86 protein-coding genes and 3 pseudogenes (2 of these 89 only partly in view) are annotated in these 115,343 nt (G+C 61.7%); 49 read left to right on the forward strand and 40 right to left on the reverse strand.

Annotated elements, in window-relative coordinates; translation table 11 throughout:
- The 6 genes from PverR02_RS05795 to PverR02_RS05820 form a co-directional block, all read left to right on the forward strand.
- Positions 1-722: the 3' portion of a membrane-targeted effector domain-containing toxin gene (locus tag PverR02_RS05795; RefSeq protein ID WP_079442926.1), read on the forward strand. The gene continues 4,990 nt to the left of window position 1, outside the view; the window shows 722 of its 5,712 coding nt (coding positions 4,991-5,712); its start codon lies off the left edge, out of view; the stop codon is at positions 720-722.
- A gap of 445 nt (positions 723-1,167) precedes the next feature.
- The gene (locus tag PverR02_RS05800; RefSeq protein ID WP_046384572.1) at positions 1,168-1,659 is read left to right on the forward strand and encodes a CS1 type fimbrial major subunit; all 492 of its coding nucleotides are present in this window, start codon (positions 1,168-1,170) and stop codon (positions 1,657-1,659) included.
- A 114-nt stretch (positions 1,660-1,773) separates the two neighbouring features.
- Positions 1,774-4,293, forward strand: coding sequence for a TcfC E-set like domain-containing protein (locus tag PverR02_RS05805; RefSeq protein WP_079442927.1), 2,520 nt, complete (start codon positions 1,774-1,776; stop codon positions 4,291-4,293).
- Positions 4,294-4,411: 118 nt separating this feature from the next.
- The gene (locus tag PverR02_RS05810; RefSeq protein ID WP_017844572.1) at positions 4,412-5,152 is read left to right on the forward strand and encodes a hypothetical protein; all 741 of its coding nucleotides are present in this window, start codon (positions 4,412-4,414) and stop codon (positions 5,150-5,152) included.
- Positions 5,149-5,619, forward strand: coding sequence for a CS1 type fimbrial major subunit (locus tag PverR02_RS05815; RefSeq protein ID WP_079442928.1), 471 nt, complete (start codon positions 5,149-5,151; stop codon positions 5,617-5,619). Before PverR02_RS05810 ends, PverR02_RS05815 begins: the two co-directional genes overlap by 4 nt.
- A gap of 41 nt (positions 5,620-5,660) precedes the next feature.
- The gene (locus PverR02_RS05820) at positions 5,661-6,875 is read left to right on the forward strand and encodes a hypothetical protein (RefSeq protein ID WP_079442929.1); all 1,215 of its coding nucleotides are present in this window, start codon (positions 5,661-5,663) and stop codon (positions 6,873-6,875) included.
- Between the two features lie 46 nt (positions 6,876-6,921).
- Here the strand turns inward: PverR02_RS05820 and PverR02_RS05825 are convergent, their stop codons facing one another.
- The 3 genes from PverR02_RS05825 to PverR02_RS05835 form a co-directional block, all read right to left on the reverse strand.
- Positions 6,922-12,000, reverse strand: coding sequence for an NEL-type E3 ubiquitin ligase domain-containing protein (locus tag PverR02_RS05825; RefSeq protein WP_079442930.1), 5,079 nt, complete (start codon positions 11,998-12,000; stop codon positions 6,922-6,924).
- 82 nt (positions 12,001-12,082) lie between these two features.
- On the reverse strand, positions 12,083-15,184 hold the full coding sequence (locus PverR02_RS05830; RefSeq protein WP_057004325.1) for a transglycosylase domain-containing protein: 3,102 nt from the start codon (positions 15,182-15,184) through the stop codon (positions 12,083-12,085).
- Positions 15,185-15,257: 73 nt separating this feature from the next.
- Positions 15,258-20,459, reverse strand: a complete 5,202-nt coding sequence (locus PverR02_RS05835; RefSeq protein ID WP_079442931.1) for a hypothetical protein — start codon at positions 20,457-20,459, stop codon at positions 15,258-15,260.
- A 481-nt stretch (positions 20,460-20,940) separates the two neighbouring features.
- On the opposite strand from PverR02_RS05835, the gene PverR02_RS05840 reads away from it, so the two are divergent.
- Entirely contained in the window at positions 20,941-22,359 is a 1,419-nt protein-coding gene (locus PverR02_RS05840) for an amino acid permease (protein ID WP_017844578.1), read from the forward strand.
- 45 nt (positions 22,360-22,404) lie between these two features.
- Here PverR02_RS05840 and PverR02_RS05845 read toward each other — a convergent pair whose 3' ends face one another.
- Both PverR02_RS05845 and PverR02_RS05850 read right to left on the reverse strand, forming a co-directional pair.
- Positions 22,405-28,926, reverse strand: coding sequence for an NEL-type E3 ubiquitin ligase domain-containing protein (locus PverR02_RS05845; RefSeq protein ID WP_227778791.1), 6,522 nt, complete (start codon positions 28,924-28,926; stop codon positions 22,405-22,407).
- A gap of 62 nt (positions 28,927-28,988) precedes the next feature.
- Positions 28,989-30,137, reverse strand: coding sequence for an OpgC family protein (locus PverR02_RS05850; RefSeq protein ID WP_079442933.1), 1,149 nt, complete (start codon positions 30,135-30,137; stop codon positions 28,989-28,991).
- A 222-nt stretch (positions 30,138-30,359) separates the two neighbouring features.
- On the opposite strand from PverR02_RS05850, the gene PverR02_RS05855 reads away from it, so the two are divergent.
- The 3 genes from PverR02_RS05855 to PverR02_RS05865 are packed head-to-tail and all read left to right on the forward strand — an operon-like array spanning position 30,360 to position 33,186.
- Positions 30,360-30,734, forward strand: coding sequence for a GtrA family protein (locus tag PverR02_RS05855; RefSeq protein WP_046384565.1), 375 nt, complete (start codon positions 30,360-30,362; stop codon positions 30,732-30,734).
- On the forward strand, positions 30,731-31,693 hold the full coding sequence (locus tag PverR02_RS05860) for a glycosyltransferase family 2 protein (RefSeq protein ID WP_079442934.1): 963 nt from the start codon (positions 30,731-30,733) through the stop codon (positions 31,691-31,693). Before PverR02_RS05855 ends, PverR02_RS05860 begins: the two co-directional genes overlap by 4 nt.
- Positions 31,693-33,186 (forward strand): glucosyltransferase domain-containing protein, encoded by a 1,494-nt coding sequence (locus PverR02_RS05865; protein ID WP_079442935.1) that lies wholly within the window; start codon positions 31,693-31,695, stop codon positions 33,184-33,186. The genes PverR02_RS05860 and PverR02_RS05865 overlap by 1 nt, the downstream gene beginning before the upstream one ends.
- A gap of 28 nt (positions 33,187-33,214) precedes the next feature.
- Here the strand turns inward: PverR02_RS05865 and PverR02_RS05870 are convergent, their stop codons facing one another.
- Positions 33,215-34,834, reverse strand: a complete 1,620-nt coding sequence (locus tag PverR02_RS05870) for an FMN-binding glutamate synthase family protein (RefSeq protein WP_079442936.1) — start codon at positions 34,832-34,834, stop codon at positions 33,215-33,217.
- 303 nt (positions 34,835-35,137) lie between these two features.
- On the opposite strand from PverR02_RS05870, the pseudogene PverR02_RS32485 reads away from it, so the two are divergent.
- Together PverR02_RS32485 and PverR02_RS32490 are read left to right on the forward strand one after the other, a co-directional pair.
- A pseudogene (locus tag PverR02_RS32485) lies at positions 35,138-35,305 on the forward strand (type II toxin-antitoxin system RelE/ParE family toxin); the annotation flags it as partial.
- 3 nt (positions 35,306-35,308) lie between these two features.
- A pseudogene (locus tag PverR02_RS32490) lies at positions 35,309-35,377 on the forward strand (addiction module antidote protein, HigA family); the annotation flags it as partial.
- 36 nt (positions 35,378-35,413) lie between these two features.
- Here PverR02_RS32490 and PverR02_RS05880 read toward each other — a convergent pair.
- Genes PverR02_RS05880 through PverR02_RS05895 form a run of 4 tightly spaced genes read right to left on the reverse strand, consistent with a single transcriptional unit; the run spans position 35,414 to position 41,511 of the window.
- A complete protein-coding gene (locus PverR02_RS05880) occupies positions 35,414-36,805 on the reverse strand; it encodes an ATP-binding protein (RefSeq protein ID WP_079442937.1) in 1,392 nt (463 codons plus the stop codon).
- Complete coding sequence (locus PverR02_RS05885) at positions 36,802-38,616, reverse strand: DAHL domain-containing protein (RefSeq protein WP_079442938.1); 1,815 nt, start codon at positions 38,614-38,616, stop codon at positions 36,802-36,804. Before PverR02_RS05885 ends, PverR02_RS05880 begins: the two co-directional genes overlap by 4 nt.
- 10 nt (positions 38,617-38,626) lie before the next feature.
- Positions 38,627-39,613 (reverse strand): cytochrome-c peroxidase, encoded by a 987-nt coding sequence (locus PverR02_RS05890; protein WP_079442939.1) that lies wholly within the window; start codon positions 39,611-39,613, stop codon positions 38,627-38,629.
- A 23-nt stretch (positions 39,614-39,636) separates the two neighbouring features.
- Positions 39,637-41,511, reverse strand: coding sequence for a putative bifunctional diguanylate cyclase/phosphodiesterase (locus tag PverR02_RS05895; protein ID WP_079442940.1), 1,875 nt, complete (start codon positions 41,509-41,511; stop codon positions 39,637-39,639).
- Positions 41,512-41,768: 257 nt separating this feature from the next.
- Here PverR02_RS05895 and PverR02_RS05900 point away from each other — a divergent pair, with 257 nt between their 5' ends.
- Positions 41,769-43,115, forward strand: coding sequence for an HD domain-containing phosphohydrolase (locus PverR02_RS05900; protein WP_079442941.1), 1,347 nt, complete (start codon positions 41,769-41,771; stop codon positions 43,113-43,115).
- A gap of 48 nt (positions 43,116-43,163) precedes the next feature.
- Positions 43,164-43,577, forward strand: coding sequence for an NUDIX hydrolase (locus PverR02_RS05905; protein WP_017844589.1), 414 nt, complete (start codon positions 43,164-43,166; stop codon positions 43,575-43,577).
- Positions 43,578-43,608: 31 nt separating this feature from the next.
- On the opposite strand, the gene metR is transcribed toward PverR02_RS05905, so the two are convergent.
- Positions 43,609-44,526: a transcriptional regulator MetR gene (gene metR / locus PverR02_RS05910; protein ID WP_017844590.1), complete on the reverse strand. Its 918-nt coding sequence runs from the start codon at positions 44,524-44,526 to the stop codon at positions 43,609-43,611.
- 289 nt (positions 44,527-44,815) lie between these two features.
- Here metR and PverR02_RS05915 point away from each other — a divergent pair, with 289 nt between their 5' ends.
- The gene (locus tag PverR02_RS05915) at positions 44,816-49,750 is read left to right on the forward strand and encodes a dermonecrotic toxin domain-containing protein (protein WP_227778793.1); all 4,935 of its coding nucleotides are present in this window, start codon (positions 44,816-44,818) and stop codon (positions 49,748-49,750) included.
- A 36-nt stretch (positions 49,751-49,786) separates the two neighbouring features.
- Here the strand turns inward: PverR02_RS05915 and PverR02_RS05920 are convergent, their stop codons facing one another.
- The gene (locus PverR02_RS05920; RefSeq protein WP_079442943.1) at positions 49,787-55,438 is read right to left on the reverse strand and encodes a dermonecrotic toxin domain-containing protein; all 5,652 of its coding nucleotides are present in this window, start codon (positions 55,436-55,438) and stop codon (positions 49,787-49,789) included.
- Between the two features lie 207 nt (positions 55,439-55,645).
- Here PverR02_RS05920 and PverR02_RS05925 point away from each other — a divergent pair, with 207 nt between their 5' ends.
- The 5 genes from PverR02_RS05925 (at position 55,646) to PverR02_RS05945 (ending at position 59,196) form a co-directional block, all read left to right on the forward strand.
- Entirely contained in the window at positions 55,646-56,665 is a 1,020-nt protein-coding gene (locus tag PverR02_RS05925) for an alpha/beta fold hydrolase (RefSeq protein WP_079442944.1), read from the forward strand.
- 55 nt (positions 56,666-56,720) lie between these two features.
- A complete protein-coding gene (locus tag PverR02_RS05930; protein ID WP_046384553.1) occupies positions 56,721-57,374 on the forward strand; it encodes a DsbA family oxidoreductase in 654 nt (217 codons plus the stop codon).
- A 123-nt stretch (positions 57,375-57,497) separates the two neighbouring features.
- Complete coding sequence (locus tag PverR02_RS05935) at positions 57,498-58,418, forward strand: arginase family protein (protein WP_017844595.1); 921 nt, start codon at positions 57,498-57,500, stop codon at positions 58,416-58,418.
- Positions 58,415-58,795: a DMT family transporter gene (locus PverR02_RS05940; protein ID WP_017844596.1), complete on the forward strand. Its 381-nt coding sequence runs from the start codon at positions 58,415-58,417 to the stop codon at positions 58,793-58,795. Before PverR02_RS05935 ends, PverR02_RS05940 begins: the two co-directional genes overlap by 4 nt.
- Complete coding sequence (locus PverR02_RS05945) at positions 58,792-59,196, forward strand: EamA family transporter (protein ID WP_017844597.1); 405 nt, start codon at positions 58,792-58,794, stop codon at positions 59,194-59,196. The genes PverR02_RS05940 and PverR02_RS05945 overlap by 4 nt, the downstream gene beginning before the upstream one ends.
- Before the next feature lie 132 nt (positions 59,197-59,328).
- Here the strand turns inward: PverR02_RS05945 and PverR02_RS05950 are convergent, their stop codons facing one another.
- Positions 59,329-60,099: a MipA/OmpV family protein gene (locus PverR02_RS05950; RefSeq protein WP_079442945.1), complete on the reverse strand. Its 771-nt coding sequence runs from the start codon at positions 60,097-60,099 to the stop codon at positions 59,329-59,331.
- A 229-nt stretch (positions 60,100-60,328) separates the two neighbouring features.
- Here PverR02_RS05950 and PverR02_RS05955 point away from each other — a divergent pair, with 229 nt between their 5' ends.
- From PverR02_RS05955 to PverR02_RS05980, 6 genes are all read left to right on the forward strand, one after another.
- Positions 60,329-61,042: an MtnX-like HAD-IB family phosphatase gene (locus tag PverR02_RS05955; protein ID WP_017844599.1), complete on the forward strand. Its 714-nt coding sequence runs from the start codon at positions 60,329-60,331 to the stop codon at positions 61,040-61,042.
- On the forward strand, positions 61,035-62,429 hold the full coding sequence (locus PverR02_RS05960) for an aspartate aminotransferase family protein (protein WP_017844600.1): 1,395 nt from the start codon (positions 61,035-61,037) through the stop codon (positions 62,427-62,429). The genes PverR02_RS05955 and PverR02_RS05960 overlap by 8 nt, the downstream gene beginning before the upstream one ends.
- Positions 62,426-63,337, forward strand: coding sequence for an alpha/beta hydrolase (locus PverR02_RS05965; protein ID WP_046485794.1), 912 nt, complete (start codon positions 62,426-62,428; stop codon positions 63,335-63,337). The genes PverR02_RS05960 and PverR02_RS05965 overlap by 4 nt, the downstream gene beginning before the upstream one ends.
- Positions 63,338-63,415: 78 nt before the next feature.
- Positions 63,416-64,540, forward strand: a complete 1,125-nt coding sequence (locus tag PverR02_RS05970) for a GNAT family N-acetyltransferase (protein ID WP_017844602.1) — start codon at positions 63,416-63,418, stop codon at positions 64,538-64,540.
- Positions 64,540-66,309, forward strand: coding sequence for a HAMP domain-containing sensor histidine kinase (locus PverR02_RS05975; protein WP_079442946.1), 1,770 nt, complete (start codon positions 64,540-64,542; stop codon positions 66,307-66,309). The genes PverR02_RS05970 and PverR02_RS05975 overlap by 1 nt, the downstream gene beginning before the upstream one ends.
- Entirely contained in the window at positions 66,299-67,696 is a 1,398-nt protein-coding gene (locus PverR02_RS05980; RefSeq protein WP_079442947.1) for a sigma-54-dependent transcriptional regulator, read from the forward strand. The genes PverR02_RS05975 and PverR02_RS05980 overlap by 11 nt, the downstream gene beginning before the upstream one ends.
- A gap of 49 nt (positions 67,697-67,745) precedes the next feature.
- Here PverR02_RS05980 and PverR02_RS05985 read toward each other — a convergent pair whose 3' ends face one another.
- The 11 genes from PverR02_RS05985 to PverR02_RS06035 form a co-directional block, all read right to left on the reverse strand.
- Positions 67,746-68,075 (reverse strand): GlpM family protein, encoded by a 330-nt coding sequence (locus tag PverR02_RS05985; protein WP_162231505.1) that lies wholly within the window; start codon positions 68,073-68,075, stop codon positions 67,746-67,748.
- A 19-nt stretch (positions 68,076-68,094) separates the two neighbouring features.
- Complete coding sequence (gene aauR, locus PverR02_RS05990; protein WP_017844606.1) at positions 68,095-69,435, reverse strand: two-component response regulator AauR; 1,341 nt, start codon at positions 69,433-69,435, stop codon at positions 68,095-68,097.
- Positions 69,432-71,333, reverse strand: coding sequence for a two-component sensor histidine kinase AauS (aauS, locus tag PverR02_RS05995; protein ID WP_079442948.1), 1,902 nt, complete (start codon positions 71,331-71,333; stop codon positions 69,432-69,434). Before aauS ends, aauR begins: the two co-directional genes overlap by 4 nt.
- Positions 71,334-71,492: 159 nt before the next feature.
- On the reverse strand, positions 71,493-72,227 hold the full coding sequence (locus tag PverR02_RS06000; protein ID WP_017844608.1) for an amino acid ABC transporter ATP-binding protein: 735 nt from the start codon (positions 72,225-72,227) through the stop codon (positions 71,493-71,495).
- Positions 72,224-72,895: an amino acid ABC transporter permease gene (locus tag PverR02_RS06005; RefSeq protein WP_046384547.1), complete on the reverse strand. Its 672-nt coding sequence runs from the start codon at positions 72,893-72,895 to the stop codon at positions 72,224-72,226. The genes PverR02_RS06000 and PverR02_RS06005 overlap by 4 nt, the downstream gene beginning before the upstream one ends.
- A complete protein-coding gene (locus PverR02_RS06010) occupies positions 72,895-73,641 on the reverse strand; it encodes an amino acid ABC transporter permease (protein ID WP_017844610.1) in 747 nt (248 codons plus the stop codon). The genes PverR02_RS06005 and PverR02_RS06010 overlap by 1 nt, the downstream gene beginning before the upstream one ends.
- Positions 73,642-73,835: 194 nt before the next feature.
- The gene (locus tag PverR02_RS06015) at positions 73,836-74,762 is read right to left on the reverse strand and encodes a glutamate/aspartate ABC transporter substrate-binding protein (RefSeq protein ID WP_017844611.1); all 927 of its coding nucleotides are present in this window, start codon (positions 74,760-74,762) and stop codon (positions 73,836-73,838) included.
- Between the two features lie 315 nt (positions 74,763-75,077).
- A complete protein-coding gene (gene glpD, locus PverR02_RS06020) occupies positions 75,078-76,616 on the reverse strand; it encodes a glycerol-3-phosphate dehydrogenase (RefSeq protein WP_079442949.1) in 1,539 nt (512 codons plus the stop codon).
- A gap of 276 nt (positions 76,617-76,892) precedes the next feature.
- On the reverse strand, positions 76,893-77,648 hold the full coding sequence (locus tag PverR02_RS06025; RefSeq protein WP_017844613.1) for a DeoR/GlpR family transcriptional regulator: 756 nt from the start codon (positions 77,646-77,648) through the stop codon (positions 76,893-76,895).
- 95 nt (positions 77,649-77,743) lie between these two features.
- Entirely contained in the window at positions 77,744-79,249 is a 1,506-nt protein-coding gene (gene glpK / locus PverR02_RS06030) for a glycerol kinase GlpK (RefSeq protein ID WP_017844614.1), read from the reverse strand.
- 79 nt (positions 79,250-79,328) lie between these two features.
- The gene (locus tag PverR02_RS06035) at positions 79,329-80,183 is read right to left on the reverse strand and encodes an MIP/aquaporin family protein (protein WP_026139753.1); all 855 of its coding nucleotides are present in this window, start codon (positions 80,181-80,183) and stop codon (positions 79,329-79,331) included.
- 327 nt (positions 80,184-80,510) lie between these two features.
- On the opposite strand from PverR02_RS06035, the gene ybaK reads away from it, so the two are divergent.
- Positions 80,511-80,981, forward strand: coding sequence for a Cys-tRNA(Pro) deacylase (gene ybaK / locus PverR02_RS06040; RefSeq protein ID WP_017844616.1), 471 nt, complete (start codon positions 80,511-80,513; stop codon positions 80,979-80,981).
- Between the two features lie 24 nt (positions 80,982-81,005).
- Here ybaK and PverR02_RS06045 read toward each other — a convergent pair whose 3' ends face one another.
- Together PverR02_RS06045 and argF are read right to left on the reverse strand one after the other, a co-directional pair.
- The gene (locus PverR02_RS06045; RefSeq protein WP_079442950.1) at positions 81,006-82,115 is read right to left on the reverse strand and encodes an ABC transporter ATP-binding protein; all 1,110 of its coding nucleotides are present in this window, start codon (positions 82,113-82,115) and stop codon (positions 81,006-81,008) included.
- On the reverse strand, positions 82,112-83,032 hold the full coding sequence (argF, locus tag PverR02_RS06050) for an ornithine carbamoyltransferase (RefSeq protein WP_026139754.1): 921 nt from the start codon (positions 83,030-83,032) through the stop codon (positions 82,112-82,114). Before argF ends, PverR02_RS06045 begins: the two co-directional genes overlap by 4 nt.
- Before the next feature lie 433 nt (positions 83,033-83,465).
- Between argF and PverR02_RS06060 the strand changes: the two genes are divergently transcribed.
- Positions 83,466-85,574 carry a molybdopterin oxidoreductase family protein gene (locus tag PverR02_RS06060; RefSeq protein WP_046384544.1) on the forward strand — a complete coding sequence of 703 codons (2,109 nt, stop codon included), beginning with the start codon at positions 83,466-83,468 and terminating at the stop codon, positions 85,572-85,574.
- 86 nt (positions 85,575-85,660) lie between these two features.
- Complete coding sequence (gene grxD / locus PverR02_RS06065) at positions 85,661-85,999, forward strand: Grx4 family monothiol glutaredoxin (RefSeq protein WP_046384543.1); 339 nt, start codon at positions 85,661-85,663, stop codon at positions 85,997-85,999.
- A gap of 171 nt (positions 86,000-86,170) precedes the next feature.
- Here the strand turns inward: grxD and bfr are convergent, their stop codons facing one another.
- Both bfr and PverR02_RS06075 read right to left on the reverse strand, forming a co-directional pair.
- Positions 86,171-86,641, reverse strand: a complete 471-nt coding sequence (gene bfr, locus PverR02_RS06070) for a bacterioferritin (protein ID WP_017844621.1) — start codon at positions 86,639-86,641, stop codon at positions 86,171-86,173.
- A gap of 201 nt (positions 86,642-86,842) precedes the next feature.
- Entirely contained in the window at positions 86,843-87,061 is a 219-nt protein-coding gene (locus PverR02_RS06075) for a bacterioferritin-associated ferredoxin (RefSeq protein WP_026139755.1), read from the reverse strand.
- Between the two features lie 245 nt (positions 87,062-87,306).
- Between PverR02_RS06075 and PverR02_RS06080 the strand changes: the two genes are divergently transcribed.
- Together PverR02_RS06080 and PverR02_RS06085 are read left to right on the forward strand one after the other, a co-directional pair.
- A complete protein-coding gene (locus PverR02_RS06080) occupies positions 87,307-87,909 on the forward strand; it encodes a peroxiredoxin (protein ID WP_017844622.1) in 603 nt (200 codons plus the stop codon).
- 116 nt (positions 87,910-88,025) lie between these two features.
- Positions 88,026-89,051 (forward strand): IS110 family RNA-guided transposase, encoded by a 1,026-nt coding sequence (locus PverR02_RS06085; protein ID WP_079442951.1) that lies wholly within the window; start codon positions 88,026-88,028, stop codon positions 89,049-89,051.
- 279 nt (positions 89,052-89,330) lie between these two features.
- Here PverR02_RS06085 and rnt read toward each other — a convergent pair whose 3' ends face one another.
- Both rnt and pyrC read right to left on the reverse strand, forming a co-directional pair.
- Positions 89,331-90,002 carry a ribonuclease T gene (gene rnt, locus PverR02_RS06090; RefSeq protein ID WP_017844623.1) on the reverse strand — a complete coding sequence of 224 codons (672 nt, stop codon included), beginning with the start codon at positions 90,000-90,002 and terminating at the stop codon, positions 89,331-89,333.
- A complete protein-coding gene (gene pyrC, locus PverR02_RS06095) occupies positions 89,999-91,045 on the reverse strand; it encodes a dihydroorotase (protein ID WP_017844624.1) in 1,047 nt (348 codons plus the stop codon). The genes rnt and pyrC overlap by 4 nt, the downstream gene beginning before the upstream one ends.
- Positions 91,046-91,201: 156 nt before the next feature.
- Here pyrC and PverR02_RS06100 point away from each other — a divergent pair, with 156 nt between their 5' ends.
- The 3 genes from PverR02_RS06100 to PverR02_RS06110 all read left to right on the forward strand — a co-directional run bounded on the left by PverR02_RS06100 (position 91,202) and on the right by PverR02_RS06110 (position 94,702).
- Positions 91,202-92,110, forward strand: coding sequence for a flagellar protein MotY (locus PverR02_RS06100; RefSeq protein ID WP_046384542.1), 909 nt, complete (start codon positions 91,202-91,204; stop codon positions 92,108-92,110).
- A 129-nt stretch (positions 92,111-92,239) separates the two neighbouring features.
- The gene (locus PverR02_RS06105) at positions 92,240-93,457 is read left to right on the forward strand and encodes an argininosuccinate synthase (protein ID WP_017844626.1); all 1,218 of its coding nucleotides are present in this window, start codon (positions 92,240-92,242) and stop codon (positions 93,455-93,457) included.
- A gap of 612 nt (positions 93,458-94,069) precedes the next feature.
- Entirely contained in the window at positions 94,070-94,702 is a 633-nt protein-coding gene (locus tag PverR02_RS06110; protein WP_017844627.1) for a response regulator transcription factor, read from the forward strand.
- An 87-nt stretch (positions 94,703-94,789) separates the two neighbouring features.
- On the opposite strand, the gene PverR02_RS06115 is transcribed toward PverR02_RS06110, so the two are convergent.
- From PverR02_RS06115 to metG, 8 genes and pseudogenes are all read right to left on the reverse strand, one after another.
- Positions 94,790-94,969 (reverse strand): PA3496 family putative envelope integrity protein, encoded by a 180-nt coding sequence (locus PverR02_RS06115; RefSeq protein WP_017844628.1) that lies wholly within the window; start codon positions 94,967-94,969, stop codon positions 94,790-94,792.
- A 107-nt stretch (positions 94,970-95,076) separates the two neighbouring features.
- Positions 95,077-95,715, reverse strand: coding sequence for an endonuclease III (gene nth, locus PverR02_RS06120; protein ID WP_046384541.1), 639 nt, complete (start codon positions 95,713-95,715; stop codon positions 95,077-95,079).
- A 25-nt stretch (positions 95,716-95,740) separates the two neighbouring features.
- Positions 95,741-96,235 (reverse strand): Rnf-Nqr domain containing protein, encoded by a 495-nt coding sequence (locus PverR02_RS06125; protein WP_046384540.1) that lies wholly within the window; start codon positions 96,233-96,235, stop codon positions 95,741-95,743.
- Entirely contained in the window at positions 96,228-96,812 is a 585-nt protein-coding gene (locus PverR02_RS06130; RefSeq protein WP_079442952.1) for an RnfABCDGE type electron transport complex subunit G, read from the reverse strand. Before PverR02_RS06130 ends, PverR02_RS06125 begins: the two co-directional genes overlap by 8 nt.
- Positions 96,809-97,768 carry an RnfABCDGE type electron transport complex subunit D gene (locus PverR02_RS06135; RefSeq protein WP_079442953.1) on the reverse strand — a complete coding sequence of 320 codons (960 nt, stop codon included), beginning with the start codon at positions 97,766-97,768 and terminating at the stop codon, positions 96,809-96,811. Before PverR02_RS06135 ends, PverR02_RS06130 begins: the two co-directional genes overlap by 4 nt.
- Before the next feature lie 556 nt (positions 97,769-98,324).
- A pseudogene (gene rsxB / locus PverR02_RS33025) lies at positions 98,325-98,696 on the reverse strand (electron transport complex subunit RsxB); the annotation flags it as partial.
- 17 nt (positions 98,697-98,713) lie between these two features.
- Complete coding sequence (locus tag PverR02_RS06145) at positions 98,714-99,286, reverse strand: Rnf-Nqr domain containing protein (RefSeq protein WP_017844634.1); 573 nt, start codon at positions 99,284-99,286, stop codon at positions 98,714-98,716.
- A 103-nt stretch (positions 99,287-99,389) separates the two neighbouring features.
- Positions 99,390-101,441, reverse strand: a complete 2,052-nt coding sequence (gene metG / locus PverR02_RS06150) for a methionine--tRNA ligase (RefSeq protein ID WP_079442955.1) — start codon at positions 101,439-101,441, stop codon at positions 99,390-99,392.
- A 171-nt stretch (positions 101,442-101,612) separates the two neighbouring features.
- Here metG and apbC point away from each other — a divergent pair, with 171 nt between their 5' ends.
- The gene (apbC, locus tag PverR02_RS06155) at positions 101,613-102,707 is read left to right on the forward strand and encodes an iron-sulfur cluster carrier protein ApbC (RefSeq protein WP_046384535.1); all 1,095 of its coding nucleotides are present in this window, start codon (positions 101,613-101,615) and stop codon (positions 102,705-102,707) included.
- 498 nt (positions 102,708-103,205) lie between these two features.
- Here apbC and fdxA read toward each other — a convergent pair whose 3' ends face one another.
- Both fdxA and mutS read right to left on the reverse strand, forming a co-directional pair.
- Complete coding sequence (fdxA, locus tag PverR02_RS06160) at positions 103,206-103,529, reverse strand: ferredoxin FdxA (protein WP_003222178.1); 324 nt, start codon at positions 103,527-103,529, stop codon at positions 103,206-103,208.
- A 142-nt stretch (positions 103,530-103,671) separates the two neighbouring features.
- On the reverse strand, positions 103,672-106,263 hold the full coding sequence (mutS, locus tag PverR02_RS06165) for a DNA mismatch repair protein MutS (protein ID WP_079442956.1): 2,592 nt from the start codon (positions 106,261-106,263) through the stop codon (positions 103,672-103,674).
- Positions 106,264-106,461: 198 nt separating this feature from the next.
- On the opposite strand from mutS, the gene PverR02_RS06170 reads away from it, so the two are divergent.
- The 14 genes from PverR02_RS06170 to PverR02_RS06230 all read left to right on the forward strand — a co-directional run.
- Positions 106,462-107,196, forward strand: coding sequence for a LexA family transcriptional regulator (locus PverR02_RS06170; protein WP_026139757.1), 735 nt, complete (start codon positions 106,462-106,464; stop codon positions 107,194-107,196).
- Between the two features lie 710 nt (positions 107,197-107,906).
- Positions 107,907-108,251, forward strand: coding sequence for a phage holin family protein (locus PverR02_RS06175; protein ID WP_017844641.1), 345 nt, complete (start codon positions 107,907-107,909; stop codon positions 108,249-108,251).
- Positions 108,252-108,271: 20 nt separating this feature from the next.
- Complete coding sequence (locus PverR02_RS06180) at positions 108,272-108,787, forward strand: hypothetical protein (protein ID WP_046384534.1); 516 nt, start codon at positions 108,272-108,274, stop codon at positions 108,785-108,787.
- Positions 108,788-108,790: 3 nt separating this feature from the next.
- Positions 108,791-109,402, forward strand: a complete 612-nt coding sequence (locus tag PverR02_RS06185) for a phage baseplate assembly protein V (protein ID WP_079442957.1) — start codon at positions 108,791-108,793, stop codon at positions 109,400-109,402.
- Between the two features lie 9 nt (positions 109,403-109,411).
- Positions 109,412-109,744, forward strand: a complete 333-nt coding sequence (locus PverR02_RS06190) for a phage baseplate protein (RefSeq protein WP_017844644.1) — start codon at positions 109,412-109,414, stop codon at positions 109,742-109,744.
- Entirely contained in the window at positions 109,741-110,736 is a 996-nt protein-coding gene (locus tag PverR02_RS06195; protein WP_079442958.1) for a baseplate J/gp47 family protein, read from the forward strand. Before PverR02_RS06190 ends, PverR02_RS06195 begins: the two co-directional genes overlap by 4 nt.
- On the forward strand, positions 110,733-111,371 hold the full coding sequence (locus PverR02_RS06200) for a phage tail protein I (RefSeq protein WP_046384531.1): 639 nt from the start codon (positions 110,733-110,735) through the stop codon (positions 111,369-111,371). The genes PverR02_RS06195 and PverR02_RS06200 overlap by 4 nt, the downstream gene beginning before the upstream one ends.
- Positions 111,368-111,901: a phage tail protein gene (locus PverR02_RS06205; protein WP_079442959.1), complete on the forward strand. Its 534-nt coding sequence runs from the start codon at positions 111,368-111,370 to the stop codon at positions 111,899-111,901. The genes PverR02_RS06200 and PverR02_RS06205 overlap by 4 nt, the downstream gene beginning before the upstream one ends.
- A gap of 88 nt (positions 111,902-111,989) precedes the next feature.
- Positions 111,990-112,736 carry a hypothetical protein gene (locus tag PverR02_RS06210; protein ID WP_227778875.1) on the forward strand — a complete coding sequence of 249 codons (747 nt, stop codon included), beginning with the start codon at positions 111,990-111,992 and terminating at the stop codon, positions 112,734-112,736.
- Between the two features lie 9 nt (positions 112,737-112,745).
- Positions 112,746-112,982, forward strand: coding sequence for a tail fiber assembly protein (locus PverR02_RS06215; protein ID WP_079442961.1), 237 nt, complete (start codon positions 112,746-112,748; stop codon positions 112,980-112,982).
- Between the two features lie 85 nt (positions 112,983-113,067).
- Positions 113,068-113,241 (forward strand): hypothetical protein, encoded by a 174-nt coding sequence (locus PverR02_RS32250; protein ID WP_167379480.1) that lies wholly within the window; start codon positions 113,068-113,070, stop codon positions 113,239-113,241.
- A gap of 2 nt (positions 113,242-113,243) precedes the next feature.
- A complete protein-coding gene (locus tag PverR02_RS06220; protein WP_017844650.1) occupies positions 113,244-114,410 on the forward strand; it encodes a phage tail sheath protein in 1,167 nt (388 codons plus the stop codon).
- Positions 114,410-114,916 (forward strand): phage major tail tube protein, encoded by a 507-nt coding sequence (locus PverR02_RS06225; protein ID WP_017844651.1) that lies wholly within the window; start codon positions 114,410-114,412, stop codon positions 114,914-114,916. Before PverR02_RS06220 ends, PverR02_RS06225 begins: the two co-directional genes overlap by 1 nt.
- A gap of 52 nt (positions 114,917-114,968) precedes the next feature.
- A protein-coding gene (locus PverR02_RS06230; RefSeq protein WP_046384528.1) for a phage tail assembly protein crosses the window boundary here: on the forward strand, positions 114,969-115,343 show its 5' portion. 198 nt of this gene lie beyond the right edge of the window; the window shows 375 of its 573 coding nt (coding positions 1-375); it begins with the start codon at positions 114,969-114,971; the stop codon falls past the right edge of the window.

Genomic DNA, 115,343 nt, shown 5'->3' on the forward strand with positions numbered 1-115,343 from the left:
GCCTGTGGACCCTCGACCGGGGCCACATGCCCGAGTACCGCGGGCCGCACACCTACACCAGCGTGGTGGAAGTGGCGGGCAAACACGGCCTGCGCATCCGCGCATTGGATTGCGTATCGAGCTACCACACCAAGGGCATGAGCGCGCCGCAGACGTCGCGCATTGCGATGTTCAACTTCTTTGCCGGCGAGGTCATCCGTCTAGACCAGGCCGCCCAGGGCGCGCACAAGTGGGTGGCGCACATGGGCAATGCCCATGTGCATTCGGTCGAAGGGATTGCGGGGGTGGCCCAGACGCAAGGGGCGATCAGCCTGCGGCTCTCAGATGTACCGGCGGGCACGGCCAGCGAGCTGCGCTCAGGGCTGCAATGGACCGTCGCCTACGGATCGTCGTTGTACCCCAACCGGCTGACGGCGATCCGCAGCGACTTCACCCTGGCTGTCGGCGTCCCTGGCATGCGTCCTCCTCGCGCCTATGTTCCCGCCGATCGTTCACGCTTGACGCGACCGGGGCAGTTCATGGTCGAGCAGCTTTCACCCCATGAAGTGAATCTGGTGCATCACTCGCGCAGCGGCGAGATCCTTTCCACGCCGGTGCAGATCGACGATCAAGGCCGCTTCTTCATCGAGCGCTGGGCAGAACTGAAGGACGAGCGGTTCAGCGCGTTCGAACGGCTGCTCTCGGCCCTCGATCAGGTGGTGAAACTCACCCACGTCCAGTAAACCTGACCCCCCCTGCCGGCGCGGGCAGGGGGGTGGAAAAGTCCAGATCCTACGTCAATAACACCGTCGTCAATCTAGGCGGTGGCCGTTGAAGGCGTAGAGTGATGCCCTCGTGTAGTTCCAATACTACAGATGTGAAGTTGTGCGTTAAGTGTCTCCTGATAACTGTACTGCTTTTATTGAATTATCTGTGTGTCATTAACGTCTTACAGTCGTTTTTTTAAAAATCGTATTTATTGCATTTCTTCCTCCAGCGTAATGGCCTATTGGCCTGCATGTTTCTCGGAGCTTGCCTGCTTACTTTTAAAGCGCATTGGTCGAATATTTCCCGGCGTTGAATGTTCAGCCAAACAATGAACATTGCGCCGCGCTGTTAGTTGGAAGTGAGTCTTGACTTGCTTTTTAGTTAACCGCCTTCCTTTAAATGACTACTAGGTATTCAAGCATGATCAAGAAGTTTGCTGTTCTGCTCCCGCTGGCTGTTGCGGTATTGGGTTCTTCGGCTGCCATGGCCGCCAACGATGCAAGCACCACGATCAACATCAAGGCCGACATCCCTACCAAGCAGTTCCACGCCCAGCCCCTGGACCCCAACTTCGGTCGCGACGAAATCATGACCTACAACACCGTGACCGGTGAACTGAGCACGCTGTCCTCGATGTTCACCCTGAAAAACACCGGTGGCTCGATCGACGCCTACCTGCAGGACGGCCCGGCGGCGCTCACCAACGGCACGGACTCGATCCCGCTGACCATCACCCTGGGCACCGTGGCCCTGACCGGTAGCCCGCAAGAAGTGGCCGCCGACGCAGAGTCCAACCCCGGCCTGCAAAAAATGATGACCATCAAGGCCGCCAAGCCGGCGGACACCCAGACCGGTCTCTACACCAGCGTCGCCACCGTGATCTTCGACAACGTGCCGCGCACCGCTTTCTAAGCACCCGGCACGCGATAAGGCCGCGCCTTATCGATCACACCCACCGCCCGCAGGTTGTGTTCGCCTGCGGTCGGTTTCCAGATGGTTTGCAGTTCGCCATAGAGTATTAAGTTCATGTTCCCGATGAAACCCATCGCGGCGGCGCTGGCCCTGCTTGCCTGTTCGGCTGCCTGGGCGACGGCTGATAACAGTTATACGCCACGCAGTTTACTGGCTCAGGCGAAAGGTTTGCCGAGCGAATTCGAAGAGCATTTTTTTGATGTGCCCCTGGCCGTGCGTATCGAACGCGACGAAGTCTTTCTGGGCGAGGCGATGGTGATACTTTCGCGCGATGACCGCCTCACGCTGCTGGACTTTACCGATATCAGCGACAGCCCGATACAACCCGCTGAGCGCGATACCTGGAGCGACTACCTGCAACAAGGCGCGGCCCTGGGAAGTTGCACGCAAACCTGCCCGGAGAAGATGTTGGCGGTGCATTACAACCTGGAAAACTCGCTGGTCTCGATCCTCACGGAGAACGCCGAGCACGACACCGATCATCAACGTTATTACCACCAGCCCCAGGACGGCAGCACGGGTTTGATTGTCAGCAACCAGTTGAACCTCAACGGCGGCCAAGCGCAGGAACTCGGCGGACGTTTCGGGGTTGAAGCCAGCAGCAGCCTGGGGAACTGGAGCCATGCGCTCAACCTGCAACTGGCGCGCCTCGGCGGGCCGGACACCCAGCTTTATCACGCACTGTATTCGCTGTACGCCCAGCGCGAATTCGAAGGCCAGTTCCTGCGCCTGGGCTATTTCACGCCCACCTCCGAGGGGCTCAATCGCCAGCCGCGCGCGTTCGGCGCCGCGCCGGATATCGCCGTGGGTGCGATGCTCGGCAGTTCCGACAGCCTGGCTATCAACAACCCCAAGCCCAGCGTGTACCCGATCTACGTCACCTCCAACCGCCAGGGCTCGGTGGAGATTTACCGCAACGGCCTGCTGATCAACACCCAGGCGGTGGCCGCCGGTTTGCAGAGCATCGATACGCGGCCGTTGCCCGGTGGCATTTATGAAGTGGAAGTGCGCCTGGTCGAGGACGGCCAGGTCACTGCCACTACCCAGGAGTTGGTGTACAAGCCCAACAACTGGCGCAACCATGACGAGCGCTGGCGCTACAACGTGTTCGCCGGCCGCGAAAGCACCTTGTTCAACAACTGGGAGCAACGCGACAAAGGCGATATGACCGCCGGCGCTTCGCTCAATTACCTGCTGCACCCGCGTGTGATCGTCGGCTTGTCCGGGCGCCAGGTGCAGGAGCGCATGCAATACGGCGCTTCCATCGACTGGACATTGGCGACCCAGGCGAGCCTGTACGCCAACGTCTACCAGACCCAGGACCACGGCACCGGCATGGACGTGCAAGGCCTCTACAGTTATGGCGCCGGCAGCGTGATCGCCAGCCACAACCGCAGTTGGCTGGACACCCGCAACACCTACGACACGCTGCCCGACGGCACGCGGCTGCGCACCCGGCAAACCTTCGTCGGCCAGACCAGTACCTCGTCGCTGTCGATCAATCACCGCCTGATCAACCAGCATTCGCTCAATGCACGCCTGTCCCACAGCCAGGGCAACGTCGAGGGCGTCGGCCTGGACCTGGGTTGGAGCAAGCACGACCGGTTGTTCGGCAGCGATGCCAATTGGCGCCTGTCGCTGTTCGACCGCCCCGCCAGCCGCAGCACCGGCGACCGGCGCAACCGTGGCGTCGACCTGACCCTCAACCTGGCCCTCGGTGGGCCGGGCGAGCAGTGGTCGGGCAGCATCGGCTCACGCACCTCGCGCGACGGCAAGCGTGACAACAATGGCTCGCTGACCTACCGCAAAGACCTCAGCGGCCATGTGCTGCAGAACGTCTCGGCCACCGTACTGAGCGACACCTACGGCGTCGGCCTGTCCGGCATGACCAGCTTCCACGGCGACATGCTCGCAGGCGATGCGTTTGCCCAGCGCTCCTCCTTCAACGGCAACCTCACCGGCGGCCTCAACCTGCACAGCACCTTCGCCGTCGGCGGCCAGAAGGTGGCCCTGACCAGCCAGTACCACGGCGACGGCGCGGGCATGATCGTCGATGTGGAAACCGACCTCGACGACATCACCCTGCGCGCCGACGACCTCAGCGGTGGCAGCACCGCGCTGCGGCCGGGGCGCAACTTCGTGCCGCTCACCGCCTACCGAACCGGCTCGGTGGCGTTCGATTTCGACGGCAACCACCCGCCGGCGGCGAACATCCAGCCGCCGCGCAGCGCCTACCACATCAACAAGGGCGGGGTGGACTACCGCAAGATCCGCGTGATGAAAACCGTCACCGTGCTCGGTCGCCTGCTCGACCCGCAGGGCCGCCCGCTCAAGGGGCATCACGTGATCAACCATGCCAGCCGTGGCGTCAGCGAGGTCGACGGGTTCTTCTCGATGGAAATGAACGCCGGCTCGCCCACCCTGGAAGTGCGCCGGGGCAACCAGTTGCTCTGTCAGTTCCGCCTCGACCCGAGCAAGGCCCGCAGTGAAAACGATGTGCTGATGATCGGCGACCTGCGTTGCACGCCGGATACCTTGGCCGATGGCGCATTCGAGCGGCCGACGTCGGGGTGATTCGCACAGGGTGTAAGCCATGAACATCGATACGGATAGGCCTGTTCGGGCGCGGGTATTTGCGCTTCGCAAGTCGAGTGGGTTGGCTTCAGGCCAACCGTTAATGAGGTGTAAAGCAATGAAAGTATTAGCCGCAATCCTGGGCGTGTGGATGGTTTCCCTGGGGGTCCAGGCGGGCCCGAATATCAACGTCGGCGTGGTCTATGACTACCTGGACGGGAGCAAGAGCAGCTACCTCAAACGCATCTTCAACGGCGGCACCAGCACCGCGTTCGTCAAGGTCGAGATCCTCGAAATCGTCTACGACGCCAGCGGCGTGCCCCAGGAAATTCCCGTGCAATCCCAGGCTGACGCCAGCGCCCGCGATGGCCTGATGGCCAGCCCCGCGCGCCTGATTGTGCCGGCCAACGGCATGCAGGGCACGCGCTTGCTGTACATGGGCGAGCGCGCCAGCGAGCGTTACTTCCGGGTGCGCTACATCCCGGTGGTGCCGGAAAAAGAGGACGCTTTTGCCCTGTCCGAAGAAGAGCGTGAGGAATATCAAAAGACCCTGCAGGCCGGCGTCAGCGTGCTGGCCGGCTATGGCACGGTGTTTTTCGTGCGCCCCAAGGACACCCGCTACGACACCCGCATCAACGATGGCGCCACCCGCTATGAACTGCGCAACAACGGCAACAGCGTGATCGTGGTCGACGAGTTCAAGAACTGTGTGGCCGGCAAGCCGACCGATTGCCATCCGACCACCAAGAACCACGTGCTGCCGGGGCGTGCCTTTACCTTCGATAAACAAACCGGGCGCCACTACACCTTCAAACTGGTGGAAGGCGACACGCAGAAGAATCAAGAGGTGAAAGGATGAGCCGCTGGGCCGTGTTGGCGCTGTTGAGCGCGCTCAGCTTCAGCGCCCTGGCCGCCCGCGAGGAGGCGGTGTTCCAGGTGTCGGTCAAAGTCCCCACCAGTGACTTCTATGTATTGCCGCTCAACCCCGGCTTTCTGGAGCGTGAGCAAACCCTGAGCTGGAACCCGGTGACTGAAACCCTGAGTGCGCTGCGCGAGCCTTTCGATGTGAAAAACGTGTTGGGCGCGGTGGACGCTTACCTCGCCTATGAGCCGGTGCTGTTCAACGGCCGCGACAACATTGCGCTCACCGTCACCTTCAATCAGCAGGTGCTGGGGCTCGGCGCCATGCGTGTGGTGCCGGAAGCCGAGGCCCGTGTCGGCAAACGGGTGCTGCTGGAAATTGCCGCACAGAAGCCTGAGGACGGTTACCTCCCCGGCCAGTACTTCGGCAACGTGCAGATCATTTTCGATGCGTTGCGCCCATGAACCGGGGGCGACGCTTGAGTTTTTTCAGAACGAGTGAACCCATGCAAATCAAAAACAAGGTGTTGGGGCTGTGGTTGGCCGGGCTGCTGGTGGGGCTGCCCGCCGACGTAACGGCGGCCACCGTGGACATCCTGGCCTCGTTCCGGCCGGACCCCAGCCAGCCGGCGCGCAACGTGTTCAAAAACCACACGCCGCCGGGTAACAGCTATTGCACCTGGGCGCCGCAGTACTGCAACGAGACGCGCTACAGCATCGGTCTTCCGATCGATTTTCGGATGAGCGCGCCGATCGTGCCGGGCGGGGACGATCGCAATCATCTGTTGTTTCATGCGCCGACCGAACGCAGAAACATCACCGTCGTGCATGACGAAACGGGAGAGGCCGAAACCCTGCAGTTCCGGATCAGTGGCATTGGCATGGTGTTCCGGTGGCTGCGGCAGGACCCCACTGTGCGTTGGGAACACGATTATCCACCGCCACCGTGTCAATCCAGCGGGGTGAGTGTCGGCAACCAATGGCTTTTCGCGTTCACCTGGTTTTTGCCGGAAGGTGTCAGGGGGTGTGCGCAAAGAGCCGCCAGCCATATCCCCGCCGAGACATTTTGGTTCGATGGCCTCGGTTTCACCTACGAATTGGTCACGCCCGATCCCCTGGGGATGAGGGCCGGGACCTACCGCGGGCAGGTGACGTACAGCGTCGGGCCGCACAAGGACTTCGACCTGGGCAACGTGATGTTACCCAACGATGAGCAGATCACCCTCAATTTCATTCTTTCGGTCGATCACATCCTCAAGGTCGAGATCCCGCCGGGCGGTGAGCGCGTCGAGTTGCTGCCCCAGGGTGGCTGGCAAGGCTGGTTGAGCCAGGGGCGCAAACCGACGCGGCTGTTCAGGGACCAGACCTTCAACTTCTATTCCACCGCGCGCTTCAGGATCGGCATGGAATGCCAGTACGTCGAGGCGGCAGACAACACCTGCCGGATCCGTGACACCAGGTCGGGGCGCTCGGTGCCGTTGCAGGTCGGCGTGACCATGCCCCACGGCATCGTCGACCCCGAGGGCCAGCCGGTCCAGCGCCGTCCGCTGCGGCTGGACGGCAGCGGCACGCACCTGTTGCTGTCGACGATGTTCGTCGACCGCAAGCCTGGCACCCTGCATTTCGAAGTGGCGCGCGACGATGTGGAGACGATGTTGCAGCCCGGTGAGTCCGGCACCTATGAAGGGAACGTCACAGTGATCTGGGATTCGGAGGTGTGACCCGCGGGGGGTTGCAGGCGCGGGCATGCGCGCGCCTGCAGTGCCCTCACGTGTCGGACAACGGCGCCCGGTTACGCTGTTGAACGGTTTTTTTCAGGGCTGTGCGGGTCAGGTCGCGCATCCAGTCCTTCTCCTTGTAGCCCAGGTCGTTGAGCAGGCGGTTGTAGAGCGCGTCGCTGATCGGCGTGTCGCTGAGCACGAGGTTTTCGGCCGTGTCCAGTTCGTCGGCCAGGGCCTTGAGCTGCTCGGCGAGCTGGGCTTTTTGCTGCGGCTCCCGTTCTTCGCGCCATTGCGCCTGCAGGGTTTGCAGGTCGTCCAGGCGGTAGAACTTCTGCGTGTACTCGGTGAGATTCTGTTGATAGCGGTTGTCGTAGGTTTCCTGCAGGAAGGTCTCCCAATACGGCTCAAGCAGCATCTGGTTGACCAGGCCGTCGTCCTGGCCCATTTCCCTTACCGTGGTGTACGCCTGCTGGATGCGGTCCGGGCTGACATTGGCGGTGTCGCGGTAGAGCATGTGGTCCGACAGCCAGGGCAAATCCAGCCTGTTGGCCAGGGCAGTCTGGTAGGCCAGGTGGATATCCACTTCGTCCACCTCGCCGGCCTCGCCGTCCACCAGCTCGGAGCGCAGGCGCTGGCCTTCGCCGCCGGCGTCGATGGGCCGCAGGCGCCGGGCGACGTCCGCCTGGGCCACCAGGTTCAGGTGCTTGAGGCGCGCCGCGCCCTTAGCCAGGGTCACCAGTCGGCCTTCGAGTTCAGCCAGTGACGCGGAAAAGCGCCGGCCTTCGCTGGCCATGACCTCGATCCCCATCTCATTGAAAATCTGCGCGCCGCCGTCGCCGCACAAACCGGGGAAGCTCGACAGCTTGAACAAGCGCTCGCGCAGGGCGCTGTCGGCGTGGGTGGCGTTGATCAAGCGCCATACCCGTTGCGTCAGCTCCGCTTGGTTGCGGGCGTAGCGCTGCTGGTCCTGGGGGTTCTCGAAAAACTCGGGCGGCTCAAGCAGCTTGATGACTTCGAAAAAGCCCTGGGAGCCGTGTTCGTCTTCGACGGCGTCCCACAGCTGCTCGCGGACAAGCCGGGTGTTGGCGTCGACGCCTTCCAGCCAGGGATCGCTGCTGCCCTGGGGCTCATAGGTGCGATACGGGTCCAGCCCGGCCTCGCTGCGGTAGCGTTCGTACAGAGTGCGCTGATCGTCGTTCAGCGTGTTGCGGTCCAGGCGAGTGCGCGCCACGGTGCGCGCAGCCGTGGGTTCCGGCGTCAGGGTGGGCAGGGCGCGGATCGGGTTGCCGCTCAGGTTCAGGTCGAACGCATCGTTCCTGGGGTGGGCAAACAGGCCGCGGGGCCATTGGCCGATCTGTGTGTGGCTGAGGTCGAGGCGGCGCAGGTTGGGCATGCGCGTGATGTCCGGCGCGAGGCTGAGCGGGTTGTGGCTGAGGATCAGGACTTGCAGGCGGCGCAGGTTGCGCAGGCGCGTCACGTCTTCGGGGAACAGGGCCATGCGGTTGCTCGCGAGGTTGAGGTTGCGCAGCAAACGCATCGCGCCAAGCTCGACCGGCAGGCTGGTCAGGTGGTTGTCGCTCAGGTCCAGGGAGTGCAGCGCCGGGAAGTGCTTGAGCAAGCCGCAATGGGTTTGCCCGACGCTGCTCTGGCTCAGGTCCAGGAATGTCACATGTTCAAAGTTGACGGTCAGCGCGGGCAGCGATTCGGGTAACGGCATGCCGTTCAGGTCCACCCGAGCGCCGCGTTGGGTGCGGCCCCAATCGTCGGTGTATTCGGCGTAGCGGTCGGCCCAGGTCTGTTCGAGGAGCAGCGCCAGGCGTTTGCGGCTGGCCAGTTGTTGACGCTCCTGGACGCTGCCTTTGGGGTGATGGGTGGGCGATTGTTTCCAGGTCTGCAATTGGCTGTGCAGGGTTTGTTTCTCCAGGGTCAGGTCGTTCAGGGTGGTGCCCAGTTGGTCGGTGGGGATCGCCTCGATAAAGCGGCTCAGCCGTTGCTCGCTGAGGCTCGGAAACAAGCGTTGCAAGACCTCCCTGGCAAACGTTGCCGGGTGATCGGCAGGGGCGGCGCGGCAGCGGCTGAGCAGCGGGCCGCCGAGCAACTGTTGGGTGTGCCGCTCCATCACCCGGTGAGTCGCCGGCTCAGCGAGGAGCGTGCGGCGCTCGGCCAAGGGTTCCAGGGCGGTCATCAGCCAGTGCCGCAGGTCTGCGCCTTCGCCGGGGCGGTAACCCAGCCCGCTGTGCGACGCGGCGGGCAGGCTCGACAACACGGCTTCGTACAGATTGGCCGGGCTGTGCAACGGTTGGCCGGCGCCGTCATAGACCGCATAACCGAGGCTGTTGTGGACCAACACCCGGCGAGTGGTGGCAGTGTCCGGGCCGGCCTGGCTGCGCAGAGGGCCGGTGACGGCGCCGTTGCGGATTTCAAGGTGCAGGTCGCTGAGCACGTCGGCGTGCAATTGCAGGGTCTTGAGCACCAGGGTTTCCGTGGCCGGGCTGGGCGACGCCGGTGGATAGAAGCCTTCGTAGGCGCGTGCCGCCTCGGCGGCCACGTGCAGCTCGTCGGCCAGGTTGCGCAGGCGCAACGGCCCGCGCCGGTGCGCGGCCAGGGCCTGGCGTTCGGCGGGGCGGGCGGTGTCGAGCAGGCGGCGGGCCAGGCTCAGGTCGAGGTCGGGATGGTCGTGGCGCAGGCTGATAATGCCGGGGTCGTCGCTCTCTTCACGGGCGCGGTAGACCGCCGGGGCGATGTCGCGGCTCTGGCTCAATACGTAGTCGGCCAGTTGCTCGCGCAACGCGTGTACCCGCTGCGACTTCGGCACCTCGGCGCCCAGCAGGCGGGTGATTGCCGCTTCATCGAGAAAGCCCAGCACCCGTTCCGGCAAGTGCCCGGACAGCACTTCGCCGAGGCTGATGCGCAAGGTGTCGGCGGCGCTGGCTTGCGCAGCGCCATAGCGGTGCGAGCTGCCGCTCAGGTCGGGCTTGAGGAACACTTGCAGCGCTTTGTTCCGGGGCCAACCGTCGAGTTCGGTGACCATCTGCTCGAACCAGTCCGAACTCGGGTCGGCGCTCAAAGCCTGCCCGGCGCGGATTTTTTCGCTGGCCGCCTGGATGGAGTCGGCCGCTTCGAGCCGTTTGAGGCCGGCATCGAGCAACGGCGGCAGTGTTTCGTTGTACTCGTACATGCGGCGTAGGGCGCCGTCTTCGGTGGCGCTGGCGACCCTTAGCTGTTCCAGCTGCGTGTCACTGAACGGTTGCACCCGATGCCCGAGACGTCGCAGCAACTGCGCACGCTCCCAGGTGCGCGGGCGTTCGCCCTCGTGGGTCGCCGCGCCGTCGCCGTTCAATTGCAGGCGCGGCCGGTAGGCGTCCGGGCGTTCGGGGTGGACCACGCGGTGCGCGTCGCTGAGCGGGTCGTATTGCACCTCCAGGTGATGGTCGTCCAGGGCCAGCAGGGTTTTGCCGTCATGCTGATGCAGGCCCGCGGGCGACGGTATCGAATCGGCGGGGATCGGGGTTTTCCGGGCGAACGCGCTGATGTCCGGGTTCCACAAGCGCCGGCTGCCGTCGGCCCGCTGCACCGGGACCAGGCTTTCGATGAAGGGCGAGAGCTTGAGCCGCGCCAGCTGACCGATGTGGCCGCCCGCGGCAAACAGGGCGAACTGGATCACGCTGTCGGCCACCCCCGCCACATGTTCCCAGGCTTCGGTGCGCCGGCCTTCGCTCCAGTCGACGACGCCTTCGCACACCTCGTCCATGATTTGGTAGGCGCTGTAGACCAGCATCAGTTCGCCGAGCACCGGCACGAAGGGCGTCAGCACCAGCAACGCGGCATTGAGGAGGTCGGCGAACATCTGCTCCAGGTTGTCCCACCAGGCCCAGCGGGCGTGGCGTTCGACGTCGGTGCTGGACACGGCGATAGTCCGCGCATCGTTGACGATTTTGTTCAGTTGCACGCGATACAGGTAGCTCCACAGGGTGTCCGCGTGGGGTGTCGGCGGGCGTTGGCGATAATCGTCCTGCCAGCGTTGCACGCTGAAGTGCAGGTTGGGGTCGCTGATCGGCGTGTCTTTCCAGCTCGGCCCGCTGTCGGTGCGGGCTTTTTGGTGCCATTGGATGTGGCTGAGGCGCGCATTGAGCCCGGCAAAAAAAGCCCCGCGCTCGGCATGGGGCACGAACTGGCTGAAGAACACCTGGTAGCGCGCCTTGTCGCGCAACTGACGGGTCAGTTCGGCCATGAACGCCTGGGGCGACGGGTATGCCTTGAGCGGGTGTTCGGGGTCTTCGGCGACATAGGCGATCACCCGAGGGCCTGGCGCGGCGATAAACAGCACGATGCCCACCAGCGTGACGTTCATCACACTGAGGGTGTAGGCCTGGAGCGGGCTCGGCCGGTCGCTCAGCAGGTCAAGCATCGAACCGTGCGTCTCGGGCTCGAGGTCGCCCTTGGCCAGGGCCAGGTGGGCGGCGCTGTTCAGCGCGGCTTTGTGGCGTGCGACCACCTCGTCGTGAACCGTGCGGGCCAGCGGCGGGTTATTGAAGCCGAGCGCCTGACTGAGCTTGAGTTGATACTGCGCGCCGAGATCCAGCTGGCGGCAAATGTCTTTGAACCCCTGCGCCGTGAGGCGGGCGCCGCTGGTGCGGTGGGTGATCGACAGCACATCGCGCTGGCCGCGCGCATCGCTCGGGCCGAGGAAGGCGAAGTCGAGAAAGTCGTCGCTGGCGGCGAAGTTGCCCAGCGCCGCATCGAGCAATGACACGGTCTTGCTGGTCTGTGCGCCGCTGATGTTGATCTTCCACCAGGCCAGGCTGGCTTCGACATAGAGGCGCAGGTAGGTGTTGCGCACATCCACCGCGCCATAGTCGCGCAGGGCGTGTTTGAGCAGCGGTTCGGCGAAGGCGTACACGTCGTTCAACGCGGCGAGCCGTTGGTCCAGGCGGTTTTGCCGCTGCCAATGTTCGGCAATGGCGGCCTTGAGCGGGGCCGGTGCGGTCAGGCTGTTGAGGCGCGCGGTTTTCAATGCGCCGAGGCGTGCGGGCGTGGCCTGGGTGAGCCAGGCCGGCAGGGCGTTGCGGATGTGCGCGTAGTGGGCGCCGTTGAAGGCGCTGTCGAGTGACGGTAGAGCGGGCATGGATCAAGTCCTGTAAAGGGTGATCCATGAGTGTGTGTGGCGGCGTCGCGCCGCGGTGGCAGATAGGTAGTGCAGCCGGGCGTCAGGGTTGGCGGGCCAGGCACAGCGTCGGGTCGCCCGGTTGCAGCAGCGGGTTGAGCATCGGCGCCATGCCCTTGAGCACCTGCACCGGCAAGGCCGAGGTGAAGGTGAAGTGCTGCGCCGACGCCCCCGGCACAAACGCGGTGAGGGTGCCGAAGTGATGCGCGCCGATGTAGAACACGAAGGTCGCCGTGCGGTTGATCGATTTCGAACTGAGCATGCGCCCGCCGGGCCCCATGGCCTCGATGCGGTTATCGCCGGTGCCGGTTTTGCCGCCCATCGCCAGCGCCGTGCCGTCCGCCAGTTTGAAGCTGCCGGCCACCCGCTTGGCGGTGCCGGCGTCGACCACTTGCGACAGCGCGCCGCGCAACGCCGTGGCGACTTCGCTGGGCAGCACCCGTTTGCCGCGGTTCGGGTCGTTGACCACGCGGGTTTCATAGGGCGTGCCGCTGGCGAATTGCAGGCTGTCGATACGCAGCACCGGCAAGCGCACGCCGTCGTTGAGGATGATGCCCATCAGTTCCGCAAGGGCGGCGGGGCGGTCGCCGGAACTGCCGATGGCGGTGGCCAGCGACGGCACCAGATGGTCGAACGGGTAGCCCACGGCCTGCCAGCGCTGGTGGATATCGAGGAACGCTTCGATCTCCAGCATGGTGCGGATCCGGCTGTCACGCGCACTCTGGTGACGGCTCTTGAACAGCCAGCTGTAGACCTCCTGGCGTTCGAATTCACTGGCTTTGACGATTTCGTCGAAGCTCGCCTCAGGGTGGTTGAGCAGGTAGCCCAGCAGCCACAGGTCCAGCGGATGCACCTTGGCGATATAGCCCTGGTCCGGCAGGTCGTAGGCGCCGGGGCCGTAACTCTGGTAGAGCCGTTCGAGGCGCTCGTCGCTGAGCGTGTCGGGGGTTTTGAGGTTTTTCAGGTGCGAGCGCACGAAGGTGTTGAAACTCGCCTGGCTGGCCTGGGGCAGCAGATAGCGGTGGACGGCGGCCAGGCGGATCGCGGTGGGGTGCAGGCTGTCCATGAAGGTGTCGAGCCGGGCCTGGGTGTCTTTGTGGCGGTATTTTTTCCAGAACTTGAGCAGGAACGCGGTGCCTTCGTGGTCGGCGAACTTGGCCAGGTATTCCTGGCGGCGCGGGTCGTTGTCGTCCTTGAGCAGCCGTGCGCTGTTGTCTTCGCCCGAATAGGTGGTGTAGCGCACCAGGTCGCGCATCAGGCGAATGAACGGCAGGTTGATCGACTCGCGCAGGGCATCGCGCAAGGTCGGGTTGCGGCCGTTGTCTTCGTTGCGAAAGTTATGGAAGCGGTGCAGGCCGCCGCCGGTGAAAAACGCCTCGCCGGGGCTGGCCGAGTAGGTGCGGTCGAGGGCGGCGTCGAGCATTTTCGCCAGGTCGCGGTCGCTGTGCTGGATCAGGTAATTCAGCGCCCAGCGCGAGAGCACATCCTGCTCGGGCAGCTCGACGCTTTTCAGCTCGGCGGGCGTGCGCGCCTGGTAGCGTGCATGCAGCTCGGTGACGATCTGCAGGTAGGTGGTCAGCACCCGCAGCTTGGCGGTGGAGCCCAGTTCGAGTTTGCTGCCTTCGTTGATATCGAACGGCTGGTCGGTGTTGTCGGTCTGCACCCGCACGCGTGCGCCGTCGGGTGTCAGTTCGTAGAGGGTGAAGCTGTAGCGCACCTGCGGTGTGCTTTGCGGCGTCAGCAGGCGCGGGCCGAGCAGGCCCATCTGCGCGGCGAACGCCGGGTCGGCCAGGTGCTTGAGGTAGTCGGTGGCCTGGGTTTGCAGCGCGTAATGCAAGGTGCTGGTGGCCGACAGGTCGAGGCGGTCGAGGTCATACAGCGAGCGGTTGAGCAGGCTGGCGAGACGGCTGCGGGCGACGTTGATGGCTTTGTTGGTTTCTACCGGCTGGAGGGTCGGTTGCTGCTGCCAGTCGCGGTAGGTCACGTGGCTGGCGAGGGCGGCGGCGGACAAGGTGGCGGGGATCACCTGGTTCTGCGCGAGCAGGCGGATATGGCTGTCGGTCAATTGCGCCAGCTCTTCGCGACCTTTGGTCAGGTAGTGCGAGGGCCGGCGTTGGGCAATCATCAGCGACAGCACTTGGCGCAGGGCCAGGCCGCGTCTGGCCAGGCTCGCCGGGTCTTGTGCGCTGTCGCTCAGCGCCTGGTTGACCTGATTGAAGTCGGCGCCGTACCACACCCGCAGGCCTTCGGCCAGGCCATGCACTTCGCCGTGGCCCGGCACGGCGGACAACGGCACGCTGTTGAGATAGTCGCGCACGATATTGCGCCGACTGCCCGAGGTGTCCGGCCCGGCCTGGTAGGCCCGCACGCTGGCGGACATCATCTGGCGGATTTTCTCGCCGCCGGACAAGGTCAAGCCGTCGGGCGAATGGCGATATTTCTCGAGCTGTGTGGCCAGGGTGCTGCCGCCGGCGGTCTGCCCCGGCAGATGCAGGAGTTTGGCCACTTGCGACCAGGCCGCCTTGGCAAAGCGCGGCCAGTCCACCGCCGGGTTGGCCAGCGGTTGTGTGGGGTCCAGCAGGTCACGGTCCTCAATGAACAGCAGGCTCTGCACCACCAACGGCGGAACCTCGGCAAAGCTGGCGTAGAGCTGTTGCGGGTAGGTGAAGGCATACAGCGGCGCGGCGCGGCAATCGGTGATGCTCAGGCCGGCCTGGACTTTTTCCGCGTAGGGCACGAACAGCCCGTGCTCGGCATAGCCCAGCAAGGCCGGGGAGAAGCGTGTCTGGGCCTGGATCAGGTAATTGCGCTTGAGCAGGCGCGGTAGAAATTCATTCAGCGCGCTGTAGCCCAGGCGCCGGTCGAACGGGCCGTCGCCGGGGTACACGATGGCATCGCTGGCGCCGGGCTCCAGGCGATAACTGAGGGTGGCGGCCAACGGGCTCAGGTAGCGGGCCTGCAGGCGCGAGGTGTGCATTTCCACGCTGGCGGCCCAGCCCAATGCCAGCAGCGCGAGCAACAGTACCAGCCACACCAGGCGCCACCACCCGGATCGCCGGCGGGCGCTGTGTGGCAATGGCAGTTGATCCGGGCTGTCGGTCGGCAGCGCAGCCTGTTTCGAATCGGTTTGCCATAAAGCGCCCATAGTCGATTCATCCATTTACGCAGATTGATCGGACTTGGGTGAAGCTTAGTCGTTGGTGACGAAATGTGTCGGCTCACGGCTGCGGGCGTTTCACGCCGTTGCGCAGCAGCGCCAGCCAGTTGCGGTCGTTGGCCTGGCCCCAGCGGTAGGTGCCGCGATCGTTGAAAAACACCGAAATGTCTTCCAGGTACCACATGTGCATTTTGACGTTGAGTTGACGCACATAGTCGCTTGCCGGGCAGACGATGGCTGCCCAGGGGTCGCATATCCACAGGCCGACCCAGCCCGCTTCGCTGAAGTCCAGGGTCGAGCCCAGCGTCGCCGGCGGGTTCCCCACCACCACAAACGCGTGGGCGGGCGGGCTGGTGCCCCAGACGCGCGCGGCGCCACCGTTGAACCTGATCAGTTCGCTCGCCACGTGGGCCATCTGGTCGCAATTGCCTGCGCCGGTCTTGAGGATCACTTCGGTGTAGTTGGGCTGGCCCGCCCGGCTGTACTGCCACATCACCAGCGGTTCGGCGATGGCCAGCCGTTCCAGCTCGTCGACCCCCGTGCCCACGATGTTGGCCGAGCCGATCCCGGTGCTTTTGACCAACGCCACGGTGCTGGCCTGGGCCTTGCTGGCCAGGTACTGATTGAGGGTCTGGCCAGGCTGCGCGAGGTAGGGCGGCCAGGTGTCGAGTTTCAAGGGTGTGACGGCCACGCTCATGCCCAGGCGCTGCCCCTGATCGCTGGCGTTGAGCAACAACTCGCGCTGCTTGATGACCCGCAGGCCGCGTGACTGCTCGAGCAGGCGCTTGAGTTTGGCCGCACCGAAGCCGCGCCTGGCCAGTTGTTGGCTCAGTACCTCCAGGGTGGGCAGTGTGACCAACGGGCGGTTATGCACAAACCCGGCGGCGCTCAAGTAGTCGAGCTTGCGCTGGCTGAATGCGCGGATCAGCTGTTCGGGCTCACCGCCGAGGTTGAAGTCCAGGCGGTTGAACAGCATCGCCGGAGCGGGGGCGATGGCGATGCCTTCGTAAAAGACCCCGGCGTCGGCCTCCACGATAATCCGCGTGCCTTCCGCCGGGGTCAGTTCGATCGCCATGGCGCGCAGGGTTCGGCTGTCATCGGTGCCCACCGTCAGCCCGGTCAGCTCGACCACGCGGGTGTCGCGGTTGAGTTGATTGTCCAGCTGATTGTTGGGCAGGCCGAATTGCGCTTCGTTGGCGATGAGCCGACCGGTGAGCTGGGGCTTGTAGGTCAGCGGCGCGGTCCTGGCCACTGGCGTCAGTTCAAAGCTGGTGCCTTGGGGCATCGCTTCGTACAGCCGGCGGTTGTGGACCAGCTTGCGCGGGTCAGGGCCGACGGCGGGGGCGGGGATCAGGCGCAGGTGCTCGATGGCCTGGGCGCGGCGTTGCTGGATCGAGGCGTTGAACGCGGTGAGTTTTTTGGTGAAGCAGATCAGTGGGATCGGGCTGCGTTTGCTGCGCGCCGCACCGCACAGGCTGTCGAAGCCTTCGGCGGCCTTGAAGTAGGCGGGCGAGGCCAGGTCGTCCAGGTGGGTCGGCGCCTGGTGCTCCAGGCGGAACAGGTTGTCGCCGTCGAGCAGGTCGGTGGCGTCGCGACGCGCAATCAGCAGCGGCTGGGTGGCGAACAGCCGTTCGCTGACCAGCACCTGCTGCCCGCGGGCGTTCTGCATCGGCGCCACGCCAAGGGCGCTGTCCAGACGAAAGGTGTGGCTCGGCGGCCCATAGGGTTTGCCGGTGAACGGGTGGCACGGGTACCAGTGTTTTTTGTGCAGCAGCGCATTGATCCGCAGCAGGTCGCTGCCGCGCAGCAGCGTGCCGCTGCCGAGGTTGGCGCCAGCGAGCAGCCGGGGGTAGTCGAGCAGGAACCGGTCGGCGGTGCGACGTTGAACCTGTTCGATAGCCGTGTGGAGGATTTTCCGCGCACCGCCGCTCAGCCGGATCACCCCGCTGCGAGCCAGCCTGAACAGGCCCGGAAGGCCGTCCAGCGGGTTCAGCGCGGTGTTGAGGAAGGCGCCGCTCAAGCGGGCCAATTGCAGCAGTTTGATCGGCAACGGCGCGGTTTTTTTCAACACCGCCAGGGACGCCGTGAGAAAGCGCTGGGTGGGGAACAGCAGCGCCAACAGGTCGATAAAGCAGGCGTAGCCGCCGTCGATGACACGGCGGGTGTCGCCGGAAGCGAGGTCCTCGGCGCAGGACCAGAACGGCACGAGGGCTTTGAGGCGTGTCCACAACCGATCCCAGCGTTGTTGCATCTGCTCGCGCTGCGTGGTTCCCCGGGCTTGCAGGTGCAAGGCGTCGACTTCGAGGAAGAAGTGCTCGCGCACGATGGCTTGGGCAATGGCGCGGTTGAGCGTCGAACCGTAGGTCAGCGCCGCCGCCGTCGGCGGCTGGGCGGGGGGCGGGCTGAATGACCACAGCGTCTGCACAATCACCTTGGCGCGCCCCCCCGGCCGTGGCGGGCGCCCGTTGGCATAGGCGTCCCAGTCCAGTGGCAGTTCATCGCCCATCAGCAGTTGGGTGACCGGGCGGGTGGCGTGGGGAGTGCCGGTGGCCACCGACATCAGCGTGCCGCCCTCGTGGAATGCCAGCGGTGCGCCGCGGCGTTTGTCGACGCGGTTCAACAGCGGGAACAGCTCGTATTCCTGCACCGCGCTGGGCGATGTACCGCGCAGGATCACGCCCATTCGGGCGCTACGCGCCAACGCTTCCTCCGGGCTCAGCAGGGCGAGGTCTTTGCCGGGTTCTTTTTTCAGTACCAACAGTTGCAAGTCGGCCTGTTGCAGGTGGTGTCGGTCGGCCAGCGGCAGTTGCGCCAGCAGGTCTTCGATCAGGCTGCTGTAGGCCTGCTTCAGGCGTTCGATGTAGGCCGCGAACGCGCTGTCGAAGCGTTGATGGATGTTGCCCAGGCGCCCGAACGATGGGCGCAGTTGTGCCAGGTCCAGTTGGGGCTCGGTGGACTGCCAGCGGCTGTCGCTCAGTTGGCCATCCATGTGCAACTCCACCAGGCTGTGCAGGCTGTAGTTCCGGCGCTCGTGATGGTGCATCGGGAAGCGCAGGCTGCCGCTGGCGAGCGGCGGGACGGGGCGCCACAGGCAGGCTTTGTCCAGCAGCGTCTGGTTGGGGAATAGGTTTTTCAGGTCGGCCAGGGCAATGCTGCGGCGGGTCGGTGGCGCGTCGGCAAAGGTGATCAGGGCTGCCTTCAAGGCGTGCAGACGTTGGCTGAGGCGCAGCTTCAGCGCGTCGATTTCATGTGCGAGGTAGGCGGTGTTGTCGCGTTCGGGCAGTTCGCCCACGGTGATGGCCCAGTCGAGCAGGGTGCGGGTGGCGAGGTATTCGCGCCACTGTTGTTGCTGGCCGGTCGTGGCGGGCATGGATGCCAGGGCGAGCATGTCGTGGTAGCTCAGTTGGCGCGGTGAGCCGGGCGCCATGGCCTGCGCGATCAAGACCCCTTGCTTGAAACTCATCCAGGCGATCGAGCTGCGAAAGCGCATCGTCGCGGGCAGCCCGCGCACCAGAAACTCCGGCGCGGCGCCGGCCAGCAACAGGTGGGCGGCGAGGGGCGCAGCGCGGGTGGAGACCTTGCAGGTTCGCACCAAATGCAGTTCCAGGTCTTGGCGCACTTCACCATGGGGCTTGCCCGCGTGGGCGCTCAGCTCGAAACCGGCGATGGGAGCGCCTGCTTCGCCGGCTCCAGGGTCGAGGTCGAGGATCAGGGCGCTCAACACCAACAGGTCGAGGCTGGTCTGGCTGGCGGCTTCGTCCGGGTGCTGGCCGTACCAGTGCAGCGCCGTCACCAGTTGTTGGCCCAACTGCCGCGCCGGTCCGCGCCGCAGCAGTTGTTTGAGCAAGTGGTCGGCCTGGGCGCGGATCGCGTCAGCACTCAGGTCGCTCAGCAGTGTGCCGCACAAGCGGTCAAGCAGGCGTGGGTGGCCATCGGGCAGGCCGTGATTGGAGGTGGCGAGAACGCTGTGGCGCTGTTCGCTGAGCAGTCGTGCCGGCGAGTGGGGCGTGGCGCTCAACAGCCCATGATAGTCGTCGAACTCGGGGCGGCGGGGCAGGTTCATCTCCAGGGTTTGCAGGGTGTCCTGGGCTTCGTCGACGCTGGTCGGTGGCGCAAGATCGTGCTGTTGCAGCAGTTGCTGGAGGGTGAAGGGGCCGCAGATGGCGTGCGGGACAACGGCGGGATGGTGCGGCGCGCCGGAGTCCGGTGCGGGGTGCAACGTCACGCTGGCCGTGTCGATCACGTGGTCGTTGGGCGGGGCTTGGATCAGGCCTTTCAAGCACTCGGCCATGACGTCGCGGTCATGGTCCTGGGCCAGCCACTGCTGGTGCTGCATCAGGGCGAGATCGGCGTTGGCCAGGTCGCTGACCGGCAGCGTGGTCAACGCCGTCGACTGGCGCAGCGTGTCGATCAGCACGCGGGCTTCGGCGGGTGTGTCGGGCACCGGCAGATCATGGCAATTGAGCAGTTGGGCGAGGCTGAACTGGCCGCTCTGGTGGACAAAGCTCCCCAACTGCTCGGCGACTTCGACCAGTTGTTCAAGCTGGCCGTCCAGGGGCAGCGCCAGCAGTTGTTCGATGCCGATATCCACCAGCCCGCCCCAGGCTTTTTTGCCGCTGAGCCGGCGTGTGGCGGGATCGAACATATACGTGCCGGGTTGCAGGCCGTCGACCGCTTCCAGCGCCAGGAACGACGGGTTGCGGGTGATGGCGTCGAGTAACGCGGCGCCGGTTTGCTGGGCGGTGGCCCAGAACGAACCAGAGTCGAGTTTGAAATAGCTCCTGTAGCAGGAAAACAGGCTGAAATCGTCGTCGTCGAGCAGGGTTTGCAGTTGGTCGGCGATCTGTTGCCGGTCTTGATTCAACCGCTTCAACCCGTCATCCAGCCCCGCCTTGGGCTCGGCGAAACTGTTCGATTGATCGAGTGCCTGGGAGATCACCCTGCGCTCGCCGCGATGCTCGGGGTAGGGATAGCCGTAGAAATTCAACACCGATTGCGCCGGCAGTTCGAGCGGCGCGGTTTCGAGCGGCACGTCCAGGCCGGCCAGGTCCACCGGCAGGCGCGTGGCCCAGGCCCGCAGGTGTGGGCGGCTGAGTGCGCGGCGGTATACCTGCAGCCAGCAGCCCAGGGTGGAGTGCTCGGGCACGATCACTGTGGTGGAGTCGCCGTTTGTCAGGTGATTGAACAACGCGCTGATCAATTGGCCATCGGCGGCCAGGCGTCGTGCCCGGCCTTGCTGGAGTACGTCGAGGGTGGTCGGCATGGGGAGATCCTTTCGCTGGGATTGCCGTCCTGGCAATCGAAGCACCCCATGGTGAAGGGGCGGCCCGGCGGCGGGTATGGCGATGCTTCCCGTTCGGCCGTGGCCGGCTTCCGCGTTGTCCGCCTGATGGGCTGAAAGTATTGAAACAGAGCCTTCGGCTGGGTATATACGGCCTAGGTAGGGGCATGACGCTGCACCAAAGCTGTGCAATACTCGGCGCGCGTCAAACGGAGAAAATCCTTACGCTATCCAGGTAATGCCCCTCCACAAAAGCCGCTTTTACCGCGAGTTCTCGCTGAATCTTGCCGTTTATTAAGTGAAAAACCCTGGGTTGAGCTTTTTATACTGCACCCCCGCTGAACTGGCCATGGCCAGACGGGTTGGCCCATGAGGCGAACCCGGTGTGAGGCGTCCTGGCGGACCTGCTGCGACGTCGAGTACTCGGTGGCTTAATCCAATAACAAGACGAGGTTGTACCCCTATGCCAGTTGGCAACCACCTGCCTCATGGCGAGACCGCTCAGGGCGGCCCGCTGAAACGTGAACTGGGCGAACGGCATATTCGCCTGATGGCCCTCGGCGCCTGCATCGGTGTCGGCCTGTTCCTTGGCTCGGCCAAGGCCATTGAAATGGCCGGCCCGGCGATCATGCTCTCTTACATCATTGGCGGCCTGGCGATCCTGGTGATCATGCGCGCGCTTGGCGAAATGGCGGTCCACAACCCTGTCGCCGGCTCGTTCAGTCGCTATGCCCAGGATTACCTCGGCCCGTTGGCGGGCTTTCTCACTGGTTGGAACTACTGGTTCCTGTGGCTGGTGACCTGCGTCGCGGAAATCACCGCCGTGGCCGTGTACATGGGCGTCTGGTTCCCCGATGTGCCGCGCTGGATCTGGGCCCTGGCGGCCTTGATCAGCATGGGCACGATCAACCTGATCGCGGTCAAGGCGTTCGGTGAGTTCGAGTTCTGGTTCGCCCTGATCAAGATCGTCACCATCATCGCCATGGTGATCGGTGGCGTCGGCATCATCGCGTTCGGTTTCGGCAATGACGGCGTGGCGCTGGGGATTTCCAACCTGTGGGCCCACGGCGGCTTCATGCCCAACGGTGTGCAGGGGGTGTTGATGTCCCTGCAAATGGTGATGTTCGCCTACCTGGGCGTGGAAATGATCGGCCTCACCGCCGGTGAAGCGAAGAACCCGCAGAAGACCATCCCGAATGCCATCGGCTCGGTGTTCTGGCGCATTCTGTTGTTCTACGTCGGCGCGTTGTTCGTGATTCTGTCGATCTACCCGTGGAATGAAATCGGCACCCAGGGCAGCCCGTTCGTGATGACCTTCGAGCGTCTGGGCATCAAGACCGCCGCCGGCATCATCAACTTCGTGGTGATCACCGCTGCATTGTCATCCTGCAACGGCGGCATCTTCAGCACCGGGCGCATGCTCTACAGCCTGGCGCAGAACGGCCAGGCCCCCGCGACCTTCGGCACCACCTCGCGCAACGGCGTACCGCGCAATGCGTTGCTGCTGTCGATCGCTGCGTTGCTGCTGGGCGTGCTGCTCAACTACCTAGTGCCGGAGAAAGTCTTCGTCTGGGTCACCTCGATTGCCACCTTCGGCGCGATCTGGACCTGGGTGATGATCCTGCTGGCGCAGCTCAAGTTCCGTAAGAGCCTGAGCCCGGCGGAACAGGCGGGCCTCAAGTACCGCATGTGGCTGTACCCGGTCAGTTCCTACCTGGCCCTGGCGTTCCTGGTGCTGGTGGTGGGCCTGATGGCGTACTTCCCGGACACCCGCGTCGCGCTGTATGTCGGCCCGGTATTCCTGGTGCTGCTGACGGTGCTGTTCTACACGTTCAAATTGCAACCGACCCAGGTTGCCCAAGGCGTCGCGCGCTCGGCGTAACGCTTGTTCAAGGCGGCCTGTGGCGCACAGGCCGCCTTGATGCGCTCAATCGCGCGGCAAGGCGTGAAGGGCGGCGTCCGTCAACTGGCCGATGAGGCGGTTGCGCTCGGCGGTCTGCGTGTCGATCAGCGCTTGCAGGCGGTCGAGGTGTTCATCGGAGTGTTTGTCCGGCAGCTCCTTTTGCAAGAGCCCGATCTTGTAGCGGGTCACTTCCTTGATCGTTAAGAAGGGCGCGGGAAAGCGTCGTTCCAGGTAGTCGAGCCAGAAGTCGCAGGTTTTGTACGCGTTCGCCAGCCCAGGGGAATCCTTCAACCCGCGCAGCATTTGACGCGCCTGTTGGACATCGTTGTCGACCACGCCGTACCCCTCCACTGAATACAACATTTGGTCCGCCTGGACCGGCAGGTTGAATTCCTCGCGCAACATCACCCGATAGAACAGGGTGATTTCGGCGGGGTCCGGCGAACGCCCTTGCGCGGTCAAGCGGCTGATGTGATCGTCGGCGAACTGGTCGAGCTGCTCCAGGTAATACACTTGTTTGGCCAGGCCGAGCAGTTCGCGGTCGATGCGGTTTTCGTCGTATCGAGCGAGGGTCTGATGCACTCGGTGCATGAGCTCCATGTTGTTGAACAGCAGTATGGCGCCGTCGCCACAGGTGCCCGCCGCATGGGTGTTGAGGAACACTTTTTCGCGCAGCTCGGTGGAGTTGCTCAGGCCATCGAGCAGGTTCCAGACCCGGAATGTCAGTTTTTTACGTGCATTTCCAGCGATGGTGTACTCCAGAGACTTGGTCAAGTCCGCCAACACTCTGAAGACATCATCGGGACGGGCGCCTTCATGGCTTGACAGACCGTTCCACAGTTCTCTGGCGCTGTCGTGTTTAAAGGGTTTCAGGTGGACCAGCCAAGGCAAAATGCCGCGTTCGGCGGGCGGCGTGTGGGCGATGCCGGGGAGGGAGCCCCCTACGGCCATGCCAATGTCGGCTTGGTATTGCCTAATGCGCTGCAAGGTTTGGGGCGACAGCGGATTGTCATGCAGGAACGTCGAACGATTTCGGATGATGGCTCTGGGGTGGGTAAACACGCGCTCGGGAATGCTGGAGATCTGGTTTTCCTGCAAGTACAGGGTGTTCAGATTCGCGTGATCTGCGGCGCCGATCGGCCATTGTTGGGTATGGGTTGCTCTTAAATCCAAGGTCGAGAGTTGGCTCATTCGCGTGACGTCGAGCGTGATCCCCAGGGGGTTGTAACCCAGGTTGAGGTTTTCCAGGTTGACCATGGCGGCGAGGCGTGCGGCGGACTCCTCGGTTAAAACCAGCGCGTTGCCTTCCAGGTTCAGGCGGGTGAGTTGCGTCATCTGGGTGATGGCGCTCGGTAGCTCGCTCAACTGGCAGTCGATTTGCAGGGCCCGTAAGCCTGGGAAGAGCGCGAGGAATGCATGGCCCGAGGCGGGGAAGCTGTCCCCGGCGATACTCAGGTGCTCGATGTGCTCGAAGCCCCTGAACCCGTTGATAAAGGCCGCCGTGGGCAGATCGATGGTGTCCAGTTGCAATGTTAATGACTCCGCATGAAACAACCCATCGATGTAGACCTGTGGCGGCTCATCCCGTCGCCAGGCCCTGCGCAGTGTGTTGGCGATATGGCGACGACGGCCCAGATGGAGGCCCAGTGGGTCGGTTTCGTCGTTGTCGGTGTCACGAGGGGTGTCGCTCCAGCGGGTCAGTTCAATGTCCATGAAGCTGTATTCGGCCTGGCGTCGGTCAAGCTCGATCAGGGCGGCCGGCTCATCCAGGTTGAGCCAGCGGATGAAGGCGCGGGCGGTGTCATTGTCGAACCGGGGGTAGAGTTCCTGGACCCTGCTCACCAGGTCCGGCGCGCGATTACCGCCGAATGGCCACAGCCAGTTCCAGACGGGGTACACCAGAAATGAGCGATCCAGGCCCATCGGCGGTTGCAGCCAGGGTTGCAGGTGCGGCAGGTCCAGCAGGCTTTTTATCGCCACGCGCTGGGACAGCGCCAGCTTGGCGATCTGCTCCTGAAGTGGCGCGAGGTCGTCTTCATGTGTGATTCCCAGCGTGCTCCGTTCGGTGTCGGTCAACGTCTGGATGATGGCTGACAGCAGGTTGCTGCCGCTGCCGGCGGGCGCGGCGAGAGGCGCTCCTTGTGAGTCGTAGGCGTGGTAGACCTGGTGTTGCTTGACCAGCACTTTTTGGCGCGTCCCGGCCGGGTTGCCGGCGGCTTCGATGCTGGAGCCGCTGAAGTGTCGGTCGCGGACTTCGATGCGCAGGTCGCTGGGCCAGCCGGGCACGGTGTTGAGCAGGTGCAGGATGATCCGGTCGCTGTCCGGGTTGATCAGGTTGTCCAGGTACAAGCCCTCGAAGGCGCGGTTCAGACGCACCTCGTGGGCGGTCAGTCGGGCTGTTTCGCCGAGGCGCAGGCTCACCTTGCCGTGTTCGTGCAGTTGCTTGAGTTCGCGGGGCGTTGCGTGCTCGAGGATGCTGTCGACGGTGTTGTTGGGTAAGTCGGCATGTGCGGCCTTGAAGCGTTCGCGCGCGACGTTGGGGCTGCGGTGCTCGCTCTCTTGGTAGAGCGAATTGAACAGATGGTTGGTTTCTTTCTCGGCGAACTCGACGATTTTTTTCACCAGTTTGAACAAGCGCTCTTCAGCGGAGCTGGGCAATTCGCCCAACAAGGCATTAATCAGCGTGTCGTAGCCGGTGAGTTGGTTCAGCAGGCGGGCGTCCCTGTAGTCCTGCTCGGTCACGAGGATTGTTTCAGCGTTCGGGCCCGCACTGGCCGGGTATTGATAGCGCACCTCGTTCCCGGGGCCGACGATCTGCAGTCTGTGGTTGTCCGGCCATCCCGGCAACGCGGAGATCACCAGCAATTGCAGGGCCGGCTCGGCTTCCTGGGTGTTGGGGTTCACCCGCAGTGCGTTGATGAAGTGTTGAATCTGTTGCTCGATCTTGAAGCGTTTGCAGGTGTCGGCCAACAACGGCGGCACCGGGTGGGTGGCACGGTGTACCTGGCGCAGCACGTGGTCCGGGGTGTCGGTCAGGGCGAGGATTTGACTGGCCCGTTCCTGCGTAAACGCGTAGTCCTCGTGCCCCAGGCGGTGGAATAGCTGGTGGGTGTCCCAGGTCATCGGGTTCTCGCTGGCCAGACGCCAGGTGCCCTGGCCGTTGTGCTCCAGGAGCGGGGTGTCGACACCGATTTTTTTCGGGTGCTTGAGCCGCCATTTGAACAGCGTTTTATCGAAGACGATGCGGAACAGGCTGCCGAACAGCGGCAGGTATTCGTTGCCCTCAATCATGAAGATCCCGTCGGTCCTGGGTTTGAGGCCTGGTGACAGCATTAGGTTGTGTTGGTAGGGCACCAGCGAGCCATTGACCAGGCTGACGTGACCTTGGGGGTTGCGTCGGGCGCTCATGTTGTCCCCCAGGGTTTTGCGCAGGCCCTTGGCGTCGGTGACACTGCTCATGCCCAGTTGTTGACGTTCGTGGGGGTGGAGCACCGAGGCGATGGCCAGGTAGAAGCTGTCTTGGGCGGGTGAGACGGGGATTTCACTGTCGTTGCGGATGTCATAGGCCTGGTAGCGACCGCCGGGGTGCAAGCGCAGGTTGACGGTGAGGTCGTCCGCACCGCTGGGCACGAAGGTCTCGCCCTGGCTGACATCCGTGACCACGAAGGGACGCTTGAGGGTGTCGCGGATCAGCGCGCCGGCAAATTCCCGGGCCCAGAGGTCGGTGTCGGCATTGAAGTCGCGGGGGTTGTACAAGCTGTCGATCACCGCGTCGATGCGCAACGCGGTACGTTGGCGATCGAGTGTTTCAACGAACGCTACCGGCAGGGTGCCACCGCTCAGAAACGCCTCTTGCTGGCGTGCTGTCAGCGGGTGCTCGGCGAGTAATCGCGCAAGGTTGGCGGCGGTCAGGGGCGGGTTCAGGTCGCGCAGTTTTTTCAACAGGGGCGTGACGGTAATCAAGGCCGGTGACACCTTGACCGGCAGAAACCGTCTTGCCGCCGGTGCGGCGGCGAGTTCCGCTTTTTCGTAGCCCCAGTAATCGAACAGCGCCGAAAACAGCGCGTGGCGCTCGAGGCTTGCCAATGCGCCAACCTGTTGGCGTACGCTGCTGACGCGCGCGTCCTCGGAGGCGTTGGGTTGGTCCTCTTTACCCAGGGCCGAGTCGCGTGGTTGCTGGCGGATGATCAGTTGAAGCAGGTGCTCGTTGCCCTCGGGGCCGCTGCCCGCGTCGTTGAGGTCTGTGTAGCTGCCATCCTCGCGGCGCTTGAGGTTGATGGCATGGGCGCGTGGGGGTGGTTGCTCGGTTTTACCGTAGGTCTCGATCCGCGTGCCTTGTGCATCGTGGACATGCAGCAGGGTGTCGGTCGGCCAGCCGTTGAGTTGGGTCAGCAGGCAGAAGACCGTGCTGTCGGCATGCGCCGGCAGTTGGCCGGGTTGGGGGAACCGCTCGATGATTTGCTGGATGACCTGATCGACCTGCAGTCGCCGGGCGCCTTCGATCAGGTTCAACGGTGCCGGCTGGGCGCGCCACACGCGATCCAGCGTATCGCGAGTGGTGGCGGTGCTGCGTAGCATGTGTTCAAGGTCGGCCGACGGGATCGTCGACGCCCCGTTGGGCAGCATGCGTTGCAGCAACTCCGGGTTGGACAGGAGATGGGCATTGTGCAGATCGAAGGTCCAGGCCTGGAGCTCTGGGGCGAATATGATCGCTGGGGTGTAGCCGTCTTTACCGCGTGTGAGTACATAGCGTTTGTGCGCGTCGTCGAATTTGACTTCGATCAGCACGTCCAGCTCGCCCTGGCGCAGTTTGGCGTAGAGGTGACCCTCGACCGTGTAAATGCCCAACGCGTTGGGCGTGATACCGTTGACCAGGCGCTGGTTGTCGTGGGCATACGGTTGGGCGTCGGCTTTCCAGAGCCCATGGCTGCCGTCGGCGCGCGTGATTTTGTACGGGTTGCCGAGTTTTTCCAGGTACGCGTGCATGCGTTGGCGATGGGCCCTTCCGGCGGTTGAGATCAGCTTGCCGCTGACGGCCAGGTCGGTGACATCGGCCAGCGCCGAGGCAAATCCGCTGGCTTCGCCCTTGGCCAGCTCATTCACGCCCTGGGCGGCGCTGTAGGTCAGGCTGCCCATGACCGCGAGTTGCATGACCCGGTTCATGCCGGTGACGCCGCCGGGCAATGGCGTAAGCAGCATCTGCAGCACTTCGCCGGCAATCGCTGCCGCCGCATCTTTGAGGGCTTGCCAGTCTTTTTCCGAGCGGGTTTGCGCCAGTGTGTCGAGGTCTGACTGAAAGCGCTGGATCTGGCGATAGGCACACGCCTGCACCAGGGTGATTGCGCGCCCGGATTTGATGTCGGTGTTGAAGCGGATGTTGTCCAGGGTCTTTGTTGAGAAGGCCAGGTGAAAACCGTCGTACACATAAGCGCCTAACCAACTGAACCCCTTCAGATGCGGCGCTTTGTTGATCAGTGATCTGAACACCGACAGCCCGATCAAGGGCACTTGCCGGGAGAACCAGCCCAAGTCTTTTTTCGCGTGGCTGTCAGTGAGTTGTGTGCGAAACGCGTACTCGGCGGCCTGGGCATCGTCGTGGTATTGCAACGCCCCGCCGGGACGGAAAGGGAAGTAGGACAACACGCCCAGGCTGGCCACGCGAATCAGCATTAAGGGCACGGGGATGCAACTGTCCCAGGGGACGAAGGGCACGGAGATCAGGGGGGTGATACCGGAGCTCAGGTTCAGCGTGTCGAACGGCAATTGCGCGCCAGTGCCTTCGATGGCGGCGTTGAGTCGCGTGTAGATCTCCAGGGTGACGCCGGTAGTGGCACGGTTGCGGTAGGCTTCGATTACGTCGAACAGCAGGCTGGCCTTGGCCGACGCCTCGAACAATGGGCGCAACGGCCCGCCCGGCGCCATGGCGGTACGGGCTTTGTCGCGCAGTTGAGCGCCCAGGTCCAGCGTGCGGGCGGCTTCGATGAAGGCCAGTGCGCCCAGGCTTCTGTCGTTGTCCGGCCCCACGATATAGCTGGCTTCCACCAGGCTGAAACCCGAGTCCCCGTGAATGGAGTGGGTGAAACCGTAGTTGAGGCAGGCCGCTTCCCACAGCGACATGTGCTTGAGATGCTCAATGTAATGGAAGTCGTAATGGGCCCGACGATAGCGCGCGGCGGGCAGGGGCACGGTATTGAGCGGAAGGAGCGGCTGCGGCGGGTCCCAGGGGAAGCCCTGCTCCCGTTTCTCTTTGTAGCGGGTGAACAGGGTGTATTGCTCGGGATCGCGCCCGCCGATTTTTTCCCGCAGTTGCGCAAGGCCTTGAGTCTTGAAGTCGCGGGTCAGTGCTTGCTGGGCGTGTTCCAGAGCGGTCAAGGCGCTCAATGCCTCGCGTTGCAACCTGACGTAGCGGGCTTTTTCCTGTGGGTTCAAGCTGCTCATGGCTTGAATCACGTTGTTCTGAATCTGCTCAAGGGCTTGTTGCCGTGACCAGGAACTGCTGGACTGCAAGTTGCCTGATAACCCGTTGAGTCGTTGATAAGTTGACATCAGCCATACCCTTTCACGATAAGTGGAAGGGCATGGAAGCACCGTCGCGAAAACGGCCGGGGCTATCTATTTAATGATGACGTGGGCAGTGAGCGACGCGCTTGCAACCTGCTGTCCAGGCGTTTGTTGAATTCCAGCCAGGTCGCCAGAGCGCCCATCAACACCACGCCTGCCAACGCGCTGAATAGCTGCATGGCCAACGCGTCGCCGGCCAGGGCGTTGAGCATGTCCGCCAGCGGTGCGAGCAGCACGCCGAGACAGAACACCTCCAGGGAATAGCGGCCCATGCGGCAACTCTGTTGCGCCAGCCAATGGCGGGTCCAGCCGGCATGGGGCAAGAGCTTGGCGGTGACATAAGCCAGCGCCAGGAAGTGCACCAGGCGCACCGGCGACAGGTCGGTCTTACTGATGGGGTACAGCCGTTCGCTGAGCCACGCGGGCATCAGCGCGTCATGCACCTCGGGCCAGCGCCAGGCCAGCGTGATGATCGCGGCCAGCAGCGAGTAGCCCGCCGCCGCCACAAACAGCGGCTGACGCAGCAGCGCGCGGCGCTCTGCCGGGCGTGGCCGGCGGGCATGAATCGCCGCCGCGCCGCCGAGCACAAACAGCAACTGCCAGGTGACGGGGTTGAAGTACCACACGCCATCGGCAATCGCCCGCAGGTTCCAGCCCATCCACGGCGCCAGCAGGTACACGCTCAGCGACACGGCCACCACCGCCCAGGTCTGGCGCAGCAGCAACGGTAGCACCAGCGGCAACCCGCCGAGCAGCACGATGTACAGCGGCAGCGGGTCCATCAGGTTGGGCTTGAAGCGCAACAGCAATTCATCGGTGAGCGCCTGCTGCGGGTGGGTGACGAAGTGCGTCAGGCCCATCTCTTCGACCAGGTCGCGGGTTTCCACATGGCTGTTGGCGAAGAACACGATGCCCATCAGCATCGCCAGCAAAAAGATATGCACCACATACAGCACCCAGGCGCGCCGCAGGATTTTCAGCGAGGCGATCCAGTAGCCGTCGCGTTGCAGGACGTTGCCGTAGGCCAATACGGCGGCGTAACCGGCGAGGAACACAAACACCTCTGCCGCATCGCTGAAACCGATGTTGCGCAGGGTGATCTGGCCGAGGGGGTTGTGGGGGACGTGATCCCAGAAAATGAAGATCAACGCCAGGCCCCGAAAAAAATCGATGCGCGGGTCGCGTCCGTTCAGCATGGCAGCGGGCTCTTGTACGAAAGGTTTAGTAATGACTGGCGCGCGCAGCTGTTGTCTTACGCCGCACGTCGAGCGGGCGCAGGTTGGCGGTATTTGTAAGCGATTGCAAAGGCTGGGTATTACTGAATGTCTCAATGGCGCGGGGGGCTACCTGTTAATTCTGACAGTAGACGGACCGCAGGCGCCGTGGCTTGCTAGAGCAAGGCCTGACGGGGCAACGGTATGACCAGATTGTGGAAGGGATTCTCCAGCTACACAGTGATTGGCATCGCCAATACGCTGATCCATTGGCAGCTGTTTTTCGTGTTCCGGGCCGCATTGGAGCTCAGCCAGGCGGTGAGTAATGTCCTCGCGTTTTGCGTGGCAGCGTCCTTTTCGTTTTATGTCAACGCGATCTACACCTTTGCCATGCCCCCTTCGCTGCCGCGTTACGCGCTGTTCATGGCCTGCATGGGCGGTGTGAGCCTGGGCGTGGGGTGGCTGGCGGATCGTTGGCAGGTGCCGGGGATTCTCACTGTGGCGGTGTTTTCGCTGATCAGCCTGGTGTGCGGGTTTTTGCTGTCCAGGTGGGTGGTGTTTCGCGAGCGTGGGCAATGAGGGTCTCGCTGGTGGTGCCTGTGTATAACGAGGAGCAGGCGCTGGGCGTATTTTACCGCAGCGTGCGGCAAGAGGCCTCGTTGCACGAGCAGACGCTTGAGATCGTGTTTATCAACGACGGCAGTTCCGACCGCACCGCCGAGCATGCCCGGGCTATCGCCTTGGCCGATAGCGGCGTGGTGCTGATCAACTTCTCGCGTAACTTCGGCAAAGAAGCCGCGCTGTTCGCCGGGCTCGAATATGCCACCGGAGATGCGGTGATCCCGATGGACGTGGACCTGCAAGACCCGGTCGAGGTCATCCCGCACCTGTTGGCCGAATGGCAAAAAGGCGCCGACGTGGTATTGGCCAAACGCAGGGATCGCTCCAGCGACGGCTACCTCAAACGCCGCAGTGCGTCGCTGTTCTATCACCTGCTCAATCGTATTTCCTACACACACATTGAAGAAAACGTCGGCGACTTCCGGTTGATGGACCGCAAGGTGGTGGACGTGATCAAGGCCTTGCCCGAGCAGCAACTGTTCATGAAAGGCGTGTTGTCCTGGGCCGGCTTCAACGTCGCGATTGTCGAGTACGACCGCGCGCCCCGTGCTGTCGGCCAGAGCAAGTTCAACGCCTGGAAACTGTGGAACCTGGCACTGGATGGAGTCACCTCGTTCAGCACCTTGCCGCTGCGGTTGTGGAGCTATATCGGCGGCGGTATTTCGCTGCTGGCGCTGGTGTACGCCGGGTATCTGGTAGTGGACAAAGTGTTGTTTGGCAATGCGGTGCCGGGGTATCCGTCGTTGATGACGGCGATCTTGTTTTTGGGTGGGGTGCAACTGATCGGGATCGGGATATTGGGCGAGTATGTGGGGCGGATTTATATGGAGGCCAAGCATCGGCCGAGGTATGTGATCAAAGAGATTGTCGCGTCAAACCCACCAGGTGGGGCATCGAATGAAAAGGAGCACATGTGATGGAGTATCTGGTCCAACCCCTGTCACCCCGCAAAATATGGGTATTCTTTTTTACGACGACTTTGCTTTTTGCCTTACCGCTGATACTGGCGGACTACTTTTACATTGATGACAACTGGCGTGCGCAACTCGCCGGTACGGGATGGAAGAAAGACGGCCGCATCTTGGTGGATTGGTTTTACCAGGGGTTGTCGTTTACCCATGGCGCGCCGAACATGTTCCCCTTGCCACTGCTGATTGCTATCACGGCCATGGCGTTTGCATTGCGGTCGCTGGCGATTCACTACTTTTCAAGGCCGAGCGTGGTGTCTTGTCTGGTCGTGTTACCGCTGTGGTACAGCCCTTTCTTCTTGCAAAACCTTTCCTACCAATACGACGGTCCGGCCATGAGCCTGGGGGTTGTGGCAATCATCTATGCGATCTGCTTCACCCATCCGTCGTGGTGGGGCCGCACGCTGTCATGCGCGGCTTTCATTGCGGTGGGGCTGAACCTGTATCAAATGGTGATCAATGTTTACATAGGGCTGTGTTGCGTTGAACTCATACGAGCCGCCAGCGAGAAACAGTCGCCTCTTCAGGTTGCAAGACTGGTTCGAGATAAGGGGCTGCATGTGCTGCTGGGGGTGGCGATGTATTTGGCGACCGCGCCACAACTTATGAATAACAACCGCAACAGCTTGCGCGATTTCAGTGCAGGATGGGCCCAGCGGTTATTGTCAGATCTGCACCTTGCGGCGCAGCGTGTGTCACTGCTGTACAACGAGGGGAATGCTTGGCTGTGCGTGGCGCTGTTAGTCACTGCCGGAGCCGGCCTTGTGCTAGTCATTTGCAGGGTTATGCGTGTACCGGCGGGCATGCCTTCGCGGGGGCTGGTGGCGGTCGGCTGTCTGGCTACTGTTCCCGTCATGCTGATATCGATTCCTGGCCTGGCGCTGTTGTTCAATTACTATAACGATGGCGCAAGGCTAATGATGGGAACCGCGCCGGCGTTAGTCATGCTGTTGTATTTGGCTTATCAAGCATTGGGCGCTATTCATCACCGGCTGGGCTGTCTGTTATTCCTACCGGTGATTGCCATGTTGTCGTTCTCATATATGCATGGGCGAGTACTGAGCCTGCAGAGAGACTTGTCAGTCAGCGTCGGGCAAAGTCTGAGTTATGACGTTTTGTCGAATCGAACATTAAAAGACATCCAGCAATTTTACCTGATCAATCGCAAGACTAATGGGTGGTTAGTGGGCAGCGATGGCGTCAACGCGTTGGTGCCCGCATTGCGGTACGTGGTGAATGTGGATTTTTTCCTGTTGTCGGAAATGCTCCCGCGTATCGGCGGAGTGACCCATATCGCCTCAATGGATGGGGCCACCTTCGACTTGATGGGGATAGAAAAGACCGCGCCAATGCTGGCGGATAACAAGTTCTACAGTCTGTATGTCCAGGGGCATTACGCGTACATCGTGATGAAAACCGTCCCGGCCGAGGACACGTATTAACGGCCGGGAGCATGGCGATCAATCAGCGCTACGCAGCCACCACTTCCTGCGGCTCAAAACTATCCGCCCGCGCCATCTGCCACATGCGCGAATAAAACTCGCCGTTCACTTCCCCAGTCAGCAATTCCCCAGGCTTGAGGAACACATGCAGCTGTGAGAACAGCTTGATCTCGGTCGCCGACATGCGTCGCACCAGATGCTTGGCCGACAGTTGCGACGGGTGTTCCAGGCCCGCTGCCGCGAGCATTTCGGCCAGGGCCTTGAGGGTGTTGCGGTGGAAGTTGAACACGCGCTGGGCCTTGTCCGGCACGACCAGGGCGCGTTGGCGCAGTGGGTCCTGGGTGGCGACACCGGTCGGGCATTTGTTGGTGTGACAGCTTTGCGACTGGATGCAGCCGATGGCGAACATGAAGCCGCGCGCCGAGTTGGCCCAGTCGGCGCCGATGGCCAGGACGCTGGCGATGTCGAAGGCGCTGACGATCTTGCCGCTGGCGCCGAGTTTGATCTTGTCGCGCAGGTTCAAGCCCACCAGGGTGTTGTGGACGAACAGCAGGCCGTCGCGCAGCGGCACGCCGATGTGGTCGGTGAACTCCACGGGCGCGGCGCCAGTGCCGCCCTCCTTGCCGTCGACCACGATAAAGTCGGGGAGGATGCCGGTTTCGAGCATGGCCTTGGCGATGCCCATGAATTCCCACGGATGACCGAGGCAGAACTTGAAGCCCACCGGCTTGCCGCCGGACAACTCACGCAATTGGGCGATGAAGTGCATCAACTCGATAGGCGTGGAAAACGCGCTGTGGCGCGACGGCGAGACGCAATCTTCGCCCATCAGGATGCCGCGTGTCTCGGCGATTTCCTGGGTGACTTTGTGCTTGGGCAGAATCCCGCCATGGCCAGGCTTGGCGCCCTGGCTCATCTTGATTTCAATCATGCGTACTTGCGGGTTCTGGGCCTGCACCGCGAAGCGTTCCGGGTCGAAATGGCCGTCGCGGGTACGGCAGCCGAAGTAGCCGCTGCCCAGTTCCCAGGTCAGGTCGCCGCCGTTTTCGCGGTGGTAGGGGCTGATGCTGCCTTCGCCGGTGTCGTGGGCGAAGTTACCCAGCTTGGCGCCCTGGTTGAGCGCGCGGATCGCGTTGGCGCTCAGAGAGCCGAAGCTCATGGCCGAGATATTGAATACCGAGGCCGAGTACGGCCGCTTGCATTGCGGGCCGCCGACCATCACGCGAAACGAGCTCGGGTCAGTCAACGGCGCGGGGCGCATGGAGTGGCTGATGAACTCGAAGCCCGACTGGTACACGTCGATCAAGGTACCGAAGGGTTTGTCGGCGGTTTCGTTCTTGGCGCGCGAGTAGACCAATGAGCGTTGCGCCCGGGAAAAGGGCAGGGCGTCGCTGTCGGACTCCAGCAGGTACTGGCGGATCTCCGGGCGAATGCCCTCGACCAGGTAACGGATATTGCCCAGGATCGGGTAGTTGCGGCGTATCGCGTGGGGGCTTTGCAGCAGGTCGAAGAGGCCGAGCAGGCTGAGGGCGCCGGTGACCAGGGTAATGGGCCATAACCATTCATGTTCGACAAAGGGCAGGCTGGCGAGGGTGAACATCACGCATACGGCAAACACCGCGTAGCGGCTTAGCAAGGACAGGCTCATACGGTTACCTTGGGATCGGACTCTTCTGGTCGGTGCGGCATTCTGCGCCAGTAAGGAAACCCTGAACAACCTGTAGGTGCATTCGCTTGGGTCGCATAGACACGGCGGACTGGCCCGATATAGACAGTTGGCGTGACGCGTTCCGGCCTTACCTCTAAGGCCGTTCCAGTGTCTGGATCGGCTTTTTTTGACGGCGGCACTGACCGCTCGTCGCCCTCCCTCAGCGCCTATTCAACTGTCGGTTGAATATATCGACAACCCATGTAGAACTGGTCATTAACGAATAACGTTAAGCATTAAGCGATGATCAGAAGCTTTAAATGCGCCGAAACCCCAAAACTGTTTGAAACCGGTCGAACCCGACGTTGGTCCGCTGTCGTTTCCGTGGTGGAACGACAGCTGAGCATGCTGGATGCGGCGGTTGAACTCGCTGACTTGCGCTCACCGCCCGGGAATAGGCTGGAACCGCTGGGCCTGACCGCAGCCGCTCTCGCAAGGGCGCTGCATGTTTCCGCCCCTACGGTGAATGACATTGTATTGCGTTGATCCAACCGTTGCGTGATGCTTTTTCGAACGGGCCTACACCGCTGTTTGGCGAATGGGCAGCACTACCCGGAACGTGGTGCCTTTGCCCAGTTCGCTGCTGACGGAGATTTCGCCATGGTGTTTCTTGACGATGCCGTAGGAGAGTGACAGCCCCAACCCCGTGCCTTCGCCCACCGGCTTGGTGGTGAAGAACGGATCGAAGATTTTCAGCTGGGCGTCCGGGGCAATCCCGCAGCCGTTGTCCGCGATTTCCAGCCAGATGTTCTCGCCGTCCACGCCGTCGCTGATGGTTATGGTGCCGCGCTCCGGCCCGATGGCTTGCGCTGCGTTGATCACCAGGTTCATCACCACTTGGTTGAGCTGCGAGGCCAGGCATTCGATTTCCGGCAAGGGCGCATAGTGCTTGATGACGTCGGCTTTGTACTTGAGCTCGCTGGCGACGATGTTCAGGGTCGAATCGATGCCTTGTTGCAGGTTGGCCCACTGCCAGGTCTGGTCGGTGTCCACTCGGGAAAAGTCTTTCAAGTCCTTGACGATCTGCGCCACACGGCCAATGCCTTCCTTGGATTCGTGAATCAGCGTCGGAATATCTTCCCTGAGAAAGTCCAGGTCCAGGCGTTGGCGCAGGGCTTGGAGCTGATCATCGCCGATCGCGGCTTCGGCCTGGCGGTAGGCATCGAGCATCTGCTGCAGCTGTTTGAAATAGCCTTCGAGGGTGCCGAGGTTGGAGGAAATGAACCCTACCGGGTTGTTGATCTCGTGCGCCACGCCCGCGGCCAGTTGCCCCAGGGACGCCAGTTTTTCCGATTGCACCAACTGGCTTTCGAGCTGTTTGCGTTCGTCGATCTCCTGTTGCAGGGCCTGGCTGGCCTGGGTCAGCGCTTGGGTACGCTGTTCCACCAACAGCTCCAGGTGGCTGGTTTGCAAGGATGCGCGGCGGGCCATGTCCCATTTGGCGGTCAGGGTGTTGGCCATTTGCTGGACTTCGATATTGTCGAACGGCTTTTTCAGGATCAGCAGCCGGTCATGGGCACGCAGGCGAAACAGCAGCTCTTCCCAGGAATAATCCGAGTACGCCGTACACACCACCACCTGCAGGTTCGGGTCGACCTTCCACAGTTCTTCGATGGTTTGCGCGCCGTCCCAGCCCTGGGGCATACGCATGTCGACGAAGGCCAGGGCGTAGGGCAGTTGCGCCGCCATGGCCGCCTCGAGCAGTTGTAAACCTTCCTGCCCACCGTAGGCGGAGTCCAGCTCGAACAGCGGGCTTTGCGGCTGTTTGTCGCTGGTGCCGAACAGCGCGGCTTCCATCGCGTCCAGGGCCTGGTTCTGTTCCAGGGGCGGCTTGAGGATCTTGCGAAAATCTTCGTGAATCGAGGGCGTGTCGTCGATCAGCAGAATGCGCCGGTTCGGTGGTTGGTTCATGCGGGGCCTGCAGCATCGTTGAGGGGGATTTGCAAGGTGAACAGCGCGCCTTTGCCCGGACCATCGCTATAGGCGGTAAGCCGGCCATTCATTTCAATCGCCGCCAGGGCGCAGCTGTGCAGACCGAAGCCATGGCCTTCCTTGCGAGTGGTGAAGCCGTGGGTGAAGATCCGCGTCATGTTTTCGGCGGGGATGCCTTCACCTTCGTCTTTGACGCTGATTTGCAGGATGTTGTCCTCTACCGTCTGGATCGACAACGTAATCTGCCGAGGCCGGTCGGTCAGGTTGGACATGGCGTACTTGGCGTTGCTGATCAGGTTGACCATGATCAGCAGCAGCCGGTGTTTGTCGGCCATGATCTGCGGTACGTCGGCGTATTCCTTGACCACCGTCACATGATGGCGATTCAGCGCGCCGGAATTCATGCGCAGCGCGTCGTCCATCAGGGCGCTGACCTGCAAGGGCTCCAGCACGCTGGAAACGCCGGCGTAGGATTGCTGGGTGGAGACGATGTCCTTGATGTGGTCGACGCTTTTGCTCAATTGCGCCAGCTCGTCGGTCAGGCCCTGTTGCTCGACGGCGATGGCCTCCACCAATTGGTTGAGATAGCCCGGCAGCAGTTTGCCTTTTTCGTCTTCGCGCAGGTAAGTGCCCAGGTCATCGGGGTGTTCGTTGATCAACTGCATGGCCTTGCCCAACCCCAGTGCTTTGCTGGTGCGCAGCTTACGGGCGACCAGGTCGGCGGAGATGTTCACGCTGTTGAGTACGTTGCCCACGTTGTGCAGCACATTGGTTGCGATTTCCGCCATGCCGGCCTGGCGGGCGCTGTCGAGCAGTTCGCTTTGCGCATCCCTGAGCTGGCGCGTGCGTTTTTCCACGCGCTGTTCCAGGCTGGCATTGGCGGTGTGCAGGGCGCGGTTGACGCGGTTGATCACGGTGAAACTGCGCAACAGCCTGATGGCCAGGTACAGCAGCAATGCCACCAGCAGGGTGGAGAACACCAGCAAGTAGTTGTGATACTTCTGGTCGATCAGGTCGGCGGCCTGCTGATCCTGGTTGAGGTGGGTGGTCAGTTCGTCCAGGCGTTCGGCCACGGGAACCGCGGCGATGCGTTCCAACAAGGTGTTGACCAGCGGCTGTTCGCGCAGGATCAGCGCGACGTGGTTGCTGAGAATCTCCACCGGCAGGTGGAAGTCGGCCGGCAAGCGTTCTTTGTTCACCGCCAGCAGGTTCAGGCCCAACAGAATCTCGGCCGCGCGGTCGGCACTGGCGACCTGGGCGAACTCCATGCTGCTGAGCAACAGGTCATAGGTGTCGGTGGCCACGCTTTGCAGTGGCAGCCGCTGTTCGTCGTCGAGCCGTGTGAACGCGGCCTGGATATCGTTTTCAGCGGTCGGCAGGAACGCCAGGGAGTTGCGCAGTACGGCGTTATGGGACTTGAACTGGTCGACCAGCCGCGCTTTATCCTGGATCGCCGCCTGACCGGCATCCAGGCTGGCTTGCCAGCCGGGCAGGTCGTTGGGCGCGTGATACGACTCGTGCTGGCGCAGTTCCTCCCAGATTCTTGTGATCTGCGTCAGCGGCGTCACCAGGGGGTCGTAGTTGTGGGTCAGGGCGATTCTGGCCTTGAGCACCTCACTGTCCCACTGCGCGTTGAGCTGCTGCATCTGGCGGATCAGGTCGCGGGATTCGGTGTAACGGCTGGTCTGGTCAGTACTTGATTTGATGTACAGGAACACCAGTATCGATGCCAGCAGCAGGGTCGCGGTGCCCAGTAGTAGTTGGATGCCGTAGTGGCGGGAGAGTCTCATGACCGTCTGCTCATAAAGGTTTGCCCGCCCATTGGCCGGTCAGGGTCTTGAGAAACTTGATGATCTGGTCCTTGTCTTCCGCCGAGGGCACGCGCCCCAGTTGGAATCTGAACATCACATCCACGGCTTCTTCGAGGGTCTTGGCCGAGGCGTTGTGAAAATACGGCGCGGTGACGGCGACGTTGCGCAGGCTGGGCACCTTGAACACGTGACGGTCTTCGTCGTCGTGGGTCACCAGGTAGCGGCCCAGGTCGCTGTCGGCGGGGGGGCGGTCCTTGAAGTAATCCCCCATCACGCCTAGTTTCTGGAACATGTTGCCGCCGATATTCATGCCTTGATGGCAGGCGATGCAGCCATATTCCTTGAAGCGTTGGTAGCCGTATTTTTCTTCGATCGTGAGGATCTCGGTATTGCCCAGCAAGTACTGGTCGAAGCGGGAGTTGGGCGTGAGCAGTGTGCGTTCATACGTCGCCAGGGCATTTTGCACGTTGGCCGCCGTCACGCCGTCGGGGTACACCTGACTGAAGGCGGCCTGGTACTGCGGCATGGCGGTGAGGTTGTCGACCACGGTTTTCCAGTCGCTGCCCATTTCCACCGGGCTGATGACCACTTGTTCGATCTGGGCCTCGAGGGTATCCACCCGACCGTCCCAGAACTGCTTGAAATTCAGGCTGGCGTTGAACACTGTGGGTGTGTTGAGTTTGACCGGCTTGCCATCAAAGCCCAAGGAAAACGGCTTATCGTCGCCCCCGCCCGTTGCCAGTTGGTGGCAACTGGCACAGGACAGGCTGTCATTGACTGACAGGCGTTTCTCGTTGAACAACTGGCGACCCAGCTCAACTGTTGCCACATCCAGCAGCGGCACCGGCGGCAGTGGTTTGAGCGGCTCATCCAGTGGCGCGGCCGCCGCGGGCAGGGCGGCGCCGACCCCGAGGGCGACGGCAAGGCCGAGTGCCCAGGGTGACGGGCGAGGAGAGCGGGTGAGGGGACGGATCAAGCGTTCGTTCCTTGAATAGACAGTCACTGGGGGGGCATCAGGCTGCGTTGCCCGGCTTGCATCAATTGGGCGAATTCAGCGGCCGCCACGGCTTTGCTGAACAGGAAACCCTGGCCCTCCTCACAACGGTGGGCTCTGAGGAACGCCAATTGCTCAAGCGTTTCGACGCCTTCAGCAATGATGTCCAAGTCCAGGCTCTTGCCCAGGCTGATGATGGCACTGATCAGTTGTGCGTCCTGGCTGTTTTCGCCCAGGCCGCGCACGAAGGATTGATCGATCTTCAACACATCGATGGGAAACCGGCGCAAGTAACTGAGGCTGGAATAGCCGGTGCCGAAATCGTCGATCGACAGCCGCACGCCCAAGGCCTTGATGTCTTGCAGGGTGACGAGCGTGTCCTCGACGTTTTGCATCAGTACGCTCTCGGTGATTTCCAGTTCAAGCAAACTGGGCGTCAGGCCGGTGCGTTGCAGAATGGCCGCCAGGTTGGCGACAAAATTGCGCTGGCGAAAATCAATCGCCGAAATATTCACCGAGATACACAGTGCAGGCAGGCCGGCGGCGCGCCAGGCTTGTGCTTGCTCGCAGGCTTGGCGCAACACCCATTGGCTCAAGGGCACGATCAGGCCGCTGTCTTCGGCCACCGGAATGAAGGCTGACGGGTAGATCCAGCCGTGATCGGGCTGGTGCCAGCGAATCAGGGCTTCGGCGCCGACGATCCGCCCGCTGCTCAAATCCAGTTTCGGTTGGTAGTGCAAAATGAACTCATCGCGCTGCAAGCCCTGCCGGATCGCGCTTTCCAGGCTCTGCTGAGCCTGGGCGCGCAGGTTCATCTCGTTGACGAAGAAACTGAAGTCGTTGGGGCCATGGGCTTTGCTGGTGTGCATGGCGGTTTCGGCGTTCTTGATCAGCTCCACCGCGCTGAAACTGTCGTTGGGGTAGATGCTGATGCCCAGGCTTGCGGTGACACTCAAGTCATGCCCGGCCACATAGTGTGTCGTGCTGATGGCACCGAGCAGTTTTTCGGCAATGTACTGGGTTTGCTGGGGATGCTTGATGTCGTTGAGGATCAGCACAAACTGGTCGGAGCCGTAGCGAAACACCGAATCCGACGCGCGCACCGTGGCCACCAGGCTTTGGCTGACCTGCTTGAGCATTTCATCGCCGACCGGATAGCCCAGGGCATTGTTGATGCGCTTGAAGCGGTCCAGGCCGATAAACATCACGGCCAACTGGGTGTCATGGCGCCTGCAGACGGCAATGGCCTGCGTCAGCCGGTCGCCCAGCAGGGTGCTGTTGGGCAGTTCGGTCAGGGCGTCGTATTGCAGCAGGTGTGAGACCTTCAGCAGTTCCTGCACGCGTTCTTCGACCGTGCGCTCCAACCCCATCAGTTTGAGCGCGGCATCCTGGGCCAGCTGCCATTTCCAGGTCAGCGCGCTGGCCATCTGGCGGATTTCCAGGTTGTCGAACGGCTTTTTCAGGATCAGCAACTGGTCGCTGTATTGGATGCGCGCTTCGATGGCTTCGAAGGAATAGTCCGAGTAGGCCGTACACAGGGCGATCTGCAGGTTCGGGTCGACGTTCCACAGTTGTTCGATGGTTTCCAGGCCGTCCCAGCCCGGCGGCATACGCATATCGATGAACACCAGGGCGTAGGGCGCGTTGTCGGCCACGGCCTGGTTGACCAGGGCGAGGGCTTCCTGGCCCTGATAGGCAGAGTCCAGCACAAAAGTCTGGCGCACGGTGGGGGCGGTGCCGAACAGGGTTTCTTCGATGCTGTCCAGGGACTGGCCGCCTGTGGTATCGGCGCACAGGATCTTGCGGAAATCCTCGTGGATGGAGGCCGCGTCATCGACGATCAGCACCCGTCGATTGGCCCTTCCTGAGCACGGATTCATGGCTGACACCGGGACGCAGGCAACTGAAGATTCTTACGCATCGGGCTTCCTTACCTTGAATGCTTCAATAAACAGGGAACAGTCATGGCTTCATGCTACTAGCATAGCCGGGTCCCTTGAATAAGTACGCCAGTTGGCGTCAAATCACCCTCAGTTACCCCAGCGTGCATCTAGCGCTCATTGCTTATGCAAGTACAGCGATCGATCACGCCAGGGCGCAATGAAGCAACCGAGTACCATCGCCAGGAGGTGTCGCCATGGATGAACAAACTGCTACGACGTCCCCTTACAGACCTACTATTTTGCTGGTCGACGATGAAGAATCGATCCTCAACAGCCTGCGCCGTCTGCTGCGGGGCCAGCCTTATGATGTGCTGCTGGCCAGCAGTGGTGCCCAGGCCCTGGAAATCATGGCTGCCGAGCCCGTCGACCTGCTCATGACCGACGCGCGCATGCCCGCGATGGACGGGGCGATGCTGCTGGCCGAGACCCACCGCCTGTACCCGGCCACCACGCGCATCCTGCTGACTGGCTATGCCGACATGACCATGATGATCAAGGCGATCAACGAAGGTCAGATCCACCGCTATATCAGCAAGCCCTGGAACGACGAGGAAATGCTCCTGACGTTGCGCCAGTCCCTGGAACACCAGCATTCCGAACGCGAGCGCGTGCGTCTTGAGCAGTTGACCCGCGATCAGAACGAGCAGTTGAAGGCCCTCAACGCCACCCTGGAAAAGCGCGTCGAAGCGCGCACCAGCGAGCTGCAGCAAACCGCCGACATGCTCGACCTGGCCTACGACGAGCTCAAGCGCAGCTATGTGACCGGCACCGAAGTGTTTTCGCTGCTGGCCAACCTGCGCCTGCCCAAGCAGAAGCAGACCAACCGCCAGTTGATCGAGCTGATCCGCGTGTACTGCAAAGCCCAGGCGCTGGACGAAGCCAGCGCCCGTGACCTGACCATGGCCGCCGCGCTCTACAACATCGGCAAATTGAGCTGGAGCGACGGCATGATGGCCGTCCCGTCGGAACTGCTGCACAGCAACGACCGCGAACGCTATCGCGCATACCCGGCGCAGAGCGAGTCGTTGCTGATGACGCTCGAGCCGATGAAGGACGCTGCACGGCTGATCCGCCACCACCAAGAGCGGTGGGACGGCACCGGGTTTCCCGATCACCTCAAGGGTGAAACGATTCCCTTAGGCGCGCGCTTGCTCAAACTGGCGGTGGACTTCATCGAACTGCAGAAGGGCCTGATCCTGGAACGGCAGATGAACAGCGATGAAGCGCTGTTGTACATCCGCAAGTACGCGGGGCGGCTCTATGATCCGGACATGGTCGAAGACTTCGTCCTGGCCTGTGCCACATTCCTCAACGACGTGACCCTGGGCGACCCGAGTGTCAAAGTGCTGAGCACCCGCGAACTGGCCGACGGCATGATCCTGGCGCGCAACCTCAACGCCGATAACGGCATGTTGCTGCTCAATGCCGGCAAAGTGCTCAACTTGCCGCTGGTGGACAAGCTGATCGCGTTTGAAGCCATGGAGGGCGCCAAGTACAGCGTGTTTATCCGCGAACCGGAAGAGCCGCATCTTTTGAGCTGAGGCGCTTCATGGGATCATTGTGTCTTTGCATTCAAGGTGATTTTGTCCATGCCAACCACTATCCGTATCGCCGCCGCGCTCCTGATCGGCGGCGACGGCCAGACGTTGCTGGTGCGCAAGCGCGGCACTCAGGCATTCATGCAACCGGGCGGCAAGATCGATGCCGGCGAACAACCGGTCGAAGCGCTGGCCCGTGAGCTGCACGAAGAGCTGAACTTGCGCATCGAGCCGAGCCAGGCGGTCTACCTCGGCCGTTTCTCGGCCCCGGCCGCCAACGAGCCAGGTTTTACGGTGCAAGCCGAACTGTTCCAGGTACGGATCGACGTGCCGGTGACCCCGGCCGCCGAGATCGAAGAAGTGCGCTGGATCGACCCGGCCGGAGACGGCGGCCTGCACCTGGCGCCCTTGACGCGTGAGCTGATCCTGCCGTTTTATCGCAAATCGCTGACCACCACCGCCTGATTGGCGGGTTCCAAGGACTGAGCCGTGCCCCTCAACGCACGGCGCTGACCCCATCCAGTGTGGAAAACGACGTGTCCTTGGCCGTCAGCAGGAAGTCGCGCATGTACGGCGCGTCCAGCATGTCTGCACGAATCCCCGCATACAGCGTCGCAAACAGGCCTTTCTCACCCAGGCGCTTGGCCTTGACGTAACCGCGCGAGCTGTATTCATGCAGCGCCCAATGCGGCATGCCGCAAACGCCACGACCGCTGGCGACCAGTTGCATCATCATCACCGTCAGCTCCGAGGTGCGTACCTGGGCCGGTTCGACATCGGCGGGTTCGAGGAAGCGGGTGAAAATATCCAGGCGGTCGCGTTCCACCGGGTAGGTGATCAGGGTTTCGCTGAGCAGGTCTTGCGGCACGATGTACGACTTGTTCGCCAGGGGGTGCTGGTTGGCCACGGCCAGCATGGCTTCGTAGGTGAACAGCGGCACATACGTGATGCCCGGCAGCTCCAGCGGGTCGGAAGTGACCACCAGATCCAGGTCGCCACGGGCCAGGGCCGGCAGCGGGGCGAAGGCGAAACCGGACGCCAGGTCCAGCTCGACCTCGGGCCAGGCATCGCGGAACTGGTCGATGGTCGGCATCAGCCACTGGAAGCAGCTGTGGCATTCGATAGCCATGTGCAGGCGCCCGGCGGTGCCACCGGCCAGGCGCGCAATGTCGCGCTCGGCGCCGCGCAGCAGGGGCAGGGTGGCGTCCGCCAGTTGCAGCAGGCGCAGGCCGGCGCTGGTGAAACGCACCGGTTTGGTCTTGCGCACGAACAACGGCATGCCCAACCGCTCCTCCAGTTCTTTGAACTGGTGGGACAGGGCGGATTGGGTCAAGTGCAGGCGTTCGGCGGCTTCGACCAGGCTGTCGGCCTCGCGCAAGGCGTGCAGGGTTTTCAGGTGGCGGATTTCCAGCACCGTGGTCTCCATGAGCAATATTGATGAGCAATTCGAATAGGGTGAGTTTGTCTCATGTTGCGCGAGCTGTCGACCTGCCGGCCGGCGCATGAGGTTCATATCCCGCCATACATTGCGAAACGGCGCTGGCCCGGAGCCCCGGCGGGCCCCGCGTGTGTGGACATAGTCAATTACGCATTTCTTGTTTCACCGTAGGGATGAGTGGGTATTTTTGCCGCGACATTCGTCCCGAAGAGCGCTCCATGCGTCGTTGGGACGACACCGTATTGCCCCGCCAAGGATGTGCCCCATGACCGCTAGCGCCGCTGCAATGCCCTTCATCTCTCGTCTGTACCCCGCTGTACCACCGGCCAATCCAACCCCTTCGCCCCCTGCACCCGCGCCCACCTCCCTGAGCCGTGCCGGCGCCATCGCCGAGGTGCAACCCCGGCCCCGCGCCAGCCACCTCGCCGCCCACGCCGTCAGCAGCCAGTTCGCGACGCGGCCCGACGTGCGCTCGGTTGTCAGGGACATGCTCGGCGAGGCGATCAACAGCCTGTATCCCACGCTGGAATTCGACGTGGCGCGGACCTCGGTGGCAGAACCGATCGCGGAAAACCCGGTTCAATACCGCTTGACCCCGCTGCTGGATGTCGCGCTCAACCACCTGGCCAGCGGGGCCGATATCGATTTCACCGACAAGTATTCATGGCCGCAGAAACTGGTCAAACAAGGAACCGGCACCACCCTCAGAGTCCCCGACGCTTCAGGCAACCGGCGCGAAGACATCGACATGTCGGCCATCGAACTGGCGATCCGCAGCCTTCGGCCCAGCCTCAAAGACGCGTTTGCGCGAGCCTTGACCCGTTACTGGGGACAAAATGCTGTCGGGGCGGACAACCGCTGGTTGTGGCTCAGCGGCATGCTCAGCGACAACCTGCGCAGTGCGGCGCTGAAACAGCCCGGCCTTACCGATGCACAACGCGCCACCCTTGACCAGGTGGTCACCTGGCCCGAGCGTGCGCAACGCGTGAGTGCCAACGGCGACGATGCGGCGCGGGTCTTCGTGCTCGACACCAGCGTCCGCTACGGTGGCGGTGCCTCCACCCAGCTCAGCCCGGATCTTTTGCTCACCCGTCAGATCGGCGCCAGCACCCAGGTTCTGCATGCCGCGGCCAACGGCCAGATCACCCCTTACGACTCGCTGGAAGCCTTCGGCAAGGCCTGGGGCGAGACGCTGGAAAACGACTTCGTCTTCGACCACTTGACCTGGAAACGCCAGGAGCCGGACGCGAATATCTTCGATGCGCAAGCGGGCATCATTCTGAACAACCAGTTGCAGGCGATAGACAGCATCGAACTCCCACCAGCCGGCAGCCTTCAGGCTCTGGAGCAGCGCTTCAGCGTGCTCAGTGATCCGAGCCCGTGGTTTGTCGGCGCCTATGCCGCAGATTCTGCGGAACTGGCGCGGCTGCAGGAAAAACTGCCGCAGTGGATGCGCAACGCCGACCCGGCCGATCGCCTTGCCTACCATCGCCACGCCCTCGAACTGGCCAGCGATGTCCAACGCAACCAGGGGCGTAACTTTTTTTCGGACATCCCCGATATTCGCACCTATACCCAGCAACAGCTGCAAGCGCAGTTGCAGAACACCGGGCTGCTCGCGGACCACCTCGACGTCACCTTCAAAGTACCGGTCGGCACGTTGGGCAGCGGCTACATCGAGCGCGTCACGATGAGCCTGACCGACATGGCCTTGCGCAATCTGGCCGGGCTGCCCAAGGGCGAAATCGAAGTGCGCCACTTCGGTCAACCGATCAGCGACCCAGCAATGCCGCAGCGCTTGAAAGACATCGTCAGTCAGGTGGACATCGGCAAACACTATCCTGCGTTGCTGCAAACCCACCTGCTGGGTGACAGCGATGAGTCACGTCGGCGCAGCGCCTTGTTCGCCCAACAAGTCCCGCGCCAACTGGCGATGCAGGCGCTGGAGCTCAAGCTCAAGGGCGACGCGGGCATCACCGCGCACGGTTACCGGTATGTGGAGGCGCTGCTGACGCCCGGCGCTGGAGCGAAACAGGTCGACGGGCAAGACATCGTCATGCGGCCCCTGGCGTTTATCCGCAAGTCCGGCGCGACACCCGATGTAGTCCAGAACATGTTCGTCATCGAGCCAGCGAATGCGGCTGTCGGCCCGCACCTTCTCTACCGGCCGATGTTGTCCCCGGTATTGCAGGAATTTGCCACGCGCCAAGCGCTGCTGGAGGCGGTGCAACAGCCCGGCCCCTTGCAGCAAAGCGTGCTGGCCTGGTTGCCCGACGACAGGACGCGCGCGGTGTACGGCAACGGCGGCTTCAAGATTCCCAACATTGCCCGCTACAGCGTCTTCAACGAGTTCGATGCGCCCGCCCAACCGGCACCGACGACACTCGCCGTGGACGGCTATGACGCCGCCAGCACATTACGCCAGGACCTGGAGCAAGGGCGCTTGATGCAGCACCTGTACCAGAGCAACACCCACAGCCTGGTGAACCTGGCCCAGGGGCAATCGGTATCGGACGCGCAGAGCCGCTGGGCTTCCTTCAAGGAACTGGGCGGGTTGTTGTTCAACACCCTGTTACCCGTGTTGCGTGGGCCTGGGGCGATGGCGGGGTGGTTGTTGCAGTTGGCCGGTAGCGAGGACGATATCCGCAGACTGTCCAACCCCGCCGCCCAGAGCGACAGCACGGCCAGCGTGGTGGACCTGTTGCTCAATATGGGCATGGTCTTGACCCATTCCGCGCCCGCCGACGCCGCGCAGCCGCCGCTGACGCTTGACGCTCTCAAAGCCATCGCGCCAAACGATGGCCCGCTGCGCCGCGCCCCGGGCCAGACGCCGGGCGCCCATCGCGCGAGCATCCGCCAAGGCGGTGTGGAGCCTTCTGCCAGCGCCATCGGCGGTCATGCGAGCATGCTGGATTTTGCGTTCTCCAGCCCGCGCCGCCTGAGCCCCGGCCAGCTCGCGCAGATCGAGTCATTCCGGGTAGCCGCGCCGGTCGATGTCGGTGCGGCGATTGCCGAGGGGCCAAAACAGGGCCTGTACCTGAGCCAGGGCGGGCTGTACGCCAACATCGACAAGCAGTGGTTCCGGGTGGCCAACGACCTAGACGGGGTGTTCATCATCGACGCGAACAACCGCGCGCGTACCGGCCCGCCGATCAGGCGTGACGCACAGGGGCGCTGGAGTTTCGACAGTCGCCCCCGGCTGCGCGGTGGCATGCCGCGCAAGAACGGCGTCGCCGAGCGGGTCAAACAAAACAGGCAGGCACAACAGGCGCGAGGGGAAGCGTTCAGTCAGGCCGTCGAGGCCGCACTTGTATTGGATGGACCGAGGGCAGACTCGCGTAATCAAGTGATTGCGAGCATTACCGACTACTACAACGGCCGTAAAAAACTGCGCACGCTGTGGGGGCTGTCTACCACCGGGGAGCATCAACAGCGCTTTATCGCGCCTTACCTGGCGCAGTTGGAACTCACGAAGAACCTCAGGCAGACCATCGACCAGCAACTCGTGCAACTCAAGCAACGCACTGAGGTACACAGTGCGGCGGCTCAGACCGCCATTGACCATCTGGTGCCGAAAAAACTCGGCGCAGTGGATGATCTTTCCGAAGAAAAACAGGCGCGCTCCAATCTCTATGAGACGGTGCTCGACAACTACCGTGAAATCGAACAGTTCTACACCACGCTGGCCGAAGACAGCAATCAACACGTCCCCAGCGGACGCTCGATGGCGGAGGTGGTGAGCGAGGCAAGGACCGGCTCAAAAAGCACGTATATCGAGCTGATGGACAACTTCGCCAGGGTTTACCGCGACTTGGAAAGCGTGCGGGAAGCCGCCCTGGCCTCCGCCGCCGTGCTGGAGAAATGGACGGACGATTCGTCGTTCGGCAAAACCAAGGCCGCGCACTTCCTCAAGCAGCAAGAGCGACAGCCACCTGCGATTACGGCCCTGCGCATGAAGCTGACCAGCCTGACCAACCTCAAAGAACTGAGCCTCGATCGCTATGCGCGAACGAGCGACCCAGTGGAGTCGTTTTACCTGCAGCGCTTGAGTTCAACCAACCTGATCCCCGTCTACAACGCTCACCTGGACCTGCGGCAGTACACCGGTTACAGCTTGAGCGAACGCAAGGCGACGCTGGAAACCGTCGTCGGCACCTACCAGCGCGTGCTCAGCGACAGTCTGGCGATACAGGACACGAATCCCGGCCTTCAGCGAGCCGAGTATCAGCAGCTGTTTGCCGAACGCCTGCGCGATGTGATCAACGATGCCCAAACCGACCTGGCCGAAGTGATGCGCGAGGAACAAGCGCTGGTGCCTGCCGCCGTCGTGCGTATCGATCAACGGCAAAAACCGGCGGGCCAGCGCACGTTCAAGACCCGCGACAAGGAAACCCTGATCGGCACCGCGCGCCCCCAGGCGGCAGGCTCCGGCGCGATCATCGATGTGCTGGACCCGCAATCCGGCCGGTCGGTCGCCAGTTACAGCGAACACGCGAGCGAGGGCGAGTGGGTGAAGATCGTTCCCGCGCAACCCGCACGGCCCGCGTCATCGCCCAAGTCGCTGTCAACGCTCAAGTCCGACGCCAGGAAACTGCTCGAAGAAAGCGCCGGCATTGAACGCACGATCGCGTTCCAGAAACGCAAACTCAACGACCCGCAACGCCGGGAGGGCATCAACCCGCTGGACTGGAACGACATGCTGCAAGCCCAGGCCGAGCGGCTTCAGGCGACCGCCTTGCAGGCCGAAACCCGTCATGGCAGCAATCCCGAAACCGAACAATGGGTCAAACAGTGGCGCACGGCGGCGGACGAACTGCTTGCCAAGGCCCGCCAACATTGCGCTGATGGCTACAAGGTCCTACCCCCCAAACCGGAAAACATCGACTACCTGTGGAAGCACGGGTTCGTCGACATCAACCTGGTCCAGCGAGACATCGCGACCAAAAGCGGCGATGTCTTCACCGAGTACGCCGTGCGTGAAAAAGGCAAGGTCGACGTCTTGTGGTATGCCCATTTCCACTACCCGGCCAAAGGTTCGCCGCGCAATCTCTACACGGCGGCGCACCTGAAGATCCCGTCGCAGCGCACCAAGACCCAGAAAGACCTGGTGGCCGAGGCGGGCAATAACCGCGTGGTGGAACAGATCGTCAGGGCGCGGATCGGCCCGCCGCTGGATGAAAAACTGTTTTTGACGCTGTGACCGAAGCGCTCCGCTGACAGCCGCAGGCCGGCGCGGTTATTGGGCAACCCACAGCGGCCGGATATGCGGCAATGCAGCGGACTGCCTGCCGATGTCCGAAAACGGCAGCGACGGGTCGTCGGCATGGGTCAAGTAACGATGCTCCGGCAGTTTCAGGTGGGCCTTTTCGAATTCCTCGAAGATCGCCGTGCGGCGGTTGTAATGAAAGTGCGCGTACCACAACGGGCGCGGCGGGGTGGCGGTCAGGTCCCAGACTTCATATTCCTGCATGAAGTCGCGATGCCCGTTGGCACGCCTCGCCAGTTCGCTCATCGACGCGGTTCGACGCACCTCGACCACGTGATGCCTGACCAGGTCATCGAGCATGCCGTCGGTGGGTTTGCGGCTGGCCAACGATTGTCGGGTGCGCAAGGCGCGGCCGGCGGCGGTCAGTTCGCTGGCGGTCGTGCGCAATGGCTGGAGGCTCGGCTCCTCGGGGTCAAGGCGCGCGATGCGGTTTGCGCGCAAGGTGAGTTCGGCGGCTTCGCTGACCAGCATGTGTTCAAGGTCCACCGGCAACATGCCCTGGCGGGCATAGGCGTCGACTTTGGCCTGGTACGCCGGCACGGCGCGCAGGCGGTTCTGGGCTTCGCTCACCATCACCGACTTCACGTTCGCCTCCGCCGGGAACTCCACGGGCGGCGCCGGTTGGCGCTGGGCCCGACCGTCCGGGCGTTGCTCCCAGGTCTCGGTGTGGCCGCTGAGGTTGTCGATGGTGTAGCGCGTGGTGTTGGTGCGAGGGTCGGTGCTTTTTATGCCGATCAGCAGCCGGTTGTCTTCGCTTTCAAACACCGTCCCTTGGGGGGCATCGGGCTGCGGGCGCCGCAGGCGAGGTGTTGTGCCGATACGGTGGCGGGCCAGTTGAATCATGCGCTCGAGGTTGTTCAGCAAGGCGTCCAGGTTATCCAGGTCAAAATGTTGCGGGTAGCCTGCGCTCAAGGTTTTAACGCTGAGGCTGAACCGCGCGTAGGCATCGATACATTCGTTGAGGATCCGCGTGCGCTGGCTGACGGTGGTGGGCGTTTTTGTCAGTGCGAAATGCGTGTTCAGGGCCAGGTGAGCGTCGAGATAGACGCGATTGACCTCACTTTGCAAATACAACCAGGAAGGATCGCTGACGTGATCGTAGCGGTTGAACGTATCGATGCTGTGGACGGTGCGCAGATGCGTGCGAAACCCTTCATCGTAGAGCTCGTTCCAGCGCGCCGCGTCATCGCGAGCCTCGCCCGCCAGCGTGCGCGTATTTTGCAGGTCCGCGTCGATCTGTTGCGCGGTCCTGCGCGTGCTTCTGCCTTGGAGGCGCAGATCGGCCTCCAGCGCTGCCAGGTTGATCTGGCTGCTCCATTCGTTCATGACCAGGAAGATGCGGTCGATCCGGTCGAGTTCCTGCACGATTTTCTGGCTGAGACCTTTGCGGGTTTGCAGAAACTGCAGAATGGCGGCGGGGAGTGCTGGCGGCACCTGGATATCAGCGAATTGCCCGGTCAATTCCTGCAGCGCGGCCGCGGCGACTTTCAGGCGTTCCACGGCTCTGCTGGTGACAATCAAGGCAGCGCGGCTTTGCAAGCCTTGGAGGGCCAGGTGCTCTCTGTTGGGGGTGGAGGCGATCACGTCCTGAATGGCGTTGGTCTGCTGAATCGCCAGCTCGATGTCCTGGGTGTAGGCCTGATCAAGGGTTGGCTGCAATGTCTTGCGGGTGGCGAAGTCGCTTTGGTTGGACAGGTGTTGCAGGTTGCTGGTCGCGGCCAGTTGAGCGTCGAGCCGACTGCTCAGCGTATTGAGCGCATTGCTGAGCGCCAGTTGGCGGCGCAGGACATGATCGGTCCACCAGATCGGCAGCCGTTGTCGAATCGCCATCGGCCAGAGCGGCTCGAGGGTGTCCGCCAGGTGCCCGAGCACACCGCCGCCGCCCGCCAGGCCCGCCGGTTGCGCGGTGCCGTAGACGCCGAAGTGGGTGTCCCATTGGCCGGCGTCATCCAGGGCAATCGGTTGTTTGTAGGTTTTCAGCGCGTTGCCGCTCAAGCGCCAATGGCCGTTCTGCAGTTCGACCTGATAGACGTTGCCCTGCCGCACGATGAAGTGGCCGTCGGCATGGCGGTAGATGTTGCGGTAAATACCGTGGCTCGCCGGGGTCAGATGGGCCAGGGCGATCTCCTTGTCGTACTCATACCCGCTGAAGCGCTCGGCGATGCGGCGCGCCTTGCGGCTCATGGGCGGTTGCAGATAGCGGCCGCCCTTGAAGGCATTGCGCAACTGGCGCCCAAGCGTGCGCGTGCGCGCTGCGTTGGGCGTGATCAGCACCCCGCCGGCCACATCCACGCCGGCGTCGATCATTGATTGCAGGACCTGGGTGATGTCGTGCATGCCTTGGGCATGATCGCCGCGTCGAAATGCATCTACCGCGTCATTGGCGCTGACCCAGCCGTCGTAAAGGCCGATCACCGTACCCACCACGGGGACCACGCCGAGCGCCATCTTGATATAGCTGAAGGCCTGCACGCCTTTGATGGCATAGCGTTCCAGGTACAGGTCGCTGTTGGAACGGGAACTGGCGCGGTGGGCCTCCTTGACGCGGCCCATTTGCGCGTTGAGCAAATGGCCGGCCAGCGACGTGGTGACGGGCCAGGGGCGGCCGACGCCGATCAGCGCGTCGAAATGCCGGAGCACCGCTTGATTGATCCGGCTAACGTGGTTGGCCACGTTGCCCAGCAAGGCGCGGCCGGCCAGGTAATTGACCATTGTGCTGCTCAGGCACAGGCGGTACAGCGCCAGTCGCGCGGCTTCAAGGTTGGCGTAGCTGCGCAGGTAGTGGCCGTCCGGGCTCTCGGGCAGATAGAGCAGGGTGAGCCCGGAGTTTTTCTGACGGATGAAGGTGACGCCGGACAACGTGCTTGAACCGTCCTGGGTGTCTGGCCCGCCGACACTGAGGTGGGCGGGGAGCAACTCAATGTCATTGCCATCGGCGCGCCAGGCTTCGGCCGTGCTGGCATTCACGGCGATGTTGAAGGTGTTCAGTTCGGTGGCCGTGATGTGCTTTTGCAGGAACGCCAGGCGCCCCTGGAGCGTAAGCATCAGGCGCTGAGGTTCGAGCAGGCATTCGAGGCGATAGTCACGGCTGAAGTCCGTTTCGCGATCCGAGCCTTGGTAAGCCTCGACGATCAGGTCTTCATACGCTTGGGCCAGGTCCAGTTCCGGCACCAGCTTGCGCAGGTAGTTGGCGCTGAGCCCGGCGGTGAGTGCCTGGCCTTCCGTGGCGTCCTGGCTGCTGACCTCGACCTTCATGAACGTCAAGCGCTCGGCGATCGGCGTATCGATGTTGCTCAGCGCCAGCTCATCCAGGCTCATTTTGACCCGGGTGGCGCTGGGGACCTGCACCGTCTTGGTCGGAGTGCCTGGCGCGCCAGGGGCTCCGACGAAATGCTGTTGATGCGTGACCGATTCGGGAACGTCGAGCTGAACGCTGAACGGTTGTTTGAGCGAGAAGTCCCGGGACAGCCTTGCGTGCAGGCGTTTTGTGCAAAAACTGCTGATCAGCGGCAGCTTCAGGTTCAATACTTCATCGGCGCGTTGCAACGCCACGATGTAGCGCTCCAGCAGGGCCTTGAGTTCGGCCCTGTCGGCCGCTGAAACCTGGCCGAGCCAGACCGGCAGTTGCGCCGCCAGTGCGCCGCTCTGCTGCTGCTCCAGAAGCTGCGCATAGGCCAGTTCGCGCGCGGTGTTGGTCGATACGCCCAGTTCCTGGATCGCTTGCACGCGCATGGGTTGCAGCTCCCGGGCTTGGCGCTCGGTGTCGTCCGGGGCGCGGCGAAGCATCGCTTCGATCTGGGCGACCCAGTCGTCGAGTTGCACGGTGAGGCTGTACTCGAACGGGGTCTGATTGAGCAGGGCCAGTTCCAGCGACGCCGCGTCCGAGGGCGTTACGCCGAGCCACTGTTCAAGCGCCTGGCGCGAAGCGAAGTGCTGCAGCCCGCCCTGGCTGCCCGGCCAGTACAACAACAGGTCCTGAGGCGTTGACGCATCGAGCAGCGCCGCTTCCAGGGTGATCAGCAGCACGCCGTCCAGTTCTTTGCGCTGGGTGTTGATTGCGTCGTTGCTGCGCTCGCGGATCGACAGCGTCAAGGTCGCCACCGACACTTTGAGTTCGGGGTCTGGCGCGTTGAGCGGGTCAAGCGCGGCCAGGAGCATGGCGTACCCGGCCGGGCTGATCTGGTTGAGTTGGCGCTGCAGGCTGGCTTCGGCAAGCAGCCCGTTCAGCCGTGCCTGGAGCAAGCGGTGATAGTCGGGGTTGGCCTGTTGGGACAGCTCCAATAGCTGGTTCTGGGGTTGATTCCACAGCGCGCTGGCCGCTTCGTGGGCTTGCTGTTGCGCCTCGTGCAAGCGGTTGAGTTGGCTGCGCAACGTGGCCTGTTGCTCATCGCTCGGCGGCGGCAATATGGCAGGCGCTTGCACCGTACCGAAGAGCGGCTGTTGTTGCCGCGACAGCGCGTGGCGGCGCTGGGTCAGGGGCAGGTCGGCGGTCAGTCCGGCGAAGACTATGGGCGCGCTGTCGAGGGGCGCGTCGTCCTCGGCGGGAGCGAGCGCGGATGCCGGCGGCAAGGCGAAAACCCCCTGGCTGCGCTGTTGCCGGTCCACCTGATCGGCTGCTTCCAGCGCTCTGTGTCCATGTTCGGCGAGGTCGCGGCCGTGGGGGTATTTCAAGCTGGCCTGCTTTTCTTTGAGGCGATGTTCCAACAGGTGCGTCACGCCGGCTTGCAGGGGCTCGTCGACCTCGCGGTAGTCGATCAGGTTGTCTCGCGCGATGGCCGTCACGCCGGGGAACAGCGTGGGGTGATCGAGCAACCACTGCTCCATGCCGACGCGGCTGTTGAACAGGTTCAGCGCCGGTTCTTCAGAGGGCAGGTACAACAGCTGGAGGACGACCTCGGCATCCAGGGTAATGACCAGCGCGCCGGGTATCTCGGCATCGGCCAACCCGGTGCGTTTGAGCAGCAGTTGCTCGGCGTAGATCTTCTGACCGTCGAGCTGCAACGCGCCGCTTGGCGGGTCGAGGACCGTGAGCAACGGTTTCAATTGATCGGCCGTGATCGCCCCCGAGGCGCAGGCCAACTGCGCGGCGGCTTGGAGATGGCTGCTGTACTGCGCAACCGCGTGATCGCGACGCGAGACCGCAGTGCCAGGCGCGCGCGTGAACCACCAGTAGCGGACCCACGCGGTTCGCAGGGCCTGTTCCACGTTGAGCTGGGTAAAGGGTTTAACCAGCTCGAACGGTTGCGCTGCGTACTGGGTTTTGCTTTCCGGCAGGCCGATCACCCGGCAATGTTGGTAAAGCGCGGCGTAGGCGGGAAATTGATGAACGAAGGCACTGGCCTGGGTCAGTGTGATGGAGCGCGCCGGTCTTTCATCGGAGGCGGCAAAGTGCAACTGCACGCTGTCGCCGTCCAGGTCCAGTTGCTCGTTGATGAACGCGTTGAGCGAGGCGTGGACACTGGGCGCATCGGTGCTGAGCCGGAGCATCTGTTCGCGGCTGGCGTGCCAGCGGGCCGTGGCTTCCAGCAGCAGGCTTTCGTCCACGGGGCGAACCTGCGCGTGGGAAAACGGCGGGAAATCGCGCACGGCAAGGGGGGAGAGCGGGTTGGATGTATCGGTCATGTGACGGCACTCGAAAAATAGGGGCAGAACGGTGCTTTACCGGTCGGAGCCCTATTTAAAGGTGGAGAACGAGGCGCGCAGGGATAGATAGTTAGTGAGCCGACCGTTGAGCGACATTCATTAAACTGTCACGCAACTGTGGCAGCGCGCTTGAACAAACTTCATCAGACTCGCGCTCTACTGGGGTTCTGTGTTTCGGTGTTTTTCATGCGCGTGTTGCTGTTACTGGCCGCTCTACTGTTCGGCCTGCCGTCTTTTGCGGCGTCTCGATGTGATGTCAATGTCCCGACCCAAACGGTCGATCTGGCTCAGGTGAGCATCGCCTACCAGAGCATCGGCCGTGCGTCCGATCCGGCCTTGTTGCTGGTGATGGGCCTGGGCGGGCAACTGATCCACTGGCCTGACGAGGTTGTCGTCGCCCTGTGCCAGCAAGGTTTCCGGGTGATCCGCTACGACAATCGCGATGTCGGCCTGTCCACCTGGCGCCAGGCTCCGGCCAGCGCCAACCTGACGTTTGAAGTGTTGCGCTACAAACTCGGCCTGCCCGTGGCGGCGCCATACACGCTGACCGACATGGCCGATGACGCCCTGGGCTTGATGGATGCGTTGCAGGTCCGGCAATTCCATGTCCTCGGGGCGAGCATGGGCGGCATGATTGCCCAGCACCTGGCCGCGATGGCGCCGCAGCGGGTGGAAAGCCTGACGCTGATCATGACCAGCTCCGGCGCCGAAGGCCTGCCGGCGCCGAATGCGGCGCTGGTGCAATTGTTGTCGCGGCGCAGCGCACCCAATCGCGCAGTGGCCCTGGAGCAACAGGCCGATTTGCTGGCCGCGCTGGGCAGCCCGTATGTCAAGGATGACCGCCAGGTGTTGCTGCATCAGGCCGCGCTGTCCTACGACCGTGCGTTCAACCCCGAGGGCGTGAAGCGCCAGATCATGGCGATCCTCGCCGAACCGAGCCGCGTGCCGTTGCTCAACCAATTGCGCGTGCCGACCCTGGTGGTGCATGGCACCGCCGACCCGTTGTTGCCGGTGATGCACGGCGTACACCTGGCCGCGCATATCCAGGGGAGCCAGTTGAAGCTGATTCCGGGCCTGGCCCATCGTTTCCAGGAAGCGTTCAAGGCGCCGTTGCTGGCGGCGGTGTTGCCGTACCTGCAAGCCCATCGCGAAGACGCCACCCATTGGGCGCAGATCGAGCCGCCGGTCTCGGCGAAGGTGTTGTGACATTGGTGTATCGTGCAGCTTTTGCGGCGCATTAATGCCAGCGAGGTTGCCTACCATGAGTACTGCCCTGAAAATCGATTTCGTCAGCGATGTGTCCTGCCCCTGGTGCGTCATCGGCCTGCGCGGCCTGACCGAAGCCCTCGACCAGCTCGGCAGCGAGGTGCAGGCCGAGATCCACTTCCAGCCGTTCGAACTGAACCCTGGCATGCCCGCCGAGGGCCAGAACATCGTCGAGCACATCACCGAGAAATACGGCTCCAGCGCCGAAGAGTCCCAGGCCACCCGTGCGCGCATCCGCGACATGGGCGCCGAGTTGGGCTTTGCATTCCGCACCGACGGCCAGAGCCGCATCTACAACACCTTCGATGCTCATCGCCTGCTGCATTGGGCCGGGTTGGAGGGCTTGCAGTACAACCTCAAGGAAGCGCTGTTCAAAGCCTATTTCAGCGATGGCCAGGACCCGTCCGATCACGCGACGCTGGTGCGTATCGCCGAGAGCGTCGGCCTGGACCCGCAACGCGCCGCGGCGATTCTCGCCAGCGATGAATACGTCGCCGAGGTGCGCGAGCAGGAACAACTGTGGGTGTCCCGTGGCGTGACGTCGGTGCCGACCATCGTGTTCAACGGGCAGTACGCGGTCAGCGGTGGCCAGCCGGTCGAAACGTTTGTCGGGGCGATTCGCCAGATCATCCGCGAATCCCGATCCTGACGCTGGTCCCATGTGGGAGGGGCTCATTGTCCTCAAGAGAGTCCCTGGCCCGTCCCTTGCATTGACCCCCCAAAGCCCATCCGCAATCCGGTTGGGCGCTGCCATTGGGGGTGAAACATTACCTTGAATATTCTTGACCTCGACCACAGCCTTACGGGCCAAGCGCCGATTGCCCGGCGTTTGGCCAGTGGTCATGCCACCCGTCTCGACTTGCTGGACCTGGGCCCGAAACTGCGCCTGTGGTCCACCGAAAAAACCTGGAAGCGCTTCACCGAACGCCTGGCGGCACGGCCCCGGCCCACGGACGCGCGGCCGGAAATCCTGTTTGTCGGCTCCGGCGACTATCACCACCTGACGCCGGCATTTCTGGCCGACCTGAAAGAACCGATCAGCCTGATCCACTTCGACAACCACCCCGACTGGGTCCGCTTTGCGCCCAAGCGCCACTGCGGGTCGTGGGTCAACCGCGCGCTGAAGATGCCGGCGATCAAGCGCATCGTCACCCTCGGCCCGTGCAGCGATGACCTGCATAACCCGCAGCTGCGCGGCGGCAACCTCGGCGCCCTCACGCGCGGGCAATTGCAGCTGTTTCCATGGCAGCACCCGCCGTCGAAAGTCTGGGGGCGGGTCGGCGATGGCGCCGGCCACCAGCAGCAGGAAAATTACCTGTACTGGCGCAACCTGGCGGAGCTGGACTGGGCCGCATTCCTTGAGCAAATGATCAGCAGCCTGCCCACCGAAGCCATCTGGATCACCATCGACAAAGATGTGCTGGCCAGCGAAGACGCGGCCACCAACTGGGACCAGGGCGGCATGCGCCTGAGCCATCTGCTCCAGGCCCTGCGGGCCCTGGCGGCGCGCAAACGGATCATCGGCATCGACGTGTGCGGCGAGTTCGCCAAGCCCGTGTTCAGTAACGCCTTCAAGCGTTGGGAGGCCAAGTCCGACCAGCCGCCGGCCGAGCGCTGGAGTGCCGAGGACCTGCAGCGCAATGCCGCGACCAACGAAGCCCTGATCAACCTGTTTGAGGAGCTGTTTCCGTGACTTTGACCGTGGTGTTGCTGGTGGCCTTTTCCATCGTGCTCGATGTGGTCGGCCAGTTGTTTTTCAAGATGGGCCTGGACCGTTTGCCGGAGTTGGAGGGCGGCTTTCGCCTGAACGCGTTCTGGGGCCAGGTGTTCAATGCGCCGTTGTTGTGGGCGGGGCTCGGGGCCTACGCCATCGAGTTTTTCGTCTGGCTTGAAGCCTTGTCCCGCGCGCCGTTGAGCCTGTTGTTTCCGGCGGCGGCGCTGGCTTATTGCGGGGTGGTGCTGGCGGGCAAGCTGGTGCTGGGGGAAACCGTCAGCCGCCGGCGCTGGATGGGCACGCTGGTGATTACTTTCGGCGTGATGTTAGTCGCGATTGCAGGGGGTCAGGCATGAGTACGCAAAATATCGATCAGGGCTGGTTGCACGAACGCCTTGGCACCGTGGTGCTGTGGGCGTTGCTGATTTGCACCGAGAGCGCCGGGCAGCTGTTTACCAAGGTCGCCGGGGACCAACTGGGGCAGATGGATTTCAACTGGCAGTGGTTGTCCGAAGTGGCGCGCAACCCGGGGATTCTGGCGGCGATCGCCAGTTACATCGGCGCGTTTTTCGTGTGGATGCTGATCCTGCGGCGCAGCAGCCTGTCGCTGGCGTTTCCGCTGAGTTCGCTGGTGTTTGTGGTGGTGTTGCTCGGTTCGTGGCTGGGGCTGGGGGAACATATCAGCCTGCTGCACTGGGTGGGCGTTGGGGTGATTATCGTCGGGATCGGGTTGTTGGCCGAAGGCGAGGAAAACTGAAAGTATCGCGATGAAATACTGGCTCCATGTGGGAGGGGGCTTGCCCCCGATAGCGGTAGATCAGTCCCGTATGTATTGGCTGACCCTGCGCTATCGGGGGCAAGCCCCCTCCCACATTTTTATCGATGTGCATCAGTTGAACTTGTAGCTGATCGCCGTCTGCACCTGGCTCTGGTTCACTTTGCCGGCCTGCTTGACGATGCTGCTGTTCGCCGCCGAACCCACCAGGCGGACCCAGCTGGCACTGGTCAACAGCGACCATTTCGTCGCCAGGGGAAACTCGAAGCTCTGGGTGAACGTCACGTTCTGGAAGCCGCCGCTGGCGTTGTAGGGGCGGAAACCCGAGGCGGCGGCTTCGCTATCGCTCACGCCGAAAAACGTGTTGGTCTGGCGTCGGTCGGCAAAATGCGCCATCAGGTCGCTGCTGCCGATGATCCCACCGGCCAGCGGATAGCCCAGCTCGCCGCCGACCTTGCCGAGCACGCCGCCCTGACCCTGGGCGCCGCCCACGGCGCGACCCAGTTGGGCGTAGACGCGCCAGAAGTCGGCCGGCGCGTATTCCACGAACCCACCGACTTCGGCCATGCTCGACACTTCGCGCAGCCCCGACAAGGCGCCGTTGGACGTGCGGCGCGACAGGTAGTTGATGTACGGGCCGGCGCTGAAACCGTTGGTTTTCAAGGCGCTCCAGGACAGGCCGTCATCGGTGCTCAGGCTCACGTCGCCCCAGTCCAGGTCGAGGTATGGAACGGCCGCGGTTTCATAGCGGGTGCCGGTGGGTTCCTTGGGCTGGTAGCTGATACCCGCGCCTGCTTCACCGGTGATGCCGTCGGCCTGCGCGGCTTGTGAAACGCTCCACAGCCCCAGAAATCCGGCGAATACAGCGGAGGTGATCCTGAACATGGTCACTGTTCCTTGATTGAATATGCGCGCATGAACGCGCAAAGCGCAGCCTTGGCGCAAGCACTCATCTTGTTTGTAGCAAGCTACAAAAATTGTAGCTCCTTCGACACAAAACCGTCTGACATCCGCGCAAACCCCCAGCGCCATTGGGTGCTGGCCAGTTGGCACAGTCCCTGCTCTACACCTTCTGCAAGCGCACAGAGCGCGCTCCTCCTCAAGGTAAACGCAGATGATCCACTGGCATATCGTGTGTGACTTCGACGGGACCATTACCCCCACCGATGTCATCGACAACGTCCTCCAACGCTTCGCCGGCCCCGAGTGGGAAACCATCGAGCAGGAATGGTTGGATGGGCATATCGGTTCCCGCGAATGCCTGAGCCGCCAACTCGCGCTGATCAAGGCCACCCCAAGTGAGCTGCTGGCGTATTTCGACAGCGTCGAGATCGACCCGGACTTCCCCGATTTCGTCGATCACGTCATCGGCCTGGGGGCTTCCATCGAAGTGGTCAGCGACGGCATCGAGCAAGGCATCGCGCGGATTCTGTCGCGCAACTACGTGAGCTTGCTGCCGATCCTCGCCAACCGCCTGCGCCAGGTCGACCAGAACAGCTGGCGCATCGACTTCCCGTATGCCAGCGATGCCTGCCGTGCCGCTTCCGGCAACTGCAAGTGCAAATCCACCCCGCGCAACAAGCGCGTGCTGGTGATCGGTGACGGCAAGTCCGACATGTGCGTGGCCTCCACTGCCGACTTCGTTTTCGCCAAGGGCAGCCTTGCCCGGTACTGCGAGGCCAACAACATTCCCCATGCGCGCTTCGACACCTTCGCCGAAGTGAGCGCATTGCTGGCCAAGCTGCCACAGGGCATCGCCGCCAACGCCACGACCTTTGCCCCTACTGACCTCTCTATTGAAAATCAGGAACTCTTCCACCATGTCTGATATCCGCATCGCGAGCGCCGAAGACCAGATTCTTCTGGATAAAGAAGCCAAATACTGCTCTTACGGCGACACCGTTCACTACATCGAGCCACCGCGCATTTTCAGCCGTTGCGAAGGTTCCTACGTGTGGGACACCGAAGATCAGGCCTACCTCGACCTGCAAATGTGGTACTCGGCGGTCAACTTCGGCTATGCCAACCCGCGCTTGAACAATGCGCTGAAACAGCAGATCGACACCCTGCCGCAAATCGCCAGCCAGTACCTGCACAAAGGCAAGATCGAACTGTCGGAAATGATCGCGGTCGACGCCAAGAAGAAGTTCGGCCTCGACGGTCGCGTCCACTTCAACGTCGGCGGTTCGCAGTCCATCGAAGACTCCCTGAAAGTGGTGCGTAACGCTACCAACGGCAAGAGCCTGATGTTCGCCTTCGAAGGCGGCTACCACGGCCGCACCCTCGGCGCGTCGTCGATCACCTCCAGCTACCGCTACCGTCGTCGCTACGGCCACTTCGGCGAGCGTGCGCAGTTCATCCCGTTCCCGTACCACTTCCGCGGCCCTAAAGGCATGACCAAGGAAGAATACGGCAGCCACTGCGTGCAGCAATTCGCCCGCCTGTTCGAGACCGAATACAACGGCGTGTGGGACCCGAAAGTCGGACAGAGTGAATACGCCGCGTTCTACGTCGAGCCGATCCAGGGCACCGGCGGCTATGTGATCCCGCCGATGAACTTCTACCGCGAGCTCAAGCAGGTGCTGGACCAGCACGGCATCCTGATGGTGTCCGACGAAATCCAGATGGGCTTCTACCGCACCGGCAAGCTGTGGTCGATCGAACACTTCGACGTACAACCCGACGTGATCGTGTTCGGCAAGGCGCTGACCAACGGCCTCAACCCGCTGGGCGGCATCTGGGCCCGTGAAGAGCTGATCAACCCGAAGATCTTCCCGCCAGGTTCGACCCACTCCACCTTCGCCTCCAACCCGTTGGGCACGGCGGTAGGCCTGGAAATGTTCAAGATGACCAACGAAGTCGACTACGGCGCGATGGTCATGGCCAAGGGCAAGTTCTTCCTGGAAGGCTTGCAGGACCTGCAGAAACGCTTCCCGATCATCGGCGACGTCGACGGCCTGGGCCTGGCCCTGCGCTGCGAAATCTGCGGCCCGGATGGTTTCACGCCGGACAAGGCGACCCTGGACTACATGGTCGAAGAAGGCATGAAAGGCGACATGGTGGTGGACGGACGCAAACTCGGCCTGATCCTCGACGTGGGCGGCTACTACAAGAACGTGATCACCCTGGCACCGTCCCTGGAAATCAGCTACCCGGAAATCGAACTGGGCCTGAAGCTGCTCGAGCAACTGCTGGTGCGAGCGACTAAACGGTGAGCAACGTCGGGATCGACCTCGGTGAGGGTGATGCCGGCTTCGTTCTCGGTGAAGGGCCGGTCGGCATCCTGTTGATCCACGGCCTGACAGGCACGCCGACGGAACTGCGCCAGGTCGCCAAGGGCCTGGCCAAGGTGGGTAATTGCACGGTGTACGTGCCCACCCTGGCCGGGCACTGCGGCGACAACAGCGACCTGCAGGCCACCGGCTGGCTGGACTGGTACGAAGGGTTGCGCCGAACCTTCGCCCAGGTCCGTCAGCGCCATGAACAGGTGTTTGTCGGCGGTCTGTCGATGGGTGCGGTGATGTCGATGTACCTGGCCTCGGAGCATCCGGGCCAGGTCGCCGGGCTGCTGATGTATTCGACCACCTTGAAGTACGACGGCTGGAGCATCAACAAGCTGGCGTTCCTTACGCCGTTGCTGATGAAAATTCCGTTCGGCGTGCATATCTGTCGCTTTGAAGAGAAGCCGCCCTACGGCATCAAGAACGAACGCCTGCGGGCGATCGTCGAGCGGCAGATGAAGGAAGGGGAGAGCAGCGAGGCTGGCCTGCTGACCATGGAGGGCATCACGGTGCGCGAGTTGCACCGGATGAACGCCGTGGTCAAGAAGCGCATGCCTCAGGTCAAGGTGCCGGCCCTGGTGCTGCATTCGATCGAGGATGACATCACCAGCCGCTGGAACGCCGATTACGTGGAACGTCACCTCGGCGGGCCGGTGACCAAGATCCTGCTGGACAACTGCTACCACATGATCACCGTCGACCTGCAATACCGCCGGGTGATCGAGTTGAGTGCGGAGTTTGTCGAGCTGCACACCGCTTCCGTGGACGCCGGTGCGTTGTGGCGAGGGCGCTTGCCCGCGTCAGGCAGCGAAGCGAGCCTGGAACCTGCCACCTCGTTCTAGTTGTAAGGAGCGCGTGTCATTGAGGGGGCTGCTGCGCAGTCCAGCGGGAGTACGCTCCCTCGCTACAAAGGATTCGATGTGATAACCACCCAAGCCTTCCCGACCATCCGGGCCATCCGGCGCAGTGCCTGGAACGACTGTTTTCCCGGCGCGCTGGAGGACTGGGACTACTACGTTGCCGTGGAAAACGCCGCGATCGACGATTTTCAATGGCGCTACCTGGCGGTATTTGAAGACGGCGCGCTGGTGGCCGTGGCGGCCGCGTTCATCACCCATTACCGCCTCGATACCACGGTGTCGGGCGTCGGCAAGCGCTTGACCTCGCGGCTGGAGCGGCTGTGGCCGGGTGTTTTGCAAGTGGGGCTGTACGCCATCGGTTCGCCGGTGGCCGAGCGTTGTGACGCCGGGTTTGCCAGTGGCGTGCCTGAGGTTCGGCGCGCGCTGTTACTCAAGCACCTGCTGCTGGCGGCGCGCCAGGACGCCGATGAGTTCGGCATCGGCCTGGTGGCGGTCAAGGATGCCCCGACGCAGGACCCGCACTGGGCCGACAGTTGCCGCGCGGCTGGCTTTCAAAGCATGCCGAGCTTGCCCACCGGCTTATTGCCGCTGCCTTACGGCTCGGTGGACGCTTACCTGGGCTCGCTGGGCAAATCCACGCGCAAGGACTTGCGGCGCAAACTGCGCGCGCCAGGCCCAAGGGTGGAGTGGCGGCGCAACATCGACGATGTGCTGCCCGAGGTCATGCGCCTGTACGAAGCCACGCTGACCCGTGCCGAGCTGCAGTTCGAACGCTTGCCCGCGAGTTATTTCACCGGCGTGCTCGAACGCCTTGAACAACGCGCGGTCTGTGTTCTTTACTGGGTCGACGAGCACTTGGTGGCGTTCAACCTGATGCTGGTGGACGAGCATCGGCTGGTCGACAAGTTCTTCGGGCACGACGTGGAGTTTACCCGTGACTACAACCTCTACTTCCGTAGTTGGTTGACCAATGTCGACTACTGTATCCAACACAATATTGCGTTGTATGAGTGTGGCCAGGCCGGATATGCCAGTAAGCTGCGGCTGGGGTGCGAGTTCCAGGGCAACAGCCTGTTCTTCCGCCACCGTAACCGGCTGGTCAACGGCCTGCTCAGACTCGTGAAAATGTTTCTTCGACCGGATCGTTCCGACCCTGCCATGGCTGCTGCGATAAGCGAAACCTGATGATCACCAAGACCCGCCAGAAAGCCCGCCCCTTTGCCATTTCGCGCTGGAGCGTCCAGCGCAAGTTGGTGCTGGCGTTCTGGCTGGTCAGTGTGATTCCGACCATGATCGCGGCCGAGCTGGCCGCCACCACGCTGTCGCAGATTTTCGACAGCAACGTGCGGATCTGGCTGCAGGAATCGACCAAGATCGTCAAGGACGAGATCGGCGACATCCTGCATGACAACGCGCGCATGGCGAAATTGTTCCTGCGCTACGCCAGCCCGCCCTCCAGCCGGGAGGCGGCCAAGCACGACAGGCTCGCCGCCGATATCGCCGAAGCCACGGACATCGACGTGGTGGCCCTGATTCGCAGCAGTGACCACCGGGTGGTGTTCAGCACCGCGCCCAATGACATCGTCAAGCAGATCAACCTGACCAGCAACGCCGCATTGCAGACCGTGCAAGTGGCGGGGGTGAATACCGGCATCGTGGTCTCGACGTTCGAGACCAGCCAGGACGGCGTTGACTACGTGCTGCTGGTGGCCACCTACCTGGACAGCAGTTTCCTCACCAGCGTAGCCGACGTACATTCCCTCGACCTGCGCCTGTACCTGGCCAACCCCGGCGGTTTCTCGGAAATTTTCTCGACCCAGCGCTTCATGGATCACCCCTCGCACATCCCGAAAGGCGTCGAAGCCGAGATGCGCAGCAGCAAGCAACCCAGCGAACAGTTCACCAACAAATACAGCGGTTTGTACTGGCCGATCTTCAACGATGCCGGCGAGCTGCAAGGCGTGATCTTCAGCGGCCTGCTGCGCCATACCAGCCTGGTCGGGCTGGTGAACCAGAGCAACCTGTTCGTGCTGATTTTCCTGCTCAGCTCGGCACTGTCCCTGGCGGCGGGGCTGCTGGTGTCGCGGCGCTTGACCCAACCGTTGCGCGATCTGTCCCAGGGCGTGAGCGCCGTGATCTCGGGCAATTATGCCCACCGTGTGGTGGTCAGCGGCGGCGATGAGCTGGCGCAATTGAGCAGCACCTTCAACCATATGACCGAACGGCTGGGGGAGTTGCATCACCTCGAAGCCCAACTGCGCCGGCGCGACCGCCTGCATGCCCTGGGTGAAGTCGCCATGGGCCTGGCCCACGAAATCCGTAACCCGCTGGGGATCATCAAGACCGCCACCCAACTGCTGCACCGTCGCGCCGACTTGCCGGAAGCCGACAAGCGCCACCTGGAATATGTGATCAGCGAAGTCAGCCGGATCAACGACCTGATCACCGAGTTTCTCGATTTCGCCAAACCCAACGCGCCGCTGCGCGTATTGCAACCGGCGCGCGCGCTGGTGGAGGAGATCCTCGGCTTCTGCAGCCCGGAACTGGCCAGCCACAAAATCGACGCCCACATCGACGACCAGGCGCCTGGCGCGACCATCTATGCCGACGCCAAGCAGCTCAAACAGGCCTGCCTCAACCTGATTCTCAACGCTATCGATGCAATGCCCGAAGGTGGCCGCCTGACCCTGGGCATTCGTTCGATGGGCGACAACACGGTCATCAGCGTCGCCGACACCGGCCAGGGTATCCCGGCGGATATGATCGAGCGCATCTTCACCCCGTTCGTCACCACCAAGGCCTCCGGCACCGGCCTGGGCCTGGCCAAAGTCTATTCGATCATGGAAAGTCACGACGGCAGCATCGAATGCATCAGCGAGAATGATGCCGGCGCTACGTTCAGCCTGTACATTCCGGCAATCGGCGAAGACGACGAGGACAGTCATGACGCATAACATATTGGTGGTCGACGACGAGCCCAAGCTCTGTGACCTGTTGTCGTCGGCCCTCAGCCAGAATGGCGTCCAGGTGTTCACGGCGGGTAACGGCCTGCACGCGCTCAAAGTGCTGGAGCAGGAAGACATCGACCTGGTGATCAGCGACTGGCGCATGCCGGGCATGGACGGTCCGGCGCTGCTGGCCGAGATCAAGGCGCGCTATTCCCAGGTGCCGGTGATCGTGATGACCGCCTACAGCACGGTGAAAAACGCCGTACAGTCGATGCGCAACGGTGCGTATGACTACATTGCCAAGCCGTTCGATATCGACGAGCTGGACATCACCGTGGCCAAGGCCCTGCAGTTTCGCGACATCATGCGCGACAACGCCCGCATGCGCGCCGAGCTGGACGAGCAGGCGCAGTTCGACAGCCTGGTGGGCGACAGCCCGGCGTTTCGCAAGGTGTTGCAGGCAGTGGATTCGGTGCGCGACAGCAGCGCAACGATCCTGCTGACCGGCGAAAGCGGCACCGGCAAGGAAATGGTCGCCCGCGCCATCCACAAGCACGGCAGCCGGGCCGACAAACCGTTCGTCGCGGTCAATTGCGCGGCGATTCCCGAAGGGCTGCTGGAAAGCGAAATGTTCGGCCATCGCAAGGGCGCCTTCACCGGTGCCGTGGCCGACCGGGTCGGGCGTTTTATGCAGGCTGACAAGGGCACGCTGTTTCTCGATGAAGTGGGCGACATGCCGCTGGCGCTGCAGGCCAAGATTCTGCGCGCCTTGCAGGAGCGGGTGATCGAGCCGGTGGGCGACCCCCGCGAGCGCAAGGTGGACGTGCGCGTGATCGCCGCCACCAACAAGAACCTGTTGGAGGCGGTGGCCAACAAGGAGTTTCGCGAAGACTTGTATTACCGCCTCAACGTGTTCCCGATCCCGCTGCCGCCCTTGCGCGAGCGCGTGGAAGACATCGCGCCCCTGGCCCGGCACTTCGCCCAGACCTTGAGCGCCACCGCTGGTAAACGCATCACCGGTTTCAGCCCCGAGGCCTTGCAGGCCATGACGGCGTATCACTGGCCGGGCAATATCCGCGAGCTGCAGAACTGCGTGGAACGCGCGACTATCGTGGCGTCATCGCCGGTGATTGAAGATATCGACTTGCCGGGTTATCTGTTCGCGTCCAAGCCCCGCGAGGGCGGCGTGACGGCGATCCTCAGCGACGGACCGGGCATTCCCCAGGACCTGGATGCGGCGCTGGCGGAGGTGGAGAAAGCCTACATCCAGGCGGCATTGCACGAGAGCAATGGCGTACAGGCGGCCGCGGCGGCGAAGATCGGGATTTCCGAGCGCAGCTTCTGGTATCGCCTGAAGAAGCTGGGGATTCAGGTCGACAAAATAGTCCGCTGAGTTGCCTGGCACAGCACTGTTCTAAATGTGGGAGGGGGCTTGTGGTGTGTCAGGTCTGCAGGCGTACCCAGACGCTGACCAGAACAGTCGCTGCCATCAACCACGCTAGCGCTGCTACGGCTAAAGAGGCTTCCAGGCGCAGGCGATCGACCAGCACGTAGAGCGTCGCCAAATACACAAAGTACGGAATGATCGACCACATCCCGAACAGGATGGTGGTCTTCAAATCGTCCACCGAACGGCCTTTGCCGACGATGTAATGGGCGATCAGCGCAAAGGTCGGGAACAGCGGCACCAACCCGGCGATGTAGTAATTCCGGGTCTTGGCCAACGCGGCCAGTATCAGCACCACCGCCGCGCCCAGGGCGGCCTTCAATATCAGATCCACGCGCGGTTCCTCAGTGGCTCAAACCGTATTTCTTGACCTTGTCGAACAGGGTGGTCTTGGCCATTCCCAGTTCCTGGCTGGCCTGGGTCAGGTTGCCGCCGCTGCGTTGCAGGGCGTCGTTGAGCAGGTTGCGTTCGAAGGCTTCCACCGCTTCGGTGAAGGCCAGGCCCTGGCTGCCGCTGCTGGCGCCGCTTTTCTTGAAGGCGGGCAGGCCCAGGGCGAAGCGCTCGGCGACGTTGCGCAGTTCACGCACGTTGCCCGGCCAGTCGTGGCTCATCAGGTTGGATAGGGTCTGGTTGTCGAGGTCCGGCACGCTGCGGTCGAAGCGCAGGGATGATTGCTGCAGGAAGTGTTCGAACAGTTGCAGGATGTCTTCGCGGCGTTCGCGCAAAGGCGGCAGTTCCAGGGTCACGACGTTGAGGCGGTAGTACAGGTCGCTACGGAACTGGCTGGCGCGGCTCAATTCGTCGAGGTCGGATTTGGTGGCAGCGATCACCCGGCAATCCACCGCCACGCTCTGGTTCGAACCCAGGCGTTCGAGGGTGCGTTCCTGCAACACGCGCAGCAGCTTGATCTGCAGGTTGATCGGCATGCTTTCCACTTCATCGAGAAACAGCGTGCCTTCGTGGGCGTGCTCGATCTTGCCGATCCGACGTTTGCCGGCGCCGGTAAAGGCGTTGGCTTCGTGGCCGAAAATCTCGCTTTCGAACAGGTTCTCCGGCAGGCCGCCGCAGTTCAGCGCGACGAACGGGTGAGCGTGGCGTCGGCTGAAATCATGCAGGCACCGCGCGACCAGTTCCTTGCCGGTGCCGGTCTCGCCTTCAATCAGCACGTTGGCCGAGGTATCCGCGACGTTGGCGATCAATTCGCGCAGGTTCTGCATCGCCGGCGAGCGGCCGATGATGCGTCCTTCCAGGGAGTCGCGCTCGGCCAACTGGCGGCGCAGCGCCCAGACTTCCCGCGCCAGCCCGCGCTGTTCCAGGGCGCGGCGCGCGACGTCGACCAGGCGTTCGGGAGAGAAGGGTTTTTCCATGAAGTCATAGGCGCCGTTGCGCATGGCGCCGACCGCCATGGAAATATCGCCGTGCCCGGTAATCAATACCACCGGCAGGCTTTTATCCAGGGCCTTGAGGCGGGTGAGCAGTTCCAGGCCGTCGATACCCGGCAGGCGGATATCGCTGATGACGATGCCAGCAAAGTTCTCGCCGATGCGCTTGAGCGCCTCTTCGGCACTGCCCACGCCGACGCTGGGGATGTCTTCCAGTGCCAGGGCTTGCTGGCAGCCGAGCAGCACGTGGGGGTCGTCTTCGACGATCAGGACGGTGAGGTCAGGGTTTTTTTCTACGTTCATGACGACTCGGCTGTTTGAGCGCCCGCCAGCGGCAGGCTCAGGACAAAGGCAGTACCACCACCGACGGGATGCTCCACGGCGAGGTTGCCGCCGGTGGCCGCGGCCAGGCTGGCGGACAACGTAAGGCCAAGGCCCAGGCCTTGCTCGCCGGGTTTGGTGGTGAAGAACGGTTCGAACAGATGCTTGCGCGCCTCGGGGTCGATGCCATGGCCGTTATCGCGCACCTGCAGGCGGTATTTGCCGTCGGCTTCGTGGCCTTCCAGCCACAGTTCCGGCGCCGGTTGTGCTTGCATGGCATCGAGGGCGTTGCCGATCAGGTTGACCAGGATCTGCTCCAGGCGCGTCTGGTCGATCTGCAATTGGGCCGGGGCAAAGTCGCGGTGCAGCGTCAGCGGCAGGCTGTCGAGGCGTGCGCCGAGCACTTGGAACGCGGCATCCACGGCCTTGCCCAGGTTGGCTTCGCCCTGGTCGTCGCCGCGCCGCGCGAAGGAGCGCAGGCTGGCGGTGATGCGGCCCATGCGGTCGATCAATTCGTTGATGGTCTTGAGGTTGGCGCTGGCGGTATCCAGCGCGCCGCGTTCGAGGAAGCGCACGGTATTGCCGGACAACGTGCGCAACGCGGCGAGGGGTTGGTTCAATTCGTGGGCGATGCTGGTGGACATCTGGCCGATGGCCGCCAGCTTGCCCGCCTGCACCAGCTCATCCTGGGCGCGGCGCAGGGTTTCCTCGGCCTGGCGGCGTTCGCGAATCTGCCCCTTGAGGCGCTCGTTGCTCGCGCGCAGGTCGGCGGTGCGTTCGGCAATCCGGCGTTCCAGCTGGCTGTTGGCTTCCTGCAAGGCTTCCCGGGCGGCGAGGCGGGTGGCGATGACTTTGCGTCGTTCGTTCCAGGCAATCAGCAGGAGCGCCACCAGGCCAAAGGCGACGGCCACCAGGATGCCCTGGTTGATCGCTGCACGGCGCAGATCGTTGAGCGGGGTGAGCAGGGTGAAATTCCACGGCGTGTCGCTCAGCGGCCGGGTCTGGGCCAGGTAGCTGACTTCGTGTTCGTCGGCTACTACTTCGCTGTTGGCCGGAAAGGTCAGTTTTTCTGTGCCTTCGTTGAGGCGCTCGCGGGCCAGGGGCTCCAGCTCGTTCAGCGTTGCCCAGTAATATTGCAGGCTGTGCGCCAGGCGGTCCTTGGTCTCATCGCTCAGGGGGCGCACGGCCTTGAGGCGGCGGGCCGGGTCGCTGGAAAGGATGATGATGCCGTTCTCGTCGCTGACAAACGCTTCGAGACGCGCGCGTTTCCAGCGTTCCTCCAGCGCTTCGAGGCGGACCTTGACCACAGCGACGCCGATGATCTTGCCGTGCTCTTCCAGGCCGTGGGCCAGGTAGTAGCCGGGTTCGCCATTGGTGCTGCCGATGCCATAGAAACGCCCGGGCTGGCCGCGCACGGCGTTCTGGAAATAGGCGCGGAAGGACAGGTCTTCACCCTGGTAGCTGTCGGCATCGCGCCAGTTGCTGGTGGCCAGTACGCGGCCGGTGGTGTCCATCACATAGATGGCCCGACTGCGGCTGCGCCGGTTCAGGCCTTCGAGGTAGTCGTTGACGGTCTTGCGGGTGTCCTGGTTCGGCTCGGCCAGCAGCGTGGACACGCTGGATTCGAGTTCCAGGAGGCTGGGCAGGTACGTGTATTTGCTCAGTTCGCTTTCGACGGTGCGGGCATGCAGCTCCAGCTGGCGTTCGCCGGTATCGCTGAGGGTGCGGATGCCATAGTACTCACTGATCCAGAAGCCGATATAACCCAGGCCGATCATCAGGGCGATGATCAACGGCGGCAGGAACAGTTGGCGGATCAGACGAGGCTTCACGGCAAGTGATGGCGGCGCGGCGCGATAGAGGTTGGGGTCGCATTTCATCACAGATGCCTTGGGTCAGCTACCGCTCACCCCTTCCTGTAGGAGCGAGCTTGCTCGCGAAAAAACCAAGGGCACCGCGTTCATCCAGGATGTGCGCTTCATCGTTGCCGTTTTTTGCGAGCAAGCTCGCTCCTACAGGAGGAGCAAGCTGTGGCTTTTTTAGTGCTGCAGGATTTTCTCGAGGAAGTGCTGCGCGCGTTCGGAGCGGGCGCTGATGTCGCCGAAGAACTCTTCTTTCGGGCAGTCTTCGATGATCTTGCCGGCGTCCATGAAGATCACGCGGTCGGCCACTTTGCGGGCGAAGCCCATTTCGTGGGTCACGCACATCATGGTCATGCCTTCCTGGGCCAGTTGCACCATCACGTCCAGCACTTCGTTGACCATTTCCGGGTCGAGGGCCGAGGTCGGTTCGTCGAACAGCATGACGATCGGGTCCATGGCGAGGGCGCGGGCAATCGCCACACGTTGCTGCTGGCCACCGGAAAGCTGGCCAGGGTGCTTGTGGGCGTGCGCCGACAGGCCGACGCGATCAAGCAGTTGCAGGCCCTTCTTGGTGGCTTCTTCCTTGCTGCGGCCGAGCACCTTGATCTGCGCGATGGTCAGGTTTTCGGTGATGGTCAGGTGCGGGAACAGCTCGAAGTGCTGGAACACCATGCCGACGCGCGAGCGCAGTTTCGGCAGGTTGGTCTTCGGGTCGGCGATGGACGTGCCGTCGACGATCACGTCGCCTTTCTGGAACGGTTCCAGCGCGTTGACGCACTTGATCAGGGTGGATTTACCCGAGCCGGACGGCCCGCACACCACGATCACTTCGCCTTTTTTAACCTCGGTGCTGCAATCGGTCAGCACCTGGAAGTCGCCATACCACTTGTTGACGTTTTTGATAGAGATCATACGGCAAACCTTTTTTGCAGACGCTTGACCAGCAGCGAGGCGGAAAAGCTGATGATGAAGTAGACGACACCGGCGAAGATCAGGAACTCATTGGAGCGGCCGATGATGTCGCCGTTGGAGCGGGCGGAGTTGAGGAAATCCACCAGGCCCACGGTGTAGACCAGCGAGGTGTCCTGGAACAGGATGATGCTCTGTTGCAGCAGCAACGGGGTCATCTTGCGGAACGCCTGGGGCAGGATGATCAGGCGCATGGTCTGACCGTAAGTCATGCCCATGGCCTGCGCGGCCGCCATCTGGCCCTTGGGGATCGACTGCACGCCGGCCCGCACGATTTCACAGAAGTACGCGGCCTCGAACATCATGAAGGCCACGACGCAGGAGGTGAACGCACCGATCGGCGTGTCTTCGCCGGTGATCCAGCGCAGCACGAAGGGCACCGCCAGGTAGAACCAGGTGATGACCAGCAGCAACGGGATCGAGCGGAAATAGTTCACGTAGGCGCCGGCCAGGCGTGACAGCAACTTGCTGGACGACAGGCGCATCAACGCCAGGATCGTGCCGAGGACAATACCGCCGACCACGCCCATGACCATCAACTGCAAGGTCATGACCATGCCGTTCCACAGGCCGGGGATCGCGGGGATGATGCCGCTGAAATCGAATTCCATTATTTACCCCCCACGGAGATCAGGCCGGGCACGGCGACTTTCTTCTCGACCAGGCGCATCAGCAACATCAGGCTCATGTTCAGGGTGAAGTAGATCAGCGTGGCCAGGGTGAAGGCTTCAAACAGGTTGGCCGAGAATTCGGCGGTCTGCTTGGTTTGTGCCAGCAATTCCATCAGGCCGATCAAGGACGCCACGGAGGAGTTCTTGAACACGTTGAGGAATTCCGAGGTGAGCGGCGGAATGATGATCCGGTAAGCCTGCGGCAGCAGCACGTTCCAGTAGATCTGCGGCAGCTTGAAACCCATGGCGCGGGCGGCGGCTTCCTGGCCACGCGGCAGCGCCTGGATGCCGGTGCGTACCTGCTCGCAGACACGGGCGGCGGTGAACAGGCCCAGGCACACCACAACGCTCAGGTAGGCCGAGGTGGTCGGGTTCAGGTCTTGCTTGTACCAGTCCTGCAGGTTTTGCGGCAGCAGGTCGGGTATCAGGAAGTACCAGATGAACAGCTGCACCAGCAGCGGCACGTTGCGGAACAGTTCCACGTAGCAGGTGGCGATGCCCGATACGATACGGTTTGGCACGGTACGCATGACCCCCAGCATGGAGCCCAGCAGCAAGGCGATGATCCATGCCACGACGGCGATGGCAATGGTCCAGCCCAGGCCGGCGATGTACCAGTCGAGATAAGTCTCGCTGCCAACGCCAGTGGACTTGAAGAACACGCCCCAGTCCCAGTTGTAATTCATTAGGGTCTCCCCTCGAGATCGATCGATGTACAAGCACCCGCTTGGGGAAAATCCGTTCCCGCCTGACGGTGAACGCCAGGCACACACGATCGGCTCGAAAACCGCCCGGTCGAGTGTTCCAAAATATAGCCAGCAGGTAGTAACAGACGCCTGAGGGAGGAGTGGCTCCCTCAGGAGATAAGGTTAGCCAGAAATCAGATTTTTACGTCAGGCGCAGGCTTATCGCTCGGATTGGCGATCAGTTCCTTGACCTTGTCGCTCATCGGGAAGTTCAGGTTCAGGCCTTTTGGTGGGATCGGGCTTTCGAACCACTTGCTATAAATCTTGTTGATTTCACCGGATTTGTAGAGCGCGACGATGGCGTCATCCACGGCTTTCTTGAACGCAGGATCTTCTTTGCGAACCATGCAGGCGTAGGCTTCGAAGGACTGCGGAGTACCAGTGATAACCCAGTCATTCGGCTTCTTGGCCTTGGCTTCTTCACCGGCCAGCAGGGCGTCGTCCATCATGAAGGCAACGGCGCGGCCGCTTTCCAGCATCTGGAAGGACTCGCCGTGGTCTTTGGCGGAGATGACGTTCATGCCCATCTGCTTGTCGGCGTTCATCGCCTTGATGATGCGCTCGGACGTGGTGCCGGCGGTGGTCACGACGTTTTTGCCTTTGAGGTCGGCGAAGTCGCTATAGGACGGCTTGCCATCCTTGTCTTTCTTGACCAGCAGGCGGGTGCCGATTTCGAAGATGTTGGTGGTGAACGCCACTTGCTGGGCGCGTTCGGCGTTGTTGGTGGTGGAACCGCACTCGATGTCCACGGTGCCGTTCTGCACCAACGGGATACGGGTCTGGGAAGTGACCAGGTTGTACTTGGCCTGCAGCTGGGGCTTGTTCAGGTCTTTTTTCAGGGCTTCGACGATAGCCAGCTGAATGTCGTGGGAGTAGCCGACCGGTTTACCCGAACCATCCGCGATGTAGGAAAACGGAATGGAGCTGTCGCGGTGCCCGAGGGTGATGGTGCCCGAGTCGTTGATTTTTTTCAGCGTGCCGGTGAGTTCGGCGGCGAAAACTGGAGTGCTGATCAGAGCGGCAGCGATAGCTGCGCCCAAAATATGGGGAACGATGCGCATCAATACTTCCTCGACATTTGTTTTTTTTATGAAGCCGGTTAAGCGGCTCTCTTATACAGCGAATGCCCGTGACGGCTCCTGAGGCATCTCAGGCAATCGTCCTGAAGTGTAGAGCATGAGTCGTGCCAGTCCACGACTAAAAGGTTAACAGTATGATTTATATAGGAATTAACTTTTTATGAGCGAGGATTTATAACGGCCAGATCCGGCAAACCGAATCGCGCAGGGGAATGCTGTTCGGAAAACCGAATGGCTGAACCGATATGAAAAAGCCCCTGGGCCTTGCGGCGCAGGGGCTTTTGTACGAGCAGTCTGTCAGGCCGCCTGGATCTTGCTGCGGTTATGCTCAACCTTGGACAGATAACGCCGCACATTGGCCTGTTCTTCCGGAGTGGTGAACAGGCCAAGCTTGGTGCGGCGCCACAGCACGTCCTCGGGTTGGGTCGCCCATTCTTCGGCGCACAGGTAGTCGACTTCGCGGGTGTACAGGCCGCCACCGAGGTGGTCGCCGAGGTCGGCCAGCGATTGCACGCCTTCGAGCAGGCGCCAGGTGCGGCTGCCGTAGGTGGTGGACCAGCGCCGCGCGATTTCGCTTGGCACCCAGTCGAACTGGGTACGGATGGCCGCAGCGAGGGCTTCCGGCGTGCTCATGTCTTCGCCGCCCGGCAGGCTGGCGGTGGCGGTCCAGCTTGGGCGCATCTGTGTGAAATAGGGCGCCAGGTGAGCCATCGCCGACTCGGCGAGTTTGCGGTAGGTGGTCAGTTTGCCGCCGAACACCGACAGGATCGGCGCCTCACCAGCGCCGCCGGAGAGCGACAGGGTGTAGTCGCGGGTGATGGCCGACGGGTTGTCCGACTCATCGTTGCACAGCGGGCGCACGCCGGAGTAGGTGTGGACGATGTCGTCGCGGCTCAGTTGCTTCTTGAAGTGAGCGTTGACCACCTTGAGCATGTAGTCGGTTTCACCTTCGGTGATCGCCACTTTCTCCGGATCGCCGGTGTATTCGCGGTCGGTGGTGCCGATGATAGTCAGGTGGTCCAGGTATGGAATCGTGAACACGATGCGCTGGTCTTCGTTCTGCAGGATGTGCGCGTGGGCGCCTTCGTACAGTTTCGGCACGATCAGGTGGCTGCCCTGGATCAGACGGATGCCGTAGGGCGAATCCAGCTTCAAGTCTTCCTTGATGAATTTGGCGACCCACGGCCCGGCGGCATTCACCAGCGCCTTGGCGCGGATCGAGAACAGGCTGCCGTCGGTGCGTTCCATGTTCATTTCCCACAGGCCCTTGCTGCGGTACGCGCTGACGCAGCGGGTTTGGGTGTGGATGTGTGCGCCTTTTTCACGCGCGGCCATGGCGTTGAGCACCACCAGGCGGGCGTCATCGACCCAGCAGTCGGAATATTCGAAGCCTTTGGTGATTTCGCTTTTCAGCGGGCTGTCGGGGCCGAACTTGAGGCTTTTCGAACCGGCGAGTTTTTCGCGCTTGCCCAGGTGGTCATACAGGAACAGGCCGGCGCGGATCATCCACGCCGGACGCAGGTGCGGGCGGTGCGGCAACACAAAGCGCATCTGCTTGACGATGTGCGGGGCCTTGGCCAGCAGGACTTCGCGTTCGGCCAGGGCTTCGCGCACCAGGCGGAATTCGTAGTGTTCGAGGTAACGCAGGCCGCCGTGGATCAGCTTGCTGCTGGCAGAGGACGTGTGGCTGGCCAGGTCGTCCTTTTCGCAAAGGAATACCGACAACCCGCGCCCGGCTGCGTCTGCTGCAATGCCGACGCCATTGATCCCGCCACCGATTACGGCAACGTCATAGACTTCGGCAAGCGGTGGAGCAGGCAAGGTGGAAGGGTTCATCGGCTGGCCTCGCGATCTTTTCGTATTGGAAATCGAACATTAATGTTCATTTCCGAAAATGGTAGCTGATAAACGCGCCCACAGCCACCCGACTTCGATTGAAAAAACTCATCGAAGGGCGAGAAAAGGAAAATTTGTGAACATGTGCCTGGGGAAGGCTCAAGGAAATGGGGGCTGGATCAATCGCTATCGGGGGCAAGCCCCCTCCCACATTTGAATGGGTTCACACATCAAAGTGTGGGAGGGGGCTTGCCCTCGATAGCGTCAGTGCAGTCGCTAGACGACTTCCAGCCGAACCTTATGCTGGTTCAACAACTGCACCAGCGCCGGCACCGGCTGCTGGTCGGTCACCAGGCAGTCCACCAGGCTGATCGGGCCCAGGCGAATCATGGCATTGCGCCCGAATTTGCTCGAGTCAGCCGCCAGGATCACCTTGCGCGCATTGGCGATGATCGCCTGGGAAACCCGCACTTCCTGGTAGTCGAAGTCGAGCAGGCTGCCGTCTTCATCGATACCGCTGATGCCGACCAGGGCGAAATCGACCTTGAACTGGTTGATAAAGTCGACGCTGGCCTGGCCCACCACGCCGCCGTCACGTCGCACACTCCCGCCAGTCAGCAGCACGTCGAAGTCGTCCTTGGCGCTGAGCATGGTGGCGACGTTGAGGTTGTTGGTGATGATTTTCAGGTGATTGTGGTTGAGCAACGCACGGGCGATGGATTCGGTGGTGGTGCCGATGTTGATGAACAGCGAGGCATGGTCGGGGATTTGTGCGGCGATCGCTTCGCCGATGCGCTGTTTCTCGTCGCGCATCTGGTCGGCCCGCATGGCGTATGCGGTGTTTTCGACGCTGGAATCATAGGCTGCGCCGCCGTGGTAGCGGCGCAACAGGTTGGCGTCCGCCAGCTGGTTGATATCGCGGCGGATGGTTTGCGGGGTGACAACGAACAACTGCGCCATTTCCTCGATACTGACGTAGCCGCGTTCGCGGACCAGTTCGAGGATTTGTTGCTGGCGGGGAGGCAGATTCATTGGGCGTCCTTTGGGCTGCCATACAAAAGTGGCCCATGATGACGCAGGAATCTGCTCCCTGCCAGTTACAACCCTAAGTGGTTCCGGCGAAGGGCTTATTCAGCGCCTTCGTGCGGTTCCCAATCACGGGTGCGGCTCACCGCTTTTTGCCAGCCGGCGTAGAGTTTCTCCTTGGCCGCTTCTTCGAGCTGGGGTTCGAATTCGCGCTCGATCACCGCTTTGCCGCGCAATTCCTCCAGGCTGCCCCAGAAGCCGCAGGCCAGGCCCGCCAGGTAGGCGGCGCCGAGTGCCGTGGTTTCGCGCATTTGCGGGCGTTCGACCTGGGTGCCGAGGATATCGGCCTGGAACTGCATCAGGAAGTTGTTGGCCACTGCGCCGCCGTCCACGCGCAGGGATTTAAGGCGTTCGCCGGAGTCCTGCTGCATCGCGTCCAATACGTCGCGGGTCTGGTAGGCAATCGACTCCAGAGCTGCGCGAATAATGTGATCCACGCGCACGCCACGGGTCAGGCCGAACAACGCGCCACGGGCATACGGGTCCCAATACGGCGCGCCCAGGCCGGTGAACGCGGGCACCAGGTACACGCCGTTGCTGTCCTTGACCTTGCCGGCGAAGTATTCGGTGTCGTGGGCGTCGTTGATGATTTTCAGCTCGTCGCGCAGCCACTGTACGGTGGAACCACCGTTGAACACGGCGCCTTCCAGGGCGTAGGCCACTTCGCCACGCGGGCCGCAGGCGATGGTGGTGAGCATGCCGTGCTTGGATTTCACCGCTTTGTCGCCGGTGTTCATCAGCAGGAAGCAACCGGTGCCATAGGTGTTCTTGGCTTGGCCCGGTTCCACGCACATCTGGCCGAACAGCGCGGCCTGCTGGTCACCGGCGATGCCGCCGATGGCAATGCCACTCTTGGTGCGGCCGTAGATTTCCGACGACGATTTCACTTCCGGCAGCATTTCCCGCGGCACATCGAGGATGTCCAGCATCTTCGCGTCCCACTCCAGGGTGTGGATGTTGAAGAGCATGGTGCGCGAGGCGTTGGTGTAGTCGGTGACGTGGGTCTTGCCGCCGGTGAATTTCCAGATCAGCCAGCTGTCGATGGTGCCGAACAGCAGCTCGCCGTTGCGCGCACGTTCGCGGCTGCCTTCGACGTTATCGAGAATCCACTTGAGCTTGGTGCCGGAGAAGTACGGGTCGGTGACCAGGCCGGTGGTGTCGCTGATGTATTGCTCGTGGCCATCACGCTTGAGCTGCTGGCAGATCTCGGTGCTGCGGCGGCACTGCCAAACGATGGCGTTGTAGATCGGGCGGCCGGTGACTTTGTCCCAGACCACGGTGGTTTCGCGCTGGTTGGTGATACCGATGGCGGCGACCTGGTCATGGTGCAGGCCGGCCTGGGCCAGGGCTTCGACCATCACCGCGCTCTGGGTCGCGAAGATTTCCATCGGGTCATGTTCGACCCAGCCCGCTTGCGGGTAATGCTGGGCGAACTCACGTTGGGCGGTGCAGACCACGTTGGCGTCACGATCGAAGATGATCGCCCGGGAACTGGTGGTGCCCTGATCGAGGGCAATGATGTAGTTCTTATTCTGAATGTCGGTCATGTCGATTGCCTTGGACGAGAAATAAGGAAGTGGGTAAACCGCCTGGGCCACGAAGGGGCAGGGTGGACCAGGCTGGCTATCAGGAAATGCGGGTGTTGCCGTTGACGGCGCTGTCTTCGGTTTCGGCGACAGCGGGTGCGGCGCTTGGCAGGTGACGGGCAATCAGCCCGCGATACGCTGCAGCCCCCAGGCATGCACCGACAATCGGTGCGAAAATCGGCACCAGGAAGTAGGGAATATCACGCCCGCCAGTAAAGGCCATTTCACCCCAACCGGCGAAAAAGGTCATCAGCTTGGGCCCGAAATCCCGTGCCGGGTTCATCGCAAAGCCGGTCAGCGGGCCCATCGCGCTGCCAATCACCGCGATCAGCAAGCCGATCAGCAGCGGTGCCAACGGGCCGCGTGGCAGGCCGTTGTTATCGTCGGTCAGGGCCATGATCACGCCCATCAGGATCGCGGTGATGACCATTTCCACCAGGAAGGCCTGGGCCGTGCTCAGCAGTGCATGGGGATAAGTCGAGAATACCGAGGCCAATTCCAGGCTGGCCTGGGTGCCGCGCACCAGATGGTGGGTTTGTTCGTAATCGAAAAACAGGTTGCTGTAGAGCGTGTACACCAGGGCCGCGGAGCAGAAGGCGCCGGCGACTTGGGCGAGGATATAGAAGGGCAGTTTGCGCTTGTCGAAATCGGCAAAGAGACACAGGGCGATGCTGACCGCCGGGTTCAGATGTGCCCCGGAGATGCCCGCGCTCAGGTAGATCGCCATGCTCACGCCGATCCCCCAGATGATACTGATTTCCCATAAGCCAAAGCTGGCACCCGCGACCTTGAGCGCAGCGACACAACCGGTACCGAAGAAGATCAGAAGCGCAGTCCCCAGGAATTCGGCCATGCATTGGCTCGAAAGTGAAGGCTGTTGAAGTGCAGTTGTCATGGAAAACCTCAATTTGTTGTTCTTGTCTGGCGTCTGGCCTCAACGGGCCTTGCGCGATTTTCACCGTGTCGAGGATCCCCATCCCGGGCACGGCTTACTGCTGGAATGCTGCGGATGTATTCCTACAGTATTCGGAAACGAAAAAATATAGACAAGAATGACTGCTGTCAAAGGTCGAAAGTGAACTATCAGTCATTTTCGAACTATAGGTTTGATGAATGATCACGCTCGCCACAGTAAGTATTGCCATGAGTGAGGGGCGTACTAGAGCGTTTTGTGTGGGCTTGGCCTAGAATTGGCCATCCGTTTGCCACGCCTGGAGCGTCCATGACCCCTGCATTGGATTTGTTGAAAAAAGTTCGCGCCGAACATCGCATTCACAGTTATGAACACGATCCCAAAGCTGCCTCGTATGGCCTGGAGGCCGCGGAAAAGTTGGGTCTGGACCCGGCGCAGGTGTTCAAGACCTTGCTGGCGAGCAGCGAGAAGGGCGAATTATTGGTGGCGGTGGTGCCGGTCGTCGGAAGTCTGGACTTGAAAGCCCTGGCGCACGCCGCCGGGGTGAAAAAAGTCGAGATGGCCGACCCGGCGGCGGCGCAGCGTTCCACTGGCTATCTGCTGGGGGGGATCAGCCCGCTGGGACAGAAAAAGCGTTTGCGCACCTTTATTGATATTACCGCGCAGCCGTTCCCGACGATTTTTGTCAGCGCCGGGAGACGGGGGTTGGAAGTGGAGTTGTCCGCAGCGGTTCTGGCCGAGCATACCCAGGCCACGTTCGCGCCGATCGGCCGGGCCTGAGTTCGAAGGCTGGAGCGGGTTTCTTCAGTTGGCGGGGCTGTAGCGCCGCACACCCGAATCGGTGTGCGGAATCTGCGCCGCCGTGCTGCCGGAAGCCCGGAACAGCACCAGGTGTTCGACGGCGACGCGGATCCCCACGTCGGCACCGACCTGATGGTCGGCGTGGCTGGGGAAGATCGACTCCAACTGAGCGCCCGTCGGCAGTTGCAGGCGGTACAAGGTCGAGGCGCCGAGGAACGTCTTGCCGACGATCCGCGCTTTCAATGCGCTGTCCGGTGCGTAGACGATGTCGTCCGGGCGCAGCAATACATCCACGGCGCCACCTGGCGGCCAGCTATACGCGCGGTTGCCGCGCAGGTCGCCGAGCTCGGTGCTGACCGATTCCGGCGTACACAATTGGCCACGGATGAAATAGCCCTGGCCGACAAAGCTTGCGACGTAGGGTGTGAGCGGTTCGTGATAGAGGTTGTAGGGCGTATCCCACTGCTCCAGGCGACCTTCCTTGAACACGCCGACGTGGTCACTCACGGCAAATGCTTCTTCCTGGTCATGGGTCACCAGGATCGCACTGGTGCCACGTGCCTTGAGAATGTCGCGCACCTCATGGCTGAGCTTGCGTCGCAGCTCGCCATCGAGGTTGGAGAAGGGTTCGTCGAGCAGCAACAATTGCGGCTCCGGCGCCAAGGCGCGGGCGAGGGCCACGCGTTGTTGCTGACCACCGGACAGCTCGTGGGGAAAACGCTTGCCCAGGTTCTTCAGGTTGACCAGCTCCAGCAATTCGGCGACCACGCGGTCTTTCTGCGGGTGCTTGCGAATGCCAAAGGCGATGTTGTCGGCCACGCTCAGGTGGGGAAACAGCGCGTAGTCCTGGAACACCATGCCGATGCGACGTTTCTCCGGCGCCAGGGTGAACCCAGCACTGGAGATGACTTCGCCGGCCAGGCTGATTTCGCCTTCGTGTACCGGTTCGAACCCTGCGATCGCACGCAGGGTGGTGGTCTTGCCGCACCCCGAGGAGCCGAGCAGGCAACCGATGTCGCCGGCGTTGAGGTGCAGGTTGAGGTTCTGTACCACCCGCTGATCTTGATAGCCGCATGCCAGATTGCGCAGGTTCAGCAGTAATGGCTTGCTCATGCGTGGTGGTACGCCGGTTCGACCAGAAATTCGAGCAGGGCCTTTTGTGCATGCAGACGGTTTTCTGCCTGGTCCCAGGCGACCGAACGCGGGTCGTCGAGCAGATCGAGGCTGATTTCTTCGCCACGGTGGGCAGGCAGGCAGTGCATGAACAGCACGTCCGGCGCGGCCAGGTCGAGCAGGGCGCGGGTGACCTGGAACGGTGCAAACAGCTTCAGGCGCTTGGCGGTTTCGTCTTCCTGGCCCATGGAGGTCCAGACATCGGTGCTTACCAGGTGCGCGCCGACCACCGCGTCTTTTGGATCACGCAGGATCTGCACGCGACCATCGGCTTTGGCCAGGAATTCGGCGGACGGTTCGAAGCCTTCCGGGCAGGCGATGCGCAGGTGGAAGTCGAACTGGATCGCCGCTTCTATATAACTGTTGCACATGTTGTTGCCGTCGCCGATCCAGGCCACGGTCTTGCCCTGGATCGAGCCACGGTGCTCGAGGAAGGTTTGCATGTCGGCCAGCAACTGGCACGGGTGCAGGTCATCGGACAGGCCGTTGATCACCGGTACCCGGGAGTTCGCGGAAAATTCGGTCAGGGTGCTGTGGGCAAAGGTCCGGATCATCACCGCATCAAGCATGCGCGACATGACGATCGCGCAATCGCTGATTGGCTCGCCACGGCCCAGCTGGGTGTCACGCGGCGACAGGAAGATGGCCTGGCCACCCAACTGGATCATGCCGGCCTCGAAGGACAAGCGGGTGCGGGTCGACGATTTCTCGAAAATCATCCCGAGCACGCGGTTTTTCAAAGGCTCGAACAGTACGCCGCGGTTACGCAGGTCTTTAAGCTCAATGCCTCGACGGATCACGCTGACCAGCTCTTCGGGCGTGCAATCCATCAGGGAGAGAAAGTGCCTTGCGCTCATCATTAACTACCTTTTTGCAACAGACCGCAGATACTCAAAGCCTTGTTTATTGTGAAAACGGGCGAGACCTGCGGCGAAAGCCGCACGGGGCGACGAAATAGGGGAAGGCGCGATCTTATAATTAAATGTCGCGTCTTACCAATAGGGCTACGGTGTTTAGGGGTGTTCAGACAGGCGCGAGAGCGCTTTTGAAGACGATTTCCTGACAGCAGCGGGTCATTTGTACACTGGCCCTGCGACCTTTTGCAATCCGCGAGGGCGGGGCCAGGCCAGGCTGCGTCGGTTTCAGGGGCACTTCCGCAGGTTTTGAAACATTTTCTCACGCTTGCCCATGGCCTGGCCTGATGCCCTTCGATTCACGCGACGAACGTTGCTGGTGCCCGCCGCAGTCGCGGCCCATAGTCAGGCCAAAGCCCTAATAAAGAGACTGGCCATGACCAAGACTCTCCACCACCGTGCCTGCCATCTGTGCGAAGCCATCTGTGGCCTGACCCTGGAAACCACCCAAGCCGAAGACGGCAGCCTGGCGATCACGTCGATCAAGGGCGACCCACTGGACACCTTCAGTCGCGGGCATATCTGCCCCAAGGCTGTGGCGTTGCAGGATATCCAGAATGACCCGGACCGCCTGCACCAACCCATGTTGCGGGTGGGTAGCGAATGGCAACCGATTGCGTGGGAAGACGCCTTCGCGCTGGTGGCCGAAAAACTGGCGGGCATCCAGGCTCGCTACGGACAGAATTCAGTGGCGGTGTACCAGGGCAATCCCAGCGTGCATAACTACGGGCTGATGACCCACAGCAATTACTTCCTTGGCCTGCTCAAGACACGCAACCGGTTTTCCGCGACGTCGGTCGACCAGTTGCCTCATCACCTCAGCAGCCACCTGATGTACGGCCATGGCCTGTTGTTGCCGATTCCGGATATTGACCACACCGACTTCATGCTGATCCTCGGCGGCAACCCGCTGGCGTCCAACGGCAGCATCATGACCGTGCCCGACGTGGAGAAGCGCCTCAAGGCCATCCAGGCCCGGGGCGGCAAAGTGGTGGTGGTCGACCCGCGGCGCAGCGAGACGGCGGCGATTGCCGATCAGCACCTGTTTGTACGGCCCGGTGGCGACGCCGCGTTGCTGTTCGGACTGCTCAACACGTTGTTTGCCGAAAACCTGACCCGTGCCAGTCACTTGCCAGTCGACGGCCTGGACGATGTGCGCCGCGCAATCGCCGGGTTTACCGCCGAGGCCATGAGCCGCCAGTGCGCGCTGCCTGCCGAGCAGATCCGCCAGCTGGCGCGGGATTTTGCCGCGGCGGACAGGGCCGTGTGTTACGGGCGCATGGGCGTTTCGACCCAGGCATTCGGCACGCTGTGCCATTGGCTGGTGCAATTGATCAATCTGGTCACCGGTAACCTGGATCGTCCAGGCGGCGCCTTGTGTACCACGCCAGCGGTGGACCTGGTGGCCTCCACCTCCGGCGGGCATTTCAATCGTTGGCAGAGCCGTGTGTCGGGGCGTCCGGAGTACGGTGGCGAGTTGCCGGTGTCGGCGTTGGCGGAAGAAATGCTCACCGAAGGTGAAGGACAGATCCGCGCCCTGGTCACCGTGGCCGGCAATCCGGTGCTATCGACGCCGAATGGTCGCCAGTTGGAGCAGGCCCTGGATGGGCTGGAATTCATGGTCAGCGTCGATCTCTACATCAACGAGACGACGCGTTATGCCGACCTGATCCTGCCGTCCACCTCGGCGCTGGAAAACGATCACTACGACACCACCTTCAATATGTTCGCGGTGCGCAATGTCAGCCGTTTCAATCGTGCGATCCTGCCCAAGCCTGACGGCGCGCTGCACGACTGGGAGATCTTCGTCGGCCTGGCCAAGGCGTTTGCCGCGCACACCGGGGTTGCGCTCAAGCCGACCCTGCCACCGGCGCAGATGATCGACTTCGGCCTGCGCACCGGCGTGTATGGCGATGCTTCCAGCCACCAATTGTCGGTGGCAATGCTCGCCGAACACCCCCACGGCGTGGACCTGGGGCCCCTGACGCCCAATCTCGCCGCGCGCCTGAAAACCGCGAATGGCCGGGTACAGGCCGCGCCGGCCGTGATTCTGGCGGACCTCGCGCGCTTCGCGGCGCAACCGCTGCCACCGGCCGACGAATTGCTGTTGATCGGCCGCCGCCATGTGCGCAGCAACAATTCCTGGATGCATAACTATCACCGCCTGGTGAAGGGCAAGCCCCGGCACCAACTGCTCATGCATCCGGAGGATCTGGCCCGCCGCCAATTGAGCGACGGGCAGCGGGTGAAGGTCAGTTCGCGCATCGGCATGATCGAGGTCGAGGTCGCGGCCAGCCTGGACATGATGCCAGGCGTGGTCAGCCTGCCGCATGGTTGGGGCCACGGGCGTCCGGGCGTGCAGATGACGATCGCCAGCCGTCAGCCGGGTGCCAGCGCGAACGACCTGACCGACGAGCGGCAGTTGGATGAGTTATCGGGCAATGCCGCGCTGAACGGCGTGCCGGTCCACGTAGCTGCGGCATAAGGTCTCCGAGCACCACGCTGGGATTTTGCGTTACAATGCGCCACCGTGCCGACCTGTGAGTCGCAAAGTTCCAGCCGAGGTGTTCCATGGATATCATCGAAACGATCAAAGAGCAGATTGCCAACAACACCATTCTGCTTTACATGAAGGGCTCTCCCAATGCCCCGCAGTGCGGCTTCTCCGCGAAAGCGTCCCAAGCCATCATGAAATGTGGCGAGAAATTCGCTTATGTGGATATCCTTCAAAACCCGGAAATTCGCGCGAACCTGCCGAAGTACGCTAACTGGCCGACTTTCCCGCAACTGTGGGTAGCCGGTGAGCTGGTCGGCGGCAGCGACATCATCAGTGAAATGTTCGAGAACGGTGAGTTGCAGACGTTGGTCAAAGACGCAGCGGCAAAAGCGGCAGCCCAGACTGAAGCTTGATTGGCCTGCAACAAAAAGCCCCGCTTCTCATACGAGAGCGGGGCTTTTTTGTGCTTCATCTGTAGGAGCGAGCTTGCTCGCGAAGAACGTCAACGATAACGCGGGCCCCCTGATGGAATGCGGGGCCCTTGAGTTTTTCGCGAGCAAACTCGCGCCTACCGTGAATAAGGGTTATTCACCCATCTGCGATTGCAGGTAGTTCTCCAGGCTGACCTTGTCGATCAGGCCCAGTTGGGTTTCCAGCCAGTCGATATGTTCTTCCTGGTCTTCCAGGATATCTTCCAGCAGTTCGCGGCTGCCGAAGTCCTTGGTCACTTCGCAGTGAGCGATGGCGGCCTTGAGCTCGCTGTGGCTCTTGCGTTCGAAGCCCAGGTCGCTGCTGATCATTTCGTGGGTGTGCTCGCCGATGTTCAGCTTGCCCAGGTCCTGTACGTTCGGCAGGCCTTCCAGGAACAGGATGCGCTTGATCAGGGCATCGGCGTCCTTCATGGCTTTGATCGATTCCTTGTACTCACGCTTGCCCAGCTTTTCCAGGCCCCAATCGTCATACATGCGCGCATGCAGAAAGTACTGATTGATCGCGACCAGTTCATTGCCAAGGATTTTGTTGAGTTGCTGGATGACTGAGATGTCGCCTTTCATGATTGGGGTCCTGCCCTTTATTCGCGGTATATAAGCAGGAGTCTGCGTGGCGAGCCCCTGAGTGTCAAACCTAAGTTGTTGAATAATAAATGAAAATTAATCTGAATAAGAATGTTTATGTTCCGCGTCTTGGCCCTAACTAATTGAATTGCGGGCATAAAAAAGCCGGACACTAAGTCCGGCTCTTTAAAATACGTTGATTCAGGCGTGTGTAAATTCTGCTGAATAGGGCAGCGCGACCTGAGCTGTTTGCAGCTGCGTCAGGGTTTCCCGTACCACTTGCTTGGCGAGGCAAGCACATTTGCCGCATTGGCTGGCAACGCCGGTCGTTTCACGCACTTCCTTGTAGCTGCAGCAACCTTCGTAGATTGCTTCGCGGATTTGTCCGTCGGTGACGCCAGTGCAGAGGCAGACATACATAAGGGAGAACCATCGCGGGTTTAAGGCTTAAGTGCGATGGATCTTAATGTTAACGAGAATGATTGTCAAAGTAGTTTTGCCGTGCTGGGCCGCGACTTTGCCTGTGCGCTGACGAACGGTTTTTTCAGTGTATGATGGTCGGTCTTCACGAAGCGTGACTGCGTCACAGGCTTGTCGCTTATGCGCGGCAGACTCGAGGCCGGTCCTTTTACTTCAATCGTCACCCCTGCATCAGGAGATATCCAATGAGCGTACTCGTCGGCAAACAAGCCCCGGATTTCGACGTACCTGCCGTTCTCGGCACTGGCGAAATCGTTGACAGCTTCAAGCTGTCTGAAGCCATCAAAGGCAAATACGGCCTGGTGTTCTTCTACCCGCTGGACTTCACTTTCGTCTGCCCTTCGGAGCTGATTGCTCTGGACCACCGCATGGACGATTTCAAGGCGCGTAACGTTGAAGTGGTCGCGGTTTCCATCGACTCCCATTTCACCCACAACGCCTGGCGCAACACTGCCATCAACGATGGCGGCATCGGCAAAGTCAAATACACCATGGCTGCCGACATGAAGCACGACATCGCCAAGGCCTACGACGTTGAGTCCGAAGGCGGCGTGGCGTTCCGTGGCGCGTTCCTGATCGATGACAAGGGCGTTGTGCGCTCGCAGATCATCAACGACCTGCCGCTGGGCCGTAACATGGAAGAGCTGATCCGTCTGGTCGACGCGCTGCAATTCCACGAAGAGCACGGCGAAGTCTGCCCTGCCAACTGGAAAAAAGGCGACAAAGGCATGAACGCTTCGCCAGAAGGCGTTGCAGCCTACCTGACCGAGAACGCCGGCAAGCTGTAAGCCACGTTTGCGGTAAAAAAAACCGGCCTGAGAAGGCCGGTTAATGAGATGGTCACCCCCAACACCCTGTGAGGGCTACGCTTTCACGGGGTGTTTTGTTTTCGGAGGCCATCATCATGAGCGAGTCAGCACTGATCGGTATCGATCTCGGCAAACATACTTTCCACCTGCACGGCCAGGATAAGTCGGGCCGCGAGGTGTTTCGCAAAAAATGCTCACGAGCGCAGATGATGCAGTTTTTCGGCAATGTGCCGAGCTGTGTCGTGGTGATGGAGGCCTGTGCAGGGTCGCATTTTGTCGCTCGCCAACTGATGGCGATGGGACACACGGCCAAGCTGATTTCCCCGCAGTTCGTTAAGCCCTTCGTCAAGGGCAACAAAAATGACTTCGTCGACGCTGAGGCGATCTGTGAAGCCGCTTCCCGCCCATCCATGCGCTTCGTTACGCCTAAAACCGAATCCCAGCAAACCCTGTCTGTGCTGCATCGGATGCGCGAATCATTGGTGCATGACCGCACCAAAACGGCTAATCAGATGCACGGTTTTCTGTTGGAGTTTGGAATCAGCCTGCCCAAGGGATTGGCCATCATGAAGCGTTTGGCGAGCGTTTTGGCCGAGCACGACTTACCCGTTCGTCTGACGGTCTTATTGCAGTGCCTGCACGATCACTTCGTCTATCTGGATGAGCAAATCAAAGCGCTGGATAAAGAACTGGCGGGCCAACTGGCCAACGATGATCTGGGCAGTCGTTTGCTGAGCATGCCGTGTGTCGGCCCGATCACCGCCAGCCTGCTGGCTGTGGAGATGGGCGATGGTAAACAGTACCGATGCGGTCGCGACTTTGCCGCCTCCGTTGGCTTAGTGCCCAGGCAGTACAGTACGGGCGGCAAGGCCAATCTGCTGGGGATCAGCAAGCGGGGTGACAAGCATCTGCGACAACTGTTGGTGCAGTGTTCCAGGGTCTATATGCAGAGGCTGGATCACCAGAAAGGCGCTCTGGCTGACTGGGTTAAAACCTTGCTCAGTCAACGACATTCAAATGTCGTGGCCTGTGCCCTGGCTAACAAACTGGCGCGTATCGCTTGGGCGATAGCCGCTCGCCATACGCAATATGAAGCAGGGCCAGACGCTTTGAACGCCTGACCCTGCAGTTGTTGCAGTACCACGATTCACCCTTCAGGTTTTGCGATAGCTGAACAACAGATGATGTGAACGGCACACCGGCCTGGCGAAGATCCTGACATAAAAATCGGCTTCAGAAGCCGACCGGTTTTTAAGGATCGTCAGGCGCGACTCTCATCGTGGCGCTGGGGCATACCCCAAACAGACGCCGGATAGATTTAAGCAAGCCAACCACACCACCCGTTGATCAGTATTGCAAAAATGGGGGTGACCATAGATTTTTATGCGCGGGATTCCACTTCAGTCGTTGAAGTCTTCCCAGCCGCCCATCTGTTTCCAGCGGTTGACGATGCCGCAGAACAGCTCGGCGGTCTTTTCGGTGTCATAGCGCGCCGAGTGGGCTTCGCGACCGTCAAAGTCGATACCGGCGGCCTGGCAGGCTTTGGCCAATACGGTCTGGCCATAAGCCAGGCCGGCGAGCGTAGCGGTGTCGAAGCTGGAGAACGGGTGGAACGGGTTGCGCTTCATGTCCAGCCGCGCCACGGCGGCATTCAGGAAGCCCAGGTCGAAGCTGCTGTTGTGCCCCACCAGGATCGCGCGTTTGCAGCCATTGGCCTTCAACGCCTTGCGCACGCCACGGAAGATATCGGTCAGTGCTGCTTCTTCACTCACCGCCATGCGCAGTGGGTGATCGAGCTTGATCCCGGTGAATTCCAGGGCCGCGGCTTCGATATTGGCGCCTTCGAACGGCTCGACGCGGAAGAAGTGGGTGTGTTCCGCGAACACAAAACCCTGTTCGTCCATGCCGATGGTGGTCGCGGCGATTTCCAGCAGCGCGTCGGTGGCGCAGTTGAAGCCACCGGTTTCTACGTCGATGACGACCGGCAGATAGCCGCGAAACCGCTCGGCCATCGGGTGACGGGAACCGCCACCGCTGTGCTCGTGTTCGTCATCGTAATGGTCTTCACTCACTTGCTTTCCTCCAGCAGGCGCCAGCGCAGTGTTTCACCGGCGCGCAGCGGGATAACAGTCAGCTCGCCAAACGGCAGGCTGACGGGGGCAGTCCAGTCTTCACGGACCAGGGTGATGCGGTCGGTATTCGCCGGCAGCCCGTAGAAACGCGGGCCGTTGAGGCTGGCGAAGCCTTCGAGTTTGTCCAGGGCGTTGCGTTGGTCGAACGCTTCGGCGTACAGCTCGATCGCCGCATAGGCGGTGTAGCAACCGGCACAACCGCAGGCCGCTTCCTTGGCATGCTGGGCATGGGGCGCCGAGTCGGTGCCGAGGAAGAACTTCGGGTTGCCGCTGGTCGCAGCGTCCAGCAGGGCCACCTGATGGGTGTTGCGCTTGAGAATCGGCAGGCAATAGAAGTGCGGCCGAATCCCGCCCACCAGCATGTGGTTGCGGTTGTAGAGCAGGTGATGGGCGGTGATGGTCGCGCCAACGTTGGCCGAGGCCTCGGTGACGAACTGCACCGCATCGGCCGTGGTGATGTGTTCGAACACCACCTTGAGGGTCGGAAACAGCTCGACCACCCGGCGCATATGCTCGTCGATGAAGATCTTCTCGCGATCGAACACGTCGACATCGCCGCGGGTGACTTCACCGTGGATCAACAGCGGCATGCCGACTTCGGCCATCGCTTCGATCGCCGGCAGGATCTTGTCGATGCTGGTCACGCCGGAGTCGGAGTTGGTGGTCGCGCCCGCCGGATACAGCTTGGCGGCGTGTACGAAACCGCTGGCCTTGGCCTCGCGGATTTCGTCGGGCTGGGTGCGGTCGGTCAGGTAGAGCACCATCAACGGTTCGAAGCGGCTGCCGGCCGGCCGTACAGCGAGGATGCGCTGGCGATAGGCGTCGGCCTGCGCGGCATTACGCACCGGAGGTACCAGGTTAGGCATGATGATGGCGCGGCCAAACGTGCGCGCAACATCGGCCACGGTGTGGGGCAACGCAGCACCATCGCGAAGATGAATATGCCAGTCGTCGGGACGCAGCAGGGTCAGGCGGTCGGACATTGGGGATTCCAGGCGGGTCAATCTGGTGGGAATGCTACCGGAAAAGACTCTTGCAGGCACTCGCTATCAAGTTTTGCCGGATGCATCCGATAGCCTTTGGTATGCCTTAACGATGTATGACGCTTTGAAGTGTTGTAGAAACCAGTGGAGCCTCCCGTGCGCCAGCATTATCTAGCCCTGCTCAGTGTGTTCGCCAGCCTGCCTGCGATGGCCCTCACGTTCCAGACACGTCTGGAGAATATTGAGTGGAAGGTGGAGGGCGACAAATTCGAGTGCCGCTTGACCCAGCCGATCACCGATTTCGGCTCGGGTGAGTTCGTGCGCCGGGCCGGCGAGCAGGCGACATTCCGTCTGAAAGCCTTTAACGGCTTGCTCGGCGCAGGATCGGCGACCCTGCTGGCGGCGGCTGCGCCATGGCAACCGGGCCGTGGCGATATCAACCTCGGCGCCGTGCGTGCCGGCAGTGGCGAGGTCTTGTTCAACAGTTCCCAGGCCCAGGCCGGGCGCCTGTTCAATGGCCTGCTCGAGGGGCGCAGCCCGACCGTGCGGCATTACGGGCGTGAAGGCGGCTATTCGGAAATTCGTCTGTTGCCGGTGAAATTCAACAAAGCCTACAACGACTATCAACTGTGTACCGCCAAGCTGCTGCCGATGAATTACGATCAGGTCAAGCAGACCGAAGTCGGCTTCCCCGGTGGCGGTATCGAGCTGGACGCAGCGGCCAAGCGCAAGCTGGCGGTGATCGTCGAATTCATGAAGGCCGATCCGACGGTCAACCATATCGAATTGAACGGTCACTCCGACAACAGCGGCAATCGCCTGACCAATCGCGATGTCTCGCGCCGTCGCGCATTGGCGGTGATGGACTACTTCAAGGCCAACGGCGTGCCGGAATCGCAGATCACCATGCGTTTCCACGGCGAAAGCTACCCCTTGGCGCCCAATACCAATGCCGCCAACCGCGCGCGCAATCGGCGCGTCAATATCCAGCTCGAACGCGTGGCTGCCCCCGAGAAACCGGCGGTGCAAGCCAAGGGCCCGAGCAACCCCGCTGCTACGTCATAAGGTGCGACCATTGGTCGCCCGCTCGACATAATCTGTCGCTTTATCTTCATTTGCTGTCGCGCCCCTGTAATTTCGCGGTTTTGATCGGTAGAATCGTTGCCTTTCCGTAAAACCCCGTGGAGTGATGGCATGGCCGACGTAAACAAGGTCGTTCTCGCGTATTCCGGCGGCCTGGACACTTCGGTGATCCTCAAGTGGCTGCAGGATACTTATAACTGTGAAGTGGTGACCTTCACCGCTGACCTGGGTCAGGGCGAAGAGGTCGAACCTGCACGCGCCAAGGCGCAAGCCATGGGCGTCAAAGAGATCTACATTGACGACCTGCGCGAAGAGTTCGTCCGCGATTTCGTTTTCCCGATGTTTCGCGCCAACACCGTCTACGAAGGCGAGTACCTGCTGGGTACCTCCATCGCACGTCCGCTGATCGCCAAGCGCCTGATCGAAATCGCCAATGAAACCGGCGCTGACGCCATTTCCCATGGCGCCACCGGCAAAGGCAACGACCAGGTGCGTTTCGAACTGGGCGCCTATGCCCTCAAGCCGGGCGTGAAAGTGATTGCCCCTTGGCGTGAATGGGACTTGCTGTCCCGTGAAAAGCTGATGGATTACGCTGAAAAGCATGGCATCCCGATCGAGCGTCACGGCAAGAAGAAGTCCCCGTACTCGATGGACGCCAACCTGCTGCACATCTCCTATGAAGGCGGCGTGCTGGAAGACACCTGGACCGAGCACGAAGAAGACATGTGGCGTTGGACCGTCTCCCCGGAGAACGCTCCTGACAAGCCGCAGTACCTGGAACTGACCTACCGCAACGGCGACATCGTCGCGCTGGACGGCGTCGAGATGACCCCGGCCACCGTACTGGCGACCCTGAACCGTATCGGCGGCGAACACGGTATCGGCCGTCTCGACATCGTCGAGAACCGTTACGTGGGCATGAAGTCCCGTGGCTGCTACGAAACCCCAGGCGGCACCATCATGCTGCGCGCCCACCGCGCGATCGAGTCGATCACCCTGGACCGCGAAGTGGCTCACCTCAAAGACGAGCTGATGCCCAAGTACGCCAGCCTGATCTACACCGGCTACTGGTGGAGCCCTGAGCGTCTGATGCTGCAACAGATGATCGACGCTTCCCAGGCTCACGTGAACGGCGTTGTGCGCCTGAAGCTGTACAAGGGCAACGTGATCGTCACCGGTCGCAAGTCCGATGAGTCGCTGTTCGACGCCAACATCGCCACCTTCGAAGAAGATGGCGGCGCCTACAACCAGGCGGACGCAGCAGGCTTCATCAAGTTGAATGCACTGCGCATGCGTATTGCGGCCAACAAGGGTCGCAAGTTGTTCTGAGTGTTCCCGTCGAAATGAAAAGTGGCCCCTTGTTCAGGGGCCATTTTTTTTGCCTGTAAAAAAGGCGCGGCGATCCTGATGTTTAAAGTTGTTTAGGTTTGTTTAAAGTCTATCGAGGTTCGTCGTTTCAGAAAGTTTGATGCCTGGCCCGCCGAGGAATGAATTATTTACACCTGAGTAGGAACTATGTCTTACAGAAAATTCACTCACCAAAGTGCGGCGTAGATGTAAGTCGCGGAAAGTTCTGTAGGAAATTTATGGTGTAAATAAATATGTTGAATGGAACTGAAATCATCAGGCTTTTTTTACCTGTCGGCCCATGCGGTCGCGACATGCAAGGGGCATTTCCTGAAACGGGTGTGCGCAGCGTTTACGGGTGCCCCCCTATTCACCGGATATTTCTCTCAAAATATGTGCGAGCCCGGAAAGGTCTGAAAGGCTCCATAAAACTCGAAACATCTGAGTTGGTGTTTTTTTGTAGGTTAATTCCTATCTCGTTGTGGGTTGGGTCTCTGCTTGCTGTTGCTTGGGGTGGAACGCTATGCCAACTAGGAAACGACTAGGCTATTGTGCTTGCTCTGAATAATTCGAACAGCGAAATTGGACTTTCTCATGAATAAAGTGCTGATCGTGGATGATCATCCCGTCATTCGTCTTGCTGTGCGCATGCTAATGGAGCGTCATGGTTATGAGGTCGTTGCCGAGACCGATAACGGTGTCGATGCGTTGCAACTTGCACGGGAACATATGCCGGACATTGTCATACTGGATATTGGAATTCCCAAACTCGATGGCCTGGAAGTTATCTGCCGGCTGTCGTCCACCAAACAGGCCACACCGTTCAAGGTGCTGGTCCTGACTTCCCAGGCGCCGGGCCATTTCTCCATGCGCTGCATGCAGGCGGGGGCGGCCGGGTACGTGTGCAAGCAGCAGGACCTGACGGAATTGCTGAGTGCCATCAAGGCGGTGCTGTCCGGCTACAGCTACTTTCCCAACCAGGCGCTGAATTCGGTGCGTTCTACCATGGGCAATGCCAGCGAGGCCGACATGGTCGAGCGCCTTTCGGGACGCGAGATGATGGTGTTGCAGCAACTGGCGCGCGGCAAAACCAACAAGGAGATCGCTGACGGCATGTTCCTCAGCAACAAAACCGTCAGCACCTATAAGACACGCTTGCTGCTCAAGCTCAATGCCCGCTCACTGGTCGATCTGATCGAGTTGGCTCAACGCAATGGCCTGGTCTAGAGGAGGGCGCCACCCCATGGCTGGATAGCCAGGCGAATCGGCAGAAAAAAGCCTCCGTGAGGGAGGCTTCCGGCCGTTCTCGGCTGATCAGAGGTCGAAATCGTAATCGGCCAGCTGTTTTTGCAAGCGTCGCTCTTCCAGAAGGTTGTCGATGGTGCGGCGTTTGCTTAGATTGGTCTTGGCCACCTCTACAGGTGCTTCCTGCCCATCGTCATCCGACTCGACAAGGTCATCGTCCACTTCCAGTTGTTCTTTGCCAGTGCTCATAACGTTAACTCCGGGCTAAGACTGCCGTTGGCGCTCCTTATAACGATATTCCATGAGCGGGTAAAAAAGATTTTTTCAATCGATAGATCGAAAAAACCTATGATCCCTCAATCGTCCGACGTCTTGTCCTTGTATTCGCATAGGTCTTCGATGCGACAGCTGCCGCAGCGCGGCTTGCGGGCCTGGCAAACGTAGCGCCCGTGAAGGATCAGCCAGTGGTGCGAATCGAGCAGATACGGCTTGGGGACAAACTTCATCAGTTGTTTTTCCACTTCCACCACATTCTTGCCGCGGGCAATGCCGGTGCGGTTGCTCACCCGGAAAATGTGAGTGTCCACGGCCATGGTCAGTTGCCGGAACGCCGTATTGAGCACAACGTTTGCCGTTTTGCGGCCCACGCCTGGCAAAGCCTCCAGCGCTTCGCGGGTTTGCGGCACTTCGCCGCCATGCCGCTCCACCAGTAGGCGGCAGGTCTCGATGACATTTTTCGCCTTGCTGTTGTACAAGCCGATGGTCTTGATGTATTCGGATAAACCTTCCACGCCCAAGGCATGGATCGCTGCCGGCGTGTTCGCCACGGGATACAGTTTGGCCGTGGCCTTGTTGACGCCGACGTCTGTGGATTGGGCCGAGAGAATCACCGCAATCAGCAACTCAAACGGCGTGGAGTAGGCCAGTTCGGTTTTGGGTTCCGGATTGTCTTCGTGGAGCCTGCGGAAAATTTCCAGGCGTTTTGCGGCGTTCATGGGGCAGGCGATTCCTTGCTGGCGGTCAGCGTGATTGTGAAAAATGGGCCCAGGCTTGCAACCCTGCGAGCAATAACCCGAGCAGGATAAACCCGGCCGGCATCAATGTGGTGGCGGCACTGGCGCGTAACAACCCCATGACGAGCATGAGCGCGGCGAACAGGCCGACCAACCGTAGCTGCGCCTTGCGCTGGCCCGCCTCAAAGAAACCATGGTGTTCCAGGACAACGCATTGCACGCTGATCAGCGCAAGGTAGATGCCCAACTGCTGATACAGCGGCAGCGCAAATGCCTGCAACAGTAGCTGCACACAACTGACCAGTGTCGCGGCGACCATCAAGCTGGCACCCAGCCGCAGGGACGCGCTCAGGCGCGAGCGTACCGCGCGCATGACCAGGCCGTAGAGCGTCACGGTCAGCGCCGACAACGCCAGGAAACTCAGGGCTTTGGGCAGGGTGTCAGTCACCCCGAGCAACGGTGCCAGCATCGCTGCATTGGCCAGGCCAACGGCTCTAGTCATGGGCGTCGGGCTCCAGCAGGGATGAGCGGTGCTCGTCGAAATAGCGCAAAGCGTCATGGGTGGCGCTGATCACCGCTCGAGAGGTGAGGGTGGCACCGGCTATTTGATCGACGGTCGAGTCTTGCATGTCCGTGCGTGAACGCCCCTTGAATGAAGCCAGCCAAGGGTTGCCGGGCTGGCTGATAAGCCCGCCCAGGCTTGGGGTTTCCGATTGCGCCAGGGTCTTGATACCCAGCAGCTTGCCGTCGCGGTCAATGGCGATCAGCAGTTCGATCGGGCCGGCATAGCCGCTGGTGCTCAACCGCAGCAGCACCGCGCTGGGTTGGCCCGACAGGCTGACCCGATAGCCACCCAGCAGTTGGCTCTCCTCCAGCGGCTGCGCAGCGATCGGCAGCGGTTGCTCCAGCGGCTGATTGTCATAACGGTCGGCGGGTAGCAGGTCGAGCAGCGCCTGACGCTGCAGGGCCAGGGCCTGGCGCGCGGCGTGATCGGCAGTCAGGTGCTGAAGGGTCAGGATCAGCGTGCCGCCGCCGATAGCGATCAGCAACGCCAGCAGTACGCCTCTGTGCGACTTCATAGGCTGACCGCCGGCTGTTTCGCGGCCACCAGGCGTTCCAGCGCCGGCACGGCCAGGTTCATCAGCAATACCGCAAAGGCTACACCGTCCGGGTAACCGCCCCACGTGCGAATCAGATACGTCAGCAGGCCCACGCCCGCCCCGAACAGCAGCCGGGCCCTGGGGCTTTTCGGGCCGGAGACCGGCTCGGTGACGATAAAAAATGCGCCGAGAAGCGTGGCGCCCGTCAGCAGATGAAACAGCGGCGAGCCGTGAGAGTCAGAGCCCGAGCCATTCCAGCACAGCAGGCTGATCACAAACAGGCTACCCAACATGCCCAAGGGCGCGTGCCAACTGAATACCCGCTGGCGCAACAGCCACAGCCCGCCGGCCAGAAACGCCAGGTTCACCCACTCGCTGCCCTTGCCGCCGACATGCCCAAATGCCGGGGTGCGCGCGAACAGTTCATCGATGGTCAGGCTTTTGTTCAGTCGCAGGGCGTCCAGTGCCGTGGCCTGGGCCCAGGCATCGGGCGCGTCGCGGTGCAGGCCGAATACCTGTTGTGCGCCGGCCAGCAGGTCCATGCCGTGGGTGGTCGGCCAGTGCGTCATGAGTTGCGGAAAGGCCACCAGCATCGACGCATACCCGACCATCGCCGGGTTGAAGGGGTTGCGCTGGCCGCCGTACAGGTGCTTGCCCAGCAGCAGCCCACTGGCCACGGCCGCCACGCACAGCCACCAGGGGCAATAGGGCGGCAGTGCCAGGGCGAGCAGGGTCGCGCTGACCAGGCTGCTCAGATCGCCGCCACGCGCCCCCCGCAGGCGCTGCACGCCCGCATCGACCAACAGTGCGCAGCCCGTCGCCAGCAACAGATTGATCAACACGCCCCAACCGAACAGCCAGAACATTGCCAGCCCACCCGGCAGTGTCGCCAGCAGCACCCGTTGCAGGGCCTGTTGAGGCTCAAGCGTGGCCATGGGCATCCACCTGGTGCTGTGCTGCGTCGAGATTGGCGTGTGCCTCGGCCAGTTGCTGTGGGTCGGCGTTCCGATCCTGGGCTTTCTTCAATTCGGCGCGCCGCATTGCCAGTTGGATTTTGGCGCGCTTGAGATCGGCGGTGTTGGCGGGGGCCGGCGTTGCAGGCGCGGGGTTCACCTCCAGAGCGGCCAATGCCTGCTCCGCGGCTTCGAACTGTTGTTGCAGCACGATCAGTTGCGACTGCTGTTCAAAGGTGGGCGGATGCCCGAATGCCTTCAAGGATTTATGCAACTGCGCACGGCTCATCGCCACGTTGATCTTGGCTTTCTTGATCGCGGCGTCCTGGGCTGCCTGCGCCGCATCGATCGGCACGGCGGCCAACGGCGCGGCCCGCTTGGCGCGGGCCAGGCGTTCGGCCTGTTTGTGTTCTTCTTCCCGTTGCAGGCGCGCGTTGCGTTGCTCAAAGCGTCGCCGTGCGCGGTCTCGCTTCAAGCCGCGTGCGCGGCGCTCGTGGTCGTTGGTCGCCAGGCCGCCGACAATCGGCAGTACCGCCACTAGCGGGCGCATCTCGATGCAATCGACCGGGCAGGGCGCGACGCACAGGTCGCAGCCGGTGCATTCGTCGATGATCACGGTGTGCATCCATTTGGCCGCGCCGACAATTGCATCCACCGGGCAGGCCTGGATGCATTTGGTACAGCCGATGCATTCGGCCTCACGGATGTAGGCAATCTGTGGTGGCGCTTCGCCGCGGCTGGTATCCAGTGCCAGTACCGGCACGTTCAGCAACTGCGCGAGCGCGCCGATCGTTTCCTGCCCGCCGGGCGGGCACTTATTGATGGCTTCGCCTTGGGCGATCCCTTCGGCGTAGGGCTTGCAGCCCGGGTGCCCGCACTTGCCGCATTGGGTTTGCGGGAGCAGCGCGTCGATACGTTGAATCAGGCTCATGCTTTGATCATTGCGTTGAAACCCAGAAAAGCCACCGCCATCAGCCCGGCGCTGATCAGTTCGACCGGCAGGCCACGGAAGGGCAGCGGGATGTCATTGTCGGCGATGCGCTGGCGCAAGTCGCTGAACAGGCTCAGCACCAGCCAGAAGCCGAGCCCGGCGCCCACGCTCAGTGCCGCCATGTGCGCCAGCCCCTCATCGTCTTCAATGCCCAGCAACACCACGCCCAGTACCCCGGCGTTGCCCAGCAGCAGCGGCCATAACCCTTCCGTCGGCAGCGTAGGGCGCAGGCGCGTGAGCGCGCCGAGCACGGGGCGGATCAGCAGCGCGGTCAGCGGTAAAAACACCCACAGCCGCAGGGCAGTCAACCCCAACGGTTGCAGCGCGTAGTGATCCAGCAAATAGGCGAGCACGCCGCTCACTGCCATCAACACGGTGGTGGCAATCCCCAATGCATGCACCCGCGAGCGTGAATGCGCGGCCAATATCGGGTCGACGGCCAACGGCATCTGCAACACGAGGTTGTTGATCAGGGCGGCGCTGACAAGGGTGAGGAGCATATCGGTCATGGGCATGCCGGTTAAGCGAACAGGGCCTGATTATCCGGCAAGCGAGAAGGGGGTACTAGCTGAAAAGCCCTGTCGCCGCGACGACAGGGCTGTTTTGCAGGGCTTACTTGATGCGTTGACCCGGCTTGGCGCCGCTGTCAGGGCTCAGCAGGTAGATTTCTTCGCCGCCGGGGCCGGCCGCCATCACCATGCCTTCGGAAATACCGAACTTCATTTTCCGCGGCTTGAGGTTGGCGATCATCATGGTCAGGCGACCATTGAGCTTGGACGGGTCCGGATAAGCGCTCTTGATCCCGGAGAACACGTTGCGTTGCTCGTCGCCGATATCGAGGGTCAGGCGCAGCAGCTTGTCGGCACCTTCCACGGCTTCGGCCTTGAGAATCAGCGCAACCCGCAGGTCGACGGCGGCAAAGGCGTCGAACTCGATCTCCGGGGACAGCGGGTCCTTGACCAGTTCACCGTTGCCAGCCGGGTTCGATTCGCCGGTGTCGGTCGGGCTGGCGACCAGGTCTTCTTTCGACGCGTCGCTCATGGCCTGGACTTTTACCGGGTCGATACGGGTCATCAGCGGCTTGAACTCGTTCAATTGATGGTTGCTGAGCAAGCTGGCGTGGTCGTTCCAGATCAGCGGCGCGACGTTGAGGAACGCCTCGGCATCCGCGGCCAGCAACGGCAGCACCGGCTTGAGGAAGATCACCAACTGGCGGAACAGGTTGACGCCGGTGGCGCAGATGGCCTGGACTTCCGCCTGCTTGCCTTCCTGCTTGTTCAGCGACCACGGTGCCTTGTCGGCGATCCACGCGTTGGCGCGGTCGGCCAGGCCCATGATCTCGCGCATGGCGCGGGCAAAGTCGCGGGCTTCATAGGCGTCGGCGATGCTTGGCGCGGCGGCCAGGAACGCGTCGGTCAGTTCCGGCGCGGCATTCTCGGCCACCAGCACACCGGCGTTGCCCTTGTGGATGAAACCGGCGCAACGGCTGGCGATGTTGACGACTTTGCCGACGAGGTCCGAGTTGACCTTCTGTACGAAGTCTTCCAGGTTCAGGTCGAGGTCGTCGACGCCACGGCCCAGCTTGGACGCATAGTAGTAGCGCAGGTATTCCGGCGACAGGTGATCCAGGTAGGTGCGCGCCTTGATGAAGGTGCCACGGGACTTGGACATCTTCTGGCCGTTGACGGTCAGGTAGCCGTGTACGTTGATGCCGGTCGGCTTGCGGTAGCCCGCACCTTCGAGCATCGCCGGCCAGAACAGGGCGTGGAAGTTGACGATGTCCTTGCCGATGAAATGGTACAGCTCGGCGGTGGAGTCCTTGCCCCAGAACGCATCGAAGTCCAACTCCGGCGTGCGCTTGCACAGGTTCTTGAAGCTGGCCATGTAGCCGATCGGGGCGTCCAGCCACACGTAGAAATACTTGCCCGGCTCGCCTGGGATCTCAAAGCCGAAGTACGGCGCATCGCGGGAAATGTCCCACTGTTGCAGCCCGGCATCCAGCCATTCGGCGATCTTGTTGGCGACGGCGTCCTGCAGGGTGCCGCTGCGCGTCCAGGTTTGCAGCATCTGCTGGAAATCCGGGAGCTTGAAGAAGAAGTGCTGGGAATCCTTGAGCACCGGGGTGGCGCCGGAGATCGCCGACTTGGGGTTCTTCAGGTCGGTGGGGGCGTAGGTGGCACCGCATTTTTCGCAGTTGTCGCCGTACTGGTCCTCGGTGCCGCATTTCGGGCAGGTGCCCTTGATGAAGCGGTCGGCCAGGAACATTTTCTTTTCCGGGTCGAAATACTGCGTGATCGAGCGCGTGGCAATGTGCCCGGCGTCCTTCAACCGCAGGTAGATCTGGCTCGACAGCTCGCGGTTTTCGTCGGCGTGGGTCGAATGGAAGTTGTCGAAGTCGACCAGGAACTCGGCAAAGTCGGCGCTGTGTTCAGCCTGCACATTGGCGATCAGTTGTTCCGGGGTGATGCCTTCCTTTTCGGCGCGCAACATGATGGCCGAACCGTGGGCGTCGTCCGCGCAGACATAGATGCATTGATTGCCGCGATGCTTCTGGAAGCGCACCCACATGTCGGTCTGGATGTACTCAAGCATATGGCCAAGATGGATTGAACCATTGGCATAGGGCAGGGCGCTGGTGACGAGGATCTTGCGTGGCTCGGACATGGGGCTCGGCTACTCGATGAAACGGAGGTCGGCCACTATAAAGCGCCGGCAAATATATTTCACCCCGTGGCGCTGTTTCAGCATCTTCCCAACCTGCGAAAGCATGCCGTTAAGCCGCTGGAACGGTTAGGATAGCCGCCTGTTTCAGTCAGTCTTTTTCGGGAGTAGCCCATGAGCGCCGTTAATCGCGCAGCGGTGGAAGCCGTTCTTCGCCAGTACACCGACCCCTATTTGAACCAGGATCCGGTCAGTGCCGGTTGTGTCCGCGCCATCGAGATCCAGGGCGACCAGGTGTCGGTCCGGATGGAACTGGGCTATGCCGCCGGTCTGTTCAAGAGCGGCTGGGCGCAGATGCTGCAAATGGCGATCGAAGGCCTCGACGGCGTGCGTTCCGCCAAGGTCGACATTCAGTGCGTGATCGCGCCGCACAAGGCCCAGGCGCAGATCCCCGGCCTGGCCAATGTGAAGAATGTGGTGGCCGTGGCCTCCGGCAAGGGCGGCGTGGGCAAATCCACCACGGCGGCCAACCTGGCGCTGGCGCTGGCGCGCGAAGGCGCCCGCGTGGGGATTCTCGACGCGGATATCTACGGCCCGAGCCAGGGCGTGATGTTCGGCATTGCCGAGGGCACCCGCCCGAAAATCAAGGACCAGAAGTGGTTCGTGCCCATCGAGTCGCTGGGTGTGGAAGTGATGTCCATGGCGTTCCTGACCGACGACAACACGCCGATGGTGTGGCGCGGGCCGATGGTTTCCGGCGCTTTGCTGCAACTGGTGACCCAGACCGCCTGGGGCGATTTGGACTACCTGGTGATCGACATGCCGCCAGGCACCGGTGACATCCAACTGACCCTGGCGCAAAAAGTCCCGGTGGCCGGTGCGGTGATCGTGACCACGCCGCAGGACCTGGCGTTGCTGGACGCGAAGAAAGGCGTGGAAATGTTCCGCAAGGTCAACATCCCGGTGCTGGGCGTCGTGGAAAACATGGCGGTTCACATCTGCTCCAACTGTGGCCATGCCGAGCACCTGTTCGGTGAGGGGGGCGGCGAGAAGTTGGCGACCCAGTACGGCGTCGAACTGCTGGCCTCGCTGCCGCTGGCGATGGTGATTCGCGAACAGGCCGATGGTGGCAAACCGACAGTGGCGGCCGAGCCTGATGGCCAGATCGCCATGGTTTATCAGGAACTGGCGCGTCACGTGGGCGCGCGGATTGTCCTGCAAGAAGCGGCTTCACCGGCCATGCCGACGATTACAGTCAGCGACGACTGAGTCATTCGTAGGAAACAAGCCCCGCTATTGTCGGGGCTTTTTCTTGTCCGCCGAACGGCCAGGTATCGCTTGCCAGGCTCTTACGCAGTTGCTCGTGTAAGCATTTGCTTACTCTCGCGTAAGTGTTTGGTTTTTTTTGCGCTTCCGGACGTCTCAAATTGTCTGGCCATATTTCTAATCAATTGAAATATAACAATTATTTATTGGCTCGCGAGAGCGAAAGCTCGGCAGGCGACGGGTTGGGTTGCGTTGTACTTCCCTGGGAACTGGTTACTATCAGTCCTGTGTCCACGGATTGACACAGCCATCAAGGAACGATGGTTTGAAGGAACGTCGCAGGATGCGATTCATCAGGATGATGAAAAAGGAATACAGGGACTAGGGAAAAAATGTGGGCGGGTCATACCGCCCCTTTTTTCGCCTGCAGAAAAGTGAAATGCCTGCCCCTGAACGCAAAAAAGGCCCGCAAAAGGCCTTTTTTGTTGGGCTGCGGCGCTGTCAGCGCTCGAGATCTTTGATCTTGCCTTTTACGCCATCCCACTCTTCGGCATCCGGCAGCGACTCTTTCTTCTCCGTGATGTTCGGCCAGATTTCCGCCAGTTCGACGTTCAACTGGATAAATTCCTGCATATCTTCCGGGACCTCGTCCTCGGAGAAAATAGCGACGGCCGGGCATTCAGGTTCACACAGGGCGCAGTCAATGCACTCATCCGGGTGGATCACCAGGAAATTCGGGCCTTCGTAGAAGCAGTCCACCGGACAGACTTCTACGCAGTCGGTGTATTTGCACTTGATGCAGTTGTCGGTGACGACGAAGGTCATTTCTAATTTTCTCCTCAGGCGGCGGCAGCGAAACCCCTTATGGTGGGGCCCGCGAGGTTTGAGAGCGATAATCTGCGAGCCAGGCTAAAAGCCCGCAGCATCCCAAACCGCGCGAGATAATATCAGCTTGCAAGCGTCTGCGTTAGATCTGTGTCTTCAGTGTATAGAGCATTTCCAGCGCTTTTCGCGGTGTCAAGTCGTCCAGGTCAAGTTTTGCCAATTCATCCAGCACCGGATGGGGCAGGCTGGCGAACATATCGCTCTGGTGTGGCGCGTTGGATTTGCTGTTGCTCTTCTTCGGGCTGGCGACCACGGTGTCGTGGGGCAGGGCGGTGGCTTCCAGGCGGCTGAGGTGCTCGCGGGCGCGGGTGATCACGTCGTTCGGCACACCGGCCAACTGCGCCACGGCCAGGCCGTAACTCTGGCTGGCCGGCCCTGGCAGCACATGGTGCAGGAACACGATACGTTCGTTGTGCTCGGTGGCATTGAGATGCACGTTGGCCACCAGCGGCTCGCTTTCCGGCAGCACGGTCAGTTCGAAGTAGTGGGTGGCGAACAGCGTATAGGCGCGCAGATGCGCCAGGCGCTCGGCCGCCGCCCAGGCCAGGGACAGGCCGTCGAACGTGCTGGTGCCGCGACCGACTTCGTCCATCAGCACCAGGCTGCGCTCGGTGGCGTTGTGCAGGATGTTTGCGGTTTCGCTCATCTCCACCATAAAGGTCGAGCGGCCGCCGGCGAGGTCATCGCTGGAACCGATCCGCGTGAAGATGCGGTCCACCAGGGACAGCTCGCAACTGGTCGCTGGCACAAAGCTGCCGATATGCGCGAGCAACACGATCAATGCGGTCTGGCGCATGTAGGTGGATTTACCGCCCATATTCGGACCGGTGATCACCAGCATGCGGGTTTCGTCATCCAGCGACAGATCGTTAGCGACAAACGGCGTGGTCAATACCTGCTCCACCACCGGGTGGCGCCCCTGCACGATACGCATGCAGGGTTCGCTGACAAACCGCGGGCAGTTCAAGTCAAGGTTCAGCGCGCGCTCGGCCAGGTTGCTCAGCACATCCAGCTCGGCCAGGGCGGCGGCGGTGTCTTGCAGTGGCGCGAGGCGGCTGATCAAGTCTTCGAGCAGTGCTTCATACAGCATCTTTTCCCGCGCCAAGGCACGGCTCTTGGCCGACAGCGCTTTATCTTCGAACGCTTTCAGCTCGGGGGTGATGAAGCGTTCGGCACCTTTAAGGGTTTGACGACGTTGATAGTCGATGGGCGCCTGCTCGGCCTGCTTGCTCGGCAACTCGATGAAGTAGCCATGCACACGGTTGTAGCCGACCTTCAGGTTGGCCAGGCCGGTGCGGGCTTTTTCGCGGGCTTCCAGGTCGATCAGGAACTGCCCGGCGTTTTCGCTCAGGGACTGCAGTTCATCCAGTTCGCTGTCGTAACCGGTCTTGAGTACGCCGCCGTCGCGGATGATCGCCGGCGGGTTGTCGATAATGGCTTTTTCCAGCAGGGCCGCGAGGTCCGGGTAGGTGCCAGTGGTGACGGCCAGCTGTTGCAGGTGCGGCGTGTCCAGTTCGGTCATCGCCGCTTGCAACTGCGGCAGGGCGCCGAGGGCATCGCGCAGGCGCGCCAGGTCGCGCGGGCGTGCGTTGCGCAGGCCGATCCGCGCGAGGATGCGCTCGATATCGCCGATTTCTTTCAACTGCGGCTGCAGCTTTTCGAAGCGATAGCCGTCGAGCAGGCAGGTAATCGACGTCTGCCGCGCTTGCAGCACCGTCAGGTCGCGCAGCGGACGGTTCAGCCAGCGCGTCAGCAAGCGGCTGCCCATGGCGGTCTGGCAACGGTCGACCACCGATTGCAGCGTGTTGTCGCGCCCGCCCGCCAGGTTGGTGTCCAGCTCCAGGTTGCGACGGCTGGCGCCGTCGAGCACCACGGTATCGTCCAGGCGCTCATGGCGCAGGCTGCGCAAGTGCGGCAGGGCGGTGCGCTGGGTTTCCTTGGCGTAGCTGAGCAGGCAACCGGCGGCGCCGATGGCCAGGGTCAGGGTTTCGCAACCGAAGCCCTTGAGGTCCTGCACGGCGAACTGCTGGCACAGACTTTTCAGCGCCGAATCACGCTCGAAATCCCACGGCGCGCGACGCTTGGTCCCACGACGACGTTCCGCCGGCAGGTCCTTTGGCCAATCATCCGGGATCATCAGCTCCACCGGATTGATACGCTCCAGCTCCGCCAGCAGGTTCTCCCAGCCTTTGGTCTCCATCACGCTGAAGTTGCCGCTGGTGATATCCAGCACCGCCAGGCCGAACAAGCGCTCGTCGCCGAGCACCGCAGCGATCAGGTTATCGCGACGCTCATCAAGCAGCGCCTCATCACTCACCGTCCCCGGCGTAATAATACGCACCACCTGACGCTCAACCGGCCCTTTGCTGGTGGCCGGGTCGCCGATCTGCTCGCAGATCACCACCGACTCGCCCAGCTTCACCAGCTTGACGAGATAGCCTTCCAACGAATGGTAAGGAATCCCACACATCGGAATCGACTGCCCCGCCGACTGCCCACGGGCGGTCAGGGTGATGTCCAGCAACTTGGCGGCTTTCTTCGCGTCTTCGTAGAAGATCTCGTAGAAATCGCCCATGCGATAGAACATCAACTGATCAGGGTGCTGGTTTTTCAGGCGCCAGTACTGCTGCATCATTGGGGTGTGGGAGGACAGATCGGAAGTGGTTTTACTCATCAGATAATTAGCGAATTCGTTAAAAGGAGTGGCAAAGGGGGGCACTTGGCCCGGCTGATTTTGCGATGGCGGCAAGGTTAACACGCAAGGTCGACCCTTCGCAGGCCTGCTCAAAAGACACGGTGAGTGCATAAAAAATGCATGGTCAATGCAAATTAGCATTTGCCAAGCTTCAAATCTGTCGTCACTATCCGCTTTATGCAAAAACGCAACGTTTCTATCGTCTTAAGAGAATTGCTGGACCGCGACCGGATCTCCCCTACGGAGCTTCACCGGCGTACCGGCGTGCCTCAATCCACGCTGTCCCGGATCCTCAGCGGCAAGATCGTTGACCCTTCGGACAAGCACATTTCGCGCATTGCCGAGTACTTCCGCGTCAGCACCGACCAACTGCGCGGGCGCGCGGCGGTGGGCGTTTCGCGGGATGAAGGGCGCGACCCGATGCATTCGGAACTCAAGGACATAAGCCTGTGGGATGACGACACCCCCGTGAATGACGACGAGGTGTCGATCCCCTTTCTGCGTGAGGTTGAATTGGCTGCTGGATCAGGAAGATTCGTCATCGAGGAAAGTGAGAAGGCCAGCCTGCGGTTCGGCAAGCGCAGCCTGCGGCATAACGGTGTGCAGTTCGACCAGGCCAAGTGTGTGACGGTGCGCGGCAACAGCATGTTGCCGGTGCTGCGTGATGGCGCGACGGTGGGGGTGAATGCGGGCAAGAGTGCGATTGGCGACATCGTCGATGGCGACTTGTACGCCATCAATCACAATGGTCAGTTGCGGGTCAAACAGCTCTATCGCCTGCCTTCCGGGATTCGCCTGCGCAGTTTCAACCGCGATGAGCACCCGGACGAAGACTACAGCTTCCAGGACATCCAGGATGAACAGATCAGCATCCTCGGTCATGTCTTCTGGTGGGGCATGTACGCCCGTTAACCTTTTTGTGTAAGACGAAGCCCGCCAATCAGCGGGTTTTTTTTCGTCTGTAGAAAGGCATCAAACCCTTTGCCAGCAAGGCTTCCAATGCATCAGTGCATTTGTTCGGTAAAAATAAATGCATTTGTGCATTGACTGTATATGCATACATGCATATTCTTTGTCTCAAGCCGGCCAACAAGGCTCGGTGGAGGCGGCAAGGATGCTGCCAGGAACGACAAGGAAGGCATGCAACATCGGCACGGACGCCATCGAAGCGATGGCAGGGATGCCAGGTAACACCGGCAAGGATGCCGACGCTCTTTAGTTTCACCGTTTTACAAGAACAGGCAGCGATGAACCGGCCTTGACGGTTCAGAGGGTTGGCAACTGACCCGGGTGTGCAGCGTAAAGCACCAGAAGCAGTTATCCGGCAGACAGGGATCGTGGTCGGAAAAACATTGAGGAAAGATCCGTACCGCGCCAGTAGCGCCGAAAGATCGAGTACCCAGCCTCACCCATACTGTTCCTTTTGAAGGCGTCTTTTGTCGCCATGTGGCATTGCCGCTCAACAACAGCCACTCCTCACAAGAGGATCGTATGGGTGAGGCTGGGCACAGGACCGCATTACTGAAAAGCCCGGGCGACCGGGCTTTTTGGAATGCCTACCTATAAATGGATTTACCCAAACGCCGGCATTTTGCCGGCATTGCTCAGCCAGGAGGCGTGACATGACAAACGAGCAGCAAGCGTTAGCGGAAATGCCTATCTGGCTGGTGATCGTACTGGCGCTGATCGGCGGAGTTTCTGGCGAAATGTGGCGCGCCGACAAGGAGGGCGCCCGTGGTTGGTCGCTGATCCGGCGCCTCGCGTTGCGGTCCGGGGCGTGCATGGTCTGCGGGGTCTCGGCGTTGATGCTGTTGTACGCCGCCGGCATGTCGATCTGGACCGCCGGCGCCCTCGGCTGCCTGACAGCGATGGCCGGTGCAGACGTCGCCATTGGCCTTTATGAACGTTGGGCGGCCAAGCGCATTGGCGTCGACGAGGCCCCGCCCTCCCGCCCGGATCAGCAGTAACCGCTGCAAGGACGCGACTGATGACATCTATTGAAAAACCTTCCCAACTGCCCATCGCAATTGGCGAAGCGCTCAAGGGCGCCTTCCCACAATTGCGTGTGGGCAACCACCAGGACTTCCAGGGCACCGGGGATAAAACCGGCGTGCTGATTACCGTGGAACGCAACGGCCCCGGCGTTCGATCCCTTGAAGGGCGTAAGGCCCATGCACTGTCGGTGTCACTCATGGCCAGGGTTGCCAGTGGTTCGGCGCCTTACGACGCCTGCGACCTAGCCAGTCAATTGATGGATTTGGCCCTCGATAATCGCTGGGGTCTGCCGTCGGACCAGTGTGACCTGCCAAGCGCCATCGTCGCGGCGCCGACCCTACAGGGCAGTGCCGAAACCGACTACGACAGTTGGACAGTGTCCTTCACCCAAAACATCTACCTCGGCCCGCCGATACTCGAAGATCCCACCGGAAAACCGCTGTTTGCCTGCACGTGGGAAGTCTCGAATATCGACGATCCTGACCAATACCGACCCTTGCAGGAGTAGTCCATGTTCGATGCTTTGTTACGCATGCAACTGGGACCGATCGTCGAGCGCCTGGCGGAAATGGAGGCCCAGCTCGAAGACCTGTACCGACGCGCTGAAAGCTTTTGTCGGATCGGCATATGCCAGCAGGTCGACGCCGCCAGCAATACCTGCATCGTCAGCCACGGCGATTTGCTTACCCCGGCGATTGGTTTTTTCAACCCCAGCGCGGGGGCGCAGACCGAAACGCGCATCCCGTCAGTGGGCGAGCAATGTTTGTTGCTCAACTATGGCGGTGGGGAAGGCGCTGCGCAGTCGGTAGCGCTTTTCGGCCTCAACAGTAGCCTGTTTCCGCCGGTCTCCAGCGTTGCATCGTTGACCCGGCGCCGCCACCAGGACGGAACGCAAAGTGACTATGACGACGCCAGCCACACATTCAACTGGACCAACGGGCCCACCGTGTTCAGCGGTTCCCGCGAACAGATCGAGGCGAAGGTCGGGGCCGCCACGCTGCAGATGAGCGCCAAGCACATCACCTTGCAACTCGGCGCCGTCGGTGTGCTGCTGGATGCCGGCGGCGTGCATTTGAGCGGCCCGCTGGTGGATCACCAAGGCCGCGTGATCAGCACCGCATAAGGATTTGCCATGATCGGAATCGATAGGAATACCGGGGCAGCGGTCGATGACTGGCTGCAATTCGTACAGCGTGCCACCCGAGCGCTGACCACCCCCGTGGGCACTCGCCAGAAGCGCCCGTTGTACGGCTCGCTGATCCCCCAACTGCTCGGGCAGAACCTCGGCGACGACCTCTTGATCCTCGCCCAAAGCCACGCCGCCAAAGCGTTCTACAACGTCGAGAACGGCATCGCCGACTTTCAACCCCAGGTCATCGTCGCCAGTCGCCAGGGCGCCGGTCTGTTGCTGCGGTTTGCCGGCACGTGGAAAAACCGCCAACAATCCTTCGAGGTCATGACATGAGCATGCTGATCCCTGGCCAAAACCAACTGGCGGAGCCGGCTATCATTGCCGTCGACGCGTTCGAGCCGTTGCTGGCGCAATTCAAGGCGTTCGTCATCGACTACGTCGCCGCCCGCGCGCCACAAAGTGCCGCCAAACTCAAGGTCAGCCTCGATAACGAAAGCGAACTGCTGAGCCTGGCCCTGGAAGCGTTTTGCGTGCGTCTGCAAACCCACGAACGCCAGTACAACGCACGCATCAAGCAGATGCTGGCGTGGTGGGCCACCGGCAGTAACCTCGACGCACGCCTGGCCGATATGGGCCTGGAGCGCCAGCTGCTGGACCCCGGCGACCCGGCGGCCTTCCCGCCGGTGCCGCCGACATTGGAAAGCGACGACGACGCACGCTTGCGCTATTACTTGGCGCCCCACGCGCCGGCGGCGGGTTCTCGCATGCAGTATCGCCGCGAGGTGTTCACCCTCGGCGAACGACCTGCGGTCAATGTAGAAAGCGCGACACCGGGTGTGGTCAAGGTCACCTACACCTTCGACCCGGATGGTTATGCGGCTCAGGTCAAGGATGGCAGCGGCCGACGCACCGCCCCCGGTGAGGTGATGGTGACGGTGCTCTCCAGGGACGGCGATGGAAGCGCTTCCGCCGATTTGCTTGACGGCGTGCGCAGACATTTCGCACGCCCCGATGTACGGCCGGAAACTGATCTCGTCACTGTCCAAAGTGCGCAGATCCAACGCTACAAGATTCGCGTGGTGGCCAAGATCAACGCCGGCCCGGACTCGGGCCTGACCCAAGTGGCCGCGCAACGCTTGCTGCAAACCTACGCCGAATCCTGTCACCGCCTGGAAGGGCGCGTCGACCCGAGCTGGATCGACTACGCCATCCACAGTGCCGGAGCGGCGCAGCTGCAAATCCTCGAACCGCTGGCACCGATTGTCTGCTCGGCGTTCCAGGCGCCGTATTGCACGGGTGTCGAGGTGGAGGTACGCACGCTATGAGTGAGCCCAAACCGAGTCTGTTGCCCGCCAATAGCTCACCGCTGGAAAAAGCGTTGGACCTGGGGTTTGGCAGGTTGCTCGAGCGGATTATGCCGCCGTTTCCGGCCTTGATGAACCCGCTGCAAACACCCTCCGAATTCCTTCCTTACCTGGCCGCCGACCGAGGCGTCAGCGAATGGGACGCGGATGCCAGCGAAACGGAAAAGCGCCTCACCGTGGGCTTGTCCTGGCAGATCCAGCGCCAGGCCGGCACGCCCAAGGCTTTGAGCTATGCGGTGGAGTCGCTGGGTTTCAGCCCCAACATCAGCGCCTGGTATCAACAGCGGCCGCAGGGCGTGCCTTACACCTTCGATGTGCAGGCGATCATCGGACGCAGTTGGTCCAGCGGTGACCATAACCGATTGATCCGCCGTATCAACGCCGCGAAGAGCGAGCGCGACCAGGCGACGATTACCGTGGTTCACCAGACACAAGCACGCCTTGGCCTGACCGCGATTGTCCACGCCCCGTTTAACGACAGCGAGTTAAGCCTGCAAGGCGCGTTACCCGAACTTGCCTTGGGCGCTCGACTTAACAGTGCTGGCGTTGCCCGGCACTACACCATTAACGACTACGACCTCAGGGCGCAGCCATGACAGATGACATTACGCGCCTGGTGCGCTTCACCTCCAAGGGTTTGGATGAAGTGCTGCAGGCAAAGAACCAGGGCTTGAAAGGCGAAATCACCCACATCGGCGCCGGCACCGGCCGCTACAACCCAGACGGCACGGAAGTGGCCTTGCGTGACGAGCGCCAGCGGGTGGCGATTGTGGATTACGAGGACTTGGGCGAGCGCCAACTCAGGATGGCCGCGCTGTTCGATGGCGATGGCGAGTATGAGATTGGTGAGTTCGGTTTTTACCTCGCCAGTGGGACGTTGTTGGCGGTGTATTCGGTAGCTGGGAAGTTGCTGACGTATAAAGCGGCGGCGGCTCGGGTGCTGCAGAAGTTCACGTTGGATGTTTCGCCGTTGCCGGCGGAGAGCGTGACGATTGTGGTGGGGAGTGAAAACCTGAATGTGTTGCTGGCTGAGGAATTGGCGGCGCTATCGGCAGCGAGTATCGATAATATGGCGCGAGGTGTTGGTTTGTTGTTTCGCGTAATTGAAAGTGAGCAAAAAGTATAAGGTGTCATTGGTCTTGGCGGTTATTTTGATTAAGTGTTGAGACTTTTTTTGGTCTAGATACGAAACTTAAGGAGTTATAATTTTGAGCATGGAACAACAGCTTGCTGCCGTCGTCAGTGCGGCTAATAATCTGGCCGGTGTGGTTACTGGGAAAGTTGACGAGATAGATAAGGCAGTCGCCAATGCTCGCTTGGCATACGACTCGCAGCTTTTAGATCTCAAGAGTAAACTACCACGGTTGGCCGTTACGAAAAATTTTAACTTGTACCCTAATGCTGATGCTACCTTGATTGATGGCTGGGGGATTCATGGAGAGGTTGTCTGCACTAAGCTGCGCTCAATCACAACTGAATCTCAAGCTACCGGGCGTCCGCAAGCGGATGTGGATTTTATGTTGAAAGTTCAAGCTGATATTCGCGAGCAGTTTCCGGGGTTTGATATTAGGGCGAATGAATATTGGCGGACCGTTGTGAATGTCTGGCAAATGAAATGGGCAACTTCTGGGGTTGGTCCGTGGCTAGCATTTCCTTATACTGTTGATACCGCACTTTCCAATGGGACGCGTGCGATCCCTTTGAACTCTTATATAACCATGGGGGCTTTCGTTCGGGTGTTGGAAGGCAGTGTTACCGGCGCTTGGAGTGTCGGTGCTGAAAAAGGTAAGTGGCGTTGGTGTTCTACGGTCGTTGCTCCAACAGAACTATTTGGTGCTTATTATCATCTTCATCCTATGCGAACTTCATCCTCGGGTGTCGTCGAGGTGATGTTGGCGGGAGCATGCACAGGTGTGGTAACCAACCCAGGTGATTGGGGAACTATGTTGGCGTTGAGTTAAGGATATTTTATGAAGCCCATTTTTGTACCTTCAGAGCTGCATCCACTTATTAAATGGCAGATCATTCGTAGTGCTCGTGATCAGGATTTGTCCGCCAGTGACTACGCGGCTATGTCCGATTATCCAATGCAGGATAAAAATAAATCGGCCTTCTTGGCGTACCGGCAGGGCCTGAGAGATATTCCTAATCAGGGGGCCGATCCTGACGCCGTTATATGGCCGCCTAAGCCTGAGTTCCTCAAATAAGCCCACCGCGAAAGCGGTTTTTTTTCGTCTCCCCAAAGCCCCTCCCGCAGGGGCTTTGGTGTTTTCCACCCGGAGAATTCAACACATGCCTAACCGCCAAACCTACACCGTCCTCATCCCATTCCCCATCGGCGCCGGCCATTGGTCCACCGCTGGCCAGGAACTGGAACTGCTGGACGTCGAAGCATCCGCCCTGCGCACCGCCGGCCGCTTGGAACTGACCAGCGTCCTCAATACCACCCCCAAGAAGGCTGAATAATCATGGCTGAGGTTTTGAACTTCGAGCACAACGGCATCACTGTGAACGCAACTGAGTCCCCCGAGGCCATGGGTGGCCTGGGGGATAACGTGATCGGCCTGGTCGGCACCGCGCCGAATGCCCACGCGTCGATCCCGAAAAACGCCCCGTTCCGCATCAACAGCTTCACCACCCAGGCGCTGCTGGACCCTACCGGCAGTGAGGCGGGCACGCTGTTTCAGGCGGTGTACCAGATCCTCAAAGTGGTCAAGGTACCGGTCTACGTGGTGATCGTGGAGGAGGGCGCTACCCCGGCTGACACGATCAACCATGTGATCGGCGGTAACGAACCGGTCACCGGGCGCAAACTTGGCCTGGCGGCCCTGAGCAGTGTGCCGGAAGACCTGACCATCATCGGCGCCCCAGGCTTCACCGGCACCAAGGCCGTGGCGAGCGAGTTCGCCGCCTTCGGCAAGCGCATCAAGGCCCGTGTGGTGCTGGATGGCAAGGACGCCTCTGTTGCCGATCAGGTGACCTACAGCGGCGAACTGGGCGGTGCCGATCTCGGTTTCGACCGCTGCCTGCTGGTACACAACATGCCGTCGGTGTACTCCAAGGCCGCGAAGAAGAACGTGTTTCTTTCGCCGTCGTCCCTGGCCATCGCTGCACTGGCCAAGGTCAAGCAGTGGGAAAGCCCGGGTAATCAGGTGACCTTCGCCGAGGACGTTTCCCGCGTGGTCGAGTACAACATTCTCGACACGTCCACCGAAGGCGACCTGCTCAACCGCTACGGCGTGAGCTACTACGCCCGCACCATCCTCGGCGGTTTTTCGCTGCTGGGTAACCGCTCAATCACCGGCAAGTTCATCAGCTACGTCGGCCTGGAAGACGCCATCAGCCGCAAGCTGGTCAAGGCCGGCCAGAAGGCCATGGCCAAGAACCTCACCAAGTCCTTCATGGACCAGGAGGTCAAGCGCATCAACGATTGGCTGCAAACCCTGGTCGCCGACGAAACCATCCCCGGCGGCAGTGTGTACCTGCACCCGGAGTTGAACAGTGTCGAGAAGTACAAGAACGGCACCTGGTTCATCGTCATCGACTACGGCCGCTATGCGCCCAATGAACACATGATTTATCAACTCAACGCCCGCGATGAAATCATCGAGCAGTTCCTGGAGGACGTTCTCTAATGTTTACCAACCGAGTCAGACAGGCCATTGCGGCCACCCTCCAAGGCCTGCCGCTGTCCGCGACCGTGGAAGAGTTCACCCCGCCGAAGATCGAGTTCGACATGGAGTCCATGTCCGGCGGGCGCTTCATTGCCGAGGAAATGGCCAAGAGCGGCAAAGTGCTCAACGCCAAGCTGATCCTGCAAGGCGCCGGCCCGGAAATCATGCTGGCCCTGGGCGTGCGGATGGGGGACGACATTCTGCTGAACGTGCGTGAAGCCGGCCAGGATCAGGACGGCAAGACCTACTTCACCTACCACACCGTGGGCGGCAAGCTCAAATCCCTGGAGGAGGCAAAGCTGAAGATGGGCGAGAAGGCCACCACCACGCTGGAGCTGTCCTGCCGCACCTATAACCGCCTGGAAAACGGCATTTCGGTGATCGACATCGACGTGCGTACCCAGAAGTTCGTCCTCAACGGCGTCGATATTCTGGGCGACGCCCGCCGCGCGGTGTTGATGCCGTAACCCCCCCGGGGGCGGGCTCGCTCGCCCCCATACTTGACCAAGGAATTGCCCCATGGCCTGGATGCCACCGCTGCACCTCCTGCTGGCCCCGATCACCGCCGACACCGGCGCGACGATCGAGCAGGTGCAACTCAAACCGCTGTACTACGCCGCGCAAAAAGACGCGCTGGCCCGGGCCGGTGATGACGAGGACGACCAGTTCTTCGAACTGGCGAAACTCGCCACCGGCCTGTCGGAAAAAGAGCTCGACCAACTCAAGCGCCCGGACTACGTGAGCATCGCCCAATACGTACATGAGATGTCGACGCGCCCGGCGTCATTCTTCCTGCAAGCGCCCGAAGCTGCGACCCACGACCAGCCCGTCCACCTGCTGTTGCCCCTCGACGCGGCCGGCCGCACCTGGACCGAGCTGCCCCTGGAAATGCCC

The organism is Pseudomonas veronii (assembly GCF_002028325.1).
GTDB lineage: Bacteria > Pseudomonadota > Gammaproteobacteria > Pseudomonadales > Pseudomonadaceae > Aquipseudomonas > Aquipseudomonas veronii.

Excerpts from the sequence above, each read along its gene's own strand:
- PverR02_RS05800 (WP_046384572.1), top strand. The coding sequence starts at position 1,168 with ATGATCAAGAAGTTTGCTGTTCTGCTCCCGCTGGCTGTTGCGGTATTG.
- PverR02_RS05805 (WP_079442927.1), top strand. The coding sequence starts at position 1,774 with ATGTTCCCGATGAAACCCATCGCGGCGGCGCTGGCCCTGCTTGCCTGT.
- PverR02_RS05810 (WP_017844572.1), top strand. The coding sequence starts at position 4,412 with ATGAAAGTATTAGCCGCAATCCTGGGCGTGTGGATGGTTTCCCTGGGG.
- PverR02_RS05815 (WP_079442928.1), top strand. The coding sequence starts at position 5,149 with ATGAGCCGCTGGGCCGTGTTGGCGCTGTTGAGCGCGCTCAGCTTCAGC.
- PverR02_RS05820 (WP_079442929.1), top strand. The coding sequence starts at position 5,661 with ATGCAAATCAAAAACAAGGTGTTGGGGCTGTGGTTGGCCGGGCTGCTG.
- PverR02_RS05825 (WP_079442930.1), bottom strand. The coding sequence starts at position 12,000 with ATGCCCGCTCTACCGTCACTCGACAGCGCCTTCAACGGCGCCCACTAC.
- PverR02_RS05830 (WP_057004325.1), bottom strand. The coding sequence starts at position 15,184 with ATGGGCGCTTTATGGCAAACCGATTCGAAACAGGCTGCGCTGCCGACC.
- PverR02_RS05835 (WP_079442931.1), bottom strand. The coding sequence starts at position 20,459 with ATGCCGACCACCCTCGACGTACTCCAGCAAGGCCGGGCACGACGCCTG.
- PverR02_RS05840 (WP_017844578.1), top strand. The coding sequence starts at position 20,941 with ATGCCAGTTGGCAACCACCTGCCTCATGGCGAGACCGCTCAGGGCGGC.
- PverR02_RS05845 (WP_227778791.1), bottom strand. The coding sequence starts at position 28,926 with ATGTCAACTTATCAACGACTCAACGGGTTATCAGGCAACTTGCAGTCC.
- PverR02_RS05850 (WP_079442933.1), bottom strand. The coding sequence starts at position 30,137 with ATGCTGAACGGACGCGACCCGCGCATCGATTTTTTTCGGGGCCTGGCG.
- PverR02_RS05855 (WP_046384565.1), top strand. The coding sequence starts at position 30,360 with ATGACCAGATTGTGGAAGGGATTCTCCAGCTACACAGTGATTGGCATC.
- PverR02_RS05860 (WP_079442934.1), top strand. The coding sequence starts at position 30,731 with ATGAGGGTCTCGCTGGTGGTGCCTGTGTATAACGAGGAGCAGGCGCTG.
- PverR02_RS05865 (WP_079442935.1), top strand. The coding sequence starts at position 31,693 with ATGGAGTATCTGGTCCAACCCCTGTCACCCCGCAAAATATGGGTATTC.
- PverR02_RS05870 (WP_079442936.1), bottom strand. The coding sequence starts at position 34,834 with ATGAGCCTGTCCTTGCTAAGCCGCTACGCGGTGTTTGCCGTATGCGTG.
- PverR02_RS05880 (WP_079442937.1), bottom strand. The coding sequence starts at position 36,805 with ATGAACCAACCACCGAACCGGCGCATTCTGCTGATCGACGACACGCCC.
- PverR02_RS05885 (WP_079442938.1), bottom strand. The coding sequence starts at position 38,616 with ATGAGACTCTCCCGCCACTACGGCATCCAACTACTACTGGGCACCGCG.
- PverR02_RS05895 (WP_079442940.1), bottom strand. The coding sequence starts at position 41,511 with ATGAATCCGTGCTCAGGAAGGGCCAATCGACGGGTGCTGATCGTCGAT.
- PverR02_RS05900 (WP_079442941.1), top strand. The coding sequence starts at position 41,769 with ATGGATGAACAAACTGCTACGACGTCCCCTTACAGACCTACTATTTTG.
- PverR02_RS05905 (WP_017844589.1), top strand. The coding sequence starts at position 43,164 with ATGCCAACCACTATCCGTATCGCCGCCGCGCTCCTGATCGGCGGCGAC.
- PverR02_RS05915 (WP_227778793.1), top strand. The coding sequence starts at position 44,816 with ATGACCGCTAGCGCCGCTGCAATGCCCTTCATCTCTCGTCTGTACCCC.
- PverR02_RS05920 (WP_079442943.1), bottom strand. The coding sequence starts at position 55,438 with ATGACCGATACATCCAACCCGCTCTCCCCCCTTGCCGTGCGCGATTTC.
- PverR02_RS05925 (WP_079442944.1), top strand. The coding sequence starts at position 55,646 with ATGCGCGTGTTGCTGTTACTGGCCGCTCTACTGTTCGGCCTGCCGTCT.
- PverR02_RS05930 (WP_046384553.1), top strand. The coding sequence starts at position 56,721 with ATGAGTACTGCCCTGAAAATCGATTTCGTCAGCGATGTGTCCTGCCCC.
- PverR02_RS05945 (WP_017844597.1), top strand. The coding sequence starts at position 58,792 with ATGAGTACGCAAAATATCGATCAGGGCTGGTTGCACGAACGCCTTGGC.
- PverR02_RS05950 (WP_079442945.1), bottom strand. The coding sequence starts at position 60,099 with ATGTTCAGGATCACCTCCGCTGTATTCGCCGGATTTCTGGGGCTGTGG.
- PverR02_RS05955 (WP_017844599.1), top strand. The coding sequence starts at position 60,329 with ATGATCCACTGGCATATCGTGTGTGACTTCGACGGGACCATTACCCCC.
- PverR02_RS05960 (WP_017844600.1), top strand. The coding sequence starts at position 61,035 with ATGTCTGATATCCGCATCGCGAGCGCCGAAGACCAGATTCTTCTGGAT.
- PverR02_RS05975 (WP_079442946.1), top strand. The coding sequence starts at position 64,540 with ATGATCACCAAGACCCGCCAGAAAGCCCGCCCCTTTGCCATTTCGCGC.
- PverR02_RS05980 (WP_079442947.1), top strand. The coding sequence starts at position 66,299 with ATGACGCATAACATATTGGTGGTCGACGACGAGCCCAAGCTCTGTGAC.
- aauR (WP_017844606.1), bottom strand. The coding sequence starts at position 69,435 with ATGAACGTAGAAAAAAACCCTGACCTCACCGTCCTGATCGTCGAAGAC.
- aauS (WP_079442948.1), bottom strand. The coding sequence starts at position 71,333 with ATGAAATGCGACCCCAACCTCTATCGCGCCGCGCCGCCATCACTTGCC.
- PverR02_RS06000 (WP_017844608.1), bottom strand. The coding sequence starts at position 72,227 with ATGATCTCTATCAAAAACGTCAACAAGTGGTATGGCGACTTCCAGGTG.
- PverR02_RS06005 (WP_046384547.1), bottom strand. The coding sequence starts at position 72,895 with ATGGAATTCGATTTCAGCGGCATCATCCCCGCGATCCCCGGCCTGTGG.
- PverR02_RS06010 (WP_017844610.1), bottom strand. The coding sequence starts at position 73,641 with ATGAATTACAACTGGGACTGGGGCGTGTTCTTCAAGTCCACTGGCGTT.
- PverR02_RS06015 (WP_017844611.1), bottom strand. The coding sequence starts at position 74,762 with ATGCGCATCGTTCCCCATATTTTGGGCGCAGCTATCGCTGCCGCTCTG.
- glpD (WP_079442949.1), bottom strand. The coding sequence starts at position 76,616 with ATGAACCCTTCCACCTTGCCTGCTCCACCGCTTGCCGAAGTCTATGAC.
- PverR02_RS06025 (WP_017844613.1), bottom strand. The coding sequence starts at position 77,648 with ATGAATCTGCCTCCCCGCCAGCAACAAATCCTCGAACTGGTCCGCGAA.
- glpK (WP_017844614.1), bottom strand. The coding sequence starts at position 79,249 with ATGACCGACATTCAGAATAAGAACTACATCATTGCCCTCGATCAGGGC.
- PverR02_RS06035 (WP_026139753.1), bottom strand. The coding sequence starts at position 80,183 with ATGACAACTGCACTTCAACAGCCTTCACTTTCGAGCCAATGCATGGCC.
- ybaK (WP_017844616.1), top strand. The coding sequence starts at position 80,511 with ATGACCCCTGCATTGGATTTGTTGAAAAAAGTTCGCGCCGAACATCGC.
- PverR02_RS06045 (WP_079442950.1), bottom strand. The coding sequence starts at position 82,115 with ATGAGCAAGCCATTACTGCTGAACCTGCGCAATCTGGCATGCGGCTAT.
- argF (WP_026139754.1), bottom strand. The coding sequence starts at position 83,032 with ATGAGCGCAAGGCACTTTCTCTCCCTGATGGATTGCACGCCCGAAGAG.
- PverR02_RS06060 (WP_046384544.1), top strand. The coding sequence starts at position 83,466 with ATGACCAAGACTCTCCACCACCGTGCCTGCCATCTGTGCGAAGCCATC.
- grxD (WP_046384543.1), top strand. The coding sequence starts at position 85,661 with ATGGATATCATCGAAACGATCAAAGAGCAGATTGCCAACAACACCATT.
- bfr (WP_017844621.1), bottom strand. The coding sequence starts at position 86,641 with ATGAAAGGCGACATCTCAGTCATCCAGCAACTCAACAAAATCCTTGGC.
- PverR02_RS06075 (WP_026139755.1), bottom strand. The coding sequence starts at position 87,061 with ATGTATGTCTGCCTCTGCACTGGCGTCACCGACGGACAAATCCGCGAA.
- PverR02_RS06080 (WP_017844622.1), top strand. The coding sequence starts at position 87,307 with ATGAGCGTACTCGTCGGCAAACAAGCCCCGGATTTCGACGTACCTGCC.
- PverR02_RS06085 (WP_079442951.1), top strand. The coding sequence starts at position 88,026 with ATGAGCGAGTCAGCACTGATCGGTATCGATCTCGGCAAACATACTTTC.
- pyrC (WP_017844624.1), bottom strand. The coding sequence starts at position 91,045 with ATGTCCGACCGCCTGACCCTGCTGCGTCCCGACGACTGGCATATTCAT.
- PverR02_RS06105 (WP_017844626.1), top strand. The coding sequence starts at position 92,240 with ATGGCCGACGTAAACAAGGTCGTTCTCGCGTATTCCGGCGGCCTGGAC.
- PverR02_RS06110 (WP_017844627.1), top strand. The coding sequence starts at position 94,070 with ATGAATAAAGTGCTGATCGTGGATGATCATCCCGTCATTCGTCTTGCT.
- PverR02_RS06115 (WP_017844628.1), bottom strand. The coding sequence starts at position 94,969 with ATGAGCACTGGCAAAGAACAACTGGAAGTGGACGATGACCTTGTCGAG.
- nth (WP_046384541.1), bottom strand. The coding sequence starts at position 95,715 with ATGAACGCCGCAAAACGCCTGGAAATTTTCCGCAGGCTCCACGAAGAC.
- PverR02_RS06125 (WP_046384540.1), bottom strand. The coding sequence starts at position 96,235 with ATGACTAGAGCCGTTGGCCTGGCCAATGCAGCGATGCTGGCACCGTTG.
- PverR02_RS06130 (WP_079442952.1), bottom strand. The coding sequence starts at position 96,812 with ATGAAGTCGCACAGAGGCGTACTGCTGGCGTTGCTGATCGCTATCGGC.
- PverR02_RS06135 (WP_079442953.1), bottom strand. The coding sequence starts at position 97,768 with ATGGCCACGCTTGAGCCTCAACAGGCCCTGCAACGGGTGCTGCTGGCG.
- PverR02_RS06145 (WP_017844634.1), bottom strand. The coding sequence starts at position 99,286 with ATGACCGATATGCTCCTCACCCTTGTCAGCGCCGCCCTGATCAACAAC.
- metG (WP_079442955.1), bottom strand. The coding sequence starts at position 101,441 with ATGTCCGAGCCACGCAAGATCCTCGTCACCAGCGCCCTGCCCTATGCC.
- apbC (WP_046384535.1), top strand. The coding sequence starts at position 101,613 with ATGAGCGCCGTTAATCGCGCAGCGGTGGAAGCCGTTCTTCGCCAGTAC.
- fdxA (WP_003222178.1), bottom strand. The coding sequence starts at position 103,529 with ATGACCTTCGTCGTCACCGACAACTGCATCAAGTGCAAATACACCGAC.
- mutS (WP_079442956.1), bottom strand. The coding sequence starts at position 106,263 with ATGAGTAAAACCACTTCCGATCTGTCCTCCCACACCCCAATGATGCAG.
- PverR02_RS06170 (WP_026139757.1), top strand. The coding sequence starts at position 106,462 with ATGCAAAAACGCAACGTTTCTATCGTCTTAAGAGAATTGCTGGACCGC.
- PverR02_RS06175 (WP_017844641.1), top strand. The coding sequence starts at position 107,907 with ATGACAAACGAGCAGCAAGCGTTAGCGGAAATGCCTATCTGGCTGGTG.
- PverR02_RS06180 (WP_046384534.1), top strand. The coding sequence starts at position 108,272 with ATGACATCTATTGAAAAACCTTCCCAACTGCCCATCGCAATTGGCGAA.
- PverR02_RS06185 (WP_079442957.1), top strand. The coding sequence starts at position 108,791 with ATGTTCGATGCTTTGTTACGCATGCAACTGGGACCGATCGTCGAGCGC.
- PverR02_RS06190 (WP_017844644.1), top strand. The coding sequence starts at position 109,412 with ATGATCGGAATCGATAGGAATACCGGGGCAGCGGTCGATGACTGGCTG.
- PverR02_RS06195 (WP_079442958.1), top strand. The coding sequence starts at position 109,741 with ATGAGCATGCTGATCCCTGGCCAAAACCAACTGGCGGAGCCGGCTATC.
- PverR02_RS06200 (WP_046384531.1), top strand. The coding sequence starts at position 110,733 with ATGAGTGAGCCCAAACCGAGTCTGTTGCCCGCCAATAGCTCACCGCTG.
- PverR02_RS06205 (WP_079442959.1), top strand. The coding sequence starts at position 111,368 with ATGACAGATGACATTACGCGCCTGGTGCGCTTCACCTCCAAGGGTTTG.
- PverR02_RS06210 (WP_227778875.1), top strand. The coding sequence starts at position 111,990 with ATGGAACAACAGCTTGCTGCCGTCGTCAGTGCGGCTAATAATCTGGCC.
- PverR02_RS06215 (WP_079442961.1), top strand. The coding sequence starts at position 112,746 with ATGAAGCCCATTTTTGTACCTTCAGAGCTGCATCCACTTATTAAATGG.
- PverR02_RS32250 (WP_167379480.1), top strand. The coding sequence starts at position 113,068 with ATGCCTAACCGCCAAACCTACACCGTCCTCATCCCATTCCCCATCGGC.
- PverR02_RS06220 (WP_017844650.1), top strand. The coding sequence starts at position 113,244 with ATGGCTGAGGTTTTGAACTTCGAGCACAACGGCATCACTGTGAACGCA.
- PverR02_RS06225 (WP_017844651.1), top strand. The coding sequence starts at position 114,410 with ATGTTTACCAACCGAGTCAGACAGGCCATTGCGGCCACCCTCCAAGGC.